Source organism: Streptomyces sp. NPDC059906, from assembly GCF_042730645.1.
In the GTDB taxonomy this organism is placed as follows: Bacteria; Actinomycetota; Actinomycetes; order Streptomycetales; family Streptomycetaceae; genus Streptomyces; species Streptomyces rubrogriseus.
Genome location: NZ_JBHWKU010000001.1, coordinates 1 through 111,230 on the forward strand (window position 1 = coordinate 1; position 111,230 = coordinate 111,230).

The 111,230-nt window shown below is 72.9% G+C and carries 104 protein-coding genes and 4 pseudogenes (1 of these 108 running past the window's edge); 55 read left to right on the top strand and 53 right to left on the bottom strand.

Features of this window, described 5'->3' with window-relative positions; translation table 11 throughout:
• Positions 1 to 155 precede the first annotated feature (155 nt).
• Entirely contained in the window at positions 156 to 1,274 is a 1,119-nt protein-coding gene (gene serC / locus ACFV9J_RS00005; protein ID WP_385347473.1) for a phosphoserine transaminase, read from the bottom strand.
• 110 nt (positions 1,275 to 1,384) lie between these two features.
• Between serC and ACFV9J_RS00010 the strand changes: the two genes are divergently transcribed.
• Positions 1,385 to 4,240: an FAD-binding and (Fe-S)-binding domain-containing protein gene (locus ACFV9J_RS00010; protein ID WP_385347476.1), complete on the top strand. Its 2,856-nt coding sequence runs from the start codon at positions 1,385 to 1,387 to the stop codon at positions 4,238 to 4,240.
• 483 nt (positions 4,241 to 4,723) lie between these two features.
• Here ACFV9J_RS00010 and ACFV9J_RS00015 read toward each other — a convergent pair whose 3' ends face one another.
• Genes ACFV9J_RS00015 through ACFV9J_RS00025 form a run of 3 tightly spaced genes read right to left on the bottom strand, consistent with a single transcriptional unit; the run spans position 4,724 to position 6,035 of the window.
• Positions 4,724 to 5,431, bottom strand: coding sequence for a hypothetical protein (locus ACFV9J_RS00015; RefSeq protein WP_385347479.1), 708 nt, complete (start codon positions 5,429 to 5,431; stop codon positions 4,724 to 4,726).
• Positions 5,432 to 5,490: 59 nt separating this feature from the next.
• On the bottom strand, positions 5,491 to 5,787 hold the full coding sequence (locus ACFV9J_RS00020; RefSeq protein WP_385347482.1) for a hypothetical protein: 297 nt from the start codon (positions 5,785 to 5,787) through the stop codon (positions 5,491 to 5,493).
• A complete protein-coding gene (locus ACFV9J_RS00025) occupies positions 5,784 to 6,035 on the bottom strand; it encodes a hypothetical protein (protein ID WP_385347485.1) in 252 nt (83 codons plus the stop codon). The genes ACFV9J_RS00020 and ACFV9J_RS00025 overlap by 4 nt, the downstream gene beginning before the upstream one ends.
• Before the next feature lie 395 nt (positions 6,036 to 6,430).
• On the opposite strand from ACFV9J_RS00025, the gene ACFV9J_RS00030 reads away from it, so the two are divergent.
• Together ACFV9J_RS00030 and ACFV9J_RS00035 are read left to right on the top strand one after the other, a co-directional pair.
• Positions 6,431 to 6,904 (top strand): hypothetical protein, encoded by a 474-nt coding sequence (locus tag ACFV9J_RS00030; RefSeq protein WP_385347488.1) that lies wholly within the window; start codon positions 6,431 to 6,433, stop codon positions 6,902 to 6,904.
• A gap of 42 nt (positions 6,905 to 6,946) precedes the next feature.
• Positions 6,947 to 7,683 (top strand): annotated as a pseudogene (locus tag ACFV9J_RS00035) (transposase).
• A gap of 63 nt (positions 7,684 to 7,746) precedes the next feature.
• On the opposite strand, the gene ACFV9J_RS00040 reads toward ACFV9J_RS00035, so the two are convergent.
• Positions 7,747 to 8,037: a hypothetical protein gene (locus ACFV9J_RS00040; protein WP_385347491.1), complete on the bottom strand. Its 291-nt coding sequence runs from the start codon at positions 8,035 to 8,037 to the stop codon at positions 7,747 to 7,749.
• A gap of 97 nt (positions 8,038 to 8,134) precedes the next feature.
• Complete coding sequence (locus ACFV9J_RS00045; RefSeq protein WP_385347494.1) at positions 8,135 to 8,854, bottom strand: GntR family transcriptional regulator; 720 nt, start codon at positions 8,852 to 8,854, stop codon at positions 8,135 to 8,137.
• Positions 8,855 to 8,909: 55 nt separating this feature from the next.
• Between ACFV9J_RS00045 and ACFV9J_RS00050 the strand changes: the two genes are divergently transcribed.
• The 3 genes from ACFV9J_RS00050 (at position 8,910) to ACFV9J_RS00060 (ending at position 12,031) form a co-directional block, all read left to right on the top strand.
• Positions 8,910 to 9,725, top strand: a complete 816-nt coding sequence (locus ACFV9J_RS00050; protein ID WP_385347497.1) for a class I SAM-dependent methyltransferase — start codon at positions 8,910 to 8,912, stop codon at positions 9,723 to 9,725.
• A 42-nt stretch (positions 9,726 to 9,767) separates the two neighbouring features.
• Positions 9,768 to 11,348, top strand: a complete 1,581-nt coding sequence (locus ACFV9J_RS00055; protein ID WP_385347499.1) for an FG-GAP-like repeat-containing protein — start codon at positions 9,768 to 9,770, stop codon at positions 11,346 to 11,348.
• A 95-nt stretch (positions 11,349 to 11,443) separates the two neighbouring features.
• Positions 11,444 to 12,031, top strand: a complete 588-nt coding sequence (locus ACFV9J_RS00060) for a DinB family protein (protein WP_385347502.1) — start codon at positions 11,444 to 11,446, stop codon at positions 12,029 to 12,031.
• A 9-nt stretch (positions 12,032 to 12,040) separates the two neighbouring features.
• On the opposite strand, the gene ACFV9J_RS00065 is transcribed toward ACFV9J_RS00060, so the two are convergent.
• Positions 12,041 to 12,493: an NUDIX hydrolase gene (locus ACFV9J_RS00065; RefSeq protein ID WP_385347505.1), complete on the bottom strand. Its 453-nt coding sequence runs from the start codon at positions 12,491 to 12,493 to the stop codon at positions 12,041 to 12,043.
• Between the two features lie 196 nt (positions 12,494 to 12,689).
• On the opposite strand from ACFV9J_RS00065, the gene ACFV9J_RS00070 reads away from it, so the two are divergent.
• The 10 genes from ACFV9J_RS00070 (at position 12,690) to ACFV9J_RS00115 (ending at position 25,994) form a co-directional block, all read left to right on the top strand.
• On the top strand, positions 12,690 to 13,667 hold the full coding sequence (locus ACFV9J_RS00070; RefSeq protein ID WP_385347507.1) for a DMT family transporter: 978 nt from the start codon (positions 12,690 to 12,692) through the stop codon (positions 13,665 to 13,667).
• Positions 13,668 to 13,767: 100 nt separating this feature from the next.
• The gene (locus ACFV9J_RS00075) at positions 13,768 to 15,552 is read left to right on the top strand and encodes a serine/threonine-protein kinase (protein ID WP_385347510.1); all 1,785 of its coding nucleotides are present in this window, start codon (positions 13,768 to 13,770) and stop codon (positions 15,550 to 15,552) included.
• 151 nt (positions 15,553 to 15,703) lie between these two features.
• Positions 15,704 to 16,516, top strand: coding sequence for a TIGR03084 family metal-binding protein (locus ACFV9J_RS00080; protein ID WP_385347512.1), 813 nt, complete (start codon positions 15,704 to 15,706; stop codon positions 16,514 to 16,516).
• On the top strand, positions 16,513 to 18,213 hold the full coding sequence (locus ACFV9J_RS00085) for an acyclic terpene utilization AtuA family protein (RefSeq protein ID WP_385347515.1): 1,701 nt from the start codon (positions 16,513 to 16,515) through the stop codon (positions 18,211 to 18,213). Before ACFV9J_RS00080 ends, ACFV9J_RS00085 begins: the two co-directional genes overlap by 4 nt.
• Before the next feature lie 78 nt (positions 18,214 to 18,291).
• Positions 18,292 to 19,890: an acyl-CoA carboxylase subunit beta gene (locus tag ACFV9J_RS00090; RefSeq protein WP_385347518.1), complete on the top strand. Its 1,599-nt coding sequence runs from the start codon at positions 18,292 to 18,294 to the stop codon at positions 19,888 to 19,890.
• A gap of 13 nt (positions 19,891 to 19,903) precedes the next feature.
• Complete coding sequence (locus ACFV9J_RS00095) at positions 19,904 to 21,790, top strand: biotin carboxylase N-terminal domain-containing protein (RefSeq protein ID WP_385347521.1); 1,887 nt, start codon at positions 19,904 to 19,906, stop codon at positions 21,788 to 21,790.
• A 34-nt stretch (positions 21,791 to 21,824) separates the two neighbouring features.
• Complete coding sequence (locus ACFV9J_RS00100; RefSeq protein ID WP_385347524.1) at positions 21,825 to 22,973, top strand: acyl-CoA dehydrogenase family protein; 1,149 nt, start codon at positions 21,825 to 21,827, stop codon at positions 22,971 to 22,973.
• 98 nt (positions 22,974 to 23,071) lie between these two features.
• Positions 23,072 to 24,640 (top strand): 4-coumarate--CoA ligase family protein, encoded by a 1,569-nt coding sequence (locus tag ACFV9J_RS00105; RefSeq protein WP_385347527.1) that lies wholly within the window; start codon positions 23,072 to 23,074, stop codon positions 24,638 to 24,640.
• Entirely contained in the window at positions 24,637 to 25,380 is a 744-nt protein-coding gene (locus ACFV9J_RS00110; protein ID WP_385347531.1) for an enoyl-CoA hydratase family protein, read from the top strand. Before ACFV9J_RS00105 ends, ACFV9J_RS00110 begins: the two co-directional genes overlap by 4 nt.
• Positions 25,368 to 25,994, top strand: a complete 627-nt coding sequence (locus ACFV9J_RS00115) for a TetR/AcrR family transcriptional regulator (protein WP_385347534.1) — start codon at positions 25,368 to 25,370, stop codon at positions 25,992 to 25,994. The genes ACFV9J_RS00110 and ACFV9J_RS00115 overlap by 13 nt, the downstream gene beginning before the upstream one ends.
• 9 nt (positions 25,995 to 26,003) lie before the next feature.
• On the opposite strand, the gene ACFV9J_RS00120 is transcribed toward ACFV9J_RS00115, so the two are convergent.
• From ACFV9J_RS00120 to pdxH, 3 genes are read right to left on the bottom strand one after another with little or no spacing between them, the layout of a single operon-like run.
• Positions 26,004 to 26,408: a type II toxin-antitoxin system VapC family toxin gene (locus tag ACFV9J_RS00120; protein ID WP_385347537.1), complete on the bottom strand. Its 405-nt coding sequence runs from the start codon at positions 26,406 to 26,408 to the stop codon at positions 26,004 to 26,006.
• A complete protein-coding gene (locus ACFV9J_RS00125; RefSeq protein WP_385347540.1) occupies positions 26,405 to 26,626 on the bottom strand; it encodes a hypothetical protein in 222 nt (73 codons plus the stop codon). The genes ACFV9J_RS00120 and ACFV9J_RS00125 overlap by 4 nt, the downstream gene beginning before the upstream one ends.
• 55 nt (positions 26,627 to 26,681) lie before the next feature.
• Positions 26,682 to 27,386 carry a pyridoxamine 5'-phosphate oxidase gene (gene pdxH, locus ACFV9J_RS00130; protein ID WP_385347543.1) on the bottom strand — a complete coding sequence of 235 codons (705 nt, stop codon included), beginning with the start codon at positions 27,384 to 27,386 and terminating at the stop codon, positions 26,682 to 26,684.
• A 279-nt stretch (positions 27,387 to 27,665) separates the two neighbouring features.
• Between pdxH and ACFV9J_RS00135 the strand changes: the two genes are divergently transcribed.
• The 3 genes from ACFV9J_RS00135 to ACFV9J_RS00145 all read left to right on the top strand — a co-directional run bounded on the left by ACFV9J_RS00135 (position 27,666) and on the right by ACFV9J_RS00145 (position 31,560).
• Positions 27,666 to 28,766 carry a citrate synthase 2 gene (locus tag ACFV9J_RS00135; protein WP_385347546.1) on the top strand — a complete coding sequence of 367 codons (1,101 nt, stop codon included), beginning with the start codon at positions 27,666 to 27,668 and terminating at the stop codon, positions 28,764 to 28,766.
• Between the two features lie 349 nt (positions 28,767 to 29,115).
• Positions 29,116 to 29,991, top strand: coding sequence for a GNAT family N-acetyltransferase (locus tag ACFV9J_RS00140; RefSeq protein ID WP_385347549.1), 876 nt, complete (start codon positions 29,116 to 29,118; stop codon positions 29,989 to 29,991).
• Between the two features lie 165 nt (positions 29,992 to 30,156).
• Positions 30,157 to 31,560, top strand: coding sequence for a PAS domain-containing protein (locus ACFV9J_RS00145; protein WP_385347552.1), 1,404 nt, complete (start codon positions 30,157 to 30,159; stop codon positions 31,558 to 31,560).
• 65 nt (positions 31,561 to 31,625) lie between these two features.
• Here ACFV9J_RS00145 and ACFV9J_RS00150 read toward each other — a convergent pair whose 3' ends face one another.
• Positions 31,626 to 32,381, bottom strand: a complete 756-nt coding sequence (locus ACFV9J_RS00150) for an SIS domain-containing protein (protein WP_385347555.1) — start codon at positions 32,379 to 32,381, stop codon at positions 31,626 to 31,628.
• Positions 32,382 to 32,601: 220 nt separating this feature from the next.
• Here ACFV9J_RS00150 and ACFV9J_RS00155 point away from each other — a divergent pair, with 220 nt between their 5' ends.
• Together ACFV9J_RS00155 and ACFV9J_RS00160 are read left to right on the top strand one after the other, a co-directional pair.
• Positions 32,602 to 33,294: a metal-dependent transcriptional regulator gene (locus ACFV9J_RS00155; protein WP_385347558.1), complete on the top strand. Its 693-nt coding sequence runs from the start codon at positions 32,602 to 32,604 to the stop codon at positions 33,292 to 33,294.
• Between the two features lie 548 nt (positions 33,295 to 33,842).
• The gene (locus ACFV9J_RS00160; RefSeq protein ID WP_385347561.1) at positions 33,843 to 34,730 is read left to right on the top strand and encodes an alpha/beta fold hydrolase; all 888 of its coding nucleotides are present in this window, start codon (positions 33,843 to 33,845) and stop codon (positions 34,728 to 34,730) included.
• A gap of 43 nt (positions 34,731 to 34,773) precedes the next feature.
• Here ACFV9J_RS00160 and ACFV9J_RS00165 read toward each other — a convergent pair whose 3' ends face one another.
• From ACFV9J_RS00165 to ACFV9J_RS00175, 3 genes are all read right to left on the bottom strand, one after another.
• On the bottom strand, positions 34,774 to 36,453 hold the full coding sequence (locus ACFV9J_RS00165) for a transporter (protein WP_385347564.1): 1,680 nt from the start codon (positions 36,451 to 36,453) through the stop codon (positions 34,774 to 34,776).
• Positions 36,450 to 37,241, bottom strand: coding sequence for an ABC transporter ATP-binding protein (locus ACFV9J_RS00170; RefSeq protein ID WP_385347567.1), 792 nt, complete (start codon positions 37,239 to 37,241; stop codon positions 36,450 to 36,452). The genes ACFV9J_RS00165 and ACFV9J_RS00170 overlap by 4 nt, the downstream gene beginning before the upstream one ends.
• Positions 37,242 to 37,357: 116 nt before the next feature.
• On the bottom strand, positions 37,358 to 38,011 hold the full coding sequence (locus tag ACFV9J_RS00175; protein ID WP_385347570.1) for a bifunctional DNA primase/polymerase: 654 nt from the start codon (positions 38,009 to 38,011) through the stop codon (positions 37,358 to 37,360).
• A 314-nt stretch (positions 38,012 to 38,325) separates the two neighbouring features.
• On the opposite strand from ACFV9J_RS00175, the gene ACFV9J_RS00180 reads away from it, so the two are divergent.
• Complete coding sequence (locus ACFV9J_RS00180) at positions 38,326 to 39,711, top strand: transcriptional regulator (protein ID WP_385347573.1); 1,386 nt, start codon at positions 38,326 to 38,328, stop codon at positions 39,709 to 39,711.
• A gap of 259 nt (positions 39,712 to 39,970) precedes the next feature.
• Positions 39,971 to 41,689 carry a hypothetical protein gene (locus ACFV9J_RS00185; protein WP_385348812.1) on the top strand — a complete coding sequence of 573 codons (1,719 nt, stop codon included), beginning with the start codon at positions 39,971 to 39,973 and terminating at the stop codon, positions 41,687 to 41,689.
• A 66-nt stretch (positions 41,690 to 41,755) separates the two neighbouring features.
• Here the strand turns inward: ACFV9J_RS00185 and ACFV9J_RS00190 are convergent, their stop codons facing one another.
• Entirely contained in the window at positions 41,756 to 43,072 is a 1,317-nt protein-coding gene (locus tag ACFV9J_RS00190) for an ABC transporter substrate-binding protein (RefSeq protein WP_385347576.1), read from the bottom strand.
• A gap of 116 nt (positions 43,073 to 43,188) precedes the next feature.
• Here ACFV9J_RS00190 and ACFV9J_RS00195 point away from each other — a divergent pair, with 116 nt between their 5' ends.
• Entirely contained in the window at positions 43,189 to 43,689 is a 501-nt protein-coding gene (locus tag ACFV9J_RS00195) for a hypothetical protein (protein ID WP_385347579.1), read from the top strand.
• A 61-nt stretch (positions 43,690 to 43,750) separates the two neighbouring features.
• Complete coding sequence (gene purU / locus ACFV9J_RS00200; RefSeq protein ID WP_385347582.1) at positions 43,751 to 44,644, top strand: formyltetrahydrofolate deformylase; 894 nt, start codon at positions 43,751 to 43,753, stop codon at positions 44,642 to 44,644.
• A 50-nt stretch (positions 44,645 to 44,694) separates the two neighbouring features.
• Here purU and ACFV9J_RS00205 read toward each other — a convergent pair whose 3' ends face one another.
• Genes ACFV9J_RS00205 through ACFV9J_RS00215 form a run of 3 tightly spaced genes read right to left on the bottom strand, consistent with a single transcriptional unit; the run spans position 44,695 to position 47,123 of the window.
• Positions 44,695 to 45,480, bottom strand: a complete 786-nt coding sequence (locus ACFV9J_RS00205) for an ABC transporter permease (protein WP_385347585.1) — start codon at positions 45,478 to 45,480, stop codon at positions 44,695 to 44,697.
• On the bottom strand, positions 45,477 to 46,445 hold the full coding sequence (locus ACFV9J_RS00210) for an ATP-binding cassette domain-containing protein (RefSeq protein WP_385347588.1): 969 nt from the start codon (positions 46,443 to 46,445) through the stop codon (positions 45,477 to 45,479). The genes ACFV9J_RS00205 and ACFV9J_RS00210 overlap by 4 nt, the downstream gene beginning before the upstream one ends.
• Before the next feature lie 12 nt (positions 46,446 to 46,457).
• The gene (locus tag ACFV9J_RS00215; RefSeq protein ID WP_385347591.1) at positions 46,458 to 47,123 is read right to left on the bottom strand and encodes a DUF4097 family beta strand repeat-containing protein; all 666 of its coding nucleotides are present in this window, start codon (positions 47,121 to 47,123) and stop codon (positions 46,458 to 46,460) included.
• Positions 47,124 to 47,354: 231 nt separating this feature from the next.
• On the opposite strand from ACFV9J_RS00215, the gene ACFV9J_RS00220 reads away from it, so the two are divergent.
• On the top strand, positions 47,355 to 48,128 hold the full coding sequence (locus tag ACFV9J_RS00220) for a helix-turn-helix domain-containing protein (RefSeq protein ID WP_385347594.1): 774 nt from the start codon (positions 47,355 to 47,357) through the stop codon (positions 48,126 to 48,128).
• On the opposite strand, the gene ACFV9J_RS00225 is transcribed toward ACFV9J_RS00220, so the two are convergent.
• Positions 48,085 to 49,359 (bottom strand): zf-HC2 domain-containing protein, encoded by a 1,275-nt coding sequence (locus ACFV9J_RS00225; RefSeq protein ID WP_385347597.1) that lies wholly within the window; start codon positions 49,357 to 49,359, stop codon positions 48,085 to 48,087. The two genes, ACFV9J_RS00220 and ACFV9J_RS00225, sit on opposite strands and share 44 nt — an antisense overlap.
• Positions 49,356 to 49,949 carry a sigma-70 family RNA polymerase sigma factor gene (locus ACFV9J_RS00230; protein ID WP_385347600.1) on the bottom strand — a complete coding sequence of 198 codons (594 nt, stop codon included), beginning with the start codon at positions 49,947 to 49,949 and terminating at the stop codon, positions 49,356 to 49,358. Before ACFV9J_RS00230 ends, ACFV9J_RS00225 begins: the two co-directional genes overlap by 4 nt.
• 329 nt (positions 49,950 to 50,278) lie before the next feature.
• On the opposite strand from ACFV9J_RS00230, the gene ACFV9J_RS00235 reads away from it, so the two are divergent.
• The 3 genes from ACFV9J_RS00235 to ACFV9J_RS00245 all read left to right on the top strand — a co-directional run bounded on the left by ACFV9J_RS00235 (position 50,279) and on the right by ACFV9J_RS00245 (position 52,261).
• A complete protein-coding gene (locus tag ACFV9J_RS00235; protein WP_003974572.1) occupies positions 50,279 to 50,659 on the top strand; it encodes an STAS domain-containing protein in 381 nt (126 codons plus the stop codon).
• A 103-nt stretch (positions 50,660 to 50,762) separates the two neighbouring features.
• Positions 50,763 to 51,275 (top strand): calcium binding protein CalD, encoded by a 513-nt coding sequence (calD, locus tag ACFV9J_RS00240; protein ID WP_385347603.1) that lies wholly within the window; start codon positions 50,763 to 50,765, stop codon positions 51,273 to 51,275.
• 509 nt (positions 51,276 to 51,784) lie between these two features.
• Positions 51,785 to 52,261 (top strand): ATP-binding protein, encoded by a 477-nt coding sequence (locus tag ACFV9J_RS00245; protein WP_385348815.1) that lies wholly within the window; start codon positions 51,785 to 51,787, stop codon positions 52,259 to 52,261.
• 353 nt (positions 52,262 to 52,614) lie between these two features.
• Here ACFV9J_RS00245 and ACFV9J_RS00250 read toward each other — a convergent pair whose 3' ends face one another.
• Positions 52,615 to 53,667 carry a GlxA family transcriptional regulator gene (locus tag ACFV9J_RS00250; RefSeq protein ID WP_385347606.1) on the bottom strand — a complete coding sequence of 351 codons (1,053 nt, stop codon included), beginning with the start codon at positions 53,665 to 53,667 and terminating at the stop codon, positions 52,615 to 52,617.
• Between the two features lie 84 nt (positions 53,668 to 53,751).
• Here ACFV9J_RS00250 and ACFV9J_RS00255 point away from each other — a divergent pair, with 84 nt between their 5' ends.
• On the top strand, positions 53,752 to 55,071 hold the full coding sequence (locus tag ACFV9J_RS00255) for an MFS transporter (RefSeq protein ID WP_385347610.1): 1,320 nt from the start codon (positions 53,752 to 53,754) through the stop codon (positions 55,069 to 55,071).
• 20 nt (positions 55,072 to 55,091) lie between these two features.
• Positions 55,092 to 56,021, top strand: a complete 930-nt coding sequence (locus ACFV9J_RS00260; RefSeq protein WP_385347613.1) for a hypothetical protein — start codon at positions 55,092 to 55,094, stop codon at positions 56,019 to 56,021.
• Positions 56,022 to 56,182: 161 nt separating this feature from the next.
• Here the strand turns inward: ACFV9J_RS00260 and ACFV9J_RS00265 are convergent, their stop codons facing one another.
• Positions 56,183 to 57,388: a flavin-containing monooxygenase gene (locus tag ACFV9J_RS00265; protein ID WP_385347616.1), complete on the bottom strand. Its 1,206-nt coding sequence runs from the start codon at positions 57,386 to 57,388 to the stop codon at positions 56,183 to 56,185.
• Between the two features lie 99 nt (positions 57,389 to 57,487).
• Between ACFV9J_RS00265 and ACFV9J_RS00270 the strand changes: the two genes are divergently transcribed.
• On the top strand, positions 57,488 to 58,105 hold the full coding sequence (locus tag ACFV9J_RS00270; RefSeq protein WP_385347620.1) for a GNAT family N-acetyltransferase: 618 nt from the start codon (positions 57,488 to 57,490) through the stop codon (positions 58,103 to 58,105).
• 7 nt (positions 58,106 to 58,112) lie between these two features.
• On the opposite strand, the gene ACFV9J_RS00275 is transcribed toward ACFV9J_RS00270, so the two are convergent.
• The 3 genes from ACFV9J_RS00275 to ACFV9J_RS00285 all read right to left on the bottom strand — a co-directional run bounded on the left by ACFV9J_RS00275 (position 58,113) and on the right by ACFV9J_RS00285 (position 60,160).
• Entirely contained in the window at positions 58,113 to 58,778 is a 666-nt protein-coding gene (locus ACFV9J_RS00275; protein ID WP_385347623.1) for a pyridoxal 5'-phosphate synthase, read from the bottom strand.
• A 23-nt stretch (positions 58,779 to 58,801) separates the two neighbouring features.
• On the bottom strand, positions 58,802 to 59,227 hold the full coding sequence (locus tag ACFV9J_RS00280) for a pyridoxamine 5'-phosphate oxidase family protein (RefSeq protein ID WP_385347626.1): 426 nt from the start codon (positions 59,225 to 59,227) through the stop codon (positions 58,802 to 58,804).
• Positions 59,228 to 59,524: 297 nt separating this feature from the next.
• On the bottom strand, positions 59,525 to 60,160 hold the full coding sequence (locus ACFV9J_RS00285) for a TetR family transcriptional regulator (RefSeq protein WP_109035494.1): 636 nt from the start codon (positions 60,158 to 60,160) through the stop codon (positions 59,525 to 59,527).
• A gap of 134 nt (positions 60,161 to 60,294) precedes the next feature.
• On the opposite strand from ACFV9J_RS00285, the gene ACFV9J_RS00290 reads away from it, so the two are divergent.
• Complete coding sequence (locus ACFV9J_RS00290; RefSeq protein ID WP_385347629.1) at positions 60,295 to 61,053, top strand: VOC family protein; 759 nt, start codon at positions 60,295 to 60,297, stop codon at positions 61,051 to 61,053.
• Between the two features lie 219 nt (positions 61,054 to 61,272).
• Complete coding sequence (locus ACFV9J_RS00295; RefSeq protein WP_385347632.1) at positions 61,273 to 63,690, top strand: PQQ-binding-like beta-propeller repeat protein; 2,418 nt, start codon at positions 61,273 to 61,275, stop codon at positions 63,688 to 63,690.
• A 257-nt stretch (positions 63,691 to 63,947) separates the two neighbouring features.
• Here ACFV9J_RS00295 and ACFV9J_RS00300 read toward each other — a convergent pair whose 3' ends face one another.
• From ACFV9J_RS00300 to ACFV9J_RS00315, 4 genes are all read right to left on the bottom strand, one after another.
• Entirely contained in the window at positions 63,948 to 64,172 is a 225-nt protein-coding gene (locus ACFV9J_RS00300; protein ID WP_385347635.1) for a sigma-like protein, read from the bottom strand.
• A 204-nt stretch (positions 64,173 to 64,376) separates the two neighbouring features.
• Entirely contained in the window at positions 64,377 to 67,358 is a 2,982-nt protein-coding gene (locus ACFV9J_RS00305; RefSeq protein ID WP_385347639.1) for a BTAD domain-containing putative transcriptional regulator, read from the bottom strand.
• 102 nt (positions 67,359 to 67,460) lie between these two features.
• Entirely contained in the window at positions 67,461 to 67,871 is a 411-nt protein-coding gene (locus ACFV9J_RS00310) for a nitroreductase/quinone reductase family protein (RefSeq protein WP_385347642.1), read from the bottom strand.
• Positions 67,872 to 67,940: 69 nt separating this feature from the next.
• A complete protein-coding gene (locus ACFV9J_RS00315; protein ID WP_385347646.1) occupies positions 67,941 to 69,476 on the bottom strand; it encodes a CehA/McbA family metallohydrolase in 1,536 nt (511 codons plus the stop codon).
• A gap of 189 nt (positions 69,477 to 69,665) precedes the next feature.
• Here ACFV9J_RS00315 and ACFV9J_RS00320 point away from each other — a divergent pair, with 189 nt between their 5' ends.
• Both ACFV9J_RS00320 and ACFV9J_RS00325 read left to right on the top strand, forming a co-directional pair.
• A complete protein-coding gene (locus tag ACFV9J_RS00320; protein WP_385347649.1) occupies positions 69,666 to 72,269 on the top strand; it encodes a bifunctional FO biosynthesis protein CofGH in 2,604 nt (867 codons plus the stop codon).
• 92 nt (positions 72,270 to 72,361) lie between these two features.
• Positions 72,362 to 72,925 (top strand): hypothetical protein, encoded by a 564-nt coding sequence (locus tag ACFV9J_RS00325; protein WP_385347652.1) that lies wholly within the window; start codon positions 72,362 to 72,364, stop codon positions 72,923 to 72,925.
• Between the two features lies 1 nt (position 72,926).
• Here ACFV9J_RS00325 and ACFV9J_RS00330 read toward each other — a convergent pair whose 3' ends face one another.
• Positions 72,927 to 73,436: a DUF2165 domain-containing protein gene (locus tag ACFV9J_RS00330; RefSeq protein WP_385347655.1), complete on the bottom strand. Its 510-nt coding sequence runs from the start codon at positions 73,434 to 73,436 to the stop codon at positions 72,927 to 72,929.
• A gap of 51 nt (positions 73,437 to 73,487) precedes the next feature.
• Here ACFV9J_RS00330 and ACFV9J_RS00335 point away from each other — a divergent pair, with 51 nt between their 5' ends.
• A complete protein-coding gene (locus ACFV9J_RS00335) occupies positions 73,488 to 73,793 on the top strand; it encodes a hypothetical protein (RefSeq protein ID WP_385347658.1) in 306 nt (101 codons plus the stop codon).
• Positions 73,794 to 73,797: 4 nt separating this feature from the next.
• Here the strand turns inward: ACFV9J_RS00335 and ACFV9J_RS00340 are convergent, their stop codons facing one another.
• Positions 73,798 to 73,989 (bottom strand): DUF397 domain-containing protein, encoded by a 192-nt coding sequence (locus tag ACFV9J_RS00340; RefSeq protein WP_385347661.1) that lies wholly within the window; start codon positions 73,987 to 73,989, stop codon positions 73,798 to 73,800.
• Positions 73,986 to 74,084 (bottom strand): annotated as a pseudogene (locus ACFV9J_RS00345) (transcriptional regulator); the annotation flags it as partial. The gene ACFV9J_RS00340 and the pseudogene ACFV9J_RS00345, both read right to left, overlap by 4 nt.
• On the opposite strand from ACFV9J_RS00345, the gene ACFV9J_RS00350 reads away from it, so the two are divergent.
• The gene (locus ACFV9J_RS00350) at positions 74,046 to 74,417 is read left to right on the top strand and encodes an ATP-binding protein (protein ID WP_385348818.1); all 372 of its coding nucleotides are present in this window, start codon (positions 74,046 to 74,048) and stop codon (positions 74,415 to 74,417) included. The pseudogene ACFV9J_RS00345 and the gene ACFV9J_RS00350 overlap by 39 nt on opposite strands.
• Before the next feature lie 5 nt (positions 74,418 to 74,422).
• Here the strand turns inward: ACFV9J_RS00350 and ACFV9J_RS00355 are convergent, their stop codons facing one another.
• Positions 74,423 to 75,643 carry a serine hydrolase domain-containing protein gene (locus ACFV9J_RS00355; protein WP_385347664.1) on the bottom strand — a complete coding sequence of 407 codons (1,221 nt, stop codon included), beginning with the start codon at positions 75,641 to 75,643 and terminating at the stop codon, positions 74,423 to 74,425.
• Between the two features lie 235 nt (positions 75,644 to 75,878).
• Here ACFV9J_RS00355 and ACFV9J_RS00360 point away from each other — a divergent pair, with 235 nt between their 5' ends.
• On the top strand, positions 75,879 to 77,000 hold the full coding sequence (locus ACFV9J_RS00360) for an ADP-ribosylglycohydrolase family protein (protein ID WP_385347667.1): 1,122 nt from the start codon (positions 75,879 to 75,881) through the stop codon (positions 76,998 to 77,000).
• Positions 77,001 to 77,045: 45 nt separating this feature from the next.
• Here the strand turns inward: ACFV9J_RS00360 and ACFV9J_RS00365 are convergent, their stop codons facing one another.
• Both ACFV9J_RS00365 and ACFV9J_RS00370 read right to left on the bottom strand, forming a co-directional pair.
• The gene (locus ACFV9J_RS00365) at positions 77,046 to 78,320 is read right to left on the bottom strand and encodes an MFS transporter (RefSeq protein WP_385348821.1); all 1,275 of its coding nucleotides are present in this window, start codon (positions 78,318 to 78,320) and stop codon (positions 77,046 to 77,048) included.
• Between the two features lie 17 nt (positions 78,321 to 78,337).
• Positions 78,338 to 78,877, bottom strand: coding sequence for an ArsR/SmtB family transcription factor (locus ACFV9J_RS00370; RefSeq protein ID WP_385347670.1), 540 nt, complete (start codon positions 78,875 to 78,877; stop codon positions 78,338 to 78,340).
• 111 nt (positions 78,878 to 78,988) lie between these two features.
• On the opposite strand from ACFV9J_RS00370, the gene ACFV9J_RS00375 reads away from it, so the two are divergent.
• Complete coding sequence (locus tag ACFV9J_RS00375; RefSeq protein WP_385347672.1) at positions 78,989 to 79,399, top strand: VOC family protein; 411 nt, start codon at positions 78,989 to 78,991, stop codon at positions 79,397 to 79,399.
• 82 nt (positions 79,400 to 79,481) lie between these two features.
• On the opposite strand, the gene ACFV9J_RS00380 is transcribed toward ACFV9J_RS00375, so the two are convergent.
• From ACFV9J_RS00380 to ACFV9J_RS00390, 3 genes are all read right to left on the bottom strand, one after another.
• Positions 79,482 to 81,062 carry a sodium:solute symporter family protein gene (locus ACFV9J_RS00380; protein ID WP_385347674.1) on the bottom strand — a complete coding sequence of 527 codons (1,581 nt, stop codon included), beginning with the start codon at positions 81,060 to 81,062 and terminating at the stop codon, positions 79,482 to 79,484.
• 235 nt (positions 81,063 to 81,297) lie between these two features.
• Positions 81,298 to 83,175 (bottom strand): MFS transporter, encoded by a 1,878-nt coding sequence (locus tag ACFV9J_RS00385; RefSeq protein ID WP_385347679.1) that lies wholly within the window; start codon positions 83,173 to 83,175, stop codon positions 81,298 to 81,300.
• Between the two features lie 208 nt (positions 83,176 to 83,383).
• On the bottom strand, positions 83,384 to 86,191 hold the full coding sequence (locus tag ACFV9J_RS00390; protein WP_385347681.1) for a D-alanyl-D-alanine carboxypeptidase: 2,808 nt from the start codon (positions 86,189 to 86,191) through the stop codon (positions 83,384 to 83,386).
• A 189-nt stretch (positions 86,192 to 86,380) separates the two neighbouring features.
• On the opposite strand from ACFV9J_RS00390, the gene ACFV9J_RS00395 reads away from it, so the two are divergent.
• The 3 genes from ACFV9J_RS00395 (at position 86,381) to ACFV9J_RS00405 (ending at position 88,692) form a co-directional block, all read left to right on the top strand.
• On the top strand, positions 86,381 to 87,139 hold the full coding sequence (locus ACFV9J_RS00395) for a GPP34 family phosphoprotein (RefSeq protein ID WP_385347684.1): 759 nt from the start codon (positions 86,381 to 86,383) through the stop codon (positions 87,137 to 87,139).
• 329 nt (positions 87,140 to 87,468) lie between these two features.
• Complete coding sequence (locus tag ACFV9J_RS00400; protein WP_385347687.1) at positions 87,469 to 88,326, top strand: helix-turn-helix domain-containing protein; 858 nt, start codon at positions 87,469 to 87,471, stop codon at positions 88,324 to 88,326.
• A gap of 174 nt (positions 88,327 to 88,500) precedes the next feature.
• Complete coding sequence (locus ACFV9J_RS00405) at positions 88,501 to 88,692, top strand: DUF397 domain-containing protein (RefSeq protein WP_385347690.1); 192 nt, start codon at positions 88,501 to 88,503, stop codon at positions 88,690 to 88,692.
• A 106-nt stretch (positions 88,693 to 88,798) separates the two neighbouring features.
• On the opposite strand, the gene ACFV9J_RS00410 is transcribed toward ACFV9J_RS00405, so the two are convergent.
• The 3 genes from ACFV9J_RS00410 to ACFV9J_RS00420 all read right to left on the bottom strand — a co-directional run bounded on the left by ACFV9J_RS00410 (position 88,799) and on the right by ACFV9J_RS00420 (position 91,260).
• Positions 88,799 to 89,659 carry a MerR family transcriptional regulator gene (locus ACFV9J_RS00410; protein ID WP_385347693.1) on the bottom strand — a complete coding sequence of 287 codons (861 nt, stop codon included), beginning with the start codon at positions 89,657 to 89,659 and terminating at the stop codon, positions 88,799 to 88,801.
• 73 nt (positions 89,660 to 89,732) lie between these two features.
• A complete protein-coding gene (locus ACFV9J_RS00415) occupies positions 89,733 to 90,266 on the bottom strand; it encodes a glutathione peroxidase (protein WP_385347696.1) in 534 nt (177 codons plus the stop codon).
• A gap of 10 nt (positions 90,267 to 90,276) precedes the next feature.
• Entirely contained in the window at positions 90,277 to 91,260 is a 984-nt protein-coding gene (locus ACFV9J_RS00420) for an ArsR/SmtB family transcription factor (protein ID WP_385347699.1), read from the bottom strand.
• Positions 91,261 to 91,348: 88 nt separating this feature from the next.
• Here ACFV9J_RS00420 and ACFV9J_RS00425 point away from each other — a divergent pair, with 88 nt between their 5' ends.
• Positions 91,349 to 92,572 (top strand): MFS transporter, encoded by a 1,224-nt coding sequence (locus tag ACFV9J_RS00425; RefSeq protein WP_385347703.1) that lies wholly within the window; start codon positions 91,349 to 91,351, stop codon positions 92,570 to 92,572.
• A 114-nt stretch (positions 92,573 to 92,686) separates the two neighbouring features.
• Entirely contained in the window at positions 92,687 to 93,778 is a 1,092-nt protein-coding gene (locus tag ACFV9J_RS00430; RefSeq protein WP_385347706.1) for a PP2C family protein-serine/threonine phosphatase, read from the top strand.
• Between the two features lie 38 nt (positions 93,779 to 93,816).
• Here the strand turns inward: ACFV9J_RS00430 and ACFV9J_RS00435 are convergent, their stop codons facing one another.
• Together ACFV9J_RS00435 and ACFV9J_RS00440 are read right to left on the bottom strand one after the other, a co-directional pair.
• The gene (locus tag ACFV9J_RS00435; RefSeq protein WP_385347709.1) at positions 93,817 to 94,509 is read right to left on the bottom strand and encodes a DUF5701 family protein; all 693 of its coding nucleotides are present in this window, start codon (positions 94,507 to 94,509) and stop codon (positions 93,817 to 93,819) included.
• A 59-nt stretch (positions 94,510 to 94,568) separates the two neighbouring features.
• Positions 94,569 to 95,468, bottom strand: coding sequence for a virginiamycin B lyase (locus tag ACFV9J_RS00440; protein ID WP_385347712.1), 900 nt, complete (start codon positions 95,466 to 95,468; stop codon positions 94,569 to 94,571).
• Positions 95,469 to 95,537: 69 nt separating this feature from the next.
• On the opposite strand from ACFV9J_RS00440, the gene ACFV9J_RS00445 reads away from it, so the two are divergent.
• Complete coding sequence (locus ACFV9J_RS00445; RefSeq protein ID WP_385347715.1) at positions 95,538 to 96,185, top strand: TetR/AcrR family transcriptional regulator; 648 nt, start codon at positions 95,538 to 95,540, stop codon at positions 96,183 to 96,185.
• Between the two features lie 176 nt (positions 96,186 to 96,361).
• Positions 96,362 to 97,936 carry an MFS transporter gene (locus tag ACFV9J_RS00450; protein ID WP_385348824.1) on the top strand — a complete coding sequence of 525 codons (1,575 nt, stop codon included), beginning with the start codon at positions 96,362 to 96,364 and terminating at the stop codon, positions 97,934 to 97,936.
• Here the strand turns inward: ACFV9J_RS00450 and ACFV9J_RS00455 are convergent.
• The 3 genes and pseudogenes from ACFV9J_RS00455 to ACFV9J_RS00465 form a co-directional block, all read right to left on the bottom strand.
• Positions 97,908 to 99,091: pseudogene (locus tag ACFV9J_RS00455) on the bottom strand (RNA polymerase sigma factor). The gene ACFV9J_RS00450 and the pseudogene ACFV9J_RS00455 sit on opposite strands and share 29 nt — an antisense overlap.
• 8 nt (positions 99,092 to 99,099) lie before the next feature.
• Positions 99,100 to 99,507, bottom strand: coding sequence for a YciI family protein (locus tag ACFV9J_RS00460; protein WP_385348826.1), 408 nt, complete (start codon positions 99,505 to 99,507; stop codon positions 99,100 to 99,102).
• 44 nt (positions 99,508 to 99,551) lie between these two features.
• Complete coding sequence (locus ACFV9J_RS00465; RefSeq protein ID WP_385347719.1) at positions 99,552 to 100,202, bottom strand: TetR/AcrR family transcriptional regulator; 651 nt, start codon at positions 100,200 to 100,202, stop codon at positions 99,552 to 99,554.
• Positions 100,203 to 100,373: 171 nt separating this feature from the next.
• Between ACFV9J_RS00465 and ACFV9J_RS00470 the strand changes: the two genes are divergently transcribed.
• Complete coding sequence (locus ACFV9J_RS00470; RefSeq protein WP_385347722.1) at positions 100,374 to 100,940, top strand: hypothetical protein; 567 nt, start codon at positions 100,374 to 100,376, stop codon at positions 100,938 to 100,940.
• Between the two features lie 61 nt (positions 100,941 to 101,001).
• Positions 101,002 to 102,588 (top strand): oxidoreductase, encoded by a 1,587-nt coding sequence (locus tag ACFV9J_RS00475; RefSeq protein ID WP_385347725.1) that lies wholly within the window; start codon positions 101,002 to 101,004, stop codon positions 102,586 to 102,588.
• Positions 102,589 to 102,746: 158 nt separating this feature from the next.
• On the opposite strand, the gene ACFV9J_RS00480 is transcribed toward ACFV9J_RS00475, so the two are convergent.
• Together ACFV9J_RS00480 and ACFV9J_RS00485 are read right to left on the bottom strand one after the other, a co-directional pair.
• Positions 102,747 to 103,442: a DUF305 domain-containing protein gene (locus ACFV9J_RS00480; RefSeq protein ID WP_385347728.1), complete on the bottom strand. Its 696-nt coding sequence runs from the start codon at positions 103,440 to 103,442 to the stop codon at positions 102,747 to 102,749.
• Positions 103,443 to 103,564: 122 nt separating this feature from the next.
• Positions 103,565 to 103,969 (bottom strand): DUF6153 family protein, encoded by a 405-nt coding sequence (locus ACFV9J_RS00485; protein ID WP_385347731.1) that lies wholly within the window; start codon positions 103,967 to 103,969, stop codon positions 103,565 to 103,567.
• A gap of 78 nt (positions 103,970 to 104,047) precedes the next feature.
• On the opposite strand from ACFV9J_RS00485, the gene ACFV9J_RS00490 reads away from it, so the two are divergent.
• Complete coding sequence (locus ACFV9J_RS00490) at positions 104,048 to 104,437, top strand: hypothetical protein (protein WP_385347734.1); 390 nt, start codon at positions 104,048 to 104,050, stop codon at positions 104,435 to 104,437.
• Between the two features lie 8 nt (positions 104,438 to 104,445).
• On the opposite strand, the gene ACFV9J_RS00495 is transcribed toward ACFV9J_RS00490, so the two are convergent.
• Entirely contained in the window at positions 104,446 to 105,003 is a 558-nt protein-coding gene (locus ACFV9J_RS00495) for a TetR/AcrR family transcriptional regulator (protein WP_385347737.1), read from the bottom strand.
• Between the two features lie 125 nt (positions 105,004 to 105,128).
• Between ACFV9J_RS00495 and ACFV9J_RS00500 the strand changes: the two genes are divergently transcribed.
• Positions 105,129 to 106,376, top strand: a complete 1,248-nt coding sequence (locus ACFV9J_RS00500) for an MFS transporter (protein ID WP_385347740.1) — start codon at positions 105,129 to 105,131, stop codon at positions 106,374 to 106,376.
• A gap of 104 nt (positions 106,377 to 106,480) precedes the next feature.
• Here ACFV9J_RS00500 and ACFV9J_RS00505 read toward each other — a convergent pair.
• Positions 106,481 to 106,759 (bottom strand): annotated as a pseudogene (locus ACFV9J_RS00505) (alkyl sulfatase dimerization domain-containing protein); the annotation flags it as partial.
• 70 nt (positions 106,760 to 106,829) lie between these two features.
• Positions 106,830 to 107,243 carry an arsenate reductase ArsC gene (locus ACFV9J_RS00510; protein WP_385347743.1) on the bottom strand — a complete coding sequence of 138 codons (414 nt, stop codon included), beginning with the start codon at positions 107,241 to 107,243 and terminating at the stop codon, positions 106,830 to 106,832.
• A gap of 95 nt (positions 107,244 to 107,338) precedes the next feature.
• On the opposite strand from ACFV9J_RS00510, the gene ACFV9J_RS00515 reads away from it, so the two are divergent.
• The gene (locus ACFV9J_RS00515; RefSeq protein ID WP_385347745.1) at positions 107,339 to 107,647 is read left to right on the top strand and encodes an ArsR/SmtB family transcription factor; all 309 of its coding nucleotides are present in this window, start codon (positions 107,339 to 107,341) and stop codon (positions 107,645 to 107,647) included.
• Positions 107,644 to 108,753, top strand: coding sequence for an ACR3 family arsenite efflux transporter (arsB, locus tag ACFV9J_RS00520; RefSeq protein ID WP_385347748.1), 1,110 nt, complete (start codon positions 107,644 to 107,646; stop codon positions 108,751 to 108,753). Before ACFV9J_RS00515 ends, arsB begins: the two co-directional genes overlap by 4 nt.
• Positions 108,754 to 109,035: 282 nt before the next feature.
• Here the strand turns inward: arsB and ACFV9J_RS00525 are convergent, their stop codons facing one another.
• Positions 109,036 to 109,401 carry an ArsR/SmtB family transcription factor gene (locus ACFV9J_RS00525; RefSeq protein WP_385347750.1) on the bottom strand — a complete coding sequence of 122 codons (366 nt, stop codon included), beginning with the start codon at positions 109,399 to 109,401 and terminating at the stop codon, positions 109,036 to 109,038.
• Between the two features lie 84 nt (positions 109,402 to 109,485).
• Here ACFV9J_RS00525 and ACFV9J_RS00530 point away from each other — a divergent pair, with 84 nt between their 5' ends.
• Positions 109,486 to 109,656 carry a hypothetical protein gene (locus ACFV9J_RS00530; RefSeq protein WP_385347752.1) on the top strand — a complete coding sequence of 57 codons (171 nt, stop codon included), beginning with the start codon at positions 109,486 to 109,488 and terminating at the stop codon, positions 109,654 to 109,656.
• Positions 109,657 to 109,687: 31 nt separating this feature from the next.
• The gene (locus ACFV9J_RS00535; RefSeq protein WP_385347754.1) at positions 109,688 to 111,106 is read left to right on the top strand and encodes an NAD(P)-binding domain-containing protein; all 1,419 of its coding nucleotides are present in this window, start codon (positions 109,688 to 109,690) and stop codon (positions 111,104 to 111,106) included.
• A gap of 98 nt (positions 111,107 to 111,204) precedes the next feature.
• Here the strand turns inward: ACFV9J_RS00535 and ACFV9J_RS00540 are convergent, their stop codons facing one another.
• Positions 111,205 to 111,230, bottom strand: the end of a protein-coding gene (locus tag ACFV9J_RS00540) for a hypothetical protein (RefSeq protein ID WP_385347756.1). 2,440 nt of this gene lie beyond the right edge of the window; 26 of the gene's 2,466 nt are visible here — the last part of the coding sequence; the start codon falls outside the window, past its right edge — the gene reads right to left on this strand; the stop codon is at positions 111,205 to 111,207.

A 111,230-nucleotide genomic window follows, 5' to 3' on the forward strand; every position in this document is an offset into this window, starting at 1 on the left:
TATATTCCCCTGGGCGGGGCACCCTGGCCCCCCCCCCCCCCCCGCGGGGCCCCCGCGGTGCACTTGTCCGCGGTGGTGTGGGGCGCCGGGTGGCGGGGGGCGCGCCGGGGGTAACACCCGCGGGGCGCCCTCCGTCGTCGTACGGCGAGGTGCGGCTACAGCTTCTCGATGACGTAGTCGACGCACTTCGTCAGCGCCTCGACGTCCGCCGGGTCGATCGCCGGGAACATCGCGACGCGCAGCTGGTTGCGGCCGAGCTTGCGGTACGGCTCGGTGTCGACGATGCCGTTGGCGCGCAGCACCTTGGCGACGGCGGCGGCGTCGATGTCGTCGGAGAAGTCGATCGTGCCGATGACCTGCGAGCGCTTGGCCGGGTCGGAGACGAACGGGGTGGCGTACTTGGACTCGTCGGCCCAGGTGTACAGGCGGGACGAGGAGTCCTTGGTGCGGGCCGTGGTGAAGTCCAGGCCGCCCTGGCCGTTCATCCAGTCCAGCTGCTCACCGAGGAGGAACAGGGTGGCCAGCGCCGGGGTGTTGTACGTCTGGTTCTTGCGGGAGTTGTCGATCGCCGTCGGGAGCGAGAAGAACTCCGGGACGTGGCGGCCCGAGGCGTGGATCCGCTCGGCGCGCTCGATCGCGGCCGGGGAGAAGACGCCGATCCACAGGCCGCCGTCGGAGGCGAAGGACTTCTGCGGGGCGAAGTAGTAGACGTCGGTCTCGGCGATGTCCACCGGGAGGCCGCCCGCGCCGGACGTCGCGTCGACCAGGACGAGGGCGCCCTCGTCCGCGCCGGCGACGCGCTTGATCGGCATGGCGACACCGGTGGAGGTCTCGTTGTGCGTGAGGCCGTACACGTCCACGCCGGCCTCGGCGCGCGCCTCGGGGTGGGTGCCCGGGTCGGCGGCGACGACGGTCGGCTCGGCCAGCCACGGGGCGAGCTTCGCGGCCTTGGCGAACTTGGAGGAGAACTCGCCGAAGCTCAGGTGCTGCGACTTGTTCTCGATCAGGCCGTGGGTCGCGACGTCCCAGAACGCGGTGGAGCCGCCGTTGCCGAGGATCACCTCGTAGCCTTCGGGGAGCCGGAACAGCTCGCGGATGCCCTCACGGACCTTGCCGACCAGGTTCTTGACGGGCGCCTGGCGGTGGGAGGTGCCGAGCAGGGACGTACCGGTGGCGGCCAGGGCGTCCAGCGCCTCCACCCGCACCTTGGAGGGACCCGCGCCGAAACGACCGTCCGCGGGCTTCATGTCAGCAGGAATCTGGATCTCAGCCACGAGCCGGAGGGTATCGCCTCGGCCAAACCGGGCGAAGACATGTCCGTCCGATGAGACGAGATCTCCGCCGTGCGGACCTGTGCGGAGCTACGAGAGCCCATGCTGGAGGCATGACGGATCTGGAGGCAGCACTGCGCAGGGCCGTCCGCGGCGAGGTCGGGTTCGACACCACGTCCCGGGCGCTGACCACCATGGACGCGTCGAACTACCGGAGGGTCCCGCTCGGGGTGGTCGCGCCCAGGGACGCCGACGACGTGGCGGCCGTACTGGAGGTGTGCCGGGAGCGCGGGGTGCCGGTCGTCGCGCGAGGCGGCGGTACGTCGATCGCCGGGCAGGCGACGGGCACGGGGGTGGTGCTGGACTTCACCCGGCACATGAACCGGCTGGTCGGGATCGATCCGCAGGCGCGTACGGCCGTCGTCCAGCCGGGGCTGGTCCTGGACCGTCTCCAGGACGCCGCCGCGCCGCACGGGCTGCGGTTCGGGCCCGACCCGTCCACCCACGGCCGCTGCACGCTCGGCGGCATGATCGGCAACAACTCCTGCGGTTCCCACTCGGTGGCCTGGGGCACGACGGCCGACAGCGTGCGCGAGCTGTCCGTGCTCACCGCGCGCGGGCGGCGGCTGCGGCTCGGGCAGGAGTGGTCCGGGGCGCCGGAGGGCCTGCGCGAGCTGGTGGACGGTGATCTGGCGCGCCTGCGCACCGGCTTCCCCGACCTTCCGCGCCGCATCTCCGGCTACGCGCTGGACGCCCTGCTGCCGGAGAAGGGCGCGGACGTGGCCCGCTCCTTCTGCGGCTCGGAGGGCACCCTCGGCGTGCTGACGGAAGCCGTCGTCCGGCTGGTCGAGTCTCCGCGCGCGCGTGCGCTGGCCGTGCTGGGCTACGCCGACGAGGCGGGCGCGGCGGAGGCGGCGGCCGGGCTGCTGCCGTTCGGGCCGCTGACGGTGGAGGGCATGGCGGTCGACCTGGTGCCGTCCACGGAGGGGCTGCCGCGGGGCGGGGCCTGGCTGTTCGTGGAGACCGGCGGCGACACGGAGGCGGAGGCCCGCGCGCGTGCGCAGGCGGTGGTGCGGGCGGCGGACGTCGTGGACGCGCGGGTGGTGACCGACCCGGCCGGGCAGCGGACGCTGTGGCGCATCCGGGAGGACGCGAGCGGTACGGCGACCAGGATGCCGGACGGCTCGGAGGCCTGGCCCGGGTGGGAGGACTGCGCGGTGCCGCCGGCCCGGCTGGGAGGCTATCTGCGCGACTTCCGGCGCCTGCTCACCGCCCACGGGCTGCGCGGCACGCCGTACGGGCACTTCGGCGACGGCTGCATCCACGTACGCATCGACTTCGACCTGCTGTCGGAGGCCGGGGTCGCCCGCTTCCGCCGCTTCTCGGAGGAGCTGGCGGACGTGGTGGTGGCGCACGGCGGTTCGCTGTCCGGGGAGCACGGGGACGGGCAGGCGCGGGCCGAGCTGCTGCCGAGGATGTACGACGAAGAGACGGTCGCCCTCTTCGAGCGCGCGAAGGCCGTCTGGGACCCGGACGACCTCCTCAACCCCGGCATGCTGGTCCGCCCGGCGCCGCTCGACGCCAACCTCCGCTTCTCCGTCCTGCCGCGCGAGCCGGTGGACGTGGAGTTCGGCTACCCGTCCGACGGCGGCGACTTCTCGGCGGCCGTGCGCCGCTGCGTCGGGGTCGCCAAGTGCCGTACGACGTCGGTGTCGGGGGCGGGCGTGATGTGCCCGTCGTACCGTGCGACGGGGGAGGAGACGCACTCCACGCGCGGGCGCGCCCGGCTGCTGCACGAGATGCTCGCGGGCGAGCTGGTGACGGACGGCTGGCGGTCCACGGAGGTCCGGGACGCCCTGGACCTGTGCCTGTCCTGCAAGGGCTGCCGCTCCGACTGCCCGGTCGAGGTCGACATGGCCACGTACAAGGCGGAGTTCCTGCACCACCACTACGCCGGGCGCCGCCGCCCCACCGCCCACTACGCGATGGGCTGGCTGCCGGTGTGGCTGCGCTGGGCGGCACGGGCGCGGGTGGCGCCGGTCGTCAACGCGCTGGCGTCGGTGCGGCCGTTGGCGGCGGTGGCGAAGCGGCTGGGCGGGATCGCGGGGGAGCGGGAGGTGCCGCGGCTGGCCGGGGAGACGTTCAGCAGGTGGTGGCGGAGGCGGGGAGGGCGGCCGGCCGCGGGCGGGGACCTGGTGGTCCTGTGGCCCGACACCTTCACCGAGCACCTCTCGCCCTCCGTCGGCCGGGCGGCCGTACGGGTGCTGGAGGCGGCGGGGCTGCGGGTGGCGCTGCCGCCGACGCTGCGGGGACGCGGGGTGGTCGGCGACGGTACGTCGAAGTCGCCCCTGGCGCTGCTGACGGCCCGTCGGGGCGGCCGGGTCTGCTGCGGCCTGACGTACGTCTCCACGGGCCAACTAGACCGGGCCCGGGCGGTGATGCGCCGCACGCTCGACCTGATGGCGCCGGTGCTGGAGACGTCCGCGCCGGTCGTCGTCCTGGAGCCGAGCTGCGCCGCCGCCCTGCGCACGGACCTGCCCGAGCTGCTGCACGACGACCCGCGCGCGGCCCGGCTGGCCTCGCGCGTCCTGACCTTCGCGGAGGCGCTGGAGCGCCACGCCCCCGACTGGAACCCCCCTGCCGTGAACCTCCCGGCGGTCGGCCAGACCCACTGCCACCAGCACGCGGTCCTGGGCGACGCGGCCGACCGGCGCCTGCGGGAGTCGGCAGGCCTGACCGGTGAGCTGAGCGGCGGCTGCTGCGGCCTCGCGGGCAACTTCGGCTTCGAGGACGGCCACTACGAGGTGTCGGCCGCGTGCGCCGAGGACCAGCTCCTCCCCGCGGTGCGCGAGGCCCCGGACGGCGCGGTGGTCCTGGCGGACGGTTTCTCGTGCCGGACCCAGCTGGAACAGCTGGCGGGGGTGCGGGGGCGGCATCTGGCGGAGGTGCTGGCGGAGGGGCTGGAATGAGGGGCTGGAATGAGGGCCGTCGCGCTGGTGACTTCTACGGCCGGTGGAACCGGACCTCCGGGTGGGAGGGCGTGGCGCCCTGGAGGAGCGGTTGGGGGAGGCCTCGCAGGTGGAGGCCGAAGAAGGCGCGGGTGAAATCGCGGGTGATGTACCAACTCCGCTCACCCAAGAGCGGGACCGTCGGATCTGCCGGCCCCAGCCGGCCCGGGCGGGCGCCGGTGGGGGAGGGCAACGCCAGTACGGCGGCGGGCGCTGACGACGCTGGGGCGGCTCCCAGAAGGGGGACGGACACGGCTCCCGCGAGCAGTGCGGTCAGGACGGCTCTGCGTGAGGTGTTCGATCTGCTGGGCATGCAGTCGAAGTTAGGGTTCTGAAGGCGCTCGATGAATCAGTCCTGAGCGGTACTTGGACGTCAATCCGTAGTCTGGTCACGGCGGACGGGATGCCCCGTGGGGATTACATGCCTTGATGAGAGGCGACGTCTCAACTGATCCTTGCGCCCACGTTGGGTTTGATGCCCTCCTTGGCTTGCTGGACCCGATCACGAAGCAGTCTCAGTGCCGCTTGGGTCCGCTCCTTCGTGGTCTTCTGCTCAGATGTCATTGCGGTGACCCACAGCAGGGTCGTGCCGCTTCGGGCCTTCACGGAGAGCAGCGTCGGCTGGACATCCGCGGATGACTTGAGCACATCTCGGGTAGCTGTTTGCTCGTCTCCCAGAGATTCGGAAAGGCCGACTTGCGCGCCACTCAGGTTCAGCGAGGCGTAGAGATCGTGCGCGGCGCTTTCGCTGGAGCAGGAGTACAGGGCGAAAGTCAGTCGGATGCTCTCGCCAGGGGTCCGGCCGTCGCGCTTGAAGTCGCTTTGGCCCAGGGCTACAAGGCCGGGGCAGCCATGTGCCATCACTCCCTGGCACATGAACTGGTCGGTGGTCACCAATGGCTCAACGATGCGCGACCAGCCCGGTAGTGCGGCTTCGTCGGGCAGTACTTCCTTCACGCGGCCGATGTCGAGAACCGAGACTGGTTTGCCGTCGACGCTGGTGGCGGAAGGAGCTGTGCTCGGAGGGGATGCGGTGGCCGACGAAGGCGCCTCGGGTGTTTCGGCTTCGGTTCCGCAGCCGGAGAACAGCAGGCATGCTGCTGTCGTCAACACCGCCGTCAGGGATCTCCGTCTGCCACTCACGTCCGTCATCTTCCCCGCCCCTACGTCGATTTGTGACGCGATCATATGCGTCTGCTGGATGGGCCCTATCAGGGTTTGGTCAGTGAGTCGACTTGACGGAGGTCGCTCAGCCTCCGCCCCCGGCTCTCGGCCACCCGTAGCGCGTCCGCGAGGGATTCGGCGAGGTAGCGGAGTTCGCCGAGCGGGGTGCGGGGGAGGAGGTCGTGGGCGTGGGCGAGGAGTTCCGCTCCCATGCCGAGCTGAGTGGACTCGGCGGTGTCGGCAAGCCGTGAGACGGGGCCGCCGTTGTCGTCGGTGATCAGGTAGCAGGGCCTGCCCTCGGGGCCGGACCAGGGGAGCAGTCGAGGTTCGCGCGGTGTCGTCATGCGGCCGCCTCCAGTTCGTACAGCGTGCCCGCGAGCAGGTAGGGGCGGACGGCCACGGTCTCGGCGCCGTCGAGGGCCGTGGGCAGGCCGTAGGGACTGCGGTGGGAGGGGAGGGTGATCACGCCGACGGTGGACGGAGGGGGCGGCGCGGTACGGGTTGCCGGGCGCGGGCCGGTGCGGCGGTGGGTGCCTCGGGGCTTGAGCAGCAAGCTCACCCGTGTGCAGAGGCGACCGATAGGCTCGTTCATGTCATCAGCTCCTTTGGGTTTGGCTGGTGGCCATGCCCCGGGGCCGGTCGGACGGCCGCCGGGGCTTCGGCATGTTGACTACGTGACTGGCCGCGACCGAGATGCGGCGCCTTCCGCTGTCACGCGACTCCGAGAGTCAGACTGGACCGGTGGACCGGTCCAGTCAAGCGAATCGGCAGTAATCGTCGTCCGCTCACTCCTGCGGAACGCGCAGATGCCACAGATCGGCCGGTGCGTTGACTACCGCTTCAGGCGGGGCTGTTCGATGCGACGGGGCTCCTGGCTCGTCGTCACCTTGCGTCTCAGTCGTCGCTGGTGCTTCCGCGGTCTAAAGGTTGTCCCGCAACGGGAAGGGGCTCCCCTGACCATCGGCCTGCCCGCCGTAGTCTGATCCGGTGGGTTTCTTCAAACGATTGACCGGAACCCGGCATCCCGTCAGCGGCGTTGCACCGCTCGCCATTGCCGAGGTCCGGGACGCGCTGCTCTCGGTGAACGGGCCGGGCGTGCCCTGCCGCGTGCGGCTGGCCGACCCTGCGGAGAAGGGCGACTTGGTGGCGGAGTGGCGGATCCTGCGCCGCTCGCCCGGTCAACAGGTCGACCAACGTCTGACGATCAGGATGCACATGGATCCCGGATGCCATGAGGTACGAGTTCTGCAGGAGCAGCGAACGAGTTCCAGGGGGAAGTTGTCCGCGTCGCGTGCGTACGGGCGTGGTCACGGGTTCTCGGTGGAGTGGACATACGAGCGGGGGCCTGATGGCCGCCGCCGCAGAGTCAAGACGCTGGACACACGCGAGATGAGCAACGTCCTGCGGCGATCGGTCCTCGACGCGGGATGGTCTTGGCGTCCCAGGCGGTTCCGCCTGTAAGGGCCGCCTCGTAAGTGATCTTGCTCTGCGATGATCTCGACCGTGTCATGTGTGATCACAGCGTCTGAGCCGTCCTGGATAGACCCGTTCACGGGGCTGAGCCCACGCTGCTTCGGCAAGTTCGTGACCGCCCTGCGTCGTGAGGGAGCTGACGTAGTCCGTCGAGGCCGGCCGTGGAGCCTGCTGCTGGAGGACCGCGTCCTGCTGGTGGCAGCGTATTGGAGAACCAACCTGACGCTGCGCCAGACCGCGTCATCAACCGTCTGGGGCCGCCGCTGCTCGCGCTGCGGGCGCGCCGTCGTTTCCACAAGGACACCGTGCTCATCGTGGACGGCACCTTGGTGCCCACGCGTGACCATTCAGTGGCCGAGCAGTCGAAGAACTATCGGTACTCCACCAACCACCAGGTCGTCATTGACGCAGATACACAACTGGTCGTCGCCGTGGGTCGGCCTTGGCCCGGTAACCGCAACGACTGCAGGGCATGGGAGTTGTCCGGAGTGAAGCCGGCCGTCGGCAACGCGACGGTGATCGCTGACGGCGGTTACCGTGGCACCGGCCTGGTGATCCCCCACCGTCGCGAGCCCGGCCAGGCCGAACTCCCAGTCTGGAAAGAGGAGCACAATCGCTCACACCGCAAGGTCCGTGCTCGTGTCGAGCACGCCTTCGCCCGCATGAAGAGCTGGACGATCCTCCGCGACTGCCGCTTGAAGGGAGACGGTGTTCATCACGCCATGCTTGGCATCGCCCGCCTGCACAACCTCGCGCTCGCCGGATAGACCGGCCCGAGTCGACCATGCTCGATGGAACCGTCCACTCCGTTGATCATTACGGGACAGCCTTTAGTCGAGGTCGATGGCCAATATCTCCGCCAGGCGCGAAAGGCCTTCGATGGATCGCTCCACGTGCACGGGGATGATTCGGTCTCGCGCTGCTTTGGGCAGGTGCTGGTCTGCTTCTTGCATAAGCGTCGCGTACTCCCGGAAGACCTGTACACACAGGTTGGCGAGCTGCGCCGCTCGACGACGATCCGGGTCGTCCGCGTCGAGGTCTGCCTCACACAGTTCCAGGGCGTCTTCGAGGTAGGAGTACCGGTGGGGTGCCAGTGCGCCGGGCGCCGGTCGGTTGTCCACGGCCACAGTCTGTCGGCCGGCAGGCACCGCGTGAAGAGGTGCGCTTGCACCAGAACTTGGTTGATCCACGTGCCGCTTCGTCCGAAGCGGTGTGTCGCTAGCCCATGGGGTAGCTGTCGATCTGCTCGAAGGCGTGGGCCGGTGTGATGCCCTCCTCGCACACCAGCGCGTGGTGTCGTTGGTCGAACGCTGTGTGCAGGACGACGGCCACTGCTGCGGGCCGCTCCACATCCAGGTGTCGTGCCTCCTCGTCCGTGGCCAGTCGCACCGTTGTGACGTCGACGCCCTCGACCGGGGAATGGCCCGTCTCGCGGCGGACGTAGTGCGTCGTGCCCTCGGCGATCGGCCCCTTGGCGGACAGTCGCGGCGCGGCGTCCGCCACGGAGGCCGGAAACCATGCGGTCACCAGGCTGTACGGAGAACCGTCGTCCAGGAGCACGAGCCGAACACGACGCAAGGCCTTCTCGCCGTGCGTCAACCCCAGGGCCTCGGTGACGTGGGCGGGCGGCACCGCGCGATCCGGTGTGCCCAGTCGGCGGTACGGCGCTCCCCCCGACAGGCGGGTCGAGCCCGCCCGGCGTCCACCGGCGGGGCGGGCGACGGGTGTCTCCGTCACAACGTAGCCGGAGCCCTGCCGGGCGGCCACGAGCCCGTCGTGACGCAGGGTGTCGTAGGCCTTGACAACGGTGGCCCGTGACACACCCCACTGTTCGGCCAGATCACGGCCCGACGGCAGGAGGTCGCCCGTCCCGAACTCGCCGTTCGCGATGCGGGTGCGCAGATCGTCGGCGATCTGCTCGTACTTCAGCAGCGGCATGGCGCTCCTTCCCGATCACTGGACCGGTCCACCGGTACGCCGTAACAATGTACGGATGACGAGCCTTGAGGTGACGCCGGAGATCGTGAGGTTCTACAGCGAGACCGTCGACGAGGCGGACCGGTTGGTCAGTACTGCCGACGGGCGTCTGGAGATGGTACGCACGCAGGAGCTGCTGCGCCGCCATCTCCCCTCGCCACCGGCCCGGGTGCTCGACGTCGGAGGTGGTCCCGGCACGCATGCGCGATGGCTGGTGGAGGACGGGTACGAGGTGCACGTGGTCGATCCCATTCCCCGCCACATCGAACAGGCGGTGGCCACTGGCGCGACCGCCGAGCTGGGCGACGCCCGACACCTCACGGCCGACGACAGCGCCTACGACGTCGTACTCGTGTTGGGTCCGATGTACCACCTGCCGCAGCGGGTGGACCGGGACCGTGCGCTGGCGGAGGCACTTCGGGTGCTCCGGCCGGGCGGACTCCTCGCGGTCGCCGGGATCAACCGGTACGCGTCGCTCTTTGAGCACGCCGCCTACGCACATCTGCACAAGGAGTCGATGCGGGAGAGCATCGGGACCATCCTTGCGACCCAGATCCACGATGGGAAGAAGGCGTTCACCACGGCGTACTTCCACACCGGGGAGCAGTTGCGCGAGGAGGTCGCGGCGGCGGGGTTCCCGGACGCGTCCGTCTTCGGGATCGAGGGGCCTGCCTGGTCCCTGCTGGCGGCAGCGGAGCGGAACACGGGTCAGTCGTTCCGTGAGTCGAGCCTGTTCGAGTCGGTGCTCGGTGCGGCTCGTATGGCCGAGCCCTACCCCGAGTTGCTGGCGGCGAGTTCGCACCTGCTGGCTGTGGCGCGTCGGCCCGTGTGAGGGGTCGGAACCGCGTGCCGCGACGGGTGCGTGATCGTTCGTATGGACGGTTCGGGTGATCAGGGGCAGGCGTCGCGGTGGCGGGGCGGCAGGCGGCCGTGGGTGGTCGGGGGCGGTGCGGCGCTCGTCGCCTTGGCGGTCGCCGCGGGTCTGGTGATCGCCGACGACGGGGCCGTCGACATCGCCGCGCCGTACGGCTGCGGGACCGGCGGCGGCGCTCACGGCACCGCGTCCCCCTCCTCCGCGTCCCCCTCCTCCGCGTCGGACCGGCCCGCGTCGGACGGCGCCGCCGACTTCGACGGGGACGGGCATCCCGACCTGGCGCTCGGCTCGATGGGAGACGTGCCGGGCGGGTACGGCGGGGGGAGTGTCGAGGTCGCGTACGGGGCGGGGGACGGGACCGGGATCGCCCGGTGTCAGCACCTGACGCAGGACGACGCCGGGATACCGGGGAAGAACCGGGACGAGTCGTTCTTCGGGAGCGATGTCGTGGCCCGCGACTTCGACGGGGACGGGTACACCGATCTCGCCGCCTCCGTCTTCGACTGGAAGCCGAGCGTGATCATCATGTGGGGGTCCGAGAACGGGCTCTCGCGTGCAGTCCGGGTGCCGGGGACGGACGGCAGTCACGTCGCCTGGGGCGACGACCCGATCCTGGACGAGCAGCTCGCCGGCGGTGACTTCGACGGGGACGGGCACCCCGACCTGGTCTTCGGGCTCGGCTCCGGCAAGGGGCTGCTGAAGGGGCCCTTCGGGCGGGACGGCACCCCCGCCGGGACGGGCCGGGTCGCTGCTCCGCGCCGCCCCGCACCGGACGTCGAGAGCGCGAACTACGACGACCTCCTCGCCGGGGACCTCGACGGCGACGGCGTCGACGACCTGGTGAGCATCCACGACGCCGACACCGGAGGCGAGGTGCCCTGGCGGGACCGGACCCAGCCGGTGAGCTACCTGCGCGGCGGCCGGGACGGCTTCACGCAGCCCGGGGACGTCCGGCTCCCCGACGCCGGCGAGGGGGCGATCGGCGACGTGGACGGGGACGGCACCGACGACCTGGTCCTCAGTCCCCGAGGCGGCGACGCGAGCCGGAGCTCGGTGACGGTGGTGTACGGGTCGGAGGGCGGACCGGGGACGCGTACGACCACGGTCGACCGCGACACCCCCGGCGTGCCCGGCGACGAACCCCAGGACGAGGACGCCGTCCTCACCAGCCTGGACACCGGGGACGTCAACGGCGACGGGTACGCGGACGTGGTGGCCGGGGCTCCCCGGTGGGACGTGTACGGGGAGCCCGGGCCGGAGCAGGTGCTGTTCCTCGCGGGGGGACCGGACGGGCTCAGCGGTGCGGGCGCCCGGCTGTTCGACGGGGACGACCTCGGCGCCGCGCCGGGCGGGGACGCGGACTTCGGCGCCGCCGTGGGCCTCACCGACCTGGACGGCGACGGCCGGGCCGACCTCGTGGTGACCGCGCCGGGCAGCGACACGGTCGAGGGCGTCGCGTACCTGCTGTGGGGCACCGCCGAGGGGCCGTCCACGACCGGCGTCACCCGGCTGACCGAGGGCACCTTCGACGACACCAAGGGGCTGGACCTGCTGATGGGCGGTGGGGGGATCGCCCACTAGGCGCTCCGGGCCCGATCTAGGACATGGATTGACCTAGATCGGTCGTAGCGTGGTCCTCGACCGACGGAGCAGGAACAGCGGAAGGCGGAGACCCCATGAGCACCATCGAGCCCACCACCGAGCCCATCGCCGAGTCCAGCGCCGAGGCGACCACCGAGTCCATCACCAAGCCCCTCACCGGCGAGCGGGCCGACCTGCTGGAGACGCTGGCCAAGCACCGGCACTTCCTGCGCTTCACCACCCGTGACCTCACCGACGAGCAGGCCGGGCTCCGGACCACCGTCAGCGAGCTGTGCCTGGGCGGCCTGATCAAGCACACGGCCGCGGCCGAGCGGAACTGGACCGCCTTCATCGCGAACGGCCCCTCCGCGATGGGCGACTTCGCGGCCATGACCGAGGCCGACTTCGCCCAGCGGGCCGACGAGTTCAAGATGCTGCCCGGCGAGACGCTGGCCGGCGTGCTGGACGACTACGCCGAGGTGGCCCGCCGGACCGAGGAGCTGATCGCCGCTCTGCCCGACCTGGGGGCCGCCCATCCGCTGCCGAAGGCGCCGTGGTTCGAGGCCGACACCGAGTGGTCGGCACGCCGGGTGCTGATGCACGTCATCGGCGAGACCGCCCAGCACGCCGGCCACGCCGACATCATCCGGGAGGCCCTGGACGGCGCCAAGAGCATGGGGTGACCGGCCCGGTCAGGGCGCCCTCTCGCCGCGTACCAGCGGACGGCAGACCGGCTGGACGTCCTCGGGCAGCTCGTCCGGGCGGCACCAGCGGGCCTCCAGGATCTCGAAGGGGTCGAGGCGCAGCTCGCCGCCCAGGAGACGGGCCTCGTAGGCCACCTCCAGGCGGGTGCGCAGGCCGCTGTTGAGCATGACCAGCCGGCCCGCCTCCACGTCGAGCCCGGTCTCCTCCCTGACCTCCCGGACGACGGTCTGCCGGAAGTCCTCGCCCTTGTGCGCGAAGCCGCTCGGCAGACCCCACTGGCGGCCCGGCGCCCACAACCGGTGCTTCAGCATCAGGACCCGCCCCTCGTCGTCCCGCACGACGCCGGTCACGCCGACCACGAACTTGGCGTTCACCAGCCACATCAGGCGGCTCTGGACGGGGCGCAGCAGGCGCCAGAGGCGGGTCAGGAGTCGTCTCACCCGGCGACCGTACCCGCTCGGTGCGGGGCCGGGCGGGGGCGGTACCCGGCTCGCCAGTCGGACGTGCGTTGACAGCCGGACACCCCGGCCCCGACAGTTGCGTAAAACGGCTACGTGCCTGACATGGTCCATTACTCTGGACCGTGCAGTGCAGTATGTCGAACGACGCCCGTCCGCACACCGTCCCGGAGCCCCCGTGAGTACCCCCAGCGCCACCCCCGGCACCTCGTCCCCGGCCGCCGCGCCCGCCGCCGCGCCCGCCGTCGGTCACGCGTCCGTGCCGGACGGTGCGCCGGGCGGGCGGTTCGGCGCCCTCGGCCCCGTCGGCCTGGTCCTCGCCGGTGGCATCTCCGTGCAGTTCGGTGCCGCGCTGGCGGTGAGCCTGATGCCGCGGGCCGGGGCGCTCGGCGTGGTGACCCTGCGGCTGGCCGTGGCCGCCGTCGTCATGCTCCTGGTCTGCCGCCCCCGGCTGCGCGGCCACTCCCGGGCCGACTGGGGCACGGTCGTCGTCTTCGGCATCGCCATGGCCGCCATGAACGGCCTCTTCTACCAGGCCGTCGACCGCATCCCGCTCGGCCCCGCCGTCACCCTGGAGGTGCTCGGCCCGCTCGCCCTGTCCGTCTTCGCCTCCCGCCGTGCGGTGAACCTGGTCTGGGCCGCGCTCGCCCTGGCCGGCGTCTTCCTGCTGGGCGGCGGCGGCTTCGAGGGCCTCGACCCGGCCGGTGCCGCCTTCGCCCTGGCGGCGGGCGCCATGTGGGCGGCGTACATCGTCTTCAGCGCCCGCACCGGACGCCGCTTCCCGCAGGCCGACGGGCTGGCGCTGGCGATGGCGGTCGGCGCGCTGCTGTTCCTGCCGCTCGGCATCGTCGAGTCGGGGCCGAAGCTGATCGACCCGGTGACGCTCGCGCTCGGCGCCGGCGTCGCCCTGCTCTCCTCCGTCCTGCCCTACACCCTCGAACTCCTCGCGCTGCGCCGTCTGCCCGCGCCGACCTTCGCCATCCTCATGAGCCTGGAGCCCGCCATCGCCGCGGCGGCCGGTTTCCTCATCCTCGACCAGGCCCTGACCGCCACCCAGTCCGCCGCCATCGCCCTGGTCATCGCGGCCAGCATGGGCGCGGTGCGGACCCAGGTGGGGCGGCGGCGGACGAAGGCGCCGCTCCCCGAGCTGCCGTGACCGCCCCGGCGTGCGTGACCGCCCCGGCGTGCGTGACCGCCGCCCGCGGAGCATAGGCTGCGTACCTGGTCAGCTCATCGGGATCATGGGGAGGGAACCGATGAATCACACGGCCGAGGTCTTCCAGCCCTTGCAGGACGACGATCCGCGCACCGTGGCCGGTTACCGTCTCGCGGCCCGGCTCGGAGCGGGCGGCATGGGCCGGGTGTACCTGTCGCACACCCGGGGCGGCCGGCCCGTGGCCATCAAGGTCGTACGGTCGGAACTGGCCGACGACGCGACCTTCCGGCGGCGTTTCGGCCGGGAGATCACGGCGGCCCGCAGGGTGAAGGGCGCCTACACCGCCGAACTGATCGACGCCGACCCGGACGGCGCCCCGCCCTGGCTGGCCACCCTGTACGTGCCGGGGCCCTCCCTCGCGGGCGCCGTCGCCCGGAGCGGGCCGCTGCCGGTGCCCGCCGTGCTCTGGCTGATGGCCGGGGTCGCCGAGGCGCTGCAGGCCATCCACGCGGCGGGGATCGTGCACCGGGACCTCAAACCGGCCAACGTCCTGCTGGCCGCCGACGGACCGCGCGTCATCGACTTCGGCATCTCGCTCGCCGCCGACAGCACCGCGCACACCGCCACGGGCACCACCATCGGCACGCCCCAGTACATGGCCCCCGAGCAGGCCTCCGCGGGCGCCATCACGGCGGCCACCGACATCTTCTCGCTCGGGCAGACGGCCGCGTTCGCGGCACTGGGCAAGCCCCTGTACGGCGACGGACCGGCCGCCACCGTGCTGTACCGGATCGTCCACTCCGAGCCAGACCTCTCCGAGCTGCCCGAACGCCTGCGCGACCTGCTCGGCCGCTGCCTGGCAACCGACCCCGAGGAGCGGGCCACCCCCGCGGAGATCGTCGAGTGGTGCCGCCGGGAACTGGGCCGGGACGGCGGGGAGGAGGCCGGTCCGGCCGTGTGGCGGGAGATCGCGGGGCCGCCGGTGACGGTCCCGCCGCCGGTCGCGGCCACCGGGCCCGCGACCGCCGCGGCTCCGGTCGCGGCCCCGGGCCCGACCGCGGTGCACACCACGCCCTGGACCGTCCCGCAGGGCCATGTCCCACAGGGGACCGTCCCCCCGCCCTGGCCGGGCGCCGCCGGACCGGGCGGCCCGTTCGCGCCGCCGCGGCGGCCGGACGGGCCGGAGGAGCGCAGGCGCCGCCGGAGGAACGCCGTCCTGATCACGGCCGCCGCCGTCGTCGCGTGCGGCCTCGTGATCGCGGCGGGAACGGCCCTCCTGGACGCGGCGGGACGCGGCCTGGACCGGGCCCGGGACGCGGCCGCGACGGCATCGGCGTCGGAGTCCGCGTCGGCGCCCGAGTCGGCGTCCGGTACGCCCCGTCCGGTGGCGGAGGGGGCGGCGTCGGGCGGGGAGGCCGCCGCGTCGACGACCGGCCCGGGTGCCCGCTCGTCCGGCGGTACGTCGGACACGGCGGCTGACGGCCCCACGGCCGGTGCCACCGCTCCGCAGGCCCACGTCTACATCACCCCGTTGCTCACCCAGGACAACTCGGTGAACATCCACAACGGCGAGGAGAGCAAGAACCGCAAGGGAGATGTCCGTTTCGGCTGCGAGAGCGCGGGCTGCGAGCTGACGAGCGACACCAGCGTGATGGTCCACAACATCCTCGGCCCCGGCGCTACGTACGAGACGTGCCGTCAGCTGACCGCCGACCAAGAGGCCTCCCACGAGCTCCTGCTGGCCGACAAGGCGGCGGGAAGCGAGATCTGCGTCAAACACCGCAACGGTGACATCGCGCTGATGGTCATCCAGACCAAGTCGACCGCCCTGCCGGACGTCGGCTTCGTCACCATGGATCTGACGGTCTGGCCTGCGGCCGGGTGACCGCGCTGATCCGAAGCCCTTCCTGACCAAGGATCCCGGGGCCGCCCGCCCGTCGGGCAAAATCATGCAAGCGTGCTTGATTGTTACCGGCCGCCCTGCCATGCTCCTCACCACACCGCGCCGCACGCCGCCGTGCCCGAGGGGAGCGACCGTGTCCGACCCGACACCCGTGATCGACGACCTGCGCGAGGAGAGCGAGGAACTCGACGCCCTGGTAGCCGAGTTGAGCCCCGAGGGCTGGCGCCGGGCCACCCCGGCGCCCGGCTGGACGATCGCCCACCAGATCGCGCACCTGAACTGGACCGACCGGGCCGCCCTGACCGCGGTCACCGACGAGGACGGGTTCGGGGCGCTGGTCGAGCTGGCGCTCGCCGCACCCGACCGGTACGTCGACGACGGCGCCGAGGAGGGGGCGAAGCAGGACCCCGCCGCGCTGCTCACGGCCTGGCGGGAGGGCCGCGCCGCCCTCGACGAGGCGCTGCGCACCGCCGCCCCCGGCGCCCGCTTCCCCTGGTACGGCCCGCCCATGGCCACCGCCTCCATGGCCACCGCCCGCCTGATGGAGACCTGGGCCCACGGCCTGGACATCGCGGTCGCCCTCGGCGTGACCCGCCCGCCCACCGGCCGGCTGCGGCACATCGCCCGCATCGGCGTCCGCGCCCGGGACTTCGCCTACGCCGCCCACGGGCTCACCCCGCCCGCCGAGCCGTTCCGCGTCGAACTCACCGCCCCGGGCGGGGACGTGTGGGCGTACGGCCCCGAGGACGCCGCCCAGCGCGTGACCGGCCCCGCGCTCGACTTCTGCCTCCTGGCCACCCAGCGCGCCCACCGCGCCGACCTCGCCCTCACCGCCGAGGGCCCGGACGCCGACCGCTGGCTGGACATCGCCCAGGCCTTCGCCGGACCGCCGGGAGCCGGACGCCCGCCCGGAGCCGGACGCCCGGCGCAGGGGGAGCCCCGGTGAGCGTGCTCCGCGTCGGCAACGCCTCCGGCTTCTACGGCGACCGCTTCGACGCCATGCGCGAGATGCTCACCGACGGCCCGCTGGACGTCCTCACCGGCGACTACCTCGCCGAGCTGACCATGCTCATCCTCGGCCGGGACCGGCTGAAGGACCCCGGCGCGGGATACGCCCGCACCTTCCTGCGGCAGTTGGAGGAGAGCCTCGGCCTCGCCCACGAGCGGGGCGTGCGGATCGTCGCCAACGCGGGCGGCCTCAACCCGGCCGGACTCGCCGACGCCGTACGGGCACTGGCCGAGCGGCTCGGCATCCCGGTGCGGGTCGCGCACGTCGAGGGCGACGACCTCACCGCCGCCCACCCGGGCACGCTGGCCGCGCACGCCTACCTCGGCGGCTTCGGCATCGCCGCGTGCCTGCGGGCCGGCGCGGACGTGGTGGTCACCGGCCGGGTCACCGACGCCGCACTGGTCACCGGGCCCGCCGCCGCGCACTTCGGCTGGGGGCCCACGGAGTACGACCGGCTCGCGGGCGCGGTCGTCGCCGGGCACCTGCTGGAATGCGGGGCACAGGCGACCGGCGGCAACTACGCCTTCTTCCAGGACGGCGACGTACGGCGCCCCGGCTTCCCGCTCGCCGAACTGCACGCCGACGGCACCTCGGTGATCACCAAGCACGACGGCACCGGCGGCTTCGTCGACGTCGGCACGGTCACCGCCCAACTGCTGTACGAGACGGGCGGCGCCCGGTACGCCGGACCCGACGTCACCGCCCGGCTGGACACCGTACGGCTGAGCCAGGACGGGCCTGACCGCGTCCGCGTGGTGGGCGTGCGCGGGGAGGCCCCGCCATCCACCCTCAAGGTCGGCCTGAACCGCCTCGGCGGCTTCCGCAACGAGGTCGCCTTCGTCCTCACCGGCCTGGACATCGAGGCCAAGGCCGACCTGGTCCGGACGCAGATGGAACCCGCCCTCGGCAAGATCACCGACGTCCGCTGGGACCTGGCCCGCACCGACCGGCCCGACGCCCCCACCGAGGAGACGGCCAGCGCCCTGCTGAGGCTCGTCGTCCGGGACGCCGACCAGCAGGCCGTGGGACGGGCGCTGAGCGGCGCCGCGATCGAACTGGCCCTCGCCGGCTACCCCGGATTCCATGTGCTCGCGCCACCTGGGAAGGGCGCGCCCTATGGGGTCTTCGAGGATGTGTACGTCCCCCATGGGGCCGTCGACCATGTGGCCGTCCTCCATGACGGGCGGCGCGTGAGCGTGTCACCGGCCCAGGTCCAGGCCCCGGCCCAGGCCCAGGCCCAGGACACCGTCGTACTCGCACATGTACCGGAACCACCCCTCCCGCAGCCGCTCCCCCCGGGGCCCGTCCGCCGCGCCCCCCTCGGTCTCGTCGCCGGTGCCCGCAGCGGCGACAAGGGCGGCAACGCCAACGTCGGCGTCTGGGCCAGAACCGACGACGCCTGGCGCTGGCTCGCCCACGCACTGACCGCCGACCGGTTCCGCGAACTGATCCCCGAGGCCCGCGACCTGCCCGTCACCCGGCACCAGCTCCCCAACCTGCGCGCCCTCAACTTCGTCGTCGAGGGCATCCTCGGCGAGGGCGTCGCCGCGCAGGCCCGTTTCGACCCGCAGGCCAAGGCGCTCGGCGAATGGCTGCGCGCCCGGCACCTGGACATCCCGGAGAGCCTGCTGTGACCGTCCCGCCGTACGCCCCCGTCCCGGAGGCCCTCCTGTGACCGTCCCGCCGTACACCCCCGCCCCGGAGGTCCTGCCGTGACCGTCCTCGCCTCCGCCCTGGATCCCACCGACCCCGACCACCGCGCGCACCGCGAGGCCATGCTCGCCAAGCTCGCCGACCTGGACGCCGAACATGCCAAGGCCCTCGCGGGCGGCGGCGAGAAGTACGTCGCCCGGCACCGGAAGCGCGGCAAGCTGCTGGCCCGCGAGCGCATCGAACTGCTCCTCGACCCCGACACGCCCTTCCTGGAGCTGTCGCCGCTCGCGGCCTGGGGCAGCGAGTACACCGTCGGCGCCTCCCTCGTCACCGGCATCGGTGTCGTCGAGGGCGTCGAGTGCCTGATCACCGCCAACGACCCGACCGTGCGCGGCGGCGCCAGCAACCCCTGGTCGCTGAAGAAGGCCCTGCGCGCCAACGACATCGCCCTCGCCAACCGGCTGCCCTGCATCAGCCTGGTGGAGTCCGGCGGCGCCGACCTGCCCTCCCAGAAGGAGATCTTCATCCCGGGCGGCGCGATCTTCCGCGACCTCACCCGGCTGTCGGCGGCCGGTATCCCCACGATCGCCGTCGTCTTCGGCAACTCCACGGCCGGCGGCGCCTACATCCCCGGCATGTCCGACCACACCATCATGGTCAAGGAGCGCGCCAAGGTGTTCCTCGGCGGCCCGCCGCTGGTCAAGATGGCCACCGGCGAGGAGAGCGACGACGAGTCGCTCGGCGGCGCCGAGATGCACGCCCGCACCTCCGGCCTCGCCGACCACTTCGCCGTCGACGAACCGGACGCCCTGCGCCAGGCCCGCCGCGTCGTCGCCCGCCTCAACCACCGCAAGGCGTACGCCGACCCGCCCCTGGCCGAACCCCCGAAGTACGACCCGGAGGACCTGCTCGGCATCGTCCCCGCCGACCTCAAGGCCCCCTTCGACCCGCGCGAGGTGATCGCCCGGATCGTCGACGGCTCCGACTTCGACGAGTTCAAGCCCCTGTACGGGACCAGCCTGACCACCGGCTGGGCGGCCCTGCACGGCTACCCGGTGGGCATCCTCGCCAACGCCCAGGGGGTGCTCTTCAGCGAGGAGTCACAGAAGGCGGCCCAGTTCATCCAGCTCGCCAACCAGCGCGACATCCCACTCCTCTTCCTCCACAACACCACCGGCTACATGGTCGGCAAGGAGTACGAGCAGGGCGGGATCATCAAGCACGGCGCCATGATGATCAACGCGGTCTCCAACTCCCGCGTCCCCCACCTGTCCGTCCTCCTGGGCGCCTCCTACGGCGCCGGGCACTACGGCATGTGCGGCCGCGCCTACGACCCGCGCTTCCTCTTCGCCTGGCCCGGCGCCAAGTCCGCCGTCATGGGCCCGCAGCAGCTCGCCGGGGTCCTGTCCATCGTCGCCCGCCAGTCCGCCGCCGCGAAGGGACAGCCCTACGACGACGAGGGCGACGCGGCCCTGCGCGCCATGGTGGAGCAGCAGATCGAGTCCGAGTCGCTGCCCATGTTCCTGTCCGGGCGGCTCTACGACGACGGCGTCATCGACCCCCGCGACACCCGCACCGTCCTCGGCCTGTGCCTGTCCGCCGTGCACACCGCCCCCTACGAGGGCGCGCGCGGCGGCTTCGGCGTCTTCCGCATGTGAGGGTGAGTAACCAGTGATCACTTCCGTCCTCGTCGCCAACCGCGGCGAGATCGCCTGCCGCGTCTTCCGCACCTGCCGCGAGTCGGGCGTCCGCACCGTCGCCGTGCACTCGGACGCCGACGCGAACGCCCTCCACGCGCGCGTGGCCGACGCCGCCGTACGCCTGCCGGGCGCGGCCCCCGCCGACACCTACCTGCGCGGCGACCTGATCGTGAAGGCCGCCGTCGCCGCCGGGGCCGACGCCGTCCACCCCGGCTACGGCTTCCTCTCCGAGAACGCCGACTTCGCGCGCGCCGTACGGGACGCGGGGCTGGTGTGGATCGGACCGCCGCCCGGGGCCATCGAGGCGATGGCGTCCAAGACCCGCGCCAAGGAACTGATGGGCATCGCCCCCCGCACCGACGCCGCGGACGTCACCGAGGCCGACCTGCCGGTGCTGGTGAAGGCGGCGGCGGGCGGCGGCGGACGCGGTATGCGCGTCGTACGCCACCTCGCCGACCTCGACGCCGAACTGACCGCCGCCCGCGCGGAGGCCACGAGCGCCTTCGGCGACGGCGAGGTCTTCGTCGAGCCCTACCTGGAGAACGGCCGCCACGTCGAGGTGCAGATCCTCGCCGACACCCACGGCACGGTGTGGGCGCTCGGCACCCGCGACTGCTCCCTCCAGCGCCGCCACCAGAAGGTGATCGAGGAGGCCCCGGCGCCCGGCCTGCCTCCCGGGCTCACCGCCGAACTCCACGACCTCGCCGTACGGGCCGCCCGTGCCGTCGACTACGTCGGCGCGGGCACCGTCGAGTTCCTCGTCGCCGACGGCACGGCGCACTTCCTGGAGATGAACACCCGCCTCCAGGTCGAACACCCGGTCACGGAGGCGGTCTTCGGCATCGACCTCGTCGCCCTTCAGCTCCGGATCGCCGAGGGCCACGCCCTCGAAACCGACCCCCCACGCGCGCGTGGCCACGCCGTCGAGGCCCGCCTCTACGCCGAGGACCCGGCCAACGGCTGGGCCCCGCAGACCGGCCGCCTGCACCGCCTCGCCGTCCCGGACGGCATCCGCCTGGACACCGGCTACACCGACGGCGACGACATCGGCGTCCACTACGACCCGATGCTCGCCAAGGCGGTCGCCCACGCACCCACGCGCGCGGAGGCCGTCCGCCGACTCGCCGGGGCCCTGGAACGCGCCGCGATCCACGGCCCGGTCACCAACCGCGACCTCCTCGTCCGCTCCCTGCGCCATGAGGAGTTCACCTCCGGCCGCATGGACACGGGCTTCTACGACCGCCACCTGGCCGGCCTGACGCAGTCCGCCCCCGACCCCCTCGCCCCGCTCGCCGCCGCCCTGGCCGACGCCACCGTCAACGGGGGCCGCTTCGGCGGCGGCTGGCGCAACCTGCCCTCACAACCGCAGGTCAAGCGCTACGCCATGGCGGGAGAGGAACACGAGGTCCGCTACCACCACACCCGCGCGGGCCTCACGGCCGAGGGTGTCCGCGTCGTCCACGCGGGCCCCGACCGGGTCGTCCTCGAAACGGACGGCGTACAACGCCCCTTCGACATCGCCCGCCACGGCGACCAGATCCACGTCAACACCACGCGCCTCACCGCCCTGCCCCGCTTCCCCGACCCCACCGCCCAGCACGCCCCCGGCTCCCTCCTGGCCCCCATGCCGGGCACGGTCGCCCGCGTCGCGGAGGGCCTGACCGAGGGCACCACCGTCCAGGCGGGCCAGCCGTTGCTGTGGCTGGAGGCCATGAAGATGGAGCACCGGATCACGGCCCCGGTGACGGGGAAATTGACGGCGCTCCAGGTGGCTCCCGGACGGCAAGTGGAGGTCGGCGCCCTCTTGGCCGTAGTAGAGGGAGACGCCGGTCAGGGGCGCGGGGAACTGCGCGAGTAACCACGACGAAGCCCGCACCCGAAGGAGCACAGAGATGACCACCCTCATCGAATCCGAAGAGCACAAGTCCCTCCGCGCAGCGGTATCGGCCTTCGCCCAGACCCACCCCCACACCACCGGCGCCGAGGACAACACCCGCCTCTGGCAAGCCGCAGCCAAGCTCGGCTACATAGGCGTCAACCTGCCGGAGGCATACGGCGGAGGAGGTGCCGGCATCACCGAACTCGCCCTCGTCCTCGAAGAGCTGGGCGCCGCAGGCAACCCCCTCCTCATGATGATCGTCTCCCCGGCGATCTGCGGCACCGTCATCGCCCGCTTCGGCACCGAGGAGCAGAAACGCGAGTGGCTCCCGCCCCTCGCCGACGGCACCCGCCTCATGGCCTTCGGCATCACCGAACCCGACGCCGGCTCCAACAGCCACCGCATCACCACCACCGCCCGCCGTGACCCGGCCACCGGGGACTGGATCCTCACCGGCCGCAAGGTCTTCGTCTCCGGCGTCGACATCGCCGACGCCACCCTGATCGTCGGCCGCACCGAAGACGCCCGCACCGGAAAACTCAAGCCCTGCCTCTTCATCGTCCCGCGCGACGCCGAGGGCTTCGAGCGCCGCCCCATCGACATGGAACTCAACGCCGTGGAGCGGCAGTTCGAGCTGACCCTCGACGACGTACGGCTGCCCGCCGACGCCCTGGTCGGCGACGAGGACGCGGGGCTCCTGCAACTCTTCGCGGGCCTCAACCCCGAGCGCGTCATGACGGCCGCGTTCGGCATCGGCATGGGCCGCTACGCCCTCTCCCGCGCCCTCGAGTACGCCCGCGAGCGCACCGTCTGGAAGACCCCCATCGGCGCCCACCAGGCCATCGCCCACCCCCTCGCCCAGGCGCACATCGATCTCGAACTCGCCCGCCTGATGATGCAGAAGGCGGCCCATCTGTACGACGCGGGCGACGACGTCGGCGCGGGCGAGGCCGCCAACATGGCCAAGTACGCGGCCGGGGAGGCCTGTGTGAAGGCCGTCGACCAGGCCGTGCACACCCTCGGCGGCAACGGCCTCACCCGCGAGTACGGGCTCGCCCGGCTGATAACGGCCTCGCGCGTGGCCCGTATCGCCCCCGTGAGCCGGGAGATGATCCTCAACTACGTCTCCCACCAGACCCTGGGCCTGCCCAAGTCGTACTAGGCCAGTACTTGGGCCAGTACTTGGGCTAGTACTTGGGCCAGTACTAGCCCCCGTACTGGCCCCGTACCAGGCCGTATCCAGCCCGCGTTGGAGGAACCGTGTTCCGCAGCGAGTACGCAGACGTCCCGCCCGTCGACCTGCCCATCCACGACGCCGTGCTCGGCGGGGCCGCCGCCTTCGGGAGCACCCCGGCGCTGATCGACGGCACCGACGGCACCACCCTCACCTACGAGCAGGTGGACCGGTTCCACCGGCGCGTCGCCGCCGCCCTCGCCGAGAGCGGCGTGCGCAAGGGCGACGTCCTCGCCCTGCACAGCCCCAACACCGTCGCCTTCCCGCTGGCCTTCTACGCCGCCACCCGCGCGGGGGCCTCCGTCACCACGGTGCATCCGCTCGCCACCGCCGAGGAGTTCGCCAAGCAGCTGAAGGACAGCGCGGCCCGCTGGATCGTCACCGTGTCGCCGCTGCTGTCCACCGCCCGCCGGGCCGCCGAACTCGCGGGCGGCGTCGAGGAGATCCTGGTCTGCGACAGCGCGCCCGGTCACCGCTCGCTCATCGACATGCTGGCCTCGACCGCACCCGAACCCTCCGTCGCGTTCGACCCGGCCGAGGACGTCGCCGCCCTGCCATACTCCTCGGGCACCACCGGCACCGCCAAGGGCGTCATGCTCACCCACCGGCAGATCGCCACCAACCTCGCCCAGCTCGAACCGTCGATGCCGTCCGCGCCCGGCGACCGCGTCCTCGCCGTGCTGCCGTTCTTCCACATCTACGGCCTGACCGCCCTGATGAACGCCCCGCTCAGGCTCGGCGCCACCGTCGTCGTCCTGCCCCGCTTCGACCTGGAGCAGTTCCTCGCCGCCATCCAGAACCACCGCATCACCAGCCTGTACGTCGCCCCGCCGATCGTCCTGGCCCTCGCCAAGCACCCCCTGGTCGCCGACTACGACCTCTCCTCGCTGAAGTACATCGTCAGCGCCGCCGCCCCGCTGGACGCGCGTCTCGCCGCCGCCTGCTCGCAGCGGCTCGGCCTGCCGCCCGTCGGCCAGGCCTACGGCATGACGGAACTGTCCCCGGGCACCCACGTCGTCCCCCTGGACGCCATGGCCGACGCGCCGCCCGGCACCGTCGGCAGGCTCATCGCCGGGACCGAGATGCGCGTCGTCTCCCTCACCGACCCCGGCAAGGACCTGCCCGCGGGCGAGTCCGGGGAGATCCTCATCCGCGGCCCCCAGATCATGAAGGGCTACCTGGGCCGCCCCGACGCCACCGCCGCCATGATCGACGAGGACGGCTGGCTGCACACCGGGGACGTCGGACACGTCGACGCCGACGGCTGGCTGTTCGTCGTCGACCGCGTCAAGGAACTGATCAAGTACAAGGGCTTCCAGGTGGCCCCCGCCGAACTGGAGGCCCTCCTGCTCACCCACCCCGGCGTCGCCGACACGGCCGTCATCGGCGAGTACAACGACGACGGCAACGAAGTACCGCACGCCTTCGTCGTCCGCCAGCCGGCCGCACCCGACCTCGCGGAGGGCGAGATCATGATGTACGTCGCCGAACGCGTCGCCCCCTACAAACGCGTCCGCAAGGTCACCTTCGTGGACGCCGTCCCGCGTGCCGCGTCCGGCAAGATCCTCCGCCGCGAGCTGAGGGAGCGGCAGTGACCCCGACCGCCCGCGTCGACCGCACGCGCGCGCGGGGCGTCGAGACCCTCACCCTCGACTCCCCGCACAACCGCAACGCCCTGTCCGCCGCCCTCGTCGGGGACCTCGGCGACGCCCTCACGCGGGCGGGCGACGACCCCGGCGTCCGCGCCGTCGTCCTCACCCACACCGGCACCACCTTCAGCGCCGGTGCCGACCTGCGCGACCCGCCCGACCCGGACGCCCTGGTCGGCCTGTTCCGGCGGATCGCCGAGGTGCCGAAACCGGTGATCGCCCGGGTCGCCGGGCACGTCCGCGCGGGCGGGCTCGGCCTGGTCGCCGCCTGCGACATCGCGGCGGCATCCACGGAGTCGACCTTCGCCTTCACCGAGGTCCGCATCGGCGTGGCGCCCGCCGTCATCTCCCTGACCCTGCTGCCCCGCGCCGACCCCCGCGCCCTCGCCCGCTACTACCTCACCGGCGAGCGCTTCGACGCCGCCGAGGCCGCCCGCACCGGCCTGGTCACTGCGGCGGGCGCCGACGTGGACGCCGTACTCGAACCCGTCCTCGACGGTGTGCGCCGTGCCTCACCGCAGGGCCTGGCCGAGACGAAACGGCTGCTCACGGCTAGGGTGCTGGAGGCCTTCGACCGGGACGCGGCCGACCTCACCGCGCTCTCGGCCCGGCTGTTCGCCTCCCCGCAGGCCCGCGAGGGGATGACGGCCTTCCTCGAACGACGGGATCCGGAATGGGTGGTGTGAGCGGCGCCGTGAACGCGGCCGACCGCGCGGAGCGCGTGCCCAAGCAGGACCGCAGCCGGGCCACCCGGCAACGGCTCCTGGAAGCCGCCGTGGCCTGCCTCGCCGAACGCGGCTGGGCCGGCTCCACGGTCTCCGTCGTCGCCGAACACGCCGGGGTCTCCCGCGGCGCCGCCCAGCACCACTTCCCGACCCGCGAGGACCTCTTCACCGCGGCCGTGGAGTACGTCGCCGAGGAACGCTCCGTCGCGCTGCGCGCCCTGTTCCCCGAGGGCGCCGCCGCCGACGACCGGCGCGCGGTGGTCGCCGCCCTCGTCGACCTCTACACCGGCCCGCTCTTCCGCGCCGCCCTGCACCTGTGGGTGGCCGCCTCCAACGAGGAGCAGCTGCGCGGCCGGGTCACCGAGCTGGAGGCCCGCGTCGGCCGCGAGAGCCACCGCATCGCCGTCGACCTCCTGGGCGCCGACGAGACCCGCCCCGGCGCCCGCGAGACCGTCCAGGGCCTCCTGGACATGGCCCGCGGCCTGGGCCTGGCCAACCTCCTCACCGACGACGGGGCCCGGCGGGAACGGGTGGTGGAGCAGTGGGCCCGGCTCCTGGACGCTGCGCTGGACTGAGACGGCCGGTCAGCCTTCGCGAAGGTTGATCAGCCCGCAGCGGATGTGCGGGGCTCCCGCGAACTCGGCGTCCACGGTGACGAGCCCGGCGTCCAGCGTCTCGGCGAGTGCCACGTACGAGGCGTCGTACGGCCACATGTTGTGACGCAGTTCCCAGATACGGGGGAGCAGCGGAGCGTGGTCGTACCGCCTGAGCTGCATGCGTCCCAGGAGCTGGAGAGCGCGTTCGGCCTCGCCCTCGGGGAGCTTCCCGCCCCGCACGAGACCCCGGAACACCGAGGCGCACTCCAGGTCCACGGCGTGCGGCGCGGCCAGCCGGTGGTCCGCGACGCGGGCCCGAACCCGGTCGGCGAGCACGTCGCCGCCGACGAGGAACTCCACGAGCGCGGAGGTGTCCAGAACGAGAACGCTCACGTTCGGGCCTCGCGCAGGTCGCGGAGAGCGTCCGTGACGTCGTCCGCCGTGACCTGCGCGCGCGAGGCGATCGCCCGCGCCTCGTGCGCCGCCTCGGCCGGAGTCAGCGTCGCGGCCTCACCGGCGAGCAGCTGCAAGACGTAGGACTGCAGGGACTGTCCCGTCCTCGCGGCCCGCGTCTTCAGTGTCCGCAGGGTGTCGTCCGGGACGTCACGCACGTGGATGGTAGCTATGCAAGCATTCTAGTCCCAGAGCCAGCACGATGCCCCCAGGTCACGGGCTCAGCCGCTCCACCCGCCAGCCCCCGCCCGCCTGCGCCGCGTACCGCAGCCGGTCGTGCAGCCGGTTCTCCCGGCCCTGCCAGAACTCCACCGCCGCCGGTACCACCCGGAACCCGCCCCAGTGCGGCGGCACCGGCACCTGCTCGCCCTGCGGGTAACGCGCCGCCAGCTCGGCGTACGCACCGTCCAGGGCACGGCGGTCCGCGACCACCGACGACTGGACGCTCGCCCAGGCGCCCAGCTGGGAGCCGTGCGGCCGGGTCCGGAAGTACGCGGCGGTCTCGTCCCGCCCGGTGCGGCGGGCGACGCCGGTGACCACGACCTGCCGGGCCATCGGGTGCCAGGGGAACAGCAGCGAGACGTGCGGGTTCGCGTCCAGCTCGCGCGCCTTGCGGGAGTCGTAGTTGGTGTAGAAGACGAACCCCTGCTCGTCGAAGTGCTTCAGCAGCACCGTGCGAGAGCTGGGCCGCCCCTCGGGGTCCGCCGTGGAGACGACCATGGCGTTCGGCTCGAACAGCCCGCCGTCCGTCGCAGCCTGCTTGAACCAGCGCGCGAACTGCTCGACGGGCGTCGCCGCCAGCTCGGTCTCGGACAGCCCCTCGGCCCGGTACTGCTTGCGCATCGAGGCGAGATCGAAGGGGACTGGGTCGGCGGCGGGGACGGCGGAATCGGCTTCGCGATCGGTCACGCCGCCCATCCTGCCGTATCCGTCCGGGCGCCCCGCCGTCCGGGCGCCCGGACGGAGACGGCACAGAGCGGGGCACACCCGGTGGCACTCAGTGCCGTAGGCACTCCCCAAACGGGGCACCCGGGGATATGGTGCTTGGTCCCGCTCCGGCCGGATGACCGACGGCCGTACGGGGCATCACAGGGGTGACCGCCGGGACCGCGAGTCGAGCACGACCGTGGATCCATGGAGGCGCCGCACCGTCTCCGCACAGGTCGCCGTACACCACTGATCACGAGGAGCCGCCTGATGTCCGACTTCGTACCCGGGCTAGAGGGAGTCGTCGCGTTCGAGACGGAGATCGCCGAACCCGACAAGGAGGGCGGCGCCCTTCGCTACCGCGGCGTCGACATCGAGGACCTGGTCGGGCACGTCTCCTTCGGCAACGTCTGGGGCCTGCTCGTCGACGGGGCCTTCAACCCCGGCCTGCCGCCCGCCGAGCCCTTCCCCATCCCCGTGCACTCCGGTGACATCCGGGTCGACGTCCAGTCCGCGCTCGCCATGCTCGCCCCCGCCTGGGGCCTCAAACCCCTGCTGGACATCGACGCCGCCCAGGCCCGCGACGACCTCGCCCGGGCCGCCGTCATGGCCCTGTCCTACGTTGCCCAGTCCGCGCGCGGCCAGAGCCTGCCCATGGTCCCGCAGCGCGAGATCGACCAGGCCCGGTCGGTGGTCGAACGCTTCATGATCCGCTGGCGCGGCGAACCCGACCCCAAGCACGTCGCCGCCGTCGACGCGTACTGGACCTCCGCCGCCGAGCACGGCATGAACGCCTCCACCTTCACCGCCCGTGTCATCGCCTCCACCGGCGCGGACGTCGCCGCCGCCCTCTCCGGGGCCGTGGGCGCCATGTCAGGACCGCTGCACGGCGGTGCCCCGTCCCGCGTCCTGCACATGATCGAGGAGATCGAGCGCACCGGCGACGCCGAGGCCTACGTCAAGAAGACCCTCGACGCGGGCGAACGCCTCATGGGCTTCGGCCACCGCGTCTACCGCGCCGAGGACCCCCGAGCCCGCGTCCTGCGCCGCACCGCCCGCGAACTGGGCGCCCCGCGCTACGAGGTCGCCGAGGCCCTGGAGAAGGCCGCCCTCGCCGAGTTGCACGCCCGCCGCCCCGACCGGGTGCTGGCCACCAACGTCGAGTTCTGGGCCGCCATCATGCTGGACTTCGCCGAGGTCCCGGCGCCCATGTTCACCTCGATGTTCACCTGCGCCCGCACCGCCGGCTGGTCCGCGCACATCCTGGAGCAGAAGCGCACCGGCCGCCTGGTCCGCCCCTCCGCCCGCTACACGGGCCCGGGCACCCGCGACCCGCGCGAGATCGAGGGCTACGCCGACATCGCGGACTGACCGCCCACGGGGCGAAAGGGTCCCGAAAACGCAGGCGACCCGCGAGTCTGGTTCCTCCGTGGAGGAGCCGGCCGGACGTACCGGCGACTCGCGGGTCGGGTGACTGCTTGGGATTGGGCCGGCTGCGCGCGTCTGTCACGCGCTGGTCCGGCGCCGCACTCCGTGTGGTGCCGGGCCGCTAGCCCGCAGCCACCTCACGCGTCCGGATGTCATACATTTGCCGAACCACCTCCCTTCTGTGTGGGCACCACCCTAAGAACCGGTCGGCCGCCGATCAATCGAATTTCCGGGTGGATTCGTCGTCGATCTCCCATGGACGCGTCTTCGCTGGTCACCTACGGTTTCGCTCATGACGAAACGACTGGGGGAGGCGCCCGTCAGGCGGGCGATAGTCAGCGGGTCGACGTTCGAGGAGCGGATCGGGTACGCGCGCGCCGTCGTCGACGGGGACTGGGTGCACGTGTCCGGTACGACCGGCTTCGACTACGCGACGATGACGATCTCCGGGGACGTGGTCGAGCAGGCCGAACAGTGTCTGCGGAACATCGGGTCCGCGCTGGCGGAAGCGGGATGCACGCTCGCGGACGTGGTGCGGGTGCGGTACCTGCTGCCCGCGCGGGAGGACTTCGAACCATGCTGGCCCGTGCTGCGGCGGGCGTTCGGGCAGGTGCGGCCGGCCGCGACGATGATGGTGTGCGGCCTCGCCGACGAGCGGATGCGGATCGAGATCGAGGTGTACGCGCGCCGGGGAGCGGTCGCGCCCGGAGCGGGCCCGGCGCTGCGGATCCAGCCGGTGGCCGGGGACGCCATGGTCGAGGAGTGGCGGCACGCGCACAACGCGATCGTGCCGCCGGCCGCCATGACCCCGGCCGAGGCGCGGGAACGCGCCGGACGCAACCGCCTGGCCAACGCCTACCTCGCGGACGTGCTCGTCGGCTGCTCCACCGTGCGGCCGCCCGGGGGCCAGGAGCGGGTCGCGACCGTGATCGCCCGCACGCTGCCGGTGTACCGGGGGCGCGGGATCGGCACGGCGCTCTACGAGGAGGGGCTGGCACACGCGCGCGTGCTGGGCGCCGGAGCGGTGGAGACCGTGGTGCTGGCGGCCAACGCCGACGGGTTGCGGTTCGCCGGGGCGCGCGGGTTCGTGGAGAAGGAGCGGTACGTGCTCGACGGCGAGCACGAGGAGTGGGTCGATCTGAGGCTCGCCGCGGCCCGCCCGGCATGACCGGTCGCGCGCCTTCATGACGGGGGCGTATGCCGAGTTTCCGCAGTACAACGATTTCCGCGAACTTGCGGGAACTCGGTGTGTGCTGCATCACGTTCGAGTTGAATGAAGGCCAGTGAGCGAACCGACGTACCGTACGGCGGACGCAGCCTGCAGGGGGTCCAGGTGAGTGCTTCGCGGCGTAGTGGGACCACCGACGAGCTGGGGCCGGACGAGCCGGAGCAGCCCGAGCGGGACGGCGCGGACCTGCTGGCCGCGCTCCTCGACGGCATGGACGCGGCCCTGTGCGCCTTCGACGCGGACGGGGTCGTGACCCATTGGAACCGCGAGGCGGAGCGGATCCTCGGCTGGAGCGCGGCCGAGGCCGTGGGACGGCAGGGCTTCGCGGGGTGGGCCGTGCGCAGCGCGGACGCCGGGGAGGTGGAGGACCGGCTGCTGTCCGCCATGCGGGCGCCGGGCCGCCAGGTGCACGAGTTCGCGCTGCTGACCAAGGACGGCGGCCGGGTGCTGGTGCGCACCCAGTCCGCGGCGGTGCGCGGCCCCGACGGGCGGCCCGCGGGGGTGTACTGCGCGTTCAGCGAGGTGCACGCGCAGATCGACCTGGAGCGGTCCATCGCGCTGAGCGAGGCCCTGCTGGAGGACGCGAGCTGGGGTGTCGTCCTGGTCGACGCGGACCTGCGGCCCGCCGTGGTCAACGCGCACGCGGCTCGGGCGCTGGGGGCCGGCCGCACGTCCGTGCTGGGGCGGCCGCTCGGCGACCTGCTCGCCCAGGGCGTCGAGGAGCTGGAGAACGCGCTGACGCACGTCCTGGCCGAGGGCGCGCCACCCGCACCCGCCGAGGTGTGGGTGAGCCTGCGCACGCCCGAGGGGGAGCGGCGCCGGTGCTGGCGCAGCGGGTTCGTGCGGCTGGCCTCGCCGCTCGCGGAGGAGCCGGTGCCGCTGGGCGTCGGCTGGCTGTTCCAGGACGTCACGGAGTCGAAGCAGGGCGAGCAGGAGGCGGCGCTGCTGCGCTTCAGGGCCAACCAGCTGCACCGGGCGGCGCGGGCCGCCGCCGAGTGCGAGGACCCGGCCGAGGCCGCGATCGTCCACCTGGACTTCGCGCTGGCCGGGTTCGCCGACCACGCCCTGATCGACCGCGTGGCGGGCGGCGCGGCGTCCGACACCGACGCCGCGGAGCAGGTGCGGCTGGTCCGGGTCGCGGCCACCCCGTCCGGCGCGCCCGGGCCCAGCGTGCCGTCCGGGCCGTCCGGGATGCCGGTGCGCTACGGCGAGGGGCACCCCGCCGTGCAGTGCGTGGAGCGGGCGGGCTCGGTGCGGGCCAGCGCCGGGGTGCGGGCGGTCCCGGCCGAGCAGGTGCGCCGGTGGGCCACGGCCCGCCAGTGGCCGGAGGACACGGTGCACGGCCTGTGCGCGGTGCTGCGCAGCCGCGGCCGGACGCTGGGCGTTGTCACGTTCCTGCGCGGCGCGGGCCGCAGCGCCTTCGAGCGGCCGGACGCGATGTACGCGGAGGACGTGGCGGTCCGGATCGCGACCGCGCTGGACCTGGCCGGCGCGGTGGAGCGGACCTAGGACCCCTCCGGCCGGGCCCCTCCGGCCGGATCTCTCGGGCTCTCGGGCCGGGGTGCCGGGTGCGTTCAGCGGCGGTAGAAGATGCGCTCGCCGTACTGCTCCAGTACGCGGGCGTTCCATTCGTGGCCGCCGTCCACGTTGCCCGAGCGCAGCAGCGGGGGTTCGATGCCGCGGTCGGCGAGGGTGGCGGCGGCCGTGGCCGTCACGGCCTGCATCAGGGCGGCGGTGACGACCGTGGAGGCGGGCGCGAAGGGGGCGGGGACGGTGTCGAGGGTGAGTTCCGCGTCGCCGACGGCGATCTTGGAGTCCAGCACGATGTCGCAGTGGTCCTTGAGGAAGGTGCCGGAGCTGTGCCGTGACGTCGTCTGCGAGGCGTACGCCACCGAGGTCACGCCGATCACCCGCAGGCCGAGGGCGCGGGCGTGCATCGCCATCTCCACGGGCAGGGCGTTGCGCCCGGAGAGGGAGATGATCACCAGGGCGTCGCCCGCGCGGAGCGGCGAGGAGTCCAGTACGGCGCTCGCGAGGCCGTCGACCCGCTCCAGGGCGGAGCCGAGGGTGGCCGGCATGACGTCGATGCCGACGACGCCGGGCACGGTGAGCAGGTTCATCAGGGCGAGCCCGCCCGCGCGGTACACGACGTCCTGGGCGGCGAGGGAGGAGTGACCGGCGCCGAAGGCGAAGAGCCGGCCGCCGTTCTGCACGGTGTCGGCGAGCAGCGTGCCGGCCGCCTCGATGCTGTCCGCCTCCTCGTCGCGGACGCGCCGCAGGAGGTCGATCGCCGCGTCGAGGAACTGGCCGGCCGGCTTGTGGTCGCTCATGCGGGACCCCTTCGGAGTGGCTGCGTCGCGGATCACGGTGCGGTCTGGACCAGTGCGGTGTCAATACGGCGTCAACGCGCCGGGGCGGGCCCGGGCGGGCTCCGTGGGGCCCGGCTTTCCGCGGCGAGGCACGGTTGTCGGTGGTATGCGTCAGAATTGGTTGCAGGGCCAGCGCACGCGCCGGGGCCGTAGCCTCCGGCAATCTCATCGAGGGGCACGTATGTCCGGACTGATCGACACCACGGAGATGTACCTCCGCACCATCCTCGAGCTGGAGGAGGAAGGTGTGGTCCCGATGCGCGCCCGGATCGCCGAGCGGCTCGACCAGAGCGGCCCGACGGTCAGCCAGACGGTGGCGCGGATGGAGCGCGACGGTCTGGTGTCCGTGGCGGCGGACCGTCATCTGGAGCTGACCGACGAGGGCAGGCGGCTGGCGACGCGCGTGATGCGCAAGCACCGGCTCGCGGAGTGCCTGCTCGTCGACGTGATCGGCCTGGAGTGGGAGCAGGTGCACGCGGAGGCGTGTCGCTGGGAGCACGTGATGAGCGAGGCGGTGGAGCGCCGCGTGCTCGAGCTGCTGCGGCACCCGACCGAGTCGCCGTACGGGAACCCGATCCCGGGCCTGGAGGAGCTGGGCGAGACCGACGGGGCCGATCCGTTCCTGGACGAGGGGATGGTCTCCCTGGCCGACCTCGACCCGGGGGTGGAGGGCAAGACGGTCGTGGTGCGCCGGATCGGCGAGCCGATCCAGACGGACGCGCAGCTGATGTACACGCTGCGCCGGGCCGGGGTGCAGCCCGGCTCGGTGGTGAGCGTGACCGAGTCGGCGGGCGGCGTGCTGGTGGGCAGTGGCGGCGAGGCCGCCGAGCTGGAGGCGGACACCGCCTCTCACGTGTTCGTCGCCAAGCGCTGACCGCGCCCGGAGAGGACCGTCGTCCGGGGCGCGTTGATCCGGGGTCCGGTCGATTCGGGGTCCCGTCGGTTCGGGGTCCCGTCGATTCGGGGTTCCTGTACGCGGAATCGCAGCGGCCGGGCGATTCGCGTGCGAGGCTGTCGCGTGAGGCACCGGACGTGAGGGGCTCTTGGCCGCGGCTGACAGCGATGTCGCCCGGGCCGGAGAGGGGGAGGGGCATGCCGGAGAGACGGAGAGGGCCCCGGCGCCGGGTGGCGCCGGGGCCTGTCCTCCCCTGTGCTGACCTGGAGCCCCGAGCTCTCAAGGTCAATCCCCTCGGACCGTTTTCCCCGAGCGGTCCGCCTCCCGTTGAAGATCTCCCCTGGGCGGCGGCGATCAATCCCTGAGCGGTGTCACTCGAATGAGGGGTGTTGCTCGTCGGGACGGCTCTTTCGAATGGGTATTCGATAAGCTTCGATACTCAGCACGGCAGGCAGGACACGGTTCACAGGACCGGCCGGTCCGCGAGGGCGGGCGGGTCCGAGCGGAGCTTGGGGGTGCCAGGACCTATGGCGCGGCGCATCGACGTGACCGGCGCGGGCGGCGTACGCCTCGCGGCCTGGGAGTTCGGCGACCCTCCCAAGACCGACCGGGGCCACGACCCGGCCACCCCCGTGTCCGGCGCCCAGGACCTGCCCGGCGTCCTGTTATTGCACGGTCTGATGGGCCGCGCCTCGCACTGGGCCCCCACGGCCCGCTGGCTCTCCGCCCGCCACCGGGCCGTCGCCCTCGACCAGCGCGGCCACGGCCGCAGCGACAAGCCCCCGCGGGCCGCCTACACCCGGGAGGCCTACGTCGAGGACGTCGAGGCCGCCCTGGAGCAGCTCGGCCTCGGCCCGGCCGTCCTCATCGGCCACGCCATGGGCGCGCTGACCGCCTGGCAGCTCGCCGCCAAACGCCCCGACCTGGTCCGCGGCCTGATCATCTGCGACATGCGGGCCTCCGCGCTCGGCGCCGCCTCGCAGCACACCTGGACCGAGTGGTTCCGCGCCTGGCCGGTCCCCTTCGCCACGCTCGCCGACGTCCGCAAGTGGTTCGGCGAGGACGACCCCTGGGTGGAGCGCCCGAACCCGGCCCGCGGCGAGTTCTACGCCGAGGTGATGGCCGAGTCCCCGGACGGCTGGCGCCCCGTCTTCGAACCGGGGCAGATGCTGCGCTCCCGCGAGACCTGGGTCTACGACGCCCACTGGGAGGAGCTGGCGCAGGTGCGCTGCCCCACCCTGGTCGTGCGCGGCCTCGACGGCGAGCTGGGCCGCGCCGAGGCCCAGGAGATGGTCCGGGTCCTGCCGAGCGGCCAGTACGCGGAGGTCGCCGACGCCGGTCACCTCGTCCACTACGACCAGCCGGAGGCATGGCGGACGGCCATCGAGCCGTTCCTGAACGCCCTCGGGGGCTGAACGCCCTCGGGGACTGAACGCCCTCGTGGACGCCTGAGCGCCGTCACCCCTTGCTGACCGCCGTGAGGATCTCCGGCAGCCGCCCGGCCGTGCGCGGCGCGGCCAGCCGCAGGCCCAGCAGCGTCAGCACCGCGCCGTACACCGCGCCGACCGGCAGCAGCACCCAGCCCGTGTCCCCGGCTCCCTCGCTCACGTTCAGCCAGATCGTCAGCGCGATCACCGGCGCGCACAGCAGGGCCGCGCCGATCATGCCGCCGAAGATCGAGACCCAGGCCAGCCCGACCTGACCGGGGGCGACGTTCTTGTACCCCTCCTGCGGGATGGAGTACGGGAAGCGGGCCGAGGTCCAGGCGCCGGTCGCCAGCATCGCGCCGAGCAGCGCGAAGGACAGGCCGAGCGCCTCGGGCAGGGCCCGCCAGTCGTCGAGCATCGCGGTGGTCAGCACCGTGACGAGGGTGGCGTACGGCAGCGTGATCAGCAGCAGCGCCAGCGCGCGGGCCCGCAGCTCGACGTAGGCGTCCCTGGTCGAGGAGATCGTCATCGCGACCATCCAGAACGCCGACGTGTCCTGCCCGAACTGGTTGTACATCTGGATGCCGAGCATCCCGGCCGCGAAGCAGGCGAAGTAGACCGAGCCGGTGCCCTGCCAGGCGTTGAACACCGGCACGATCAGGCCGATGGCCAGCGACGTCACCCACGCGGCCTTGGTCTTCGGGTCGCGCCACACATAGCGCAGGGTGCGCTCCATGGTGGTGCCGGTACGGCCCGCCGGCAGCCACCGGGCCAGGCCGGCCGACCCGCGCTCGCGCACCGGCCCGGTGTCGCTCTGGAGTGTGGAGCCGTCGGGCGCCGTCATCAGCCGCGTCAGATGCCGCGCCCACACCCGCAGCAGCACCACCAGCGCCGCCGCGGTCAGCGCCAGCTGGGCCAACGCGGTGCCGTACGACCCGTCGCTCGCCGCGTCCATCGCGCCGACCGCCGACGCGGGCGGAATCCAGCGCACCACGTCGGCCACCGGGTCCAGCTCGCCGAGCCCCGACGAACCCAGCCGCTGCGCGCCGAAGTTGACCAGCTGCGCGCCGACCGCGACGACCAGGCCGCTCAGCACCGCGAGATCGCGCCCCTTGCGGCTGGTGAGCAGCCGGACGTTGGCGGCGGCGACGGCCCGCGCGAGGGTCACGCACACCAGCAGCGCGAGGACCGCCCCGACGACGCCGACGGCGTACGCCGCCCCGCCGTGCGCGACCGCGACCACGGAACCGGCGAGCACGCACAGCGTGAACAGCGGTCCGATGCCCACCAGCGAGGACGTGAGCAGCGCCCGCACCAGGGGCCCGGGCCGCAGCGGCAGCATCACCAGCCGGGTCGGGTCGAGCGTCTCGTCCCCGCCGGGGAAGAACAGCGGCATCACCGCCCAGCCCAGGGCGAGCACCGCGGCGAGCAGCACGACCAGCGAGTCCACGTGCGCGTACCCGCGCAGCGCGATCAGGCCGATCAGCTGGAGCGCGGCGAAGAGCAGCACGAGGACGGCCGAGGCGATGTAGGCGGCCCGCCGCCCGCCGGACTGCCGCAGCCCGTTGCGCAGCAGCGACAGCTTCAGCCGTACGAAGACGGACGTGACGGAGGAACCGGAGGAGCCGGAGGAGCCGGAGGGGACCGTCGGCCCCGTCGGCCCGGGCGGCCCCGGCGGGACGGGCGCGGCCGGTGTGGTCCGCGCGCTCATCGGGACCCGCCGCCCAGCCAGTCCAGGTCCGACCCGGCGTCCCGGCCGCCCGCACCGACGAGTTCGAGGAAGGCCTCCTGCAACGAGGCCGCCCGGCCGCGCACCTCGGCGAGCGTTCCGGTGGCCCGGATGCGTCCGGCGGCCATGACGGCCACCCAGTCGCACAGCGACTCCACCAGCTCCATGACGTGCGAGGAGAAGACGACGGTGGCGCCGGAGGCGGTGTAGCGCTCCAGGACGCCCCGGATGGTCTGTGCGGAGACCGGGTCGACGCCCTCGAACGGCTCGTCCAGGAACAGCACTTCCGGATTGTGCAGCAGCGCGGCGGCCAGCCCGATCTTCTTGCGCATGCCGGTCGAGTAGTCGACGACCAGCTTGTGCTGGGCCCCGGCGAGGTCGAGCACGTCGAGGAGCTGGGTGGCCCGCTTGTCGACCTCGTCGCCGGGAAGCCCGCGCAACCGGCCCGTGTAGCCGAGCAGTTCCCGCCCGGACAGCCGTTCGAAGAGCCGCAGCCCCTCGGGCAGCACCCCGATCCTGGCCTTCACCTCGACCGGATCGCGCCACACGTCGTGCCCCACGACCTCGACCGTCCCCTGATCGGGGCGCAGCAGCCCGGTCACCATGGAGAGCGTGGTGGTCTTCCCGGCCCCGTTGGGCCCGACGAGCCCGATGAACTTCCCGGCCGGCAACTCCAGATCGATCCCACCCACGGCCACCTGCTGCCCGAACCGCTTCCAGAGCCCCTGAACCCGCACGGCGCTACCACTCACCACATCTCCCTCCGTCAACTTCGCACCCTACGGGGGAGCAGCGCCCCGAAAGGGGCGCGGGGAACTGCGCGAGTACCACGAACCGGCCGGTAGCCGCCAAAGAGACAACAACCCGGCAGACGAAAAGGCGCCCCCTAACGATCACTACCGCACGCATACGCCAACGGCGAGACCAACTCCTCCACATCCGGCAGCCACCGATTCACCGCGGTCGGCCGGCAGGCCCACTGCACGGCACCGCACGTCCCGATCCGCGTAGGCGGCGCCGCCACGTACGCCCCCTCCCCGAGCACGCCCAGATCAAGAGCCCGGGGCGCCCACCCCAGCCGCCGCACGAGATCCGGCACCTTCACCGCGGCCCCCGGAAGAACGAAGAACCGCATCCGCCGGTCCGGCGCCAACGTCACAGGACCCAGCGTCAGCTCCATCCGCTGCATCCGTGCCAGCGCCAGGAATCCGGCGGTCTCGGGCACGTCGATCGCGTCGAACGTCCGCCCCGTGGGCAGCAGGATCGACGCCGACTGCTGCTTCTGCCACATCCGCCGGGCGACGGTCGCGCTGCCCGTAGCCTGCGCCGCCCAGTCCTCGCGCGCCGGGTGCGCGCCCGGGGCGGCGCACGCCGGGTCCCCGCAGGAGCAGCGCTGCATCCCGTCGCCGGGCACCAGCCAGGTGCCGGGAAACACGTCCCAGTGACGCTCCTCGGCGTAGCGAACGGCGGTCTCCAGCAGCGACGTACCGCGCTGCTGCGGGATCTGGGCGGCTTCGGTGCCGGGGATGGTCTCTTCCACGTGTCACTCAACTCCCGGGCCCACCAGGGGTTACGGGGGCGGCGCGCGCGGGGGCGGTGCACCGGCACGGCATTCGGGGCGCATGGGTGCATACGTGGGGGCGCGCAGGAGGATTCACCGCGGGAGCTGGGTAGCCAGGACTGGGGCCGGCACCGGCCGTTACCCCGGCAATCCTCGCAAGCTTCGCAAGTCTCGCATTGTCGGCACATCGACGGGGCATTGATCTTCACGGGCCGGATCCTCTTCGTCCAACGATCCGCCGGGACAGCACCGAAACCGTATGAGACCGCATGAGACCGCATGGGGGTTACGCCATGGCCGCAAGGCCTCTCGTCGCGCGGCAGCCGAACGAACGACTGCAGGCGCTCATTCAGGAAGCGGGCTGCTCGAACGCGGGCCTCGCCCGCCGGGTCAACGTGTGCGGGGTCGAGCACGGTCTCGACCTGCGGTACGACAAGACCTCCGTGGCCCGCTGGCTGCGCGGACAGCAACCGCGGGGCCGGGCACCGGCGATCATCGCCGAGGCGCTCGGACGCAAGCTCGGCCGCACGGTCACGATCGACGAGATCGGCATGGCCAACGGCAAGAACCTCGCGTCCGGCGTCGGTCTCCAGTTCTCGCCGACGGTACTGGGGGCCATCGAGCAGGTCTGCGAGCTGTGGCGCAGCGACGTGGGGCGCCGGGACTTCCTGTCCGGTTCCTCCGTCGCCGCCTCGGCGCTCGTCGAGCCCAGCCGGGACTGGCTGATTTCCGCCCCCGACCCCCAGGTGTCGCGTTCCGCGGGACCGCGGGTGGGCCAGTCCGACGTGGCGGCCGTGCGGGCGATGACGCAGGCCCTGACGGACCTGGACCACCAGTACGGGAGCGGGCACGTGCGCCCGGTCCTCGTGCACTACCTGAACAGCGTCGTCTCCGGACTGCTGGCCGGCTCCTACCGGGAGGCGGTCGGACGGGAGTTGTTCGCCACGGTCGCGCGACTGACCGAACTGGCCGGATACATGGCCGTCGACACCGGCCAACCCGGCCTCGCCCAGCGGTACTACATCCAGTCGCTGCGCCTCGCCCAGGCGGCCGGGGACCGCGGCTACGGCGGGTACGTGCTGGCCGCCTCCATGAGCCACCTCGCCGCGCAGCTCGGAAACCCGCGCGAGATCGCCCAGTTGGCGCGCGCGGCGCAGGAGGGCGCACGCGGGCGGGTCACGCCGCGCGCGGAGTCGATGTTCCACGCGGCCGAGGCCCGCGGCCACGCGCTCCTGGGCGACGTACGGGCGGCCCACGAGGCGGCCGGGCGGGCGGTCGGCGCGATGGAGTCGGCCGATCCGGCCGCCGGGGACGACCCGGTGTGGATCGCGCACTTCGACGAGGCCTACCTGGCCGACGAGTTGGCGCACTGCCACCGGGACCTCGGCCAGGCGGACGCGGCCGCCCGCTACGCACGGCAGTCCCTGGACGGGCACCCCGAGTCGCGGGCGCGCAGGCGGGCCATCGGCCATGTGCTGTTGGCCACGGCGCAGGTGCAGCAGCGGGAGGTCGAACAGGCCTGCAACACGGCGACGAAGGCGGTGGAACTCCTGGCGACCCTGCGCTCGAACCGGGGCGCCGAGTACCTGGACGACTTCCAGGCCCGGCTCGAGCCGTACCGGGAAGAAGCGGTGGTCAGGGAGTTCGGCGCCCGGCTCGATCTGCGGGCCGCCGCGTGAGCGGACGGGGCACGGAGTGAGTGAACACGCGTGAAACCTCGCCGCGGTGAGCGGAAAGGGACATCAACAGCGCGCCGCGGCCTGGTTTTGTTACTGCTGTCACAGGGAAGGAGTTGACGCCCCGGGCGGCGTGGCAGTGGGCTCGGGGGACCCGGTAGCGTGAGCCGACGATTCCGAAGGTCCCCCATTCGTAGGAGTCCCGGTGACGCAGAGTGGACAGGGCGAGGAGCCCTCGGCGCGGCAAGCGCACGAAGGCATCGTGCTGCCCTCGGACGGTGGCGAGCCCTTGCTGCCCGGTCTGACCGGCGCTCCCGCCGGCCCCCAGGGCGGTGGCCCGGCACCCGCCTCGGCGCCGCCCGGTGGCCAGGCCTGGGACCGGCCCTGGGGCCCCGAGCAGCAGCAGAGCCCGCCCCCCGGCCAGGGCTGGCCCACGCCGCCCGGCGCTCAGCCGTGGGGCGCTCAGGAGACCCCGCAGCAGCCCGCACCGCAGGCCTGGCCGCCGGCACCGGGCGCCCACCCGCCGGCCCCGGGCGCGCTGCCGCCGCAGGCCGGACCCGGCCCGTTGCCGCCGGAGGGCGCGCGTCCCCCGTCGTACGGGACGCCGCCGGGCGACCAGCCCTACGGCGGGCAGCCGCCGTACGGGCAGCAGCACCAGCAAGAGCAGCACCAGCAGCACCAGCAAGAGCAGCACCAGCAGCACCAGCAAGAGCAGCACCAGCAGCACCAGCAAGAGCAGCATCAGCACCAGCAGCAACAGCAGCCGTACCAGCAGCAGTACCCGCAGCACGGCGCGGGTGTCGCGCCGTCGCCGCCCGCCGACGAGGGCGCCACGCAGTACATACCGCCTATACCGCCGGTCGGGCCGCCCGCCGACGAGGGCGCCACCCAGTACATACCGCCCGTCGCGCCCGCGGGACCGGGCGCGCTGCCGCCGGAGAGACCCGCGCAGCCGCACGCCGCCGAGTCGACGCAGTACCTCGGCCAGGCGCCGCAGTACCCCGTGCAGCCCGCACCCGCCGCACCCGCGCCCCATCCCGACGCCGAGGCCACGCAGTTCATCGCGCCCGTGCCCGGCGGCCCCGCCGGTGCCCCGTTCGGGGCCGGGCCCGGCCCCGACGAGGGCCGTCAGCCGCCCGCCGAGTTCGACAACCTCTTCCGCGGTGCCCCCGGTGCCCCCGGTGCCGACGGCCCGGCCTCGGCCACCCAGCAGATGCCCCGCTTCGACGCGCCCCAGGCGCAGTACCCCGGCGACCAGCCCGGGTATGCCCCGCAGGGCCCGGACGGCGGCGGTGGCAGGCGGCGCGGCGCCGACGATGGCGGCGGCGGCCGGGGCGGCCGCGGCGGGCGCACCGGCTCGCGCCTGCCGATCCTCGCGGCCGTCGGCGTGGGCATCGCCGTCGTCGGGGTCGGCGCCGGAGCGATGATGGCCGGCGGGGGAGAGGACGAGGACAAGGGCGGCAACCAGACGGTGTCCGCCACGGCCCCCGCCTCCGCATCCGCGTCCGCCGAGGCCTCCCCGACGGTCGATCCGGTCCGGCAGCAGGCCGTCGAGCTGGACAAGCTGCTCGCCGAGAGCGGCACCGGACGCACCACGGTGATCAACGCCGTGGGCGACGTGAAGACCTGCGACAAGCTTCCGCAGGCGGCCAAGGACCTGCGCGAGGCGGCCAAGCAGCGCAGCGGGCTGGTCGACAGCCTGTCCAAGCTGTCGGTGGACAAGCTGCCCCGGCACACCGAGCTGACCACCGCGCTCACCAAGGCGTGGCAGGCCTCCGCGTCGGCCGACAACCACTACGCGGCCTGGGCCGACCGGACGGCCGGCAAGAAGGGCTGCAAGAAGGGCAAGGCCGCCACCCAGCCCACGGCGGCCACCCGGGCGAGCGGCACGGCCACCAAGGAGAAGGCCAAGGCCGCGACGCTCTGGAACGCCATCGCCAAGAAGTACGGCCTGACCGAACGGCAGCCCACCCAGCTGTGAGCCGGCCCGCCCGGGCGCCCGTCCCCGCCGGACGGCCCCCGGGCCCCCTGGCCCCCGCGTCCTCCCTCAGGCCACGTCCGCGTTCTGCAGGGTGCGGGTGGTGTCCACGGCGCCGTCGCGGGCCGAGACCAGACGGCCCTCCCGTACGACCTGGAGGGTGACGTCGGCGTTGACCAGGCGGGGGAAGCCGACCGAGGCCAGCTTGCCGGCGAACGTCCACCGGAGGCCGGGCGTGAGCCCGCCCGTGCCGATCTCCGGGCCGTCGTCGAGGGCCCGCCGGACGGTGTCGGCGCTCACCTCGCCGTCGCCGAGCGACTCGACGACCTGCTTGAGCACGGTGTACGCGATCCAGGTCGTCTGCACCCCGGCGTCGGCCGCGTCGACGTCGTTGTCCCCGAACGCCTGCTCCTTGATCAGCCGCTTCAGACCGTCCCAGGCCGGGTCGCTCACCGCGGGGTACCAGCCGGTGACGTACGCCCCTTCGTAGGGCCCGGACGCGCCGCCGCTCGCGTTGATGGCCGTCTGGTCCACGCTGCCGAGCACGGTCGCCGTCCGGACGTCGGGACGGTCCTCGCGGGCCCGCCGGAAGGAGTCCATGAAGGTGCCGGTGCGGTCCCCGAGGACGGGCACCACGCACCCCGGCTCCGCGGAGTCGCCCCCGCCTCGCGCCAGCGCCCGCCGGGCCTGGTCGTCGTACGCGGTGGCGTCCTCGGCCGCCCGCTGGTCGTGGGACCGCTCGTGCCCGCCCGAGGCCAGCCCCGAGTCCAGCAGCGGGGGCAACTGGTCGCCCGCGATGGTGTCGGGGCGGACCAGCGTCACCGGCCCGCAGGAGTCGGCGAGCGCGCTGCCGAGCCCCGCGAGCAGCGCCGGCTGGCCCCCGTTGACGGGGTACGACAGCGGGCTGGTGAACTCCGTGTTGGTGAGGCCGTACCCGCCGATGTACGGGATGCGGGCGCCCTCCAGGACAGGGAAGAACGAGTCGGCGTACTGGCTGTAGGAGCCGACCACGGCGACCGCGTTCTCCTTGACGGCACGGCGGGCGCACTTCGCGGCGGCCACGCTGTCGTTGTGGTCGTTGCAGGTCAGGACGTTGAGCTTGCGGCCGCCGAGGCCGCCCTGGGCGTTGATCGAGCGGGCGTAGGCCCGGGCGAGCGCGGGCATGCCCGGCTTGTTGGTCGCGCCGGTGTCCTGCGGCGCCCAGGTCATGACGGTGATCGGGTCGTCCCCGGAGCCCCCCGTGGCACCGGGGACGACCCCGCAGCCGACGGCGAGTGACGCGCACGCCACCAGCGCGCCCGCGGACAGGGCGCCGGTGCGGGTGGCCCGGGAGCGGCCGCGGGGGCCGCCGGGGGGAGTGCTGCGGATGGGTCGCCTGCCGGTCATGTCCCCGCACGATTCCGTCACCCGGCCAACCGGGGTGTGACCCGCGGTCAACGTGTGGTGACGCGGAGGTGAATTGCGGGGGCCGACGGGGCGCGGGGAAGAGGAACGTAGGATCGATGACCGTGCAAGGTTCGGAGAACTCTTCCCGTCGCGGCCGTCGCTCCACCACCATGGGCGGCATGCCACTCAACGACATGCCGTGGTGGCGCTGGCGCAGTCAGGTGCGCTCCGCGCTGCACATGCTCTCCGCCCCCGCCTTCCAGCAGGACGTCTGGCTGGCCGGCGTCGAGGGCTACGGGGACGTCACCGACGCCGTGTACCGCCTGGTCGAGGACACCTGGCTGGACCACTGGTCGGCCGAGAAGTACGTGGGCACGGTCTTCCGCGACTCGCAGGAGGCGGCGCTGGTCGACACCGCCGTGCTGCGCGTCCTGCGGATCATGCACCAGGTCGGGCCGGACGCCCCGGTGACCGCGTACCTGGAGCACGCGGACTGGCCGGAGGCGGTGCGGGCGGCGCGCGACGCGCACGTACGGCTGGCCACCAGCGACGGCGAGGACCCGGAGGCGCAGCCGCGCACGCTCGAGGTGCTGCAGATCCTCACCCGGTCCGCCTGACCCGGTCCGCCTGACGGGACGGCACGCGGTCCGGGGGGCCGGATATGGGACCCTGTGCTGCATGAACGCGCAGTCCTCCGCCGCCGTCCCCCCGGTCGACGCCCCGGCCGGCCAGTACGTCCTCACCCTGTCCTGCCCCGACAAGCAGGGCATCGTGCACGCCGTGTCGAGCTACCTGTTCATGACCGGCTGCAACATCGAGGACAGCCAGCAGTTCGGGGACCACGACACGGGTCTGTTCTTCATGCGGGTCCACTTCTCGGCCGGGGAGCCGGTGACCGTGGACAAGCTGCGCGCCAGCTTCACCGCGATCGGCGACGCCTTCCACATGGACTGGCAGATCAACCGGGCCGACGCGAAGACGCGCATCGTGCTCATGGTGAGCAGGTTCGGTCACTGCCTGAACGACCTGCTCTTCCGCGCCCGGATCGGCGCGCTGCCCGTGGAGATCGCGGCGGTGGTGTCCAACCACACCGACTTCGCGGAGCTGGTGGGGTCCTACGACATCCCCTTCCACCACATCCCCGTGACGAAGGACACCAAGCCGGAGGCCGAGGCCCGGGTCCTGGAGATCGTGCGCGAGGAGAACGTCGAACTCGTCGTGCTGGCCCGCTACATGCAGGTCCTCTCGGACGACCTGTGCAAGGCGCTCAGCGGCCGGATCATCAACATCCACCACTCCTTCCTGCCGAGCTTCAAGGGCGCGAAGCCCTACCACCAGGCGCATGCGCGGGGAGTGAAGCTGATCGGCGCGACCGCGCACTACGTGACGGCCGACCTCGACGAGGGGCCGATCATCGAGCAGGAGGTCGAGCGGGTCGGCCACGACGTCACGCCCGACCAGCTGGTGGCGATCGGGCGTGACGTGGAGTGCCAGGCGCTGGCGCGGGCCGTGAAGTGGCACGCGGAGCGCAGGATCCTGCTCAACGGCCGCCGGACGGTCGTCTTCGCCTAGGGCCCGTCCCACCGGCCCCGGGCGATCGACGGTCACCTCGGTTACTTCGGTCACTTCGGGTCGCTGTTGAACTTCGAGGTCGCCCAGACGTAGCCGAGCACGGTGAGGGCGAGGCACCAGCCGAGGGCGAGCCAGCCGTTGTGGCCGATCTCGGTGCCGAGGAGCAGGCCGCGCAGGGTCTCGATGGCGGGGGTGAACGGCTGGTACTCGGCGATCGGCTGGAACCAGCCCGGCATCGAGTCGATGGGCACGAAGGCGCTGGAGATCAGCGGGAGGAAGATCAGCGGCAGCGCGTTGTTGCTGGCGGCCTCGGCGTTCGGGCTGATCAGACCCATGCCGACCGCGATCCAGGTCAGCGCCAGCGTGAAGAGCAGGAGCAGCCCGAGGGCCGCCAGCCACTCCAGGGCGGTGGCGTCCGAGGAACGGAAGCCGATGGCCACCCCGACGGCACCGACGAGGACCACGCTCAGGATCGACTGCACCACGCTGCCGACGACGTGCCCGACGAGTACGGAGCCGCGGTGGATGGCCATGGTCCGGAAGCGGGCGATGATGCCCTCGGTCATGTCGTTGGAGACGGAGACCGCGGTGCCGATCGTGGTGGACCCGATGGTCATCAGGAGCAGGCCCGGCAGGAGGTAGGAGACGTAGTCGGAGCGGTCGCCGCCGCCGATGCCGGCGCTCATCGCGTCGCCGAAGACGTAGACGAAGAGGAGCAGCAGCATGACCGGCGTGAGCAGGAGGTTGAGGGTGAGGGAGGGGTAGCGCCGGGCGTGCAGGAGGTTGCGGCGCAGCATCGTGGTCGAGTCGCGCACGGCGAGGGAGAGGGTGCTCATCGGACGGTCTCCTTCAGCGGGTCGGTCTGGGCGGGGACGGTGGCGGTGGTGGCGGTGAGGGCGAAGAAGACGTCGTCGAGGTCGGGGGTGTGGACGGTGAGTTCGTCGGCCTCGATGCCGGCGCCGTCCAGGCGGTCGAGGACGGTGCGCAGGTCGCGCTGGCTGCCGTCGCTGGGGATCTGGAGGGTGAGGGAGTCGTCGTCGCCGGTGCTGTGGGGCAGGGCGGTGGCGGCGTGGCGGTAGGCGTTGGGGTCGGTGAAGCGGAGCCGGACGTGTCCGCCGGGGACGAGCCGTTTGAGTTCCTCGGCGGTGCCTTCGGCGGCGATCCTGCCGTCGTGGAGTACGGCGATGCGGTCGGCGAGTTCGTCGGCCTCCTCCAGGTACTGGGTGGTGAGGAAGACGGTGACGCCGCCGGTGACGAGGGCGCGGATGATCTGCCACATGGTGTGGCGGGAGCGGGGGTCGAGGCCGGTGGTGGGCTCGTCGAGGAAGATGATCCGCGGGCTGCCGACCAGGGTCATCGCGATGTCGAGACGGCGTTTCATACCGCCGGAGTAGGTGGAGGCCGGCTTGCCGGCGGCCTCCGTGAGGTCGAAGCGCTCCAGCAGTTCGGCGGCGACCCGTCGGCCCTCGTGGCGGGGGAGGTGGTGCAGGTCCGCCATGAGGAGCATGTTCTCCTCGCCGGTGATCAGGCCGTCCACGGCGGAGAACTGGCCGGTGACCCCGATCGCGCCGCGCACGGCCTGCGGGGCGGTGGCGAGATCGTGGCCGCCGACCCGGATGTCGCCGGCGTCGGGGGTGACGAGGGTGGAGAGGATCTTGACGGTGGTGGTCTTGCCGGCGCCGTTCGGGCCGAGCAGGGAGAAGACCGTTCCTTCCGGGACGGCCAGGTCGATGCCGTCGAGGACGGTCTTGTCGCCGTAGGACTTGCGCAGTCCGTTCGCGGTGATGGCCGGGCTGGTCATGACTGCTGCTCCTCAGAGGCTGCGGGCGGTGATGTCGCCGTGGGCGGTGGTCGCGCGGATGGTCAGTCCGGGGGTGCCGTCGGTGTTCCTGAGCGCGTTGTGGACGCGGCCGTAGGAGGTGCCGGCGTCCAGGGAGGCGGAGACCCCGGCGGCGGCGCCCACCGAGAGGTCGCCGGCCCCGGTGCGCAGCACGACCTCGCCGCGCACGGCCTCGGCGATCCGGATGTCGCCCTTCTCGGTGCGGATGTCGGCGTCGCCGTCCAGACGGCCGACCGAGATGTCACCGGCGGCGGTGGCGAGGCGGACGCTCGCGGCCTCGTCGAGCTTGACCGGGCCGTGCGCGCCCTCGAAGCCGACGTCGCCGAGCCGTCCGACGCCCCGGAACTCGGCGGCTGCCGCCTTGGCCTCGACGCGGGAGCCGGCGGGCAGCCGGACCGTCACCTCGACGGCGCCGGTGGCACCCATGAACTGGTTCTTCACCGGGGTCTCGATCCGCAGGACGCCGTCGCCGAACCCGACCCTGGTCTGCTCGGCCACCTTCACGTCACGCCCCTTCGACGCGTCCGCGGGCAGGACCTCGACCGTGGTGTCGGTCCGGTCGGCGGCGATGAACCGGATGCGGCCCGCCGGGACGTCGAGGAGAGCGGAGATCGGGGCGGGGGTGTCGAAGGTCTGCATGGTGGTCTCCCGTTTTCGTTGCCCGTCGTTCTTTCTGACATGAGAAACGCTACGTTGCGTTCGAGGATGCCTCAAGAGACTTGTTGCGTTGGGATGCTAATTGCACAGCTCAGAGACGCTATTTCGTTGCAACGGATTGAAAGGCAACGCAACGTCAGATCATCGGTCGTTGCAATGAAATGGAAGTGAACGCTATAGTCGGGAGCATCAGGGGACGCGAAGGAGATCACGATGCCGGGCGGCAGGCTCACTCAGCAGGAACGTCAGCAGATCGCGCTGGGGCTGGCCGACGGCCTCGCCTACGCGGAGATCGCCCGGCGCCTCGACCGCCCCACCTCGACGATCACGCGGGAGGTGATGCGCAACGGCGGTCCCGCCGCGTACCGCGCCGACCTCGCCCACCGGGCCACCGAGCGCCGCGCCCACCGGCGCAGGCAGGCGGCTCCCCGGGGGCCGCAGGCGCTCCCGCCGGCCCACGGGCGGGACGCCGAGGCCGTGCGCGAGTACGAGGAGGCGCTGACCACCGTCTTCATACAGCAGGGCACGCCGAAGATGATGGCCCGGGTGATGGCGTGCCTCTTCGTCAGCGACACCGGCAGCCTCACCGCGTCCGAACTCGTCCGGCACCTCCAGGTCAGCCCGGCGTCCGTCTCCAAGGCGGTCGCGTTCCTCGACGAGCAGGGTCTGGTCCGCCGGGAACGCGACGGGTCGCGCCGCGAGCGCTACGTCATCGACGACGACGTCTGGTACCAGTCCATGGTCGCCAGCGCCCGCGGGACCCTTCTGGTGGCCGAGACCGCACGCCAGGGCGTCGGCGTGCTGGGCTCCGGCACCCCGGCGGCCGAGCGCCTGGAGAGCGTCGCCCGCTTCCTCGACTTCATCTCCGAGAGCATCGTCCGGGCCGCGGACCAGGCCCGCGAGGTCCTCCACACGGCGCCCGCCGCACCCCGGGAGGGCGACGCTACAGCCGGCTCAGACCGGCCGCCGCGAACAGGACGTCCCTGATCGCCGCCCGGTCCCCGACCTGACCCGCCGCCGCCTCCGCCGGAGGCACGTGGCCCGCCGCCAGCCGGCAGAACTCCACGCCGTCCAGGGCGACATGCGCCACCTCGTGGTCGGTGGAGCCCACCGCGCCGGGGGAATCCAGCGGGATGAGCCACTCGCCGCCGCCCGAGCCCTCGATCTCCAGCCGCAGGCTGCGCCCCGGCCCACCCGCGGCGACCAGGTGCGGACCGCCGCCGGGCGTGGCCAGACCGGCCCGGCGGCGGGCCGCGAGGACGCCCGGCAGCATCCGGGCGGCGAGGTCGATCATGCCGTTGAGATGGCGCGCGGACGGCGGCTCGTAGGGATAGTCCACCGCCTCGGCGATGTCCTCCGCGTGCACCCAGCACTCGAACGCCCGGTCCAGCATCGCGTCCCGCAACGGCAGCTCGAAGTCGCCGTACGAGACCGGCATGCCGCCCGCGTCGCCGGTGAACGCCACCGTCCGGACGATGCCGTGGCTCTGCTCGCGCCACGGCGCCCGCACCGCGCGGGTGGGCGGGTAGTGCGAGGCCCGCCAGTACGCCTCCGTGCGGGCGGCCGGCGCGCGGCTGGGCGCGGTGATGTCACCCAGCGGGTCGTCGAGGCCCAGGTGGACGGCGACCGTGCCGTCCACCGTCAGCAGGTGCGCGATGACCCCGGCGACGGTCGTACGGCGGCTCGCGGCGCCGTCGTCCTCGAACCAGCGCAGCCGGACCGGGGCGTGCCACTCGGCGTCCCCGAAGTCCTGGAGCAGCGCGTCGAGGCGCGCGGTCTCGGCGTCGTAGGAGGCGGCCCACTCGGGCACCGGGATACGCGGCGGACGCCGCTCCAGGCAGCCCTCCAGGACCCGGGTGCGCAGAGCGGGGTCCAGGTCGAGGCTCTCCGGCCGCTGGAGCAGTGTGACGGCCTCGCGCAGGCGCAGCGCCTCGTCGGCGCAGCTGTCGCACTCCCCGAGGTGCTCCTCGACGGCCGCCGCCTCCGGTGCCGAGCAGGCGGCCAGCGCCCACGCGCCGAGCAGCGACGTCAGCACCTGGTGCTCCAGCGCGACCGGCGCCGCCTCGGGCAGCGCCCGCCCGCCGTCCTCGACGGAGGCGCGGGGCAGCGGTATGCGCGCCCCGGTGCCGGTGCCCCTGTCGTCGCTCCCGCCGTTCTGGCCGCTCCCGCCGTTCTGGCCGTTCTGGTCGTTCTCGCCGTTCTCGTCGTACGCCTTCATGCCGCACCCCCGTACCCGGGCGGAGCCCCCGGCGGGTGCTGGGCGGTGCCGGCGTCGCGGGCGGTGGACAGGAGCTGGAGGCCCAGGCGGAGGCGGCGGCGGGCCTCGTCCTCCGTGACACCGAGGTCGGCGGCGGTCTGGCGGTAGTCGCGGCGCTGGAAATAGGCCAGCTCCAGCGCGGCGCGCAGCGGGGCCGGCATGGACTGGACGATGTAGTCGGCCCGGGCGGCGACCGAGGCGTGCCGCACCTTGGTCTCCAGCTCCTCCGCGGTGCCGGCACCGCCCCGCACGAGGGCCGCGGTCTCGGTGGCGCGCAGCCGCTGGACGGCGAAACGGTGGGTGAGGGTGGCGACCCAGGTGCGCAGCGGGCCCTGCCGGGGGTCGTAGGCGTCGGGATGCTCCCAGACGTGCGCGAAGACGTCGCGCGTGATGTGGTCGGCGGCCCGCTCGTCGTCGAGCACGCGGTGCGCCAGGCCGTGCACCAGCGAGGCGAACCGGTCGTACAGCTCGCCCAGGGCGGCGGCCTCCCCGCGCGCGAGCCGCTGCTGCATCTTGCGGTCCCAGCGCAGCGGCACGTCCCTCTTCGCCATGTGGTCCCTCCACCCCCTCCTCGGTCCCAGCCTGCGGCCATCCCCTCCCCGAATGTAGTCGGCACGTCCGACAGCGCACGCCCCTTTGTTCCAATGCGCGCCCCCGACCGCCCGGAGGTGATATGCGCCTCCACTACCCTCTATCGTGCGACCGAATACGATCGAACAGGATCGAAACCGTCTGAAACGAGCCACTTCTGACCGGTCCCCGTTTCCGTCGCGGCGTTTGCGGGAACGGCGGGTGGGCAGGCGCGCCGCCAAGAAGCGTAGGCATGGCTTCCGTTTCGGGTGAATTCCGCAGGTTCCAGACGTTCCGACGAAGGAAGGGCATGGTGGTGACGTTCAACGTGACCGGCGGCGAGCGGGGCCAGTGGGCCGTGCTCCAGGTGTCGGGCGAACTGGACCTGGTGACGTCACCGGTGCTGCGGCAGCGCGTGCACGACGAGGTGGCGGAGGGGCGGCACAGCCTCGTCCTGGACCTCTCCGACGTCCTGTTCTGCGATTCCAGCGGGGTCGGCGTCCTCATCGCGTCCCGGCGGCTCATCCGCTCCTGCCAGGGCAGGCTGCGCCTGATACTGCCCGCCCAGGGCGCCGTCGACGGCTCCCACGTCAACCGCGTCCTCGGCGCGCTGGGAGTGCGCCGGCTCTTCGACTGCCACCCCGACCTCGCCTCGGCGACCGGGGACGAGCCGAGGCCCCTTTCCGCGTAGGCCGCGGCACATCGCGGCAAGTCCGGCCCGCGGCCGCTTTCGGCGACGTACGCTCCGGGCGAGACGTACCCCGAACACCGACGTGAGGCGGCCGGAGAGAGCCATGGTCAACAGCGAGTACGAGCGCAGGATCGCCGCGCGGTTCACCACCTTCGACCAGGACGGCAACGGCCACATCGACCGTTCCGACTTCAGCGGGGCGGCCAAGGCGCTGCTCGCCGAGTTCGGCGTCGCCGCCCGCTCGGACAAGGGCCAGGCCCTGTACGGCGGTGCCGAGGCGCTCTGGCAGGGCCTGGCCGGCATCGCCGACCGGGACGGCGACCAGCGCATCACCCGTGCGGAGTTCGTCACCGGAGCGGTCAAGCGGCTGCGGGACAAGCCCGACCGGTTCGCCGAGATCGCCCGCCCCTTCCTGCACGCCGCCCTCGGCGTCGCCGACACCGACGGCGACGGGGCGGTCACCGTCGCGGACACCGCGCGGGCGCTGACCGCGTTCGGCGTGCCCGAGGACCTCGCCCGGCAGATCGCCGCCGCGCTCGACACGGACGGCGACGGCAAGGTGGGGGAGCCGGAGATCGTCCCGGCCTTCGCCCGCTACTTCACGGTGCCCGAGTAGCGCCTGCCCCAGTTGCGCCTGCCTGAGCGGCGCCCGCCGGGGTGTCGCGGATCGTGGCGGTACGGCATCACGGAGCGTTGATACCGGCTTGTGTCCGCCGAGTCGCCCGTTACGGCCCGGAGTCGGTGCCACGCTCCGGTACCTTGTGTGGGATGCGAGTGGTCCCGAGCGCCAGCCGTGCCGGAGTTGCCCCTGGGGCGGCTCCGGAACCGGCGGTGTGCGCCTTGCACCGCAGGGCGGAACGGCCGTCGGCCGCCGCCTGTTCGACTCCCCGGAATGCGCGTCGCACAGTATGCCGCACGCGTACTCCTTCGCGCTGGAATATGCCCGAAGCGCTTGTTGACGTGACTGTCCGTCAACCATGCTGTCCCACAAGGGATTCACGTTCCGTGAACCCTGCCCCGGCCGTTGTTCTGGCCATGCTGGAAATGGCTACGATCGTGGCCCTCATGAGGCGCGAGCCTTTGTGTCCGCCGGTTCGGATGGTGTGAGCGGTGCAGGTGCTTCAAGTGCAGCTGGAGGTCCGTCCAGACCCCTCGGAAGTGGGGCGGGCCCGGCGTTGGGCGCGTTCCAGGCTCGCCGGATCGGGGATACGGGCCGACGAACCACTCGCCGAGACGCTGGTCCTGCTCGTCTCCGAGCTCGTCACCAACGCCGTGGTGCACACCGGGCGTTCGGCGGTGCTGCGGCTGGTGCTGCCGGGCGCGGTGACCGAGGAGACTCAGGAAGCGACCGTCCGCCTAGAGGTGGACGACGCCAGCGACCGGGCCCCCGTGCCCCGTTGCGCGGGCGGCGAGTCGACGGGCGGCCGGGGCCTCGCCCTCGTCGACGGCCTCGCCGACCGCTGGGGCTGGAGTCGCGAGGGCACCGGCAAGCGCATCTGGTGCGAACTGGACCGGCACGCCGCGGGCGAGGAGGCCCCGCCCGTCTGCGGGAGCGGCGGCGGCGCGGTGGCGTACGAGGGATTCGCGTACGAAGCGGTGTGATGGCCGTACGAAGCGGTGTGCGGCCGTACGAAGCGGTGTGACGGCCGTGCGCCGGGGTGTGCTTCCGTGCGCGTCCCGGCGAAGCGGGACGCACGTGCGGAAGGCTCCCCTGCCGGTTGACGGATCGTGACCGTTTCCTCACGCTTGTAGCGACGATTCGCCGCGAGGGGACGACGAGGGCCCGGTGACGGGGCCCTCGACGAGCGTGGGTCGTGTCGGCGGCGGTTCCCTCGGGGGCGACGGGAGCCGGGCGGGAGCGCCGGAGTCGGGCGGCGGCGCGCGATGCCGTGCTCGGGGCGGACAACGCCGCGCCGCCGCCGACGAGCCCGGGACGGGCCCGGGGCGGGTCGCGCTCATTGTCCACAGGCTGTGGACAACTCCGCGCGGAAGGTCCGCCGGTACCCGGTCGGCGTGACCCCGAGCGCCGCCTGCAGATGCTGCCGCATCGACTGGGCCGTGCCGAAACCCGCGTCCTGGGCGACCTGGTCGACCGAGAGCGCGGTGGACTCCAGCAGGTGCCGGGCCCGTTCGACGCGCTGCCGGGTGAGCCACTGGCCCGGACTGACCCCGACCTCCTCGCGGAAGCGGCGGGTGAAGGTGCGTACCGACATCGACTCCTGGGCGGCCATGTCCCGCAGCTGGAGCGGCTCGTGCAGGCGGCCGAGCGCCCACGCGCGGGCCGCCGTCGTGGACGACTGCTGCGGATCGGGCACCGGACGCTCGATGTACTGGGCCTGCCCGCCGTCCCGGTGCGGCGGTACGACGGTGCGGCGGGCCACGTCGTTGGCGACGGCGGTGCCGTGGTCCCGGCGCACGATGTGCACGCACAGGTCGATCCCGGCCGCGACCCCGGCCGAGGTGAGCACGTCGCCGTCGTCGACGAACAGCACGTCGGCGTCCACCCGCACCTTCGGGAACAGCCGCTGGAAGTGCTCGGCCGAGGCCCAGTGCGTGGTCGCCGGGCGGCCGTCCAGATACCCCGCCGCGGCCAGCACGAACCCGCCCGTGCAGATCGCGACGAGCCGGGTGCCGGGCCGCACGTGGGCCAGCGCGGCGCTCAGCTCCCCGGACAGCATGCCCTCGTCGTAGACCGGGCCCAGTTCGTAGGAGGCGGGGACGACGACCGTGTCGGCGGTGGCCAGCGCCTCGGGGCCGTTCCCGACCAGGATCTCGAAGTCGGCGTCCGTGGCGACCGGGCCCGGCGGCCGGACCGAGCAGGTGACGACCTCGTACAGCGGGCGCCTGTGCTCGTCCCGGGCGAGACCGAAGATGCGCGACGCGATGCCCAGCTCGAAGGGGAGCAGGCCGTCGAGCGCGAGCACGACGACACGGTGCGGACGGTCGGGGGCGCCGGGGGCGCCGGGGGCGACGGGGGTGCTGCGGGTGCTGCGGGTATCAGGGGCCATGACCCGATCCTATGGCCCGATCCTAGCGAATGGTGTCCTTCGGGCCACTCGCCCGGGTGGGGCCCGCTGCGGAGACTCAATGACGTGACCCAGACAACCGACGCCGCCGCAGCCGCTTCCGAGGCACAGCCGGAGCCCACCCGACCGGGCCGCCGCACCCGGGCCCACCGCGCCTGGTGGGTCGCCGCCGTCACCTTCGTGACGATCATCGGGGCCGCCGCCTTCCGCTCCCTGCCCGGCATCCTCATCGACCCGCTCCACCAGGAGTTCGGCTGGTCGCGCGGCACGATCGGGGCCGCCGTCTCGGTCAACCTCGCGCTGTACGGGCTGACCGCGCCGTTCGCCGCCGCGCTGATGGACCGCTTCGGTATCCGGCGGGTGGTCGCCGTCGCCCTGATGGTGATCGCGCTCGGCTCGGGCCTGACCGTGTGGATGAACTCCGCCTGGCAGCTCATCCTGTGCTGGGGCCTGCTGGTCGGCCTCGGCTCCGGCTCGATGGCCCTGGCCTTCGCCGCCACCGTCACCAACCGCTGGTTCACCGAACGGCGCGGCCTGGTCACCGGCGTCCTCACCGCCGCCTCCGCCTCCGGCCAGCTGATCTTCCTGCCGCTGCTGTCCTGGATCGTCGAGACGTACGACTGGCGCCCGGCGGCCGTCACCGTCGCCCTCGCCGCCCTGGCCGTCGTCCCCTTCGTCTGGCTCCTCCTGCACGACCACCCGGCCGACGTCGGCCAGAAGCCGTACGGCGCCCAGGAGTTCGTGCCCAAGCCCGCCCCCGTGCCCGGCGCCGCCCGCCGCGCCCTGACGGTCCTGTCCTCCGCCGTGCGCACCGGCCCGTTCTGGCTCCTGGCCGGCACCTTCGCGATCTGCGGCGCCTCCACCAACGGCCTGATCCAGACCCACTTCGTGCCCGCCGCCCACGACCACGGCATGCCGATCACCGCCGCCGCCTCGCTGCTCGCCGTCATCGGCGTGTTCGACGTGGTCGGCACGATCGCCTCCGGCTGGTTCACCGACCGCTTCGAACCGCGCCGCCTGCTCGCCGTCTATTACGCCCTGCGCGGCGTCTCCCTCCTCTTCCTCCCCATGCTGCTCGCGCCGAGCGTCCACCCGCCGATGATCTTCTTCATCGTCTTCTACGGCCTCGACTGGGTCGCCACCGTCCCGCCCACCCTCGCCCTGTGCCGCGAGCACTACGGCGAGGACAGCGCGATCGTCTTCGGCTGGGTGCTGGCCTCCCACCAGGTGGGCGCCGCCCTCGTCGCCTTCCTCGGCGGCGTGGCCCGCGACCGCTTCGGCTCCTACGACGTGGTGTGGATCGCCTCCGGCGCCCTGTGCGCGGCGGCGGCGCTGATGGCGCTGGTGATCCGGCGGCGGCCGGTTCCGGTGGCCGCGGTGTCATGAGCAAGTCGTAGGCTCCCGGCATGGGGTGGGAGACAGAGCCGGGGGCGGCCAAGGACAGAGCCCTGCCGTGGTCGAACGACGAGTGGAACGTGGCGGCGGCACTGTGCGCGACGCAGCTGCCGCTGGTGTGGCTGGCGTGGTGGCTCTTCGTGGGGGCGGGGCAGGACGACTACGGCCGCGGCGGGGGCGCTTTCGGTGTCCTCTGCCTCCCGCTGATCCTGCCGCTTCTCGGGGTCGTGCACTCCAGTGCGCAGATCATGCCCGCCGCGACTCTGTCCCGCCTTCTCCCGCGCCGGAGCGGGCCCCAGTGGGCCCGGCATGTGGTGGCTTCCGTGCTGGTCGGCGCGGGTTGGGCCGTGCTGGGGCACATGGTGTGGGGCTGGTCGCCGAGGGACACGCTCCCCTGGTTCGCGGGTGCCGGGATCCTGCCCGTGCTGTTCCTCGCCCCCTTGCGCCGGCGAGCATGGGGCGGGTGGAGCGTCTGGTCGCGCGCGGCCGGTGCCTGCTTCGTCCTCTCCGTCGTCGGCGGACTGGCCGTGGCGGCCCTGGCCGACGAGTACGAGCCGCCCGCCCTCTCCGACGGGCAGCTCGCCGGGGAGTGGCGCGGAGACCACGGGGCCGAACTGCGGCTGGCCCCGGGCGGTCGGGCCGGGCTCACCCGGGTCCCGGCCCGGGCCGGCTTCGAAGCGGACGGGGACTCCACCACGTGCAGCGGCACGGGCACCTGGACCCGCGGCACGAACGGCGGCCGCGAGGGCGTCGTGGTGCGCCTCGACGACGACTGCGGCGAGGAGACGTTCTGGACGGTCAGCGGGAGCGAGCGATCGCCCGAGCTGTTCGCGCTGTTCGGCGACCCGGAAGCCGGTGACCTGCTGATCCTCACCCGGAACCAGGGCCTGTCCGGCGGATCAGGTGGCAGGGCAGACACGGCACTTCATCAGCGCCGGTGAGCGGGGTCCGGTGCGTGCGGCCGCAAGGCGGAGGAAGGAGTCGACGCGATGGGGGTCCCCCGCGCGAGCGCAGTCGAGCGTGGGGGAGTCGGCGACCGACGACGACGCCGCAGCTGGGCGTGCCGGACCCCGCGTCTGCGGCATGATCCGCCGGACAGGCCCTAACCCGGCAGCCGCGACACCCCGCCCGCCCCCCTCTTCGCGACCGCCCCGGCGATTCGCTCCGCGTCGATCGCCAGCTCGCGGAGCATGCCGCTGAGGGGGTTGGTGAAGCCGGTGAAGTACAGGCCGGGTGCGGCGGCCGGGGTGCGGCCGCCGTGGGCGACCGGGCGCCCGGTGCCGTCGAGGACGCCGAGGTGCCCGACCAGCCCCTCCAGGCCCCGCCGGTACCCCGTGGCCGCGATCACCGCGTCCGGGGCGATGCGGGTCCCGTCGGCCAGCAGTACCTTGCCGTCCTCGAAGCCGTCCATCGCGGCGACGACCTCCACCCGGCCGGAGCGCACCGCGTCGATCAGGCCCACGTCCTGCACCGGGATCGCACCCTCGGTCACCCGGCTGTAGAGCCCGGTGCCGGGACGCGGCAGCCCCTGCGCCGACAGGTCCGGCACGCTGATCCGGGCGAGCGGCCGGGCCAGCCGGTCCACCAGGGCGACCGGCAGCCGCCTGCACAGCACACCGGTGTACTGGGCGGCCCACCCGGCGGTCGAGCGCCGGACGATGTGCGGCGTCGTGCGCACCGCGAGCCGGACCCGGGCGGCCCCGCCCTCCACCAGGTCCACGGCGATCTCGGCGCCGGTGTTGCCCACCCCGACCACCAGGACGTCCCGGCCGGCGTACGGGGCCGGGGCGCGGTAGTCGGCGGCGTGCCGGAACTCGCCGGTGTACGTGTCCCGGCCGGGCCAGTCCGGGACGCGCGGGGTGTGGTTGTAGCCGGTGGCGACCACCACCGCGGCGCCGGTCAGCTCCCGGCCCCCGGCGGCGTGCAGCAGCCAGCCGGTCCCGTCGGGCGCGCGCTCGACGCGGAAGACCTCGACGCCGGTGACGATCTCCAGCTGGTGGTACTCGGCGTACTTCTCCAGGTACCGCACCACGTCGTCCCGGGCCACCCACCGTCCGAAGCGGCGCGGGATCGGCAGGCCGGGCAGCGCCGACAGGCGGCGGGTGGTGTGCAGCCGCAGCCGGTCGTAGTGGCGCCGCCAGGAGGAGCCGACGTGGTCGGCCCGCTCCAGGACGACGGCCCGCAATCCGCGGGCGCGCAGCGCGTGGGCGACGGCGAGACCGCCGGGACCGGCGCCTATGACGTACACGGGTCGGCCCGCGGGGTGGGCGGGCCGCTGCGGTTCTGCGGACGCTGTGGAGTCGGCCATGCGGCGAGCGTAATCGCGCCCACGCTTGATGGGTCTCGGTCAAGACCGGAATCGGTTGCGGATCGGTCACGACCGGGACGGGTCGGCTTGAATGGGCGGATGGCCCACACACCGATGTACACCCTCGACCCCTCCCTCTCCCGCGCCGAACCGCGCGGACACGGCCTGCGCCTGCGTGCCTGGGACGCCGGCTCGGACGACGACGCCCATACGTGGCTGCGGGGCTGCCTGGACCCCGAGTTCCAGCGCTGGAACACCCCGCTCAAGCTGTGGACCGACCTCGCCGGGGCCCGCGAGTCGCTGCGCGGGCGGGCGCGGGACGCGGCGGACGGCAGGTCGGCGTCGTTCCGGATCACGGACGAGGAGAGCGGTACGACGCTGGGGCACATCGGGCTCAACGAGATCAGCCGGCAGATGAAGGTGGCCCGGGTCGGCTACTGGGTGCTCCCCGAGGCCCGGGGCCGGGGCGCCGCCACCCGCGCCCTGCTCCTCGCCTCCCGCTGGGCCTACGCCGAACTCGGCCTGCACCGCCTCGAACTGGGCCACGCCGTCGGCCACGACGCCTCCTGCCGGGTCGCCGAACGGAGTGGCTACGTCGCCGAGGGGACCCTGCGCGAGGCGATGTTCGAGGCCGGCCGGCACGACGCGTTCCGGGACGTGCACCTGCACGCCCGGCTGGCGACGGACGAGGAGCCGACGCCGCCCGGCGCGCGGTGAGCACGGTTCACGGCCACAGCAGCCGCCGGTCCCAGCCCTCCTCCGTCCGCCGGTAGGTCAGCCGGACGTGGCGCCGGCGGGCCTCGCCCTGGAAGAACTCCACCTCGGCGGGGCGCAGCCGGTACAGCGTCCAGGACGCGACCGGGGCGTCCGGCTCCCGCTCGGCCCGCTCCCAGGCCGCCTGCGAGGCACGGGCCAGCTCCTCCGGCGAGTCCAGCTCGGTGCTCTGCCGCCCGGTGAGCGCGGCGGCCAGGGCGCCGGTCGAGCGCGCGTGCAGATCGGCCCGCGCCTGATCGGCCGGGGCGACGGCGACCGGCCCGCGCAGCCGCACCTGGCGGCCCAGCACCGGCCAGTAGAAGACGAGCGCGGCGTACGGGCGGGCGGCGAGATGGCGGCCCTTGCGGCTGTCGGCGTGGGTGGCGAAGGCCCAGCCGTCCGCGTCCGCGCCGTGCAGCATCACGATGCGCGCGTCCGGCAGGCCCTCGGCGTCCGCCGTCGCCAGCGACACCGTGTGCGGCTCGCGTTCGCCGGCCGCGACCGCCTCGGCGAACCAGCGGGTGAACAGCTCCAGCGGGTCGCCGGGCGCGCCGGCCGGGTCGAGGGGCGGCAGTTCGGTGACCGCGGGGTCCCACACCCGCAGCGACCTCAGCAGCTCGTGCAGATCGGTTTCCATGCCTGATCGGGTCCGCCGGGGTCTCACACGGAGCCGAGGTCGGAGGAGACCCAGCGCTCGGGACGCATCCGGACGACGACCTGCTCACCGTGGTTGGCCGAGGCGAAGGTGACGTAGCCGTCGACCTTCTCCGCCGGGAGGTAGCGCGCGGAGATCTCCCGCAGGTGCTCCTCGGTCGCGCTGACGGTCTCGACGACCGGCCCCTCCACCGACACGTAGCGGATGGTGGGCTCCAGCCGGTCGACCATCAGCGAGAACCGGCCCGCCTTGCTGATCAGCCGGTTCTTGCGGCTGTCGAGGCCCGTCATGATCCACACCTCGCCGCCGGGCGCGTACTGGTACCAGATCGGCACGGCCAGCGGGGCGCGGCCCGCGCCCGCGTCGACCGCCAGCGCGGCGATGTGCGGCTCGGCCAGGAACGTCTCACGCTCTTCGCGGGTCAGGGCCACGGCAATCTCCTCCAGCGGATACGGATACGGATGCGTGCGGGTACGGATGCCGGACACAACGTCGGCCGGGTGGGCGGCTGTTCCCCGGTGGGGCCGTCACGGTGCTGAACTTCGAGGCGCTGGACGTCGTGCCGGTGCGGCCGCGGGGCCGGGGCACGGTCGCCGAGTTCGAGCGGTCGGCCGACGGGGGCGAAAGGCTGGAGGTGTGGAGGTGTGGAGGTGTGGAGGTGTGGAGGTGCGGAGATGCGACGGGCGGCGGCGCGGCGCGGCGGAGATGACAGGCTGCCGCGCGGCGTACTACTTGACGGGCTTCTTTCCGGTGATGCCGAGATACGTCAACAGGGCGAGATGTGGCTTGAGTTCAGCCTGTTTCACGCCCCATGAGGAGAAGCCCTTCTGATGCGAGGCGGCGGCCGCGAGCATGACGACCAGTGACCCGGCGATCGCCGCGGGGTTCACGTCCTTGTCGACCTTGCCCTTTGCCTGGAGATCCGCGACGGAATCCGTGAGGGGTGAATTCACCGAGTTGAGGATCTTCATACGGATTTTGGCGAATCGCTTGTCGCCCTCCGCCGCACCGAGATCCACGACACGCAGAATGGCGTCGTTCTTCCGCCAGAACTCCAGGAATCCGTCGACGAGTTCCTGTGCCGTCTGCCAGCCGGCCTTGCCGACCCACGAGCGGCCCGCCGTCAGCTCGGCCAGCGAGGAACTCTCGGCGGCCATGCGCTCGGCGATCTCCAGTACGGCGCCCTCGACGTCCGGGAAGTACTGGTAGAAGGTCGCGGGCGACGTGCCCGCCTTGCGGGCGACATCGATGACTTTGACATCGCGATAGGGGGAGGAGCTGAGCATTTCGCTGAGGCAGTCGAGCAGTTTCTGCCTGGTCGCCTGCCCACGCCGACCGGCCACGCGGCCGTCGACGGTACGCACTTGTCCTGTCATGCCGTCAGCTTACCGACGGGTGATCCGAGCGCGATTCGGCCGACTGCAAATGGGGTGCGGGACGGGAAAGTGACTGGTGTGCCTGGTCTGCGCGGTGCGGGTGACGCGGTTACTTTGACGGCATGGCCGAAAACGGGGCATTCGAGAAGAGGCGGGAGGGCGTCCCCTGCTGGGTGGACGCCCAGCTCTCCGACGTGGAGGCGGGCAGGCGTTTCTACGGCGAGCTGTTCGGCTGGACCTTCCGGGAGGAAGAGGGGGAGCCCGAGGAGAGCCCCTACCGGGCGGCGGGGGAGTCCGTACGGGCGTGCCTGGACGGGGAGCCGGTCGCCGCGCTGGTCCGCAAGACGGACGGCCGGATGCCCACCGTGTGGTCCGTGTACTTCCACACCCCGGACGCCGCCGCCCTCACCGCGCGGATCAGGGCGGGCGGCGGCCAGGTCGTCACCCCGCCCCACCCGCTCGGCGACCTGGGCACCGCCGCCCTCGCCGCCGACCCCGACGGCGCGGTCTTCGGGCTCTGGCAGCCGGGCCGCCGTACCGGCTTCGGGCGCCGGCGCGAGCCCGGCACGTTCGCCTGGGCCGAGCTGTACACCCGGGACACGGAGGCCGCCAACGACTTCTACGGCGACCTGTTCCACGAGGCGCTCTTCGGACCGGACGCGTCCCCCGACCTCGGCCGCGCCCAGGTCTCGGACGTCTTCCCCGCCGAGATGCCGCCGCACTTCCTCGTCCACTTCCTGGTCGAGGACGTGGACGCCGGGCTCGCGGCGGTGGCCCGGCTCGGCGGGCGGGTGCGGGTGCCGCCCTTCGGGACGTCGTACGGGCGGGTGGCCGTGGTCTCGGACGACCAGGGGGCGTCGTTCGCGCTGCTGCGGCGCTGACCCGGCGGCACGGCGCCGAACGGGGGGCCGGGAACGCTCGCACGAGGGTTCTTTGCCCGGAATCAGGCAAGACACCCCGATTGTCGCCAGGTTCGCCACCAGCGCCTCGGACAGGAAGAATCGGGGTGCGTGGCGCCACGGAGGTGCGGTGGTGAGACGCTGCACTTCGGTCGCGTACATATGTGGGTGGCGCGGCCCGTACGGGGAGGTGGCAGGCAAGTGGTGGATCAGCTGACGCAGCACGATCCGCGGCGGATCGGGCCGTTCGAGGTGCTGGGACGGCTCGGCGCCGGCGGCATGGGGCTGGTCTATCTCGCGCGCTCGGCGTCCGGGCGGCGCGTGGCGATCAAGACGGTGCGCACGGAACTGGCGGAGGACCAGCTGTTCCGCGTCCGCTTCACCCGCGAGGTGGAGGCGGCCCGCGCGGTCTCGGGCTTCTACACGGCGGCCGTGGTCGACGCCGACCCGCGCGCCGCCGTGCCGTGGCTGGCCACGGCCTACGTGCCCGCCCCCTCCCTCGAGGAGATAGTGAACGAGTGCGGGCCGATGCCGGCCCAGGCGGTGCGCTGGCTGGCGGCCGGCGTCGCGGAGGCCCTCCAGTCGATCCACGGCGCGGGCCTGGTCCACCGCGACCTGAAGCCCTCCAACGTCCTCGTCGTCGAGGACGGCCCCCGCGTGATCGACTTCGGTATCGCGTCCGGCGTCTCGAACACCCGTCTGACCATGACGAACGTGGCCGTCGGCACTCCCGCCTACATGTCCCCGGAGCAGGCGAAGGACTCCCGCAGCGTCACCGGCGCCAGCGACGTGTTCTCGCTCGGCTCGATGCTGGTGTTCGCCGCCACCGGGCACCCGCCCTTCCACGGCGCCAACCCGGTCGAGACGGTCTTCATGCTGCTGCGCGAGGGCCCCGACCTGGAGGGCCTGCCCGACGAGCTGCGCCCGCTCATCGAGTCCTGCATGCAGATGGAGGCCACCGGCCGCCCCAACCCCGCCGACCTCCAGGCCCAGCTCGCCCCGCACCTCTTCGGCTCCGGCTCCGACGACAGCGGTACGGCGTCGGCGTGGCTGCCGGAGCGGGCCGTGGGCCTGATCGAGGGGCGCCGCAACGGCCGCCCCGCGGTCAAGCCCGCCACCACGGCCGGCGGCCGCGGCCACGGCCCGTCCGGCGCCCGCGCCCCCGTCCCCGCGCCCCCGCTGCCGCCCCCGCCCGCACACGACCCCGTCGTACCGGCGCCGCCCGCGCACGTCCCGGCGGTGCCCGCTCCGGCGGTGCCCGCCCCGGTCGGCGCCCCGGACGGCGGGCCGGTCCGGCTGCCCGGCGCGGCGGTGCCCATCGGGCCCGGCCCGCGCGTCGCCGACATGCGCGCCGCCGCCGTCGCCGCGCCCCCGCCGGAGTCCGCCCTCGCCGCGTCCTGGTCCCGCCCGCGCCCCGGCGTCAACGGCGCCGACCCCGCCGTACCGGCCCCGTCGTCCGTGGCGGCGCCCTCCCCGGAGGCCTCGCCGGCCGGGTGGCGCCCCTGGCGGTTCCGCATGTCCAACGACGTCTGGGGCACGCCGCGCGTCGCCGAGGACCTGGTCTACGTCACCTCTTTCGAGGTGCATGCCCTGGACGTGGCCACCGGACGCCGCCGCTTCAAGACCCGGGACGTCGCCTGGTCGATGGCGGTCGCGGACGGCCGTATCCACGCCTCCGACGGACCCACCCTCTTCGCCCTGGACGCCCGTGAGGGCGCCGACCTCTGGCGCGTGCAGACCGACGCCTGGGTGTACTCGCTCCAGGCCGACCGCGGCACCGTCCTCACCGCCACCCGCGGCGGCGGTGTCCAGGCCTGGGAGGCGTCGGCCGGGCAGAAGCTGTGGGAGGTCACCGGCGCGCAGACCGACTTCGAGTCCCCCGAGGCGGGCGCCGCGCTGCACGACGGCACGGCCTACGTCTGGCAGGACGCCCGCCTGCGCGCCCTGGACGCCCGTACCGGCGACGAGAGATGGTCGTACCCGATCGGCGACGCGGCCTCCTGCGGCGGCGTCCCGGTCCGCCTCACCCAGGCGCCCGACGGCTACGTGTACGTCGCGGCCGGCACCCGGGTGCTCGCCCTGGAGGTCGCCTCCGGCCACGTCCGCTGGCACTTCGAGGCCCCCGCGGTCTTCCTCGCCCCGCCCACCTTCGTGCCGGGCCCGGCCGTCACCGGCGGCGGCGTCTACCTCGCCGACTACCTCGGCACCGTCTACGCCCTCGACGCCACCGACGGCCGCGACCGCTGGCGCATCGCCACCGAGGCCCGCTCCTCGACCGACCCGGTGCTGGTCTCCGCCGGACACGTCCACGTGGGCAGCGGCAAGGGCCTCTACACGCTGGACGCGGTCACCGGCACGCCCAAGTGGCGCTTCCAGGCGGGCGGCGACATCGTGGGCGCGCCCGCGGTCGCCGAGGGCCGCATCCACTTCGGCTCGTCCGACCACCTGCTCTACACGCTGAAGGCCGACGACGGCCGCCTGCGCTGGAAGCTCGCCACCGGCGGCGAGATCACCGGCTCCCCGGTCGTCCGCGACGGCATCGTGTACGCCTGCAGCAAGGACCGCTGCGTGTACGCCCTGGACGCGGAGAAGGGCACCGGGACGGCCCGTACGACGTGAGGCCCCGTGCCCGGCCGATGACGTATCCATGCCATCCGCACACTGGCGTGATCTTCATGACGACCCGGGGGCGGGCACTCAGGTACACGGCCGCCACGGCCACGGAAGCGACGGGCCGGGCAACGGCGGCAGCGGCGAGGCGGAGGCCGCCGTCCTCAACCTGAGGGAGCCGGTCTCCAGATCCCCCCCCGCGCACACGTCGGCCGCGGCGGCTCCCCTCCGCGCCGCCGCGGCCGATCCCCGTGTGGGAAAAGGGTCTACTTGCCGTCGCCGTCCAGGTCCAGGGCGGGCGGGGCCGGCATGGGGTTCTCCATCGTCCTGACGTCGGGCTTGGCCGGTCCGCTGGGCATGGGGTTCTCCAGCGTGGTGACGGCCCCGTCCTTCGGCGGCGCGGGCATGGGGTTCTCGAGTGTGGTGATGTTCTCTTCGGTGGCCGCCTCGCCCGTGGCCGTGGCCTTCGTGTCCTTCTGGTTCTCGCTCATGGGCTTGGTCCCTCCGCTGTAACGACATGTGGCGAACGCCCGCCCGGGGGCTCCCCCGTGGGCCGCCGGACGGGCGTTCGGAGCCGCACCATAACTGGTCGCGCTCCGTGTCAGACCGTCTGCCCCCCGACGCGACGGTGTGACGGGTACGACAATGCCGGGGGGCGATAAACGTATGCTGAACGCCCGTCGTACGCAGGCGGCTCAGGCGGCCGAAGCGGGCCTGAGCAGGGCCCTCGCCTCGCTCGCCTCCTCGGCGCCCTCCTGCTCGTACAGCCGCAGGGCCTTGCTCCAGCAGGCCTTGGCCCGGTCCGTCTGCTCCAGACCGGCCAGGGCGCGGCCCAACAGGGTCAGGACGTTGCCCTGCATGCGGTCCCCGCCGATGCAGCCGAGCGCGAGGGCCTGTTCGGCGTGCTGGGCCGCCTGCGCGGGACGCTGGGCCGCGAGGTGGACCTCGGCGATGCGGTAGTTCGTCGTGCCCTCCCACAGCCGCTGCCGGTGCGCGGTGAAGATCGTCAGGGCCTCGGAGAAGTGTCCGAGGGCCTCCGTGTGCCGATCGGCCCGGTTGAGGGCGATGCCCAGCGCGTAGTGGCTGTTGGCGAGCCGCACGGTCCTGCCGAACTCGGCGTGCGCGTCCAGCCCCCGCCTCGCGAAGTCGACGGCCTGCGCGACGTCGTCGGCCCCCAGGTGGGCCCGCGAGAGGTTGCACAGGGCCGTGGCCTCCGGGGGACGGTTGCCCAGGGCGCGGAATCCGGCGATGGCCCGCTCGAAGAACGGCTTGCTGTCGTTGTGCCGCCCCTGGTGCAAGCAGATGAGTCCGAGGCTGTTGGCGACCCAGCTCACCGCGACGGCGTCGTCGACCGACTCCGCGAGCCGCATGGCCAGCCGCGACTCCTCCTCCGCCTGGGGGATGCGGCCGCTGACCAACAGGACGTCGGTGAGCACCGTTCGTGCCCGGCCCTCGGCCAGGGTGTCGCCGGCGGCGCGCGTGGCCTCGCACATCCCCCTGGCGGTCGTCTCGTACTGGTGGGAGTTGGCACCGGACTCGGTGAGGTCCTTGGCGGCCCACAGGAGGTCGACGGCGCGCCGCAGCCGGGACGACGCGGCCGCCTGCCGCACGCACGACAGCAGCGGCGCCGCCTCGGTGTACAACCAGTCCAGCGCCGCCGATCCCTCGGTGAACGTCAGCCCCGGGTACTCCGTCGGCTCCAGGCCGTCCACCAACCGGTCCCCCGGCCGCTCGATCGCGTACACCCCCGCCGCCGTCGCCAGGTAGAAGTCCAGCAGCCGTGACAGCGCCGCCCCCCGCTCGCTCGGCGAGTTCCCGTCCCGTTCCGTCCGTTCCGCGCACGCGCGCGCGTAGAGGCGGACCAGGTCGTGGAAGCGGTAGCGGCCCGGGGCCGCCGATTCGAGCAGCGAGGTGTCGACCAGGGACTCCAGGAGGTCCTCCGTGTCCCCCGCCGGGAGGTCCAGCACGGCCGCCGCCGCCGCGAGGGAGATGTCCGGGCCGTCGGCCAGGCCCAGCAGGCGGAAGGCGCGGGCCTGGGCCGGTTCCAGCTGGCCGTAGCCCAGTTCGAAGGTGGCCTCGACCGCCTGGTCGCCGGCCTGCAGCTCGTCCAGCCGGCGTCGTTCGTCCGCCAGCTTCGCGGCCAGCACCGACACCGTCCAGGTGCGGCGGGCGGCCAGCCGGGACGCGGCGATGCGGATGGCCAGCGGCAGGAAACCGCACGCGCCGACCACGTCGAGCGCCGCCTGCCGCTCCGAGGCGACCCGCTCCTCGCCCACGATCCTCGTGAAGAGGGCCAGCGCCTCCTCGGGCGACATCACGTCCAGGTCGACGAGGTGCGCCCCGGCGAGGTCCACCATCCGCACCCGTGCCGTCACCAGCGCCGCGCAGCCGTCCGTGCCGGGCAGCAGGGGCCGCACCTGGGCGGCGTCGCGGGCGTTGTCCAGCAGGACCAGGACACGGCGGCCGTCCAGGACGGAGCGGTAGAGGGCGGCGCGCTCCTCCAGGGAGTCCGGGATGGCCGAGTCGGCCGTGCCCAGGGCCCGCAGGAAGGAGCCGAGCACCGTCTCCGGCTCCGCGGACCGCGCGCCCGCGCCCTGGAGGTCGACGTACAGCTGCCCGTCCGGGAACGCGGCCCGCGCCTGGTGGGCGACGTGCACCGCGAGGGTCGTCTTGCCGACGCCGCCGATGCCGGCCAGCGCCGAGACCGCCATCACACGGCCCGACGCCGACTCCCCGGACGCGGCGGACAGTACGTCGCTCAGCTCCCGGACGAAAGCCGCGCGGCCGGTGAAGTCGGGCACCGTCGCGGGGAGTTGCGCCGGGCGCACCGTGGCCGTCGCGGTCTCCTTGGTGGCCGCCGAGGGCTCGGCCAGGACCGGGTCGGCCCGGAGGATGCGCTGCTGGAGTTCCTGGAGGCCGGGGCGCGGGTCGACGCCCAGCTCGTCGGCGAGCAGGCGGCGCGTGTCCGCGTAGACGGCGAGCGCCTCCGCCTGGCGGCCGCTGCGGTACAGGGCCAGCATCAGCAGCTCGCGCAGGCGTTCGCGCAGCGGGTGCGCGGCGGTCAGCGCCGTCAGTTCCGAGACCGCCTCGGCGTGACAGCCCTGGTCGAGGTCCATGTCGAGGCGTGCTTCGAGGAGTTGGAGCCGCCATTCGCCGAGGCGGACGCGCTGCGTCTGAGCGTACGGCCCCGGCACGCCGGCCAGCACCTCGCCGTCCCACAGGGCCAGCGCCCGGCGCAGCAGGTCACGGGCGTGGCACAGGTCCCCGGCGCTCCTGGCCTTCTCGGCCGCCGCGGCCAGGTCCTGGGCCCGCGCCAGGTCCAGCGCCCCCTCGGCCAGGCCCCGCACGGCGTACCCGCCCGACTCGCTGACCAGCACCCCGGGGTCGAGGACCTTCCGCAGCCGGGACGCGTACGTCCGCACCGCCGCCAGCGCCTGCGACGGCGGCTCCTCGCCCCACAGGGCGTCGATCAGCTCGCCCGCCGTGGCCGTACGGCCCTCGCGCAGCAACAGGGCGGCCAGCAGCGCGCGCTGCTGCGGGGAGCCGGTGGCCAGCGTCTCCCCGTCCCGCCAGGCGCGCACCGGCCCGAGCACACCGAAGCGCAGCGCGCCCGATTCCTCCTCTTCCGCCGGGAATCCGGGACGCCGCTGCTCCGGAACCCGCGGTCCACCGTCCATGCCGTCCCCCTAGACATCCTGAGCAACCACGTCAGTTTGCCTTGTTCATGCCGACCACGTCAGCCGTGGGAGACGCCGATCACAGGTTCTTCATCAGCTTCCCTACCCCTGCCCCTCCAGCTCCACCCGTACCGTCAGATGCGCCGTCCCGACGCCCATCGCCCGCACCGCCATGCTGTTGAAGCGAGGGAGGCGGCGCAGGCGGGCGAGCGGGTCGTCGTCGGGAAGGAGGTGGGCCGTCCCCGCGTACCAGCGGCCCCGGACGCGCACCCGCACCCGCGGGTCGGCCCGGATGTTGCGGATGTACTGCGAGCGCTCGCCGAACTCCGAGACCAGCCAGAAGGAATCGCCCTCCCGGCGGCCGCCCACCGGTGTGCGGCGGGGGCGGCCCGAGACGCGGCCGGTGGTCTCCAGCAGGGTCTGGCCGGGCAGCCGGCGCGCGACGGCGTTCAGCCGGCGCTGGAAGGCCGTGACGGTCCGGTACTTCCGCTCGGGGTTCGGCGGTTTCGGCATCGTTGCTCCGCGCTCCGTCTCGCTCGGGGGCTCCGCGGTCGGTCCCGGGAGCCCGGTGGCTCCTGGAGCCTAACCGCCCAGGAACACGGGATTGGTGAACGCCGCCAGCGCCCCCGGCAGCGGACCCGCCGCCGCCTCGTGCCGCACCTCCGCCCGTACGTAGGCCGCGTACGAGGCGGTCGTACGCCACTGAACGACACCCGCGCCGGACACCGGCAGCGGATCGCCGGTGAACAGCACGCCCTGGTCCGTGACGAGCCGCACCGTGCAGCGCGGGGCGCCCGTCACCTCCAGGCGGACGGTGACCGGGGTGTCGTCCGCCACCCGCAGCCGCTCGCCGATCCCGGCGTGCTCGCCCCGGCCGCCCGACGCGGTGAGGGACAGGGACACCTTCGACGACTCGGCCACGTACGACCGTCCCGCCCGGATGCCCTCCTGGATCGCCTCGCGGGTCAGGTCGTCGGCGAGGACGACGGTCTGCGGGCGCCCGATCACGTCGGGGGAGCGGTGGGAGTCGCTGCTGCCCATCGCCGGGATCCAGTCCCGCCGCCCGCCGCGCACCGAGGCGACCAGCATGCCGTCCCAGTCGGCCAGCGCCACCTCGTCGTCGGGCGTGTCGGCGCCGTTCCACACCTCGACCGCGTCCGCCTCCCCGAAGCCGAACTTCCAGTTGCAGCCGATGCAGGTGGCGTGCGGGTGGGCCGGCACGACCAGGCCGCCGGCGCGCCGGATCTGCCGGGCGAACCGGCCGAAGCGGTTGTCGCGGGCCCGGTAGCGCCAGTCGACGAAGGTGCCGGGATCGGTGCCGAGCGCGACGACGTGGCCGTTGCGGGTCGTCACCTCCTCGCCGAGCAGGATCAGCAGGTCGTCCCCGGCCAGGCCGGCCCAGTGCGCGTGCGCGGAGTGCGTGTTGTGCTCGGAGGAGTTGATGAAGTCCAGGCCCGCCGCCCGCGCCAGCTCCGCGATCTCGGCGAGGGTGTAGCGGCCGTCGGAGTACTCGGAGTGCAGGTGGCAGTCGCCCCGGTACCAGGCCCGGCCCCGCCCCCCGGCCCGCTCGGGCGGGTACACGGGCCGCGGGGTCTCGCCCTGCTCGCCGTACGTCAGCGTGATCGTGATCTCGTACGCCAGGCCCTGCGGGGCCACCGTGTACGGGCCGAGCGCGATGTGCCAGGTGCCCGCGCGCACCGGCCCCGGGAGGTAGCCCGGGGTGGCGGCGTCCGCGCGGACGAAGAACTCGGTGCGCGCCCCGCCCGACCAGCCGCGGAAGCCCCGGCCGCCCAGGTCGGTGCCGCGCTCGTCGAAGAGGCCGATGTCGAGCGCGTTGCCCTGGGTGCCGGCCGGGACGGTGGGACGGTCGTAGGTGTAGGCGACGTGGATCTCGCGCACGCCCCGGGGGACTTCGACCGGGACGTACACGAAGTCGGGGGAGCCGGGCGGCAGGGTGCCGCGCACGGTCCTGGTCCGCGGGCCGGTACCGCCCGCCGCTGAAGCGAAGCTCACGGTCGCCAACGTAAGCGCGGCGGCGGCTCCCGTCACGAACACCGCGCGTCTGCCGATCCCGGTCCGGTCGTGCTCGTGGTCGTGCTCGTGGTCGTCCTCGCACATGCTGCTGCTCCCCAGGTGTCGTCGATGACATGGCATGGGTGGTGCAGGGGTTGGTGCGTGCAACCCTCGTATTGAGCCGTGAACTGCGGGGCAAGGGAAGGGGGGAGGCGGATGGAGGACCGGAAACCGTGCGGTGGGTCACCGGGACGGGGACGGCCGTGCTGATCACGCCGCTCGTATGCTCGAAGGATGACGACTTCCGCGACCTCCGGAACCGGACCCGCCGACCCCGCAGGCCCCACCGAGAACTCCATGCGTCGCGCCCTCAAACGCGCCCGGGACGGCGTCGCCCTCGACGCGGCCGAGGCCGCCGTGCTGCTCCAGGCGCGCGGCGCGCACCTCGACGCCCTCACCGCGTCCGCCGCCCGGGTCCGGGACGCGGGCCTGGAGGCGGCCGGGCGGCCCGGTGTCATCACGTACTCGAAGAGCGTCTTCGTCCCGCTGACCCGGCTGTGCCGGGACAAGTGCCACTACTGCACCTTCGTCACCGTGCCCGGCAAGCTGCGCCGGGCGGGCCACGGGATGTTCATGTCCCCGGACGAGGTGCTCGACGTCGCGCGCAAGGGCGCCGCCCTCGGCTGCAAGGAAGCCCTCATCACCCTCGGCGACAAGCCCGAGGAGCGCTGGCCGGAGGCCAGACAGTGGCTGGACGCGCACGGCTACGACGACACGATCGCCTACGTCCGCGCGATCTCGATCCGCATCCTGGAGGAGACGGGCCTCCTCCCGCACCTCAACCCCGGCGTGATGTCCTGGACGGACTTCCAGCGGCTCAAGCCCGTCGCACCCTCCATGGGCATGATGCTGGAGACCACCGCGACCCGCCTGTGGTCCGAGCCCGGCGGCCCGCACCACGGCTCGCCCGACAAGGAGCCCGCCGTACGCCTGCGCGTCCTGGAGGACGCCGGGCGCTCGTCCGTCCCCTTCACCTCGGGTCTGCTCATCGGCATCGGCGAGACGTACGAGGAGCGGGCCGAGTCGCTCTTCGCGCTGCGCCGCGTCTCCCGCGCCTACCACGGCATCCAGGAACTGATCATCCAGAACTTCCGCGCCAAGCCCGACACGGCGATGCGCGGCATGCCGGACGCCGAACTGGACGAACTGGTCGCCACGGTCGCCGTCGCCCGGCACATCATGGGCCCCTCCGCCTGCCTCCAGGCCCCGCCGAACCTGGTGGACGCGGAGTACGAGCGCCTCATCGGCGCGGGCATCGACGACTGGGGCGGCGTCTCCCCGCTCACCATCGACCACGTCAACCCCGAGCGCCCCTGGCCGCGGATCGACGAACTCGCCGCGAAGTCCCGGACGGCCGGCTTCGAACTGCGCGAACGGCTCTGCGTGTACCCGGAGTTCGTGCAGCGCGGCGAGCCCTGGCTCGACCCCCGCCTGCACCCGCACGTGGCGGCGCTCGCCGACCCGGAGACCGGCCTGGCCCGCCCGGACGCGGTGGCCGAGGGGCACGCCTGGCAGGAGCCGGACGAGGCGTTCACCGCCACCGGCCGCACCGACCTGCACGCCACCATCGACACCGAGGGCCGCACCTCGGACCGCCGCGACGACTTCGACGAGGTGTACGGCGACTGGGGCGCCCTGCGCGAGGCCGCCGCCCCCGGCATGACCCCCGAGCGCATCGACACCGACGTGCGGGCCGCGCTGGCCACGGCGGCCGACGACCCCACGCAGCTGACGGACGCCGAGGCGCTCGCCCTGCTGCACGCCGACGGCCCCGCGCTGGACGCCCTGTGCGGCATCGCCGACGACGTGCGCAGGTCGGTGGTCGGCGACGACGTGACGTACATCGTCACCCGCAACATCAACTTCACCAACGTCTGCTACACCGGCTGCCGTTTCTGCGCCTTCGCCCAGCGCCGCACGGACGCCGACGCCTACACGCTCTCCCTGGACCAGGTCGCCGACCGCGCCCAGCAGGCGTGGGAGGTGGGCGCGGTGGAGGTCTGCATGCAGGGCGGCATCCACCCCGACCTGCCCGGCACCGCGTACTTCGACATCGCGCGGGCGGTGAAGGAGCGCGTCCCCGGCATGCACGTGCACGCCTTCTCGCCGATGGAGGTCGTCAACGGCGCGACCCGCACGGGGCTGTCGATCCGCGAGTGGCTGACCGCGGCGAAGGAGGCGGGGCTCGACTCGGTCCCGGGCACGGCGGCCGAGATCCTCGACGACGAGGTCCGCTGGATCCTCACCAAGGGCAAGCTGCCGGCGGCCACCTGGATCGAGGTGATCGAGACCGCCCACGAACTGGGCATCCGCTCCTCGTCCACGATGATGTACGGCCACGTCGACCAGCCCCGCCACTGGCTGGGCCACCTGCGCACGCTCGCCGGGATCCAGCGGCGCACCGGCGGCTTCACCGAGTTCGTGACGCTCCCCTTCATCCACACCAACGCGCCGGTGTACCTGGCGGGCATCGCACGGCCCGGGCCCACCCTCCGGGACAACCGCGCGGTGACCGCGATGGCCCGCCTCCTCCTGCATCCGCACATCCCCAACATCCAGACAAGCTGGGTGAAACTGGGCACGGAGGGTGCGGCGGAGATGCTCCGCTCCGGCGCCAACGACCTGGGCGGCACCCTCATGGAGGAGACGATCTCCCGCATGGCGGGCTCGTCCTACGGCTCGTACAAGTCGGTCAAGGACCTGATCGCGGTCGCGGACGCGGCGGGCCGCCCGGCCAAGCCCCGCACCACGCTCTACGGCCCGGTCCCCGAGGAGCGGCAGCGGGCGGCGCGGGACTCGGACGGGCACCTGCCGGAGCTGCTGCCGGTCCTGGACTAGAGGGCTCGCGCTTCGGGAGTGCGGCGGGCGCGCAGTACGATGATCGGGCCCCCGGAGTGTCGGGGTTCTCGTAGCTGAGGAGATGCGTGCCCGTGCCTGCCCTACTTCCCTCATGGGCGTGGGTCTCCGGTCTGACCGTGGGCGCGATCGCGGCGGTGACCGTGCTGGCCGTGCAGGCGGACCAGGGGCCCCACCCCACCGCCGTGGCGACGAAGCCGAAACCGTCGGCGTCCGCGGACGCGCACCCCACGCCGAAGGAGACCGCGCCGGCCCCGGTGCCGGAGGGCTCCGGCACCGGTCGGCGCGTGGTCTACTCGGTCGGCAAGGACCGGGTGTGGCTGGTCGACGCCAGCGACGCCACCCGGCGCTCCTTCAAGGTGTGGCCGGGCACGGTCGACCCCGACCCCGGCAAGTACAGCGTCGGCACCCGCCGCCAGGACCCGACGACGGGCTCCGACGGGGTCCGGGTCGAGCAGATCATGTACTTCACCCAGGAGGACGGCGTCTGGGTCGCCTTCTCCAACGCCGTGGACGGCTCCTCGCCGCCGCCGCCCGTCGACGGAATCAAGACGGGCGGCATACGGCTGCCCAAGGCGGACGGCGACGCGCTCTGGGACTTCGGCACGTCCGGCACGACGGTCACCGTGGTCTCGTAGGTCACTGTCGTTTCGTGGCCTCCGCCTCGCCGGACGGCAGGTGCGCCACGATCAGCACGACGCCGCTGAACAGCAGCACCCGCGTCGCCGCGTCCAGCCCGTTCCAGTCCTCCGACTGCCACATCGCGAACCACTCCCCGCCGATCGCGAGGAAACCGGCGCCGAAGAGCAGCATCAGCATGAGCGTGCCGTAGGTGGTGAAGCGCCGCGCGGGAGCGTGCTGCCGGCGTATCCAGAGCCAGGTCGCCCAGATCAGCACCAGCGCGGCCGCGGTCTCCCACGCGATGATCGCCACGTAGGCGGTGTCCTGGAGCCCCTTGCTCGTGATCGCCCGCCACATCAGGTCGTCGTCCTTGAATGTCGTGTCCATCGCGAGGACGTGACGCACATACTGCTGGTTGTTGTCGAAGTCGGTGATGTTCCCGAGGGCGACGAGGGCGATGTAGAGGGCGAGGACCGCGGTGAGCACGGTGGAGGCGAGTAAAAGGGTGCTGCGGGGGATGTTGGTCATGGCAGCACTATCCCGAAGCCGGTAGCGCGGCGAGTGGGTAGGGTCCGGAACGTGATCTCCCCGAAGCGTTCCGCCGACGAACTGCCGGACGACCCGCGCCGGCTGAACCTGGAGTACCGGACGTGGCACTTCGTCGGCTCGGCGGGGGACGAGAACGGCTTCGACGAGTGGGACGTCTCCGTCCGGTCGTCGAGCCGATCTACGGAGATCGGCTCGATGAGGCTCTTCCGGCAGCGGACCCGGCCGCTCGGCCACCTCCTGGATCCCCGGTCCGGCGAGGCGCGGGACCTGCGCAACGAGCGGCGCAGGGACCTCGACGCGCTCGCCGACGCGTGGCGGGACTCGCTCCGCCGCTGAACCGCTACGGTCGCCTGCCGGTGAACGCCAGGAACGAGGTCCAGGAGGCGTCGGTGAAGGAGAGGCGAGCGGCCTCGGGGTTCTTGGAGTCGCGGACGTGGACGGTCGGGTCCACGGGGGCTGTGGCGACCTCGACGCACTCAGGGCCGTCGTTGCTGCTGTAGCTGCTCTTGAACCACTCCAGGGCGGAGGTCATGTCTCTTCTCCCATGACCTTCTCGATGGAGGCCAGTGACTCGCGGGGCGTGAGTGCCTGCGCCCGGATCATCCCATAGCGCAAGTCCAGGGTCTGGAACGCCAACTCGACGACTGGGGCGTGCCGTCGGGGGAGGCGGCGCAGGTGGTCGCCGAGCTGGCGGCGAACGCGGTGCTGCACGGCCGGGTGCCGGGACGGGACTTCCGGCTGACCCTGCGCCTGCTCCCCGGGGGTACCCTCCGGGTCGAGGTCACGGACGCCCGGGGCGACCGGGTCCCGCGGCTCCCCGACCCGGCCGCCGACGAAGCGGAGTGCGGACGCGGACTGCGCATCGTGGCCGCGTACGCGGACCGTTGGGGCGTCGACGCGGGACCGGCCCCCGCCAAGACCGTCTGGGCCGAACTGTCACCGGGTCGTGGCCGTTCGTGACCGCGTTACTTGCAGACGGCCGTGTCCACCAGGTCGAAGACGTGCTGGTGGGCCGCCATCATGTCGGCCGGTTCGGCCGCGACCGAGCTGGACAGGGCCGTCGTCGCCACCGTGGCCGCGCGGCCGTCCCGGGTGGCGCCGCCGTAGGTCTCGTAGCCGTGGATGGAGCCGCCGTGGCCCCACAGCTCGACGCCGCAGGACAGGGGGGTGCGGAAGAGGCCCAGGCCGTAGCCGGTGCCGGGCGCGGGGGCGCCCTCGGTCACCGGGACCGTGGTCTTCATCTCCTTCAGCTCGGCGGCTCCCAGGACCTTGCCGCCGAGCAGCGCCGAGAAGAAGCGGTTGAGGTCGCGCGGGGTGGTGACGAGCTGCCCGGCGGCCCAGGCCTGGGACGGGTCGAGGCGGGTGATGTCCTCCAGCGGAGCACCGGGGGTGGGGGCGGCGTAGCCCTTGGGGTGGGCGCCCCGGATGCCGCGCTCGCCGACGCCCGGCCAGTAGGTGTCCTTCAGACCGAGGGGCCGGATGATCCGGTCGGTGATCTCCTCGCCGAAGGGGCGGCCCGTGACCTTCTCGACGAGCAGGCCCGCCAGGACGTAGTTGGTGTTGCTGTACTGCCACTTCGCGCCGGGCTCGAACGCCGCCTTCTGGCTCAGGGCGAGGTCGACCAGCTCACGCGGGTTGTAGTAGGTGTCGCGGACCTCGAAGGGGTCCAGGCCCAGCGCCTGGACGTAGTCGGGGAGGCCGCTGGTGTGCTGGAGCAGGTTCCGCACGGTGATCCGGCCGCCGTCGATGCCGTCGCCGCGCACCAGACCCGGCAGGTACGTCTCGATCGGCTCGTCCAGCTTCACCTTGCCCTCGCCGACCAGCTGGAGCACCACCGCCGCGGTGAGGGCCTTGGTGTTGCTGCCCGCCCTGACCTGGCCGTTGACCGGTACGGAGGCGCCGGTCTCCAGGTCGCCGGTGCCCGCCGTGTAGTCGCGGACGCGTCCGTCACGTCCCTGGTCGGCGACCAGCGCGGCGGGGAACCCGTCCTCGCGCACCAGATCCTTCGCACCCTCGCGCACGGCGTCGCGATGACCGGGGTGGCCCGGGGCGCCGTAGGCCAGGGAACCGGTCAGGGCGAGGCCGCCGCCCAGGACCGCGAGCGCGGCGACCACCGACAGCACGCGCCCGCGCTGCTTCCTCGGCTTGGACGGGACGGAGGCGGAGGCGGGAAGGCGAACGGACACGGGTTTTCCTCTCAACAAGGCTGCTCTCGGAACGCCTTGAGCCTTTCGTGAACCGGCCGCCCGCTCGATGGGGCCAGGCGGCGGAAACGGGGTGTACCTTCCCCCACCCCCGCCCGTGAGCGTTTCCACACCGATCCCGCCCGTCGCGGCCCTGAACCGACCGTCCCCGTTCGCATACAGTGCTGGACGTCGTACGTACGGACAGTGGTGTGGACAGTGCCGAGGGGAGGTCCAGGTGGGCGGGACAGCCGGTGCCGTCTGGGGGCGTGCCGAGCAGCAGGACTTCCGCAGCCGGGTGCGCGGGACGCTGCTCGGCGTGGCCGTCGGGGACGCCCTCGGCGCGCCCGTCGACTCTCTCGCCCTCGACGCGATCCGGGAGGCCCACGGCGCCGAAGGGCTGGCCGACCTGGCCGTCGCCCACGGCCGGCGCGGTGCCGTCACCCACCTCACCCAGCTCACCCTGTTCTCGGTCGACGGGCTGATCCGCGCCCAGGTGCGACGCGACACCGGCGCCTGGCATCCGCCGACCGACCTGCACCGGGCCTACCGGCGCTGGGCCGCCACCCAGCGCGACTGGGGGCCCGACCTGCGGCGCAAGGACGACGGCTGGCTGGCCCACGAGGAGTGGCTGTACGTCCGCCGGGACGCCCCGCGCGCGCTGCTGCTCGGTCTCGGCGACGAGACGATGGGCACCCCCGAGGCGCCCAAGAACCCCGGCGAGCGCGGCCCCGAGGCCGCCGCCCGCTCGGCGCCGTTCGGGCTCCTGGTCGGCTGGGAGCCGCAGTTGGTCGCCCAGCTCGCCGTGGAGTGCGCGGCGCAGACCCACGGCCACCCCACCGGCTACCTGGCGGCGGGCGCGTACGCCGTGATCGTGCACGGGCTGGCGCGCGGCGAGAGCCTGGACGCCGCCGTGCAGCGGGCCCTGGCGCTGCTCGTGCCCCGGCCCGGGCACGAACCCGTCACGACCGCCCTGCAGCATGCGCTGGGCGCCGTACGGCAGGGGATGCCGAGCCCGGCCCGGGTGACCGAGCTGATCGGCGCGGGCACGGGCACGGCGGAAGGCCTGGTCGCCGCCGCCGTGTACTGCGCCCTCGTCGGCGAGGACGTACGGCACGGACTGCGGCTCGCCGTGAACCACGACGGCGCCTCAGCGGCGGCCGGCGCCCTGACCGGCGGCCTGCTCGGCGCCCTGCACGGCGAGACCGCCCTGCCCCCGGCCTGGCTGGCCGAACTGGAGGGCCGGCCCACCCTCCTGGAGCTGGCCGACGACTTCGCCATGGAAATGACCCAGGGCCCCGCCCTGCACGGCCCGGCGAGCTCGTCCCCCGGCTGGCTGACGCGGTACCCGCGCGCCTAGGCCCGGTCCCTGCCTCTCTCCGCTCAAGGACCGGCACCTCGGGCATCACGACGACTCGGGCGCGCTCTCCCGGGCGGGCTCCTCGGCCGCCGGGCGCGCTGGGCCGCCGGCCGGGGCGGCGGCACGCAGCGCCGCTTCGATCCGGCGGTTGCTGGTCATGGATGCCGTGACGGCCGTCATCGTCAGGAGGAGAAGGGCGGCGGCGTAGAGCGGGGTGCGGATGTCGTAGGCGGAGGCCAGCCAGCCGCCGAGGAAGGCGCCGACGGGGGCGGCGCACATGGCCAGCATGCGGGAGGTGGAGGCGACCCGGCCCATCAGGTGGGCGGGGACGATCGCCTGCCGGAGCGAGGGCGCGAGCACCATGGTGGCGCCCATGCCGGCTCCGCAGACGGCGAGTGCCGCCCCGGCCGCGTAGGGGTTCGAGACGGAGGCGAGCCCGAGGACGGCAAGGCCCTCGACCGTGGCCGTGAAGGTCAGCGCGGAGCCGGTGCCGAGCCGCCGGCCGAGGCGGGAGGCGATGCCGGCGCCGAGCAGACCGCCGGTGGCCTCCGCCGCGAGGAGCAGGCCGAAGCCGTAGGTGTCGATGCCGAGACGGTCGTGCGCGAAGAGGGCGAGCACGGTCTCCACGGCGAGGAACGCGATGTTCCCGACCGCCGGGCGGAGCGCCAGCCCGAGCAGCACCCGGTCCCGGAAGACGTACGAGGCCCCGGCACGCGCCTGCCGCAGCAGCGGCTCACGGTCTTCCGGCACGTGCCGGCGCACGGCGGGCAGCGTTCGTACGAGCAGTGCGGAGAGCAGGAACGAGACCGCGTCGGTGAGCAGCGGAGCCGCCCGCCCGAGCGCCAGCAGGGCACTGCCCGCAGGCGGACCCGCGAAGCCGGACATGGCGGTCTGGGCGCCGCGCAGGCGGGAGTTGGCGCGCTCCAGAAGTGCGGGGTCGCGGCCCAGCAGATCCGGCAGATAGGCCGTGGCGGCCGTGTCGAAGAAGAGTCCGCCGAGGCCGAGCAGGAAGGCGACGGCCGCGAGCAGCGGAATGCTCAGCACGTCGAACACGGTCGCCGCGGCGGGTATCGCGAGCAGCACCGCACGTGCCGTGTCCGCGACCCACATCGTGTGCCGGCGGTCCCAGCGGTCCACCAGCGCACCGCCGAGCACCCCGAAGAGCAGCCACGGCAGCGTCCCCGCGCCCGTCACGACGGCGAGCGCCATCGGATCCCGGGTCAACGTCAGAGCGAGCAGCGGCAGCGCGGCATGCGTCACCCCGTCACCGAGCGAGGAGACCGTCTGCGCGGTCCACAGCCGTCCGAACCCGGTCGGCAACTTCGGTATGCCTGCGGTCACTTGGTGTCCCCCTCGGCCTGCTCGCGCTGCGCCGGGTGGAACAGCGCGAAGACGAGTGACGCGTCCGGCAGCGACGGATCGGACAGCTCCCGGTATTCGTCCGCCAGAGCCTGCAACCGCGCCGCCAGCTGCGCGAACTGCTCCTCGGTGAGCCGCAGGTGCGCCATCCGCACGTGCCGCTCGCCGTCCGCCGGCGACGCCTCCAGGTCCGCCACCGCATGCCGCATCAGCACATCCGGCCCTCCCTCGCCCGGATCCGACAGCACGATCGACCGCGCGGCCAGCGCGTAGTACCGCTCGGTGACCCCCCGCACCTTCCGCGTCCGGACCACCTTCACCAGGCCGGCTCGTTCGAGCAGCCGTACGTGGTAGCTGGAACTGCCCTTCGCCAGGCCCACCCGCTCGGCGATCTGCGTGATCGTCGCGGGCTCGAAGCGGAGCACGGCCATGATCCGGTGACGCGTGAGATTGGAGACGGCGCGCAGCTGTTCCGCCGTGGTGACGTGAAACGTCCCGGGGAGGTCGTCGGTAGGCATGCGAGCAATGGTCAACAGTTCTTGACCATTGAGCAAGGGGTGCGCGCGAACTTCCTGAATGAGCAGGTTTCGAGAAGCGCCGCCCCGCCGGGCGCGGCTAGCGTGGCCGCCATGGACATCAGCATTCACACCACCGTGCTTCCGCACGACGACCCGGACGCGTCGCTGGCCTTCTACCGGGACGTCCTCGGCTTCGAGGTCCGCAAGGACGTCGGGAACGGCATGATGCGCTGGATCACGGTCGGACCGGCCGACCAGCCGGACGTCTCGCTGCTCCTGTCGCCGCCCGCCGTGGACCCCGGCATCACCGACGGCGAGCGCCGCACCATCGCCGAGATGATGGCCAAGGGCACCTACGGGTGGATCCTCCTGGCCACCGAGGACCTCGACGGCACCTTCGAGAAGGTGCGCGCCGGGAACACCGAGATCGTCCAGGAGCCGACCGAGCAGCCGTACGGCATCCGGGACTGCGCCTTCCGGGACCCGGCCGGCAACCAGATCCGCATCCAGGAACTGCGCTGAACCGGACGGCCGGTGACCACGATCGCGGTCACCGGCCGAGCGGCCTTCCCTTCGCGGGCCCCGGTGCTACGGGTCAATACACCTAGTCGCCCACCCGGCTGCGGCCCACCGCGTCGTCCACCCCGTCCGCGGGCGTCGGGATCGCGGCCGCCGCGCCGGCGTCGTCGTCCCCGTCCGTGTTGACGCGCTCGATGATCGCCAGCCGCTCCGGGGTGTCCTCCGGCTTCAGGTAGCCGACCAGGATGTACAGCACGAGCGAGACCGCCAGCGGGATGGACACCTGGTACTCCAGGGGGACCCCGCCGTCCACGCTCCAGTTGATCGGGTAGTTGACCAGCCAGAACGCGACCAGGCCCAGGCCCCAGCTGGTGAGCGCCGCCGTCGGGCCCGAGCGGCGGAAGGGCCGCAGCAGACCGAGCATCATCGGGATCGCGATCGGGCCCATCAGCCCGGCGACCCACTTGATCACGACGGTGATGATGTCCTTGAACGTCGGCGAGTCGACCTGCGTCGCCACCGCCATCGAAAGACCGAGGAAGATCACCGTCGTCAGCCGGGCCGCCAGCAGCCCGGACCGCTGTCCCCAGCCGCGCGCCCGCTTCGACAGCACCGGCGCCACGTCACGGGTGAACACGGCCGCGATGGCGTTGGCGTCCGAGGAGCACATGGCCATGGTGTGCGAGAAGAAGCCGACGATGACCAGGCCGAGCAGCCCGTGCGGCAGCAGTTGCTCGGTCATCAGGGCGTAGGCGTCGGAACCGTCCGCCTTCTGCGACTCCACCAGCAGCGGTGACATCCACATCGGGAAGAACAGCACCAACGGCCAGACCAGCCACAGCACCGCCGACAGCCGCGCCCCCCGCGTCGCCTCGCGGGCGTTGGCCGTGGCCATGTAGCGCTGGGCCTGGTTGAGCATGCCGCCGTTGTACTCGAAGAGCTTGATGAACAGGAAGGCCAGCAGGAACACCGTCCCGTACGGGCCGACCAGCGGTTTTCCGTGGCCCTGGAGGGCGGGCTCGTCCCAGACGCCGAAGAAGCCGCCGTGGTCGCCGAGCTTCATGACGACGGCCACGAACATCGCGACGCCGGCCAGCAGCTGGATGATGAACTGCCCCAGCTCCGTCAGCGCGTCCGCCCACAGACCGCCGATCGTGCAGTAGATCCCCGTTATGACGCCGGTGATCAGGATGCCCTGGTTGAGCGTGATGCCGGTGAAGACCGACAGGAGCGTGGCGATGGCCGCCCACTTCGCGGCCACGTCCACGATCTTCAGCAGCATGCCGGACCAGGCCAGCGCCTGCTGGGTGGGCAGGTTGTACCGGTTCTTCAGGTACTCCAGCGGCGAGGCCACGTGCAGCCGTGAGCGCAGCCGGTTGATGCGCGGCGCGAACAGCTTGGAGCCGATGGCGACGCCGAGCGCGATGGGGAACGACCACGTCACGAAGGACGTGACGCCGTAGGTGTAGGCGATGCCGGCGTAGCCGGTGAACATCACCGCGCTGTAGCCCGACATGTGGTGCGAGATGCCGGACAGCCACCACGGCATCTTGCCGCCGGCCGTGAAGAAGTCGCTGACGTCGTCGACGCGTTTGTGCGACCAGACACCGATCGCCACCATGACGGCGAAGTAGCCGATGAGCACGGACCAGTCGAGACCGTTCATGTGCCCCCTTCCGGGGTCCGCCTTGTGAACTCCGCTCAACCGGTTGGCACTTCGCACGAGCGGGGTAAGGGCGTGGCAGGCCGCGAAGTGCCCGCTCATCGTGGGTGCGACGACGCGGGCACGACAAGGAAGCGGAAGGTCAAGAGGAAGTAAAAAGGTTCGACTTGCTGACCTGCGTTCACCTACATGAACGTCAGCGAGAGTGTCCGATGGCCTGATCCGGCCATCCGGTCCGCTACTTCAGCTCGTCCGGGCACGGCGTGCCCCGCTTCAGGCCGTACGGCGCCGACAGCCGGTACGTGCCCGCCTCGGGCGCGACGAGCGTCGTCCAGACATCGCCGTCGGCGGTCTCCTCGGTCTCCGTCAGACAGCCGTTGACGTTGTCGTACGTCTTCGGCGTGCCCTCCGGGGCGTCCTCGGAGGCCTCCGTCTCCTGGGGCGACTCGAGCTTGTTGCCCTCCTCGTCGACGAGGCTCAGCCACGGCGAGTACGGCATCCGGATCAGGATGCGGCCGGGCTTCTTCACGTCGATGGTCCACTCGTCCTGCTCGGCCCGCTGGACGACGGCGTCGGGCTCGGCCAGCGGCGTCGGGTCGAGCACCTGGAACAGCTGCCAGTTGGCGTCGCCCCAGACCTGCTTCAGGTACGGCAGGCCCCGCTGCAGCAGCTCCCGCTCGCGCTTGCCGCCGTCGCCGTCCGGCTCGCCCTTGGGCAGCACCACGTAGTGCACCGCCCAGCGCTTCAGCCACTCGTGGTAGTTCGCCGAGTTGAGCGTGTCGTCGTAGAAGAGCGGGTTGCGCTCCATGTCCGCCTGGCGGGTCCAGCCGCGGGCCAGGTTGACGTACGGCGCGAGCGCCGACGCCTCCCGGTGGGAGCGGGCCGGCACGGCCTCCACCCGGCCCCGCCCCGCGCCGACCTCCTGCAGCTCGTTGACGAGCGGCGCCAGCTCGCGCGCCCAGGAGGCGGCGGGCTGGGTGTGGATGGCGTCGTCGGCCGACTTGAAGCCGATCCAGCCCACGAAGCCGACGATCGAGACCACCAGGGCGTACCACTTGCGTGACTTCACCGCCGTGAACGGCAGCGCCGCCACCAGCGCCACCCCGGCGAAGAGCATCGGCAGGCGCGTGATGTTGGAGCCGATCTGCGAGCTGATCAGCCAGACCAGCAGCACGGACAGGCCGTAGACCGCCGCCGTGATCCGCACCGTCTTCCAGGTGTTCGGCACGGACCAGTAGATCAGGACCGAGTACACGATCGGCAGCACCGCCGAGCCGAACCCCATCGGCTGCGTGCCGGAGAAGGGGAACAGCACCGCCGACAGCGCGACGACCACGCTCGGGGCCACGCCCAGCGCCCAGGCCCCCGGGCGGCGCTTCTGCAGGAACAGGGCGACCGCCACCAGGCCCACGAACAGCCCCGAGACCGGCGACGCCATCGTGGACAGCGCGGCCAGCGGCGCCGCGCACAGCCCCTTGGCCCAGCGCTCGTGCCGCCAGCGGTAGGGCCAGCAGAACACCGCGGCGACCGCGCCCAGACCGAACATCATGCCGAGCCCGAACGTCACCCGCCCCGACACCGCGTTGCCCAGCAGCGCGAAGAGCCCCGCCAGCGACGCCCACAGCGGATTGCGGACCACCCGGCTGCGGATCAGGATCATCGTCAGCAGCCCGGCCGACACCGTGCCCGCGATCATCATCGTGGTGCGCACGCCGAGCACCGACATCAGGTACGGCGAGATCACGCTGTACGACACCGGGTGCATGCCGCCGTACCAGGCGAGGTTGTACGCCGAGTCCGGGTGCCGGCCGACGAACTCGGCCCACGCGTCCTGCGCCGCGAGGTCGCCGCCACTGTTCGCGAACGTGAAGAACCACGCTATGTGGAGCACCCCGGCCAGGGCGGTCACGGACAGCACCGGATGGCGCAGCATGCGCTCGCGCAGGGCCAGGAAGGCGGCGTTCACCGCCGAGGGCGCTTCCGGCTCGGCGGCCGGCCGCCGCCCGGCGGACCGGGCCTCACCGTCGTCCTTGCGGGGCGCGGGTACGCGTGGTCGCGGGTCGGCTCCCGAACCCGGATCGGCGTCGTCGGCGCGTGTCGGCTCCGCAGTGGCCACCTGAAGGCACTCCCCGTGTCCCGTCTTCTCCTTTGGGCCGTGTCCCGTTCCCGCGACCGGCGACTGCCCCGTTCGGCGACGCTAGCACGCGCCGCCGCACCGCTGCCTCCTCCCTTTCGGCACCTGAGGGGACGCGAACGCCCCCGCGGCCGGGTGACCGCGGGGGCGGGGAGCGCGGGGCGTGGCCGCGGCCCGGACGGGCCGGCCGTCAGCCCAGCCGGGTCAGCTTGTCCGTGAACCCCGGTTCCACGAGGTCCTCGCCCAGGGCCACCGGCACCTTCACCGCGCCGCTGGTGCCGCCGTCGCCGACCGTGAGGGTGCCCACCTTGGTCCCGGCCTTCGCCGTGTGCGGCACCTCGTCCGCCGTGAACGTCAGCTTCACGGTCAGTCCGCCCCAGCCGACGGCCTTGACGTCCTGGGTGGCGACGACCGGCGTCCGGCCGCCGAGGCCGTCGTCGACGTACCCGACGACGCTGCCCTTCTTGATGATCGTCGACGACTTCAGGGTGTCCTGCGCCGCCCGGATCAACTCGTCGCTCGCGTCCAGCGCCGCGTCGAGGATGCCCCCGCCGACGTCCGGCTGGCGCACCACGGCCCCGACGATGGTCCGGGTCTCGCCGCCGACCTCCTTCTTCGCCGCGAAGACGAGGTTGCCGAGCGCGGAGGTGGTGGTGCCGGTCTTGATGCCGACGACGCCGTTGTGACCGACCAGCTGGTTCCAGTTGCCGTGGTTCTCGCCCTTGTAGTCGTTGTACGACATCATCGCGGCGACCTCGCGGAAGGCGGGCTCCTTCATCGCCGCCTTGGCCAGCTTCACCTGGTCCACGGCCGTGCTCACCGTCGTGTTGTTCAGCCCCGACGGGTCGGTGTACGTGGTGTTGGTCATGCCGAGGTCCTTGGCGGCGGCGTTCATCTTCTCCACGAACGCCTTCTCCGACCCCGCGTCCCAGCGGGCGAGGAGACGCGCCACGTTGTTCGCGGACGCGATCAGGATGGCCTGCAGGGCCTCGCGCTGGGAGATCGAGTCGCCCGCGAAGACGTCGACCGTCGACTCCTGACCGGCCTGCGACTGGTCCTCCGCCGCCTGGTCGATCTTGATCTTCGGTCCCTCGGCGCCGCTCTTGAGCGGGTGGTCGCGCAGGACGAGATACGCGGTCATGACCTTGGCCACGCTCGCGATCGGCACGGGCTTCTGGTCGCCGGACGAACCGAACGAGCCGATGCCCTGCACGTCGAGCGCGGCCTGACCGCTCTCGGGCCACGGGATCTGCGGCTTGCCGCCGTCGAACGAGAAGCTGTCCTGCGCCGTGAGGTCGAGGGTCGGCGCGGGCAGCGGGCGCATGGACTGCACGACGCCGAAGACGATCACCAGCAGGATGACCAGCGGCGTCCAGATCTTGACCCGGCGCACCGTCGTCCGCAGCGGGGTCTCCGGCGGCGGCGGCGTGTTCGTCAGCTCCGCCAGCAGGTCCAGCGGCGGCTTGGGCGGCAGCGGCTGCTGGGTGGTCCGGTCGGGCCCGACGTGCGACCTGGCGGTGGTCACCCCCGTACGGGGCGCCTGCGACGCCTTCGGAGCGTCGCCGGGAGGCGTTCGGGTCTCCGAGGGCTTACGGGGCGCCGGTCCGTCCGGGTTCCGCAACGCCACGAACTTGCTGGTCCGCTCGGCATCGCCCTCGGACCGCGCGGGTGCGTCGCTCTCCTGCCCGGCCTTCTGCCCGGCCTCCTGCCCGGCCTCCTGCCTGGCCTTCTTGGCGGCGGAGGCGGCGTCCCCCAGCTTCAGCATGGTCGTCGGCTGGTCGACGGCGGGCTTGCCCGGCCGCGGCGCCTTGAACACGGCGGTGGGCTGATCGACCGGCGGGTCGCCGCCGTCGGCGTCGGGGTCGCTGCGGTCGCGGCCGTCGCGGTGAGTGTCGCTGGGGTCGCGGCCGTCGCGGTGAGTGTCGCTGCGGTCACGGTCGTCGCTGTCAGCGTTGCTGCCGACGGGGCCGTCGTCGTGAGCGTCGCTGCCGTCGCGGCCGTCGTTGTCAGCGTTGCTGCCGTCGCGGCGGCCGTCGCGGTGAGTGTCGCTGGGGTCGCGGCCGTCGCGGTGAGCGTTGCTGCGGTCGCGGTCGTCGTTGTCAGCGTTGCTGCCGACGGGGCCGTCACCGTGAGCGTCGCTGTCGTCGCGGCCGTCGCCGTCACGGCCGGGCGCCGCCTGCGTGTCGGGGGCCGCCTTCGCTTCCGGGGCGGCCTTCGGTTCCTGGTCCGGCTTCGCATCCGGGGCAGGGCCCGCGGCGTCCGTGCCGGAGCCCGAGTCGGCTTCGGCGTCGGTGTCCGGGGCCGAGTCGGCTGCGGTGGACGATCCCTCGTCCCCGTCCGGCGCGGAGCCCGCGCCCGCGCCCGAGGCCGCGTCCACGTCCGTGTCGGGGTCGTCGCCGGAGTCCTTGTCCGAATCCGTGCCCGATGCGGCGTCCCCGTCGGCCTGCTCGGCCCTTTCGGTGTCCTGCGGGGCGGCGGCCTCGCGGCTCAGCACGTCCCCGGCGTCCTCGGGCGCCTCAGCGTCCAGGTCGTCCTGGTCGGCGTCCCGCGAAGGCTCCTCCGCGTCCCGCGCGCCCTCGAGCCGCGCGTTGGCGGCGGCGCGCTCGTCCGCGGTGGCCACCCAGGCCGCGACGGCGTCCCTGAGCCGGCCGTCGTTCCCGGCGGCGGGCGCCGCGTCATCGGCCTCGGCTCCCTCCGGAGCGGCGGCAGACGCCTCGGCGGCGCCGTCCTCGCCGGAGGACTCCGGTTCCGGTTTCGGTTCCGGCTCGCGGACCGACAACACCCGGGTGGCCGTGTCGACGCCACCGCGGGACCCGGTGCCGGTCCCCGCGGAGCGCTTCGCGTCCTCCCGGGCCACCGCCAGCCGCGGATCACGCCGCTCGCTCGCTTCGGTCCTGGCTTCGGGAACCGGACCCGCGCTCCCCGACGTCGGTTCTTCCGACGACTCGCGCTGTTTCGAACTGTCGGGGGACTCGCCCGCCACCGATGCCTCCTCCATGCGCCGCACGTCCTGTGCGCGCTGCCGAACCCGTACCGAAACCATTTACCAGTGTCCTGTGTACGGGTGGAACCCACGCGGAAGACGAGAACGACATACCTACTGGTTCCACTACGAAGCGGTCACGCACCCTCGACAGACCAATGTGAGAGGGGTCACCCTGTCTGTCATCCACGCGGGGAGGCATGGATGGGCAGGAGCCGCAGAACACTTCCGGAGGAGCTTCTGCTGCTGGCGTTGGACCCGACCACGGGTACCACCGCACAGCCGCAGTCGCTCGACCTCGGTCTGGCCGGAGCACAGCTGGTGGAGCTGGCGCTGGCCGGACGTATAGCCCCAGACGGGGATCGTATCGCCGTGGTGGCCCCACGGCCGACAGGAGATCCAACACTGGACTGCGCGTTGGAGTTGCTGCGAAGGCGTGGCGCTCCCGTACGGGCGGTCAACTGGATCGGCGGGCCCCGCCTGGGGCTGCGCCAGACCTATCTCTCGCATCTGGAGCGATGCGGCATGGTGCATGCCGTGGAGGGCCAGATGTGCGGGGTGCTGCCGACGACTCGCTACCAGGCGACGGACACGGCGATCAGCAGGGAGATCAAGTCCCGGCTGGACTCGGCGATCCGCACCGGCGTACCGCCGGACCCGCGGACCGCGGCGCTCGCCGCGCTGGCCCACGCGGTCGGACTCGGCAAGCACCTCTACCCGGGCAACGAAGGACGCTCGTCGCGGTCCCGGCTGCGGGACCTCATCAGGCACGACCCCATGGGCGGCCTGGTGGCGCACGCGGTGATGGACGTCCAGAACGGCGCTGCGGCACAGCCACGCCGCAGTCCGGCCCCGGCCGGCCGCCAGGCCCCGGGACCGGGGGCCAGGCCCGCCCCGGAACCCGCCCGCGGCGTTCCGGCGCAACCGCGCCACGGATCCATGGCGCGGGCGGCGGTCCACTAGCCCGACGGGCGCACCGCACGGTCCGCACAGCACCGCAGCACCCGCACGACCGCACCACAGCACCGCCGCACCGCCAGTCCCCAAGCCCGGTCACGGGAGCCGCAGGTCCGCGCGGGGCGGCGGAACCGACCGCGCGTCCGGCCTACCCGGACCTGCGGAAAGGTTCCGCCACCCCGCGCAGCCGCATGCGGGGGTGGCGCCCCGAACTGGCGTGTACGCGGCGCATATCGACCGTTTCCCAGCGGTGGAAAGCACCTTGGTGGCAGTCTGCTCAGCAGCAGATACACAAAGTGGCAAGTATGAGTCACGCAGCCGGAGGTGCACGTCCCGTGGCGTCGAGTGTCAATCCCACCGTAAGGCGGCGTCGGCTGGGCCAGGAGCTGCGCCGGCTCCGCGAGCTCAAGGGCATGACGGCCGAGGAGGTCGCCGAGCGGCTGCTGGTCTCCCAGTCGAAGATCAGCCGCCTGGAGAACGGTCGGCGCAGCATCAGCCAGCGGGACGTCCGCGACCTGTGCGGGGTGTACGAGGTCGAGGACCAGCGGATCGTCGACTCGCTGATGCAGATGGCGAAGGACTCGCGCCAGCAGGGCTGGTGGCACGCCTTCGGGGACATCCCGTACAGCGTCTACATCGGTCTGGAGACCGACGCGGAGTCGCTGCGGACCTACGAACCCCAGATCATCACCGGCCTGTTGCAGACCCGGTCCTACGCCGAGGCCCTCATCCAGGGCGCGTTGCCCGAGACGTCCGTCGCCGACGTCGAGAAGCGGGTGCAGGTCCGCATACGGCGCCAGGAGCGCATCTCCGCCGACCACAACCCGCTGCGGCTGTGGGTGGTCCTCGACGAGTCCAGCCTGCGCCGGGTGGTGGGCGGCAAGCAGGTGATGCGGGAGCAGCTGGAGTACGTCGCCGAGATGTCGCAGCTGCCGCACATCACCGTGCAGGTGCTGCCCTTCGACGTGGGGGCGCACCCGGGCATCAACGGCCAGTACTCCATCCTGGAGTTCGCGGACACGGCCGACTCCAGCGTGGTGTACATCGAGGGCGTGACCAGCGACCTGTACCTGGAGAAGGCGCCGGACGTGCAGAAGTACACGGTGATGTACGAGCATCTGCGGGCCCAGGCCCTGAACGTGGAGCAGTCGCGGCAGCGCATCGAAGATGTGGCGAAGGAGTACGCACGCTGAGCGGTGCGGCATGGTACACCCTGGCCACGATGCACTGGAAGACTCACCTGGAATATGCCATCCGGACGAGTGAATGGCTGCTCCGTACGGGAAAGCCAGCGAGTAGCGTCGATCACGCCAAAGATCAAACGTCATTGGCGTAAACCACACTCGCGACTCGTCATCGGAGCAGACATGGCAATTCTTCAGGGCGCCCAGGAATCGTGGACCAAGTCCTCCTACTCCGGCGGAAACGGCGCGTGCGTCGAGGTCCGGTCACCGCTCGTGGCGGCACTCGCCGTCCGCGACTCCAAGGTGACCGGCGGACCGGTCCTCGCGTTCCCCGCCGACACGTGGACCGCCTTCGTGACCTCGGTCAAGGAGTAACGCCGCCACGCGTCACCCGCCGCCGGTACCACCGGCGGAGCCCTCTCGACCAGTTCGCCGACCTTGCCGAGAGGGCGCCCGCCGGTGCGGTTCAGCTCGATTCAGCTCAGCTCACCGGGAACGCCACGTCGCACACCGGGTCCTCGGGACCCGCGGCATCCCAGTCGGCGAAGTACACCTCGCGGCACGGCCCCGCCACCGTCAGGCCCTGTGCGGTGATCCACTCCTCCACCGCCCCGAAGGCGGCCAGGATCTGCGGATACGCCACCTGGGCCTTGGTGATCCGGGTGTAGGCCAGCCGCCCGGCCGGCTCCACCCGCACCCGCGTCTGCCACGCCCGCCCCCGCTCCTCGCTCCACGCCTGCGCCGCCGCCCCGTCGGCGACCGGCACACAGGACTCGGCCGGGCCGTCGCTCTCCATCGACACGTCCGAGTGGTAGACGACGTACGGCGCCGCCGTCACACCCCCGCAGCCCCGGGCGGCCTCCTCCAGGCGGCCCATCGAGGCGCCGATCCAGGCCGGCAGCTCACTCGCCAGCGTGTGCCGGGTCTCGCTGATCACCACCTGCTCGGGCACGTCCACCGTCTCGACCACGAACTCTCCGTACACCTCGGAATCCCTTCCCGACAGTCGTCCACGGAGGTACGCGACGAGCGTGCGCTGACCGGCCACCCGGGCCTCCACGTCCGCCCAGTAGCCGTCGAGCAGACCGGCCGCCCGGTCGCCGTCCGCGCGGACCACCTCGGCGATCCGGGCGAGCGGCATGTCCAGCCGGCGCAGCAGGGCCACCAGCCGGGCGCGTTCGGCCTGGCCGGCCCGGTAGTAGCGGTAGCCGGTCGCCTCGTCCACGTGGGCGGGCGCCAGCAGACCCAGCCGGTCGTACAGCCGCAGGGCCTTGGCCGACAGCCGGGCCCGCGCGGCGAACGCGCCGATGGTCAGCAACTCGTCGTCCACGCCGTCGTCCACGTCGTCGTCCTCCGTCGCCGGGCGGCTGTTCCGCCCGACGACGGAGAGGCTCGGCCTTGCCCCAGGGGCAAGGTCAACCGGCGAGGCGTTCCTCGACGGCCGCCACGACCTCGGCCGCCTCCGGCTCGGTCTGCGGCGAGAAGCGCGCGGCGATCTTGCCGTCCCGCCCGATCAGGAACTTCTCGAAGTTCCAGCGGATGTCCCCGCTGTGGCCCTCCGCGTCCGCGAAGCCGGTCAGCCGGTCGTACAGCGGATGCCGGCCCTCGCCGTTGACCTCGGCCTTCTCGGTCATCGGGAAGGTGACCCCGTACGTCGCCGAGCAGAACTCGGCGATCTCGCCGGCACTGCCCGGCTCCTGGCCCATGAACTGGTTGCAGGGCACGCCCAGCACGGTGAACCCCTGCTCCGCGTACCGCTCGTGCAGTCGCTCCAGGCCGGCGTACTGCGGGGTGAGCCCGCACTTGGAGGCCACGTTGACCACCAGCACGACCCGGCCGGCGTACTGCGAGAGGTCCGCGGCCCCGCCCTGGAGGGCGCCGATCTCGACGTCGAGGGGAAGGCCGGGGGGAAGGCTGTCGTCGTTCCGCGTGTTCGGTGCGCTCGTCATGCACCGGATGCTAGTCCGGCCCCCCACCCCTCCCGGCGCCCGCCTCGACGAGGACCTCCCCGGCCGGTGTCCGTGAGTACAGCACCGAGCGGCCCGCGCGGCGGCGCTCCACCAGGCCCGCGTCGAGCAGCACCCGCAGGTGCCGTCCGACCGACCCGAGGCCCTGCCCGGTCACGCCGACCAGCTGGCTGGTGCTCATGGGGGTGCCGAGCAGCGTCAGCACGCCCGCGCGGGCCGGGCCGAGCAGCGCGCCGAGGGCCGCGGGTACGCGCCGGGCGCCGTCGTCCGCGAGGGCGCCCGCGCACGGGTAGACCATCGCGTACCGTTCCGGTTCCTCCCAGGCCACCCAGCCGTGCCGCTGCGCGGTGACCGGCACGAGGAGCAGCTCGGCCCCGGACAGCTCGCGCGGCGGGTACGGGTTCAGGTTGATCTGGAGCCGGTTGTCGCCCAGCCAGCGGGTGCCGGGCCGCAGGGCGTCCAGCACCGTCGCCCAGCCGCCCCGGCTCACCTGCGCGGTCCGCGCGACGACGTCCGCCTCCAGCACCCGGCGGCGCCGGTCCCAGTCCGGCCGTACCGCCTCGGCCCAGACCTCCTCAAGGAGCGCGGCGGCCCGCTCCGGCAGGTCGTCGCGGTCCAGGGCCGCCGGGAGCGTGCCCCCCAGGGAGACGGCCAGGTCGGCGCGTGCCACCTCGGGGCGGGCCGCCCGGATCCGCGCGACGCCCTCCGCGAAGCTCTGGTCCTCGACCGGGGTGGGCGTGAGGAAGTCGGCGTTCCACTCCCGGCCCAGGCCGGAGGCCACCAGCAGCGCGGTCACCGGGTCGGCCGCCATGCGGCGCAGATGGGCGGGCCGGTGGGTGTCGAGCCAGGCCCGCTCACCGGGATGCCCGGCGACCCCCGCGTGCAGCATCTTCAGACAGGCGAGGGTCTCGTCGAGCGGGGACACGACGAAACGGCCGCGCGCGAGGGTGTCGGCGTTGATCTCCCACCAGCCCATACGGTCGTCGACCTCCGCGCCGCTCGTGACCTTTCGCTTCCACGCGAAACAATAACGGCCGGTCCTCCGCCCACCCCACACTCCCCGCATGCCGGACACACCGCGCAGGACCTACGCGGACCTCTTCCGCACCCCCGAGTTCAGCCCCCTCTTCCTCTCCTCCTCCGCCAACATCGCCGCCCAGACGGTGAGCGGGCTCGCGCTCGGCACCCTGGTGTTCCGGGCGACGCAATCGCCGCTGCTGTCCGCGGTCAGCATGTTCGGCCCGGCGCTCGCCCAGGTGCTGGGCGCCACCTTCTTCCTCTCCGGCGCCGACCGGCTGCCGCCCCGCGCGACGCTGGCGGGCCTCTCACTGTCCTTCGCCGCCGCCACCGCGGCCCTCGCGCTGCCCGGCCTGCCGGTGTGGGCGATGCTCGTCATCGTGCTCGTCGAGGGGCTGATCGCCTCGCTCGGCGGCGGCGTCCGCTGGGGCCTGCTGACCGAGATCCTCGCCAAGGACGGCTACCTGACCGGGCGTTCGCTCTTCAACATGATGAGCGGCCTCATGCAGATCGCCGGATACGCGACCGGCGGCGTCCTGGTGGCCCTGCTGTCGCCGCGCCTGTGCCTGCTGCTCGCGGCCGGTCTGTACGGCGTGTCGGCCGCTCTCGCCCTGCGCCTGACCCGCCGTCCGCCCCGGGTCTTGAGCCGCCCCTCCGTCCGTGCCACCTGGCGGGCCAACTCCCTGCTCTGGTCGGCCCGTCCGCGCCGTCACGTGTACCTGGCCCTGTGGGTGCCCAACGGCCTCGTCGTGGGCTGCGAGTCGCTGTTCGTCTCCTACGACCCGCGCGCTGCCGGCACCCTGTTCGCCTGCGGGGCGCTGGGCATGCTCGCCGGGGACGTGACGGTCGGCCGGCTGCTGCCCGCCCGGCTGCGGCCGCGGCTCGGCGTCCCGCTCCTGGCGCTGCTGGCCGCTCCGTACCTCGTCCTCTTCCTGCGCCCGCCGCTGCCGTTGACGGTCGTACTGGTCGGACTGGCGTCGGTGGGCTTCGGCGCGAGCCTGGTGCAGCAGGAGCGCCTGGTCGCCCTGACCCCCGACGAACTCTCCGGGCACGCCCTCGGGCTGCACTCCGCCGGGATGCTCACCCTGCAGGGCCTCGCCGCGATCCTGGCGGGCACGGTGGCCCAGTTCACCTCACCGGCGACGGCCATGTCCGTGACGGCGCTCGCCTCGCTGGCGGTGACGCTGACCCTGACCCTGGCGAGCCGGCGGGACGCGCCCGACGGCGGGCTGCTGCCGACGCGGGCGGCGATACGGCCTCGATTGGGTTAAGGACAGCCCGGGAACTCCTGCGCGCATCACCCCTTTGCCTAGGGTGAGAGGCTGGGGAGGACGCCTGAGGACAGGGAGAGGGCGGCTCTTGAGCGCTGCGACACCGGAGTAGTCATGACCGTGAAGAAGGCGTCGCCCGGTTCCGTGGCGTTGCTGTCCTGGATGCCGTTCGCCGCGATGGCGGTGGTCGCCGTCGTGGACCTCACGATGGGACCCGGGGTGGGTCTGCTGCCGCTGGTGTCGCTGGGACCGGCGTTCGGCTCACTGGTCGGCGGCTGGCGGCGCACCGCGGTGATCGGACTGGCCGCGCTGCTGCTCTGCGTCGGCCTCGGCATGTACAACGGGCTCTTCGACCGCCCCCGCGGCTACACCGCCATGCTGTCGGTGGCCGGGGTGACCGGCGTCGGCATCGCGGCGGCCGTGATGCGCTCGCGCCGCGAGGCGGAGCTGGCCAGCGTGCGCTCGATCGCGGAAGCGGCCCAGCGGGTGCTGCTGCGCCCGGTGCCGCTGACCGCGGGCCCGCTGCACGCGGCCGTCTCCTACACCTCGGCGGTCGCCGAGGCCCGGATCGGCGGCGACCTGTACGAGGTGGTGGCCTCGCCGCACGGTGTCCGGGTGATCGTGGGCGACGTCCAGGGCAAGGGGCTGGCCGCGGTGGAGACCGCCGCCCGGGTCCTCGGCGCCTTCCGGGAGGCGGCGTACGACGAGGAGGACCTGGTCAAACTCGGCGAACGGCTGGAGCGCAGCGTCGCCCGGGAGCTGGAGGACGAGAAGTTCGTCACCGCGATCCTCGCCGAGATCGGCCACGACCACCGGGTCGTCCTCCTGAACTACGGCCACCCGGCGCCGCTGCTCGTCCACGGCGACGGCACCGCCGACTTCCCGGAGCCGCCCGCGTACGCCCTGCCGCTGGGCCTGGCCGCGCACGGCGGCCCCGGCCCCGACCCCTTCCCGGTGCCCTTCCGCCCCGGCGACCAACTGCTCCTCTACACCGACGGCGTCACGGAGGCCCGCGACGAGCGGGGCGGCTTCTACCCGCTCGCCGAGCGCGCCCACCTCCTGAAGGACCCCGACATCCACCGCGCCCTGGACGCCCTGCGTGAGGACCTGGTCCGGCACGCGGCGGGGCCCCACCACGACGACGCGGCGATGCTGCTCCTGCGCTACCAGGGAGGGACCGGCGCCGCACCGAGCACCCCGGTGTGACGGAGCAACGCAGTGACGGAGCAACGCGGTGACGGCGCTCAGGCGTGCCGCGCCCCCGCCGACGCCATCCCGAGCCAGGTGTGCGGGTTGCCCTCCCAGCACCAGCCGAGCTTCGGGGCGCGCTTGCTGATCCACAGCGCCGGGACCCGGCGGTCACCGCACCGTGAACCGCCCAGCGAGAAGCACTTGTTCTTGACCAGGACCTCCGGCACGTGGGTCAGCAGGGCGATGCCCTCCTCGATGGTGAGCGGTGTGCGGCCCCGCTCCGCGACGGTGGCCAGCGCGTCGCCCGGCACGGCCCCGCAGAACTCCTCGCCGCGCTCGACGTCGAACAGCAGATGGACGCCGTCCCGCCCGGGCGGCCGGGTCGTACCGGTGGCGACGAACCGTTCCAGAGAGCCCGGTTCGAAGCTGCGGTCGACGAACCCCGGCAGCCGGCCGCCGCGCAGCGTGGTCAACGGCATGGTCCCTTCGACGGGGGCGAGTTCGCGTCCGACGACCAGGACGAAGGGCACCCGGCCGGACGCGGCGGGCTCGTACGCCGAGTACGCCGCCCGGTCCGTGCGGGCCACGGCCTCGGCGCGCAGCGGCGCCACCAGTTCGGCGAACTGCTCCTGGGTACGGTCGGACAGCGCCGGGTAACCGAGCGCGACGAGGGTGCGGACCTGCCGGTCGAACTCGGCGGCGGCGTCGGCGGCGTCGGGGGCGGGGGAGTGCGTCGAGTCGGTCAAACGAGTGTGTCCTTCCGGGTGCGGGTGCTGGTGAATGCGCGCTGGTGCGCGAGGTGCGGTCAGGCCGGGACCTGGATCCTGGCCAGGGAGCCGGTTTCCAGGGCGCACCACAGGGCGCCGTCGTGTACGGCGATGCCGTGCGGTTCGCAGTCGGTACGGGAGAGCGGGTACGAGGTGACGCGGCCGTCGACGGCGATCCGGCCGACCCGGCCACTGCCCCACTCGGTGAACCACAGCGCGCCGTCGGGCCCCGCCGTCACCGCGTGCGGCCGAGCTGCGGGGTCGGACAGCGGGTACTCGGTGAGATCGCCGGTCACGGTGATCCGGCCGATCCGCCCGGCCCCGATCTCGGTGAACCACAGGGCGCCGTCGGGCCCCGCGGCGATGCCCACCGGCGCGGCGCCCGGCGTCGGCAGCGGGTACTCGGTGCCGTGGCCGTCGGGGGTCAGCCGCCCGATCGCGTTGCCCTGGTTGAGCGTGCACCACAGGGCGCCGTCCGGACCGGTCGTGAGGGCGGACGGGAAGGCGCCGGGCGCCGGATGCTCGGTGACCTCGCCGTCCATGGTGACGCGGCCGACGCGGTCGGCCGAGGAGAGCGTGAACCACATGGCGCCGTCCGGCCCCGCGGTGATCCCGAACGGCCCGCCCTCGGGGGTGAGGGGCGCGAACGACGCGTAGTGGCCCTCGGGGGTGATCCGGCCGATGCGGTGCGCCCGGTACTCGGTGAACCACAGGGCGCCGTCGGGCCCGGGTGCGATCACGGTCGGACCGTCGCCGACCGGATGGACGGTGACCCGCCCGTCGTCCGGGTCCCTGCGGGCGACGGCGCCCCGGTGGACCAGGGTGAACCACAGGGCGCCGTCCGGTCCCTCGGCGAGCGCGTAGGGGCCGGCGTCCGCGTCGCTCACGGTGAACTCGCGTACGGAGTCGGTGTCGTAGCTCTCGTTGAATTCGTTCATCGAGGGTAATTTTACTCAGAGGATACTCTGACCGTCAACATAAAAATACTACCGAGGTAAGATTCGCCCATGGATCCGAACACCACCCCGGCGCTGGGCCTGCGCGAGACCAAGAAGCGCGAGACGCGGCAGCTGATCTCCGACCACGCGACCCGGCTCTTCATCGAGCGCGGCTTCGAGCACACGACGATCGCGGAGATCGCCGACGCCGCCCGGGTCGCCAAGAAGACCGTGACGAACTACTTCCCGCGCAAGGAGGATCTCGCCCTGGACCACCAGGACGAGTTCGTCGCCGCCCTGGCCGCCACCGTGACGGCGCGCGGGGCCGGCCAGACCCCGCTGACGGCCCTGCGCCACGCCTTCCTGGCGGCCGTGGCGGCCCAGGACCCGGTCGCGGGCTTCGCCGGCCTGGCCTTCACCCGCATGGTCGCCGACAGCCCCACCCTCACCGCGTGCCTGCGCGGCCTGCACGACCGGCGGGAGGAGGCGCTGACCGCGGCCCTGGCCGACACCACGGACACCCCGCCCGACGACATCACCCCGCGCACGGCCGCGGCTCTGCTGGGCGGCGTCCACCGCGTCCTGTTCAACCGCATCCAGGAGCTGACCCTGGCGGGGCGCGCCAACCCGGAGATCGCCGAGGTGCTGGCGCGGGAGGCACCCCGGGCCTTCGACCTGCTGACCCCGGCCCTCGCGGAGTACGGGCGCCGCCCCTAGACGCGGTGGTGCCGGGTCCGGGCCCGGACCCCGGACCCCGGCGCCCGGAGCGTGCGGATGCGGGGGCACCGGCGCGAGCGCAGACTGGCCGGGTGAGCGGATCACCTCCGAAGCGGGACCAGAGCACGCCCGGTGCCGGTCGCCGTGCCACCTCCCAGTCGCTGGCCCTCGCCGCGATGATGTTCGCGGTGGCGATGACGTTCATCGACCAGACGATCGTCTCGATCGCGGCCCCCGACATCGTCTCCGAACTGGGCCTGTCGGCCTCGGGCATGCAGTGGGTGATCAACGCCTACCTGCTGGCCCTCGCCGCCTTCTTCGCCCTGGGCGGACGTCTGGCGGACCTGTGGGGGCCCCGGCGCGTGGTCGTGCTCGGCACCCTGGTCTTCGTCGTCTCCTCGGTCCTGTGCGGCTGCGTGCCCTCCGGCGACTACGCGCTGACCTGGCTGATCGTCTTCCGCGCCACCCAGGGACTGGGCGCCGCGCTGCTCTTCCCGGCCGCGCTCGCCGTGGTCGTCGCCGTGTTCCCGGTGGGGCGCCGGGGCCGCGCGCTCGCCCTCTTCTTCGGCCTCACCGGCGCCCTGACCGCCGTAGGCCCGCTGCTCGGCGGCTGGCTGACCGCGTGGACCTGGCGGGCGATCTTCTGGGTCAACGTCCCCGTGGCGATCGCGGCGCTGGTCCTGACGGCGCTGGCCGGCATCCCCGACCGCCGGCGCGAGGAGTCGCTGGACGTGAAGGGCGCGCTGCTGATCGTCGCCGGCATGGGCCTGAGCGTGCTCGGCTTCCAGCAGTCGGCGGCCTGGGGCTGGGACAACGCGGCGACCTGGATCTGCATCGTGGGCGGCCTCGCCGTCCTCTACGTCTTCTGCCGCTACGAACTGCGCACCGGCCACCCCCTGGTCAACCTCGCGGTCTTCCGCGACCGCGCCTTCACGGTGGACGCGCTGGTGCTCTTCTTCGCCATGCTGGCGTTCGTCCCGCTGTTCTTCTTCGCCTCGGTCTACGCCCAGGTCTCGCTCAGCGCCTCACCCAACCAGGCCGCCCTGTACCTGCTGTACGTCTTCGCCGGGTTCGCCATCGCCTCCCAGTGGGGCGGCCGCATCCTCGACAAGCGGGGCGCCCGCCCGGCGCTCAGGATCGGCTGCGCGCTGGGCGCCGTCGGCTTCGCGCTGTGGGCCGGCAAGCTCACCGACCTGTCCATGCACGACCAGTGGCCCTACGCCGCGCTGGCCGGCGCGGGCATCGGCTTCGTCCTCGCCCCCGCCTCGACGGACGCCGTCAACCGCTCGATCGACTCCTCCTACGGCGAGGTCACCGGCATCACCCAGACCGTCCGCAACTACGCCGCCAGCGTCGGCCTGGCCGTCTTCGGCACCATGCTGACGCACAGCATGACCGACCGGGTCGAGGAGACCCTCCGTGCGCGCGGAGTGCCGCCGGACGGGCGGCACTCCATGGCCCGGGACGTCACGGAGGCGATCACCGGCAACGCGGACGCCCGCACCCCGACGGGCGACGGCCCGACCGAGACGGCCATGCGGGACGCGATGCCCGCCATCCGCCTCGACTTCGCCGAGGCCAACCAGTGGGTCTTCTACGGCATGGCCGTCGCCCTCGCGATCGGCTACTTCTGCGCCCTGCGGCACCCGGGCGGCCGGCCGGCCGACGTGAACGCGGCGCCGGGAGAGCCCGGCCCGCCCGCACCGGGCACCGGCGCCCCGGTCACCGGCGCCCGCGGCGACGGGAGTTGAGGCGGGCCGCCTGGCGGGTCAGGTGGTCGCGCTCGGCGAGCGCGGGTGCCTTGTGGGCCGCCTCGGCGTACAGCCGCGCGGCCGTGTCCAGGTCGCCGTCGCGCTCGTGCAGGTACGCCGCCACCGCGGTGTGGCGGGGCAGCGTGTCCTCCAGCGCCGCGAGCGCCGCGAGTCCGGCCCGCGGCCCGTCGGCCTCCCCGACGGCGACCGCGCGGTTGAGCCGGACCACGGGGTTGTCGGTCAGGCGCGCCAGCTCGTCGTACCACTCCACGATCTGCACCCAGTCGGTCTCCCCGGCGGTGGGCGCGTCGGCGTGCAGGGCGGCGATGGCGGCCTGGGCCTGGAACTCGCCCAGCCGGTCCTGGGCGAGCGCCGCCTGAAGGATCCGCACGCCCTCCGCGATCGACGCGGTGTCCCACCGGCCGCGGTCCTGTTCGGCGAGCGGCACCAGACTCCCGTCGGGTGCGGTCCGGGCGGCCCGCCGCGCGTGGTGGAGCAGCATCAGCGCCAGCAGCCCGGCCACCTCCGGGTGGTCGACCGAGGCCGCGAGCTGCCGGGTGAGCCGGACGGCCTCGGCGGCGAGGTCGACGTCACCGGAGTAGCCCTCGTTGAAGACGAGGTAGAGGACGCGCAGCACGGTGGCGACGTCACCGGGCCGGTCGAACCGGACACCGGACACGGTGCGCTTGGCCCGGCTGATCCTCCCCCACTGCCTTAAGGGCGTGGGAGGTACCCCCACGCCATCGTCGCCTCGGGCACCAGGTACGCCCGGGCGATCTGCCGGGTGGTCAGACCGCCGACGGCGCGCAGCGTGAGCGCGACCGCGGAGGACGGCGTCAGGGACGGATGCGCGCACAGGAAGTAGAGCTGGAGCGTGTCGTCCACGTCCGGGGCCGGGCCGGGCGCCGGTTCCTCCTCGACGCGGTCCTCGCGCCGCCGGCGGGCGGTGTCGGCGCGGGCCGCGTCCAGGAACCGCCGCCAGGCGACCGTGACCAGCCAGCCCTTCGGGTCCCGCGGCGGGTCGGCCGGCCACCCGCGGACCGCCTCGACCAGCGCGTCCTGGACCGCGTCCTCGGCCGCCGCGAAGTCGGCTCCGCGGCGGACGAGGACGGTCAGCACGCCGGGCGTGAGGCTCCTGATCAGGGCCTCGTCCATCGGCGGAGTCAGTCCGTGACGGCCGGGGCGGCGGTCAGGAACGGACGCAGCTCCAGCCACTCGTGGATCGGCTTCCCGCCCGCACCCGGGGCGGCGGACAGCTCCCCGGCCAGCTCGACGGCGCGCTCGTAGCTGTCGACGTCGATCACCATCCACCCGGCGATGAGGTCCTTGGTCTCGGCGAACGGCCCGTCGGTGACCGGCGGCTTGCCCTCGCCGTCGTACCGGACCCACGCCCCCTCGGGGGCGAGCGCCTGCCCGTCGACGAACTCACCGCTCTTCTCGAGCCGGTCCGCGAAGTCCTGCATGTACTGCATGTGGGCCGAGATCTCTTGGGGCGTCCACTGGTCCATCGGCGCGGAGTTGACCGACTCCGGGGCGCCTCGGTAGTGCTTGAGCAGCAGGTACTTGGCCATGATGGGTCTCTCCTCGGTGCTGGTGCGGCCCATTGTGGCCGCCTTCACCCCTGGGACGGAGCGGGACGCGCGTTCTCGACACGGCGGGCGGGCCGGGCGGAGATTTTTTCCGAGACGTCCCTCAGGACCCCTTCCACGCCGTGCAGGAAGGTCTCGGAGACCAGCTCGGGGTCGAAGAGGCACCCGGCCGCCATCGCACCGTCCCGGAGCATGACGAGGTGCCGCCCGGCGGCGACGCCGTCACCGTCCCCGACCTGCGCGAGCAGCTCCGTGACGGTGTCCAGGAACCACTGCCGGTGGGCCAGCACGGCCCGGTGCACGGGGTGGGCCGGGTCCGGGTACTCGGCCACGGCGTTGAGGAAGGCGCAGCCGCGGAAACCGGGGGACCGGATCCCGTCCACGATGGAGCGCGCGACGGCCCGGACCTGCCCGTCGGCCGACGGACTGCTGTCCCTGGCCGCGGTCACCTGGGCCCGGATGCCCCGGTCGGCCTGGTCGAGGTAGGCGAGGATGAGGTCTTCCTTGCCCGAGAAGTGCCGGTACAGCGTGGCGCGGGTGACCTGCGCCTCCGCGGTGATCCGGTCGATGCCGACGGAGTGGATGCCCTCGGCGTAGAAGATCCTCGTGGCGGTGCCGAGCAGCCGGGCTCGCGCTTCGGAGGGGGTGCGGGCGGCGGCTTCGGGGCTCGGGCTCATGGGTCCACCGTATCAAGGTGGCGAGGTAGAACGTTCGGTCTTGACAGGGGAGGCGGGAAGCCGTTGACTGCGTGACGGGGCGAGCGAGACCGAACGTTCTACCTCCTCCTCTTCCTCCTCCTGCCTCGTGTCTGCCCCCCCTCCCGTCCGCCGCACCGAAAGGCACTCACCGTGGACACCGTCGTCGTCGCACCGCCCGCCAGCGTCCCCGTCACGCTCCGGAAGCTGTACTTCCTCCGCTTCGCGTTCGCCGCCGTGTGGGCCGCGCTGGTCTTCGCCACCGCCGACGCGCTGGGCCCGCTGAGCACGGCGCTGCTGCTGGTCTACCCGCTGTTCGACGTGGCGGCCGCGGTCGTCGACGTCCGGTCGGCGAGGGCGAACGGCGGCCCCGCCGCGCCCCTGTACGCGAACATCGCGATCAGCTCCCTGACCGTCCTCGCCCTCGCTCTCGCCGCGACCTCGGGCATCCCGGCCGTCCTGCGGGTCTGGGGTGCGTGGGCGGTCACCGCGGGAATCGTCCAGCTCGTCGCGGGCGCCGTCCGCCGCCGGCTGGGCGGGCAGTGGCCGATGATCGTCAGCGGCGCCATCTCCACGCTCGCCGGGCTCTCGTTCGTCTCGCAGGCCGGCGCCGAGGCCCCCTCGCTGAGCAGCCTCGCGGGCTACGCCTTCCTCGGCGGCGTCTTCTTCCTGGTCTCCGCCCTCCGCCTGGGGCGCGGGGGACGCGGCCCTGGGGCCTGAGGGGACCGCGGCGGCGAAACGGCTTGTCCGGCACGCTCCTGCCCCGGGAAGATCGTCACTCGTGCGCCTCGACGAACTCAACGCCCAAGAACGCCGGTTGTGGGACGCCTTCCCGAAGGGCCGCCCCGTCGACCTCCGGGACGATCCCTCGACCTCGGACCCGGTCGTCCGGTCCGAGGTCGTGGCGTCCCTGCTGCTGGGCGCCAACGCCGACCACGACCCCGGCGACCGCCCCGCCCTCCGGCTCACCGGTGCGCACCTCACGGGCCGCCTGGACATCGGCTTCACGGAGGTCGCCGTACCGGTTCACCTCACCGACTGCCGTTTCGACGCGGCGCCGTTGCTCCAGGGAGCCCGGACCCGTGAGCTGGCCCTGACGGGGTGCGTCCTGCCCGGGCTGCTGGCCGACACGGCGCAGATCGACGGGAGGCTGGTCGTCTCCCACTGCACCCTGACGGGCCCCCTGGCCCTCACCCGCACCCAGGTCAACGGCGACCTGGACCTGCGCGACACGGCGGTCCGCTTCCCCGCCGGGGAGGCCATAGCGGCCGTCCACGCCCAGGTGGGCGGCGACGCGCTGTGCGCGAACCTGGACGTCGAGGGGACGTTCCGGCTCTCCGGCGCCTCCATAGAGGGCGAGTTCGACCTGGAGGGCGCCTCGCTCCGGGCTCCCGGCGGCCACGCCCTGGACGCCTACCACATCCGTGTCGCCGAGGACTTCACCTGCCACCCCGGCTTCAGCGCCGAGGGCCGGGTCATCCTCTCCGGCGCCACCGTCGCGGCGGCCATCGGATTCTGCGGGGCCCGGCTGAGCAACCCGGGCGACATCGCCCTGGAGGCGGTGGACGTCACGGTCGACCGCAACTTCGACCTGGGCCTCGGACTCACGGTCGACGGCACGGTGAAGCTCGACGGCACCCGCGTCGGCACGGAACTGAGCTTCCGCGACGCCGAACTGACCCGTAAGGACGGCACCGCCCTGTCCCTCCGGGCGACCCAGGCCCGGGACACCGACCTGCGCACCCGCCGGCCGATCGACGCGGTGGTGGACGCCCGCAACGCCCGGCTGGGCACGCTGTACGACGCCCAGGAGACCTGGCCCACCGACCTGCGCCTGGCCGACGCGACGTACGAGGCCCTCGCGTTCCCGCTCCCCGCCGCGCAGCGAGTCCGCTGGATCCGACGCACGACGGGCGACTACATCCCCCAGCCGTACGAGCAACTGGCGGCGGCCTACCGGCGGCTGGGCCACGAGGACGAGGCCCGCACGGTCCTGCTGGCCAAGCAGCGCCACCGCCGTGCCACCCTCCCTCCGCACACCCGCCTGTGGGGCCACGTCCAGGACGTCTCCGTCGGCTACGGCTACCGCCCCCTCCGCGCCGGCCTGTGGCTGCTGGCCCTTCTGGCCTGCGGAGCCCTCTACTTCGCCCAGCACACCCCGGCCCCCCTCGAAGCGGCCAAGGCCCCGCCCTTCAACGCCGTCTTCTACACCCTCGACCTCCTCGTCCCGATCATCACCTTCGGCCAGGAGCCGGCCTTCGGACCCAGGGGCCCCGGCCAGTGGCTGTCCTACGCCCTGATCACGGCGGGCTGGATCCTGGCCACGACGGTCACCGCGGGAGTGTCCCGCACCCTGAGCCGACAGTGACACGGAGATCGCGGCGCACCTCATCCCGAGCCCGGCCACGGTCAAGACCCACGTCGGCCGCCTCCTCGCCAAGCCGCGCGCACGCGACCGCGCCCAGAGGGCGCGGAGCGTGAGCCGGGGAGCCCGGGAGGCGGACCCCCCGGGCGGGTGCGGTGCGGTCAGTCCTTGCCGAGCAGCGCGTTCATCTGCTCGATCTCCGCGCTCTGCGAGTCGATGATCTCCGCGGCCATCTTCTTGGCCGGTCCGTAGGTGCCGTCGGCCTGCTCGGTCCTCGCCATCTCGACCGCGCCTTCGTGATGCTTGATCATCAGCTCCGTGAACGCGGTGTCGAAGGCCTTGCCCGAGGCGTTCTCGAGCCCGGTCATCTCCTCGGCCGTCATCATGCCGTCCATGCCGTCCATGCCGTCCATGCCGTGCGTGGAGTGGTCCATGGCGCCCTCGGCGGGCACGTCCTCGCCCCACGAGGTCAGCCAGCCGGAGAGTGTCCTGATCTCCGGGTCCTGGGCCTTCTTGATGTCGGCGGCGAGCTGCTTCACCTCGGCCGACCGCGCACGGCCGGGCGCGAGGTCGGCCATCTCGACGGCCTGGCGGTGGTGGGGGATCATCCCCTTCGCGAAGGCGACGTCGGCGGCGTTGTGCTGCCCCTGTGATGCCGACGCCGACGCCGACGCCGACGCCGACGCCGATGGCGACGCGGATGACGGGGCGGACGAGGACGCGGGGGCGGCGTGGCCGCCGTGCCCCGCCGAGCCGTCGTCGTCGCCGCTGCCGCCACAGGCGGCCAGGACCAGGGCTGCCGCGCCTGCGGCGGCCACGACGGCAGTGCGGTGCATGAGGGAACGCTTGCGGATCATGGTGGTGCAACTCCTTGACGCGCGCCGTCGCGCGGCACGCGGTGGGAACGGATGCAGAGCGTGCGGGAACACGGCACCCGCCACCGGCAAGGGCCGGGCGCGCGGGAGCCGGGCGGGCCGCTCTATATCCGCAGGAGCTGCAGCTCGGAGAGGTCGGGCGGGGCCCGGCCGTCATGCGGCGCCCCCGGGAACGCCCCGGTGGGCGCGGGAGCCGCGGGCGCGGCCGGCAGGGCGCCGGTCAACGCGGGCGGCGTGTACGCCGACCCGGTGCCGGCCGCCGCACACGTCCCATCGGCATGATCGAGGTGGTGACCCGAACCGCCGTCCGCGTGCGTACATCCCCCGTCCGCGTGCGGCGCGCCGGCCGCCGCGGTCATCACCATCCCGTGACCGGCACCCGCCTGACCCGGCGGCATCGCACCGGGGGCGAGGCCGTGCATGCCCAGCACACCGGCCAGCACCGCCAGCACCAGCAGCACGAACAGCCGCCCGGCCGGGCGGCTGCTTGATCGGGTGCTCCTGGTCACGCGTTCATCGTACGGGCCTCTCGTGGTGCGCCCTCGTAGGAGACCATCGGGTCACGCGAACACCACTAGGAGGAACCGGTGTCACACCCGCTACCGCCCGCCCCCGAGGAGACGCTCGCCGACGCGAAGAGGCGGCTGAGCCTCCCGCGTATCGTCGTGATCTGCGGCTCCACCCGTTTCATGACCGAGATGACCGAGGCCGACGTGCGGGAGACCACAGCCGGAAGGATCGTCGTCAAGCCGGGCTGTGACATGAAGTCGCCGCACGCACTCTGGTCCGATCCCGTCGAGGCCGAGGCACTGAAGGCACGCCTGGACGAGCTGCACCGGGCGAAGATCCGGCTCGCCGACGAGGTGCTCGTGGTCGGCGACTACGTCGGAGACAGCACCCGAGCCGAAATCGCCTACGCCCGCTCACTGGACAAGCCCGTGCGCTTCACCCACCCCGAAGTCGACCCCGGCGCCTGACCCCCCGCTCACCGGTGCCGGTCGACGACGGCGCTGACGACGGCGGCGACGTCCTCGCGGGCGGTGGGGCTCAGGTCGACGGAGTTGTGGATGGAGAAGCCTTCGACCAGGGCGTCGAGGGCGCGTGCGGTGAGCGGGTCGAAGTGCCTGGCCAGGGAGTCCCGGCTGGCGCGCATCCAGGAGCGCATGACGGCGCGCACCTGGGGGTGGCGGGTGGCGAAGGCGTAGAGCTCGTAGCTGAGCAGGAGGTTGCGGTCGGTTCCCCAGACCTTGCCGCAGATGATCTCGACGACCGCTTCCTCGGCCTCCTGGCGGGTCCGTGCGGCCTCCAGGAGGGCGCCGTAGCGCGTGGAGACGGTCTCGGCGAGCCGGGTGAAGGCGTCGGTCAGCAGGTGCTGCATGTCGTCGAAGTAGTAGGTCAGCGACCCCAGCGGTACACCCGCCGCTTCGGCGATCCTGCGGAAGGTCACCTTGATGGCGCCGTGCTCGGCGACGACGTCGAGCGCGGCGTCGAGAATGCGTTCGCGGCGCAGGGGGTCGTTGGGGCCACGGGTGCTGCCGGTCATCTCCGTTGTCCGCCTTGTCTTTTCGGTCTCCCCAGCCGGTGTGTACATTTGTGCATACTCGGTGGGTGACGCGAGATCGTCGCCTGCCTGTCCTCCATTGTGTCCAACCCCGGCGGAGCCCCTCCTTGACAGACCGCGCTGTTCAGCGACGCCGCCGGGCGCTGTACCTCTTCTTCTTCCTCAACGGCATCGCCATGTCCTCATGGGTCACGCGCACTCCGGACATCCGTGACCGTCTGGGCGTGTCCACGGCGCAGATGGGGCTGGTGCTGTTCGGCCTGTCCGTCGGCTCGATGACCGGCATCCTCTGCTCCGGCCGTCTGGTGTCGCGGTTCGGGACCAGGCCCGTGACGGCGGTCGGCACGCTGTTGATCGTCGCGAGCGTGGCCGTCGTCGGCGCGGGCAGCGCCCTCGCCTCCGCGCCCCTGGTCACCGCGGGACTGTGTCTGTTCGGCCTGGGGACCGGGGCGGGCGAGGTGGCGATCAACGTGGACGGCGCCGACGTGGAACGGATCACCGGCAGGCCGGTCCTTCCCACCCTGCACGGCTGCTTCAGCCTGGGCACCGTCGTCGGAGCCCTGGCCGGCATGGCGGCCACCGCCGCGGCGTTCCCCGCCCACTGGCACCTGCCGGCCGTGGCCCTGGTGGCGGCCGGGATCTTCACGTACGCCATCGGCGCCGTCCCCGCCGGGACCGGGATCCGGGCCGCACTGCCCGGCCCGGACTCCGCGGGCCCCGCGAAGCCGCGGGTGTGGAGGGACCGGCGGCTCCTGTTGATCGGGGCCATCGTCCTGGCGATGGCTCTCGCCGAGGGCGCCGCCAACGACTGGCTGCCGCTGCTCATGGTCGACGGCCACGGGCTCGACGCCGCCGCCGGCTCGCTCGTCTACGTGGGGTTCGCCGCGGCGATGACCCTGGGACGCTTCGGCGGCACGTTCTTCCTCAGCCGCCACAGCCGGGCGACCGTCGTACGGGCCAGTGCCGTCTCCGGCGCCCTCGGCCTCTGCCTGGTCATCTTCTCCGACAACACCGGCGTGGCCGCGGCCGCCGTCCTGTTCTGGGGACTGGGCGCGTCCCTGGGCTTTCCGGTGGCCCTGTCGGCGGCGGGCGACTCGGGGCCCGACGAGACCGCCCGGGTCGGTCTCGTGGCGACGATCGGCTACTTCGCCTTCCTGGTGGGGCCGCCCACCCTCGGTTTCCTGGGCGATCACTACGGGCTGCGTCCGGCGATGGTCGTGGTGCTGGCCTTCGTCGCCGCGGCCGCCCTCGCCGCCCCGGCCGCCGGAACCCACCACTCCCGCCACCGCGGAGCCGACACCAGCGCCCCCGCCGGACACGCGGCGGAACGGCCGGCGCAGCGCACCGAGGGGTGACCTGGGAGGTGACCTGGGGGTGACCTGGGGGTTCGCGCATCGCGGCAGTTCAGCAAGCGGCTTCGGCGCCCGGTCGCGATGGACGGAGAGGGTGATACCCCCTCGGCCCGGTCCGGCGTGGCGAAGGTGGCGTGCTTGAGGAGCTGCGCGGCGAAGCGCAGGTCGCCGTCGTCGGCGTAGGAGCGGGCCTTGGCCAGGACGGCGTCCAGGCCTCCTATGCAGTCGACGTACCGCTCGGCGATCTCGGTGCCGGTGTGGCCCTGGTTGGTCAGCCGCAGGGTCTGGTCGTGCAGGTAGGCGTAGAGGTCGCGCTGCTCGGACAGGAACCGCTCGATCCGTCCGGTGCCCCAGGTCGGCCGGTGGTGGGAGGCGAACAGCGCGTCGGGCGAAAGGTGACCGGCGTGACCGGGAGCGCCTTCGCGTAACACGCTGCCGCTGCCGCGGCCTCACGCCTCACGCCTCACGCTTCATGCCGATCTCGGCGATGAGGGACTCGACGCGGGTCTTGATCTCGTCGCGGATGGGGCGGACGGCCTCGACGCCCTGGCCGGCCGGGTCGTCGAGCTTCCAGTCGAGGTAGCGCTTGCCGGGGAAGACGGGGCAGGTGTCGCCGCAGCCCATGGTGATGCAGACGTCCGACTCCTTCACCGCGTCGACGGTGAGGATCTTCGGCACCTCGGCGGAGATGTCGATGCCGACCTCGGCCATGGCCTCGACGGCGGCCGGGTTGACCTGGCCGCCGGGGGCGGAGCCGGCTGAGCGGACCTCGACGCGGTCGCCAGCCAGGTGGGTCAGCCACGCGGCGGCCATCTGGGAGCGGCCGGCGTTGTGGACGCAGACGAACAGGACTGACGGCTTGTCGGCCATGGTGATCGATCTCTCCCGTCGCGTGGCGGAACCCGGCCGCCAATGACTTCAGTCCCCGCTGGTATCAGCGAGTGATGATATGAAAGTATCAGTGCATGCTGACTTCAGTCGATCCTGATGTGATCCGGGTGCTGGGTGATCCGCTCCGCCTTCGGATCGTGACCCTGCTGGCGCGCGAGACGCTCTGCACGACGCACCTGATCGAGGAGACCGGAGCCAAGCAGACCAACCTCTCGAACCACATGAAGGTGCTGCGCGAGGCCGGGATCGTGGAGACCGAGCCCTGCGGCCGCTACACCTACTACAAGCTCAGGCCCGAGGTCCTGACCGGCCTGTCCGAGCAGTTCGCCGAACTCGCCGCCTCCGCCCGCACCGCCGCCGAGAACAAGAGGGCCTGCCCGTGACCTCCACCGAGCCCACCACCTCCGTGCAGGCCGGGGGCGGCGACGACTCGATCGTCAAGAAGCTCTCCACCCTCGACCGCTACCTCGCGGTCTGGATCCTGCTCGCCATGGCCGTCGGCCTCGGGCTCGGACGGGCCGTTCCAGGGCTGAACGACGTGCTGGCGAAGCTGGAGGTCGGCGGTATCTCCCTACCGATCGCGCTCGGCCTGCTCGTGATGATGTACCCGGTCCTTGCCAAGGTCCGCTACAACCGGCTGGACGCCGTCACCGGCGACCGGAAGCTGATGATCTCCTCCCTGGTCATCAACTGGATCCTCGGGCCTGCGGTGATGTTCGCCCTGGCGTGGATCTTCCTGCCGGACCTGCCCGAGTACCGCACCGGCCTGATCATCGTCGGCCTCGCCCGCTGTATCGCCATGGTGATCATCTGGAACGACCTGGCCTGCGGCGACCGCGAGGCCGCGGCCGTGCTCGTCGCGCTGAACTCGGTCTTCCAGGTCCTGGCGTTCGGCCTGCTCGGCTGGTTCTACCTCGACCTGCTGCCCGGCCGGCTCGGCCTCGGCGAGGGAGAGCACCTGGACATCTCGATGTGGAAGATCGCCCTGAACGTGGTCGTCTTCCTCGGAGTCCCGCTGCTTGCCGGCTTCCTCACCCGCCGGATCGGTGAGCGGAAGATGGGCCGCGAGGGCTACGAACAGCGCTTCCTGCCGAAGATCGGGCCGTGGGCGCTGTACGGACTGCTGTTCACGATCGTCATCCTCTTCGCCCTGCAGGGCAGGACCGTCACCTCCCAGCCCCTGGACGTCGCCCGGATCGCCCTGCCGCTGCTCGTCTACTTCGCGGTCATGTTCTTCGGCACCTTCCTGCTCGGCAAGGGCCTGGGGCTCGCCTACGACCGCACCACCACGCTGGCGTTCACCGCGGCCGGCAACAACTTCGAGCTGGCCATCGCGGTCGCCATCGCCACCTTCGGCGTCACCTCCGGCCAGGCCCTGTCCGGCGTGGTCGGACCGCTCATCGAAGTCCCGGTGCTGATCGGCCTGGTCTACGTCGCGCTCGCCTGGCGCAAGAGGTTCCTCGCCGATGCGGTGACGACGGCACCGTGACACGGCACGCGGATCGCCGGGCACGCTGCCGCCGCCGGCGGAGCCGTGGCAATGCGCCGTACCAGCCACGCCCGGCATCCAATGGGAGCGGGCTCCGCAGGTCGACGGCAACGCGTACGAGTGGGTCGCGGTGTTCCCGCTGGACCGTCCACGGGTCCCCGAGGAGGCTCAGGCCGGCTTGCAGCCGATCGGCATACCCGCCATCGCGTTGACCCGTCGCGACCGGGATTTCCTGTGCGACCGGTTGCGCTCTGCCAGCCGACAGCCCGGCTCGGGCAGCGGTCAGCCGCGCAGGTCGAGCATGGCGGCCATGGCCGCCACCACGGACGGCGCGACCTGGTAGTAGACCCAGGTGCCACGCCGTTCGGACGTCAGCAGTCCGGCCTCGCGCAGCTTCTTCAGATGGTGGGACACGGTCGGCTGGGACACGCCGACGTCCGCGATGTCACACACGCACGCTTCCCCGCCCGGGTGTGAGGCGATCTTGGAGAACAGGCGCAGGCGCACCGGGTCCGACAGCGCCTTGAACATGGCCGCCATCTTCTCCGCGTCCGCCTGGGACAGCTCTCCGGCGGTGATCGGCGGGCAGCACGGCACGACGCTGCTGTCCGGCAGGACGGGAAGTTCCACGACCTCTGATTTCGACATGCGTCTATGTTGACACTCGTCGATACTGGTGGCAAGCTCCGAGGTGTAGACAGGTATCGACAGGCATCGAAACAAGGAGTCGTCGTGGCCACCGCCCTTCGTACTGCGTTCACCGCGGCCCGAGCCCGTCGCACCGCCCGCCACCTGGCCGGCGTCAGCTTCTGCGACAGCTGCGCCCAGGTCGGCGACAGCGCCGCCCGGGCGGCCGAACGCCGGCGGCACACTCGGCTGACCGCCCTCACGCGCACGCGCTGACCCCCTTCGCCCTTCAAGGAGATCGAGCACCATGAGCACCCAGAGCACCCAGCAGCTCCCGGTCGTCGTCATCGGGGCCGGCCCCGTCGGGCTCGCCGCCGCCACCCACCTCGTTGAGCGCGGCATCGAGCCCCTCGTCCTGGAAACGGGCAGCCGTGCCGGTGCGGCCGTGCGTGAGTGGAGCCACGTGCGCCTGTTCTCCACCTGGGGCGAGGTCGTCGACCCGGCCGCCGAGAAGCTCCTCACCCCCACCGGCTGGACCCGCCCCGACCCGGCGACGTACCCGTCCGGTGGAGAGTGGGTCGAGCGGTACTTGCAGCCCCTCGCGGACGCCCTCGGCGACCGGGTCCGTACCGGGGCCACCGTCACCGGTGTCTCCAGGGCCGGCCGCGACCGGATCGTCGACGCCGGCCGGGAGCAGCAGCCGTTCGTGGTGCACGTCGAGTACGCCGACGGCCGCGAGCAGCGCGTCTTCGCCCGCGCCGTGATCGACGCCTCCGGTACGTGGGCCAAGGCCGGCCCGGCCGGCGGCAGCGGCCTGCCCGCGCTCGGCGAGAGGGCGGCGGCCGACCGGATCACCTACCGCGTACCGGATCTGAAGGACCCGGCCGTCCGCGCCCGGTACGCGGGCAGGCGCACGGCCGTCATCGGCTCGGGTGCCTCCGCCTTCACCGCGCTCGCGTACCTCGCCGAGCTGGCCCAGTCCGAGGACGGTAGGGGCACGCACGCGGTGTGGATCTTGCGCCGCGGCATCTCCGGCTCCACCTTCGGCGGTGGCACCGCCGACCAACTGCCCGCCCGCGGCGCCCTCGGCCTCGCCGCGAAGGCCGCCGTCGACCAGGGGCACGCGGACGCGGTCACCGGCTTCCGCACCGAGGCGTTCGAACGCGACGGTGACGGCCGCCTGGTCCTGGTGGGCGAGGACGGACGCCGCCTCGACCCGGTGGACGAGGTGATCGTCCTGACCGGCTTCCGCCCCGACCTGTCCTTCTTGGACGAGCTGCGCCTGGGCCTGGACGAGCGCCTTCAGGCTCCGCTGGAACTGGCCCCGCTGATCGACCCGAACCAGCACTCCTGCGGCACCGTCTACCCGCACGGTCACCGCGAGCTCTCCCACCCCGAGCAGGGCGTCTACCTGGTCGGCATGAAGGCCTACGGCCGCGCGCCCACCTTCCTGGCCATGACCGGCTACGAGCAGGTCCGCTCCGTCGCCGCCGCCATCGCCGGCGACCTCGACTCCGCCGACCGTGTCGAACTCACCCTCCCGGAGACCGGAGTGTGCGGAGGCGCGGGCCTGTTCGACACCGCGGCCACCTCCGACGCCCCGAAGAACGACGCCGACGGCTGCTGTACCGCGTCGTCAGGTCCGCGACTCGTCCAGCTCGCCGCGCCCACGGCAGTGGACGCGTCCGCGAAGGACGCCCCCGCGGGCGGCTGTTGCGGATCGTGACGGACCCCCGGCGTCTTCGACGGCGGGGGAACGGCCGGAACCGAGGGTCCGGTCGCCGTCCCCGCGCCGTCGGTGGCCCCGGGACGAGGAACGCCGGCTCACGGTACGGCCCGGCCCCCGGCGT

Excerpts from the sequence above, each read along its gene's own strand:
- ACFV9J_RS00190 (WP_385347576.1), bottom strand. The coding sequence starts at position 43,072 with ATGACCGGCAGGCGACCCATCCGCAGCACTCCCCCCGGCGGCCCCCGC.
- ACFV9J_RS00225 (WP_385347597.1), bottom strand. The coding sequence starts at position 49,359 with ATGAAGGCGTACGACGAGAACGGCGAGAACGACCAGAACGGCCAGAAC.
- ACFV9J_RS00060 (WP_385347502.1), top strand. The coding sequence starts at position 11,444 with ATGAGCACCATCGAGCCCACCACCGAGCCCATCGCCGAGTCCAGCGCC.
- pdxH (WP_385347543.1), bottom strand. The coding sequence starts at position 27,386 with ATGGGCGGCGTGACCGATCGCGAAGCCGATTCCGCCGTCCCCGCCGCC.
- ACFV9J_RS00460 (WP_385348826.1), bottom strand. The coding sequence starts at position 99,507 with ATGGCCAAGTACCTGCTGCTCAAGCACTACCGAGGCGCCCCGGAGTCG.
- ACFV9J_RS00300 (WP_385347635.1), bottom strand. The coding sequence starts at position 64,172 with ATGAGCGAGAACCAGAAGGACACGAAGGCCACGGCCACGGGCGAGGCG.
- purU (WP_385347582.1), top strand. The coding sequence starts at position 43,751 with ATGAACGCGCAGTCCTCCGCCGCCGTCCCCCCGGTCGACGCCCCGGCC.
- ACFV9J_RS00115 (WP_385347534.1), top strand. The coding sequence starts at position 25,368 with ATGGGTGGTGTGAGCGGCGCCGTGAACGCGGCCGACCGCGCGGAGCGC.
- ACFV9J_RS00025 (WP_385347485.1), bottom strand. The coding sequence starts at position 6,035 with ATGAACGAGCCTATCGGTCGCCTCTGCACACGGGTGAGCTTGCTGCTC.
- ACFV9J_RS00275 (WP_385347623.1), bottom strand. The coding sequence starts at position 58,778 with ATGGAAACCGATCTGCACGAGCTGCTGAGGTCGCTGCGGGTGTGGGAC.
- ACFV9J_RS00330 (WP_385347655.1), bottom strand. The coding sequence starts at position 73,436 with ATGACCAACATCCCCCGCAGCACCCTTTTACTCGCCTCCACCGTGCTC.
- ACFV9J_RS00250 (WP_385347606.1), bottom strand. The coding sequence starts at position 53,667 with ATGGCCCCTGATACCCGCAGCACCCGCAGCACCCCCGTCGCCCCCGGC.
- ACFV9J_RS00310 (WP_385347642.1), bottom strand. The coding sequence starts at position 67,871 with ATGCCGAAACCGCCGAACCCCGAGCGGAAGTACCGGACCGTCACGGCC.
- ACFV9J_RS00210 (WP_385347588.1), bottom strand. The coding sequence starts at position 46,445 with ATGACCAGCCCGGCCATCACCGCGAACGGACTGCGCAAGTCCTACGGC.
- ACFV9J_RS00165 (WP_385347564.1), bottom strand. The coding sequence starts at position 36,453 with ATGAGCGCGCGGACCACACCGGCCGCGCCCGTCCCGCCGGGGCCGCCC.
- ACFV9J_RS00370 (WP_385347670.1), bottom strand. The coding sequence starts at position 78,877 with ATGCCTACCGACGACCTCCCCGGGACGTTTCACGTCACCACGGCGGAA.
- ACFV9J_RS00320 (WP_385347649.1), top strand. The coding sequence starts at position 69,666 with ATGACGACTTCCGCGACCTCCGGAACCGGACCCGCCGACCCCGCAGGC.
- ACFV9J_RS00015 (WP_385347479.1), bottom strand. The coding sequence starts at position 5,431 with ATGACGGACGTGAGTGGCAGACGGAGATCCCTGACGGCGGTGTTGACG.
- ACFV9J_RS00525 (WP_385347750.1), bottom strand. The coding sequence starts at position 109,401 with ATGTCGAAATCAGAGGTCGTGGAACTTCCCGTCCTGCCGGACAGCAGC.
- ACFV9J_RS00515 (WP_385347745.1), top strand. The coding sequence starts at position 107,339 with ATGCTGACTTCAGTCGATCCTGATGTGATCCGGGTGCTGGGTGATCCG.
- ACFV9J_RS00535 (WP_385347754.1), top strand. The coding sequence starts at position 109,688 with ATGAGCACCCAGAGCACCCAGCAGCTCCCGGTCGTCGTCATCGGGGCC.
- ACFV9J_RS00020 (WP_385347482.1), bottom strand. The coding sequence starts at position 5,787 with ATGACGACACCGCGCGAACCTCGACTGCTCCCCTGGTCCGGCCCCGAG.
- ACFV9J_RS00260 (WP_385347613.1), top strand. The coding sequence starts at position 55,092 with ATGGGGTGGGAGACAGAGCCGGGGGCGGCCAAGGACAGAGCCCTGCCG.
- ACFV9J_RS00390 (WP_385347681.1), bottom strand. The coding sequence starts at position 86,191 with ATGGAGGAGGCATCGGTGGCGGGCGAGTCCCCCGACAGTTCGAAACAG.
- ACFV9J_RS00440 (WP_385347712.1), bottom strand. The coding sequence starts at position 95,468 with ATGAACGAATTCAACGAGAGCTACGACACCGACTCCGTACGCGAGTTC.
- ACFV9J_RS00305 (WP_385347639.1), bottom strand. The coding sequence starts at position 67,358 with ATGGACGGTGGACCGCGGGTTCCGGAGCAGCGGCGTCCCGGATTCCCG.
- ACFV9J_RS00140 (WP_385347549.1), top strand. The coding sequence starts at position 29,116 with ATGACGAAACGACTGGGGGAGGCGCCCGTCAGGCGGGCGATAGTCAGC.
- ACFV9J_RS00220 (WP_385347594.1), top strand. The coding sequence starts at position 47,355 with ATGCCGGGCGGCAGGCTCACTCAGCAGGAACGTCAGCAGATCGCGCTG.
- ACFV9J_RS00395 (WP_385347684.1), top strand. The coding sequence starts at position 86,381 with ATGGGCAGGAGCCGCAGAACACTTCCGGAGGAGCTTCTGCTGCTGGCG.
- ACFV9J_RS00265 (WP_385347616.1), bottom strand. The coding sequence starts at position 57,388 with ATGGCCGACTCCACAGCGTCCGCAGAACCGCAGCGGCCCGCCCACCCC.
- ACFV9J_RS00045 (WP_385347494.1), bottom strand. The coding sequence starts at position 8,854 with ATGCCGCTGCTGAAGTACGAGCAGATCGCCGACGATCTGCGCACCCGC.
- ACFV9J_RS00150 (WP_385347555.1), bottom strand. The coding sequence starts at position 32,381 with ATGAGCGACCACAAGCCGGCCGGCCAGTTCCTCGACGCGGCGATCGAC.
- ACFV9J_RS00205 (WP_385347585.1), bottom strand. The coding sequence starts at position 45,480 with ATGAGCACCCTCTCCCTCGCCGTGCGCGACTCGACCACGATGCTGCGC.
- ACFV9J_RS00405 (WP_385347690.1), top strand. The coding sequence starts at position 88,501 with ATGGCAATTCTTCAGGGCGCCCAGGAATCGTGGACCAAGTCCTCCTAC.
- ACFV9J_RS00135 (WP_385347546.1), top strand. The coding sequence starts at position 27,666 with ATGTCCGACTTCGTACCCGGGCTAGAGGGAGTCGTCGCGTTCGAGACG.
- ACFV9J_RS00340 (WP_385347661.1), bottom strand. The coding sequence starts at position 73,989 with ATGACCTCCGCCCTGGAGTGGTTCAAGAGCAGCTACAGCAGCAACGAC.
- ACFV9J_RS00315 (WP_385347646.1), bottom strand. The coding sequence starts at position 69,476 with ATGTGCGAGGACGACCACGAGCACGACCACGAGCACGACCGGACCGGG.
- ACFV9J_RS00270 (WP_385347620.1), top strand. The coding sequence starts at position 57,488 with ATGGCCCACACACCGATGTACACCCTCGACCCCTCCCTCTCCCGCGCC.
- ACFV9J_RS00100 (WP_385347524.1), top strand. The coding sequence starts at position 21,825 with ATGACCACCCTCATCGAATCCGAAGAGCACAAGTCCCTCCGCGCAGCG.
- ACFV9J_RS00230 (WP_385347600.1), bottom strand. The coding sequence starts at position 49,949 with ATGGCGAAGAGGGACGTGCCGCTGCGCTGGGACCGCAAGATGCAGCAG.
- ACFV9J_RS00495 (WP_385347737.1), bottom strand. The coding sequence starts at position 105,003 with ATGACCGGCAGCACCCGTGGCCCCAACGACCCCCTGCGCCGCGAACGC.
- ACFV9J_RS00155 (WP_385347558.1), top strand. The coding sequence starts at position 32,602 with ATGTCCGGACTGATCGACACCACGGAGATGTACCTCCGCACCATCCTC.
- ACFV9J_RS00075 (WP_385347510.1), top strand. The coding sequence starts at position 13,768 with ATGAATCACACGGCCGAGGTCTTCCAGCCCTTGCAGGACGACGATCCG.
- ACFV9J_RS00380 (WP_385347674.1), bottom strand. The coding sequence starts at position 81,062 with ATGAACGGTCTCGACTGGTCCGTGCTCATCGGCTACTTCGCCGTCATG.
- ACFV9J_RS00445 (WP_385347715.1), top strand. The coding sequence starts at position 95,538 with ATGGATCCGAACACCACCCCGGCGCTGGGCCTGCGCGAGACCAAGAAG.
- ACFV9J_RS00465 (WP_385347719.1), bottom strand. The coding sequence starts at position 100,202 with ATGAGCCCGAGCCCCGAAGCCGCCGCCCGCACCCCCTCCGAAGCGCGA.
- ACFV9J_RS00160 (WP_385347561.1), top strand. The coding sequence starts at position 33,843 with ATGGCGCGGCGCATCGACGTGACCGGCGCGGGCGGCGTACGCCTCGCG.
- ACFV9J_RS00430 (WP_385347706.1), top strand. The coding sequence starts at position 92,687 with ATGACCGTGAAGAAGGCGTCGCCCGGTTCCGTGGCGTTGCTGTCCTGG.
- ACFV9J_RS00215 (WP_385347591.1), bottom strand. The coding sequence starts at position 47,123 with ATGCAGACCTTCGACACCCCCGCCCCGATCTCCGCTCTCCTCGACGTC.
- ACFV9J_RS00195 (WP_385347579.1), top strand. The coding sequence starts at position 43,189 with ATGACCGTGCAAGGTTCGGAGAACTCTTCCCGTCGCGGCCGTCGCTCC.
- ACFV9J_RS00375 (WP_385347672.1), top strand. The coding sequence starts at position 78,989 with ATGGACATCAGCATTCACACCACCGTGCTTCCGCACGACGACCCGGAC.
- ACFV9J_RS00480 (WP_385347728.1), bottom strand. The coding sequence starts at position 103,442 with ATGATCCGCAAGCGTTCCCTCATGCACCGCACTGCCGTCGTGGCCGCC.
- ACFV9J_RS00425 (WP_385347703.1), top strand. The coding sequence starts at position 91,349 with ATGCCGGACACACCGCGCAGGACCTACGCGGACCTCTTCCGCACCCCC.
- ACFV9J_RS00055 (WP_385347499.1), top strand. The coding sequence starts at position 9,768 with ATGGACGGTTCGGGTGATCAGGGGCAGGCGTCGCGGTGGCGGGGCGGC.
- ACFV9J_RS00510 (WP_385347743.1), bottom strand. The coding sequence starts at position 107,243 with ATGGCCGACAAGCCGTCAGTCCTGTTCGTCTGCGTCCACAACGCCGGC.
- ACFV9J_RS00180 (WP_385347573.1), top strand. The coding sequence starts at position 38,326 with ATGGCCGCAAGGCCTCTCGTCGCGCGGCAGCCGAACGAACGACTGCAG.
- ACFV9J_RS00235 (WP_003974572.1), top strand. The coding sequence starts at position 50,279 with ATGGTGGTGACGTTCAACGTGACCGGCGGCGAGCGGGGCCAGTGGGCC.
- ACFV9J_RS00290 (WP_385347629.1), top strand. The coding sequence starts at position 60,295 with ATGGCCGAAAACGGGGCATTCGAGAAGAGGCGGGAGGGCGTCCCCTGC.
- ACFV9J_RS00450 (WP_385348824.1), top strand. The coding sequence starts at position 96,362 with ATGATGTTCGCGGTGGCGATGACGTTCATCGACCAGACGATCGTCTCG.
- ACFV9J_RS00050 (WP_385347497.1), top strand. The coding sequence starts at position 8,910 with ATGACGAGCCTTGAGGTGACGCCGGAGATCGTGAGGTTCTACAGCGAG.
- ACFV9J_RS00010 (WP_385347476.1), top strand. The coding sequence starts at position 1,385 with ATGACGGATCTGGAGGCAGCACTGCGCAGGGCCGTCCGCGGCGAGGTC.
- calD (WP_385347603.1), top strand. The coding sequence starts at position 50,763 with ATGGTCAACAGCGAGTACGAGCGCAGGATCGCCGCGCGGTTCACCACC.
- ACFV9J_RS00420 (WP_385347699.1), bottom strand. The coding sequence starts at position 91,260 with ATGGGCTGGTGGGAGATCAACGCCGACACCCTCGCGCGCGGCCGTTTC.
- ACFV9J_RS00415 (WP_385347696.1), bottom strand. The coding sequence starts at position 90,266 with ATGACGAGCGCACCGAACACGCGGAACGACGACAGCCTTCCCCCCGGC.